The organism is Sphingomonas ginsenosidimutans (assembly GCF_002374835.1).
Taxonomy (GTDB): domain Bacteria; phylum Pseudomonadota; class Alphaproteobacteria; order Sphingomonadales; family Sphingomonadaceae; genus Sphingomonas; species Sphingomonas ginsenosidimutans.
Genome location: NZ_NWVD01000001.1, coordinates 959,694 through 1,074,257, shown reverse-complemented (window position 1 = coordinate 1,074,257; position 114,564 = coordinate 959,694). Strand labels below are relative to the sequence as shown.

Here is a 114,564-nt window from a genome sequence, read left to right as displayed (position 1 = left end):
GGGTGATGTTGCCCTTGATCTGCCCGCCCTTCTCCGCGGTATAGCCCGCATCCTTCACGCCGGTGCCGATGCGATAGAAGCCACCGACATGGAACGACCAGTCGTCGCCCAGCGGCGCGCCGTAATCGGCGTCGATGCGCGTGCGGTCGAAATCCACGCCCTTGGTCAGCGCGATGTTGCCGCCCTCGGTCGCGCCGGTCTTGCTGATGAAGTTGATGATCGCGCCCGGCGCGTTGCTGGTGAAGGTCGATGCCGAACCGCCGCGCACCGTTTCGACGCGCGCGACATTGTTGTCGGGGCGCACGAACAGGTCGGCGGTGGCGAAGGCGATATCGCCGAAATCGAGGACCGGCAGCCCGTCTTCCTGGAACTGCACGAACTTCGCGCCGCCGCTGGCCACGGGAAGGCCGCGCACCGCGATATTGGCATTGCCCTCACCGCCCGAGGATTCGGCGCGGATGCCCGGCACGTTGCGGATCAGGTCGGCGCTGCCCAGCGGCGCCAGCTGGTTGAGCTGCGCGGCGTCCAGCGTGCTGACCGAGATGGAGGTGCGCACGCTGCGCTCCGGGCGCGCGGTGCCGGTGACGACAATGTCCTGCTGCGCTTCGGCGCTTCCATCGGCCTGCGCGGCGGCGTCGGCCACGGTGGGGGCCGCGACGGCGGCGGTTCCGGGGGTGGCGGGGGCGGTCTGCGCCCAGGCGCTGCCCGACGACAGCGCCGCGACGGCGGCACCGACCAACAGCTTCGACAATGACGACATTTCGATCCTCTCCCCAACCTGATTCGCCCGCATCGGCGGGTCTGATGACGCTCGATACGCCGACCGCAACCGTTTGCAAACATCTTTTTGCACACGATTGCATTTGCATCCGCCAGCCAGGCTTGCCATAGCTCGCAAACGATTGCGGCCCGAGCCGTGCGGAGAGGACGATCACGTGACCATCGCGACCATTCCCGACAGCGACGCGCCACCGGTGGAGGCACGACTCGCCGCGATCGCCCCGCGCCTGCGCCGCCAGTTGCAGCGGCTGTACGGCGCCGCCGCGCTGGAGCCGCTGTGGGACCGCAGCGCCGCGATCCTCCGCCGTGCCGCCTCGGCGCGGGCCGCCGATCTCGTCGCGCTCGACAGCGCGCGCGTCGCCGATCCCGACTGGTTCGTGCACCCGGAGATGCTGGGCTATTCCACCTATGTCGATCGCTTCGGCGGCACGGTGGCGGGGGTGGAGGCGCATGTCGATCACCTCGAATCGCTCGGGGTGCGCTATCTCCACCTGCTCGCGCTGCTGAAGGCGCGCGCGGGCGACAGCGACGGCGGCTTCGCGGTCGCGGATTATCTGGCGGTCGAACCGCGGCTGGGCACGATGGCGGATGTCGAGCGGCTGGCGGCGCGGCTGCGCGCGGGGCGGATCAGCCTGTGCGTCGATCTGGCGCTCAACCACACCGCCGACGATCACCGCTGGGCGCAGGCGGCGCGCGCGGGCGACCCCTTCTACCGCGACTTCTACATGGTTGTCTCCGCCGGGGAGGCCGCCGCGCGCGACGCCGAACTGCCGCAGGTGTTTCCCACCACCGCGCCGGGCAATTTCACGCATGTGCCGGAGATGGGCGGGCATGTGCGCACCACCTTCTACCCGTTCCAATGGGATCTGAACTGGCGCAATCCCAACGTCTTCCTGGCGATGCTGGAAACGATGCTGGCGCTCGCCAACCACGGGTTCGAGGCGTTCCGGCTGGATAGCACCGCCTTCCTGTGGAAGCAGGACGGCACCGATTGCCGCAACCTGCCCCCGTCGCACTATATCGTCCGTGCGCTGCGCGCCGCGCTCGACATCGCCGCCCCCGCCACACTCTTGAAGGCGGAGGCGATCGTGCCGACCGCGTTCGTGCCGCCCTATTTCGGCGCGGACGAAGGCGACGGGTTCGAACCCGAATGCCATCTGGTCTACAACAATTCACTGATGGTCGCCGGCTGGGTCGCGCTGGCGGAGCAATCGGCGCAGCTGCCGCATGCGATCGTCGCGGCCAGCGGCGGGCTGCCGCGCGGCGCCAACTGGCTGTCCTATGCGCGCTGCCACGACGATATCGGCTGGGGCGCGGTGCTGGGCGACCTTGCCGCGATCGACGCGGCGCCCACGGAGCGGCTGGTCGCCGCCGCGCGCTTCCTGCATGGCGCGGGCGACAGCTGGGCGCGCGGCGTGCCGTTCCAGTCGGACGGCGCGGCGCTCCACGGCACCAACGGCACGCTCGCCTCGCTGGCGGGGCTGGAGGCGGCGCACGACGACGCCGCGCGCGAGGCCGCGCTGCGCCGCATCGCGCTGGTGAACGCGCTGTCGATCGCCAGCGGCGGCCTCGCGACGCTGTACATGGGCGACGAGGCGGGGCTGCTCAACGACCGCAGCTACCTCGCCGACCCCGACCGCGCGCACGAAGGGCGCTGGCTCCACCGCCCCGCGATGGACTGGGACGCGCCCGCCACCCCCGATGCACGCCGCATCGCTGGCGATATCGCCGCCTTGCGCGCCGCGCGTATCGCCAGCGGCGGCGCCGGCGCGCCGCGCGCGGTTGCCACGGCACACCCCGCGCTGCTGGCGATCGGCTGCGGCACCGACACGGTGTTCCTCAATTTCTCGGCCGCCGCCGTTTCGCTCGATGCCGCTGGACACGACCGGCTGACCGGCGCCACCATCGCCGCGCTGCCCGCATGGGGGATGGCGTGGATCGAGGGAGAGGCGGCATGAACCGGCCCCGGCTGTCGCTGGCGCGGATCGTCGAGATGAACCTCGGCTTCCTCGGCCTGCAATTCTCGTTCGGGCTGCAACAGGCGAACATGGCGCCGATCTACGGCTATCTCGGCGCGGACGAGGCGAGCCTGCCGCTCCTGTGGCTCGCCGGGCCGATGACCGGGCTGCTGGTCCAGCCGCTGATCGGTGCGATGAGCGACCGGACGAACACCCGGCTGGGGCGGCGCACCCCCTATTTCCTCATCGGCGCGGTGCTGTGCAGCCTGTGCCTGTTCGCGATGCCGTACAGCCGCACTTTGTGGATGGCCGCCAGCCTGTTGTGGGTGCTGGATGCCGCCAACAACGTCACGATGGAGCCGTATCGCGCCTATGTCGGCGACCGGCTCGCCCCCGATCAGCTGCCGGTCGGCTTTCTGACGCAATCGGCGTTCACCGGGCTGGCGCAGACCTTGTCCTATCTCGCGCCGTCGCTGATGGTGTGGATCGGGTTCGACAAGGATGCGGTCGACGCCAACGGCATCCCCGATATCACGCGCATCGCCTTCATCATCGGCGCGGTGCTGTCGCTGTCGACGATCCTGTGGTCGGTGCTGCGCGTGCGTGAACTGCCGCTGCCACCGGAGGAGCAGGCGCGGCTCGCCGCCGATCCGCTCACCCTGCGCGGCGCGCTGGCGGACCTGAAGGCCGCGATCGTCGAAATGCCGCGCCCGATGCGCCAGCTGGCACTGGCGATGCTGTGCCAATGGTATGCGATGTTCGCCTATTGGCAGTTCATCGCCTTCGCGCTGGCGCGCTCGCTGCACGGCACCGCCGATACCGCCAGCACCGCGTTTCGCGATACCGTGCTGACCGTCGGGCAGCTCGGCGCCTTCTACAATGCGGTCGCGTTCGTCGCCGCGCTGCTGCTGGTGCCGCTGGCGCGCCGTTTCGGCGCCAAGCATGTCCATGCCGCGTGCCTGGCGGCATCAGGCGGGGCGATGCTGGCGATCCCCGGCATCCCGACCCAGGCGGGGCTGTTCGTAGCGATGATCGGCATCGGCATCGGCTGGGCCAGCATGATGGGCAATCCGTATATCATGCTGACGGGGATGATCCCGCCCGAACGCAACGGCGTCTATATGGGCATCTTCAACATGTTCATCGTCATTCCGATGATGATCGAAAGCCTGACGGTGCCGCTGTTCTACCGCCCGCTGCTGGGCGGCGATGCGCGCGCGATGGTGCTGGTCGCCGGCGTGCTGATGCTGGCGGGCGCGGCCGCCACCGTGCTGGTCGGGCGGGGCACGGCGCAGGCCTCGCCCGCCTGATCGCCGCTCCCCGCCCCGGACCGTGTCCGATCAGAAGCGGAAGCTCAGCCACCCCGCCAGGAAGTCGGAGCTGCGGAACCCCGCCCGCGTCAGCGACGGCCCCGCGATCAGATGTTCGTACCGCCCGGTGAACGACACCCGCGGCGTGAAGCTCCACACCAGCTGCGCGCGCAGCGTGTCCGCGATCTTGCGGTCGCCGCGGATATTCTGCGTGCCGGCAAAGGGGGTGCCGTTGGCGCGGTACACCGCATCGGTCTCGGTCGCGCGCCACGATGCCTGATATTCCAGCGCCACGCGCATCTTCGGGATCGGGTTGAACGTCACGTTCGGCGCCAGCGCGATCAGGTTCGTCGGCGTCGCGTACAGCTGGTAGCTGTAATAGATGTTGTTGCCGAACGGCGCCAGCGACGTGCGCAGCGTGCCGCCGTCATAGGAACCGCCGCCGCTGGCATAATCGGCGTGGAACCCGATCCGCGGCGCGGTACGCCCCTTGCCCAGGCGATAGCTTTGCGCCGCGAAGATCAGCCAGGCCGAGATGTCCTGGTTGCCAAAACTGCCGCCCTGATGCTGGACGGTGTAATCGACGTTGACCGGCCCGACGTCGCCATACAGGTGCAGGCCGTAGAACATCCGCTCCTCGCGCTGCGTCCGTCCGCCCCACGAGGCGGCATCGTTGCGCAGCCGCCATACGAACGGGTCGAAGAACAGCTTCGATCCGCCGAACCAGTCGCGCGGCACCACGATGCCGGTGGAAATCCCGCTGAACCGCCGCCCGCGATCGATCAGGTCGTCGCCCGTGCCGTTCACGCCCAGTCGCGTGGTGTAGAAATCGAAGGCGTCGGCCCGCACCTTGGTGCCCCGCGCCCACACGCGCGCGCCGTTGAATACGGTGAAGATCGTGTTGTTGTCGCGCGGCACCACCATCAGATTGGGGCCGTCGGCGAACGTCTGGCGCCCGTACCGCACGCCCAGATGAGCGCCGCCGACATCCCCGGTCAGGTCGACGAACGATTGCTGGACGACCAGCGCGTTCTTTAGCTGCGGCAATCGCGTGCCCAGCTCGACACCGGACAGCCCGCCATGCGCCAATTCGCCGAAGAAGCGCAGGTGATCGCCGATGTGCAGGTCGGCAGCGCCGACGATCCGGTTGATGTCCTGCCGCTGCGCGCGCCGGTCGCGCAGGTCGGGATTGGTGATATGGTTCGCGCGCAGGCGGAACTCGCCCGACAGCGTCAGATACGTGTCGCCGTCACCCGCGATCGGGATGAACTTCAGCCGGTCGATCGGATCGTCGCGCTTCTTGGGGTCGCGCAGTTTCGTCCAGTCCTCGGCCCAGCGCGACTGGTTGTACCCCCCGCTGGTCACGCCGTCGCCCATGCCGTCGACCGGATAATCGTTCGCAGTGGGGTTGGCGGCGGCCGTGCTCGGCTGGCCGTCCTTGGGGGGGATCGTCTGCGCGGCGGCGTCGGGTGCCGTGATCGTCGCGCCCGCAACCAGGCACAGCGCCAGGGGGGCGGCGCCGGCCAGGCGGCGCGCCATACGGTTCATCATGGTGAATGCCCTTGATCGTCTTTTTGGTGGAGGCGGCGGGACCGGCGGGCCGTTCGCCCCCCACGTCCCGCCTTTAGCCGAAAGACCTTAATCGCGTCCTTAGAGCGCGTCGGTCATTCCGCCGGGATGGCCTCGGCCGGCAGCTGGTCGACGCGCGGCGCATGGCCGGCCAGCGCGGCATCGAACCGCGACTGGTCCAGCCGGCCTTCCCACCGGGTGACGACCACGGTGGCCACGGCATTGCCGATGAAGTTGGTCAGGCTGCGGCATTCCGACATGAACCGGTCGACGCCCAGGATCAGCGCCATGCCCGCCACCGGCACGCTCGGCACGATCGACAGCGTCGCGGCCAGCGTGATGAAGCCCGCGCCGGTCACGCCCGCCGCGCCCTTCGACGACAGCATCGCCACCGCCAGCAGCAGCAGCTGCTGCCCGATCGACAGCTCCACGCCGGTCGCCTGCGCGATGAACAGCGCCGCCAGCGTCATGTAGATGTTGGTGCCGTCCAGGTTGAACGAATAGCCGGTCGGCACGACCAGCCCGACGATCGACTTCGGGCAGCCGGCGCGTTCCATCTTCTCGATCAGGCTCGGCAGCGCGCTTTCCGACGACGACGTGCCCAGCACCAGCAGCAGTTCGGTCTTCAGATAGGCGATCAGCTTGAAGATCGAGAAACCGCAGGCGCGCGCCACCAGCCCCAGCACCACGATGACGAACAGCAGCGACGTCAGGTAGAAGGTGCCGACCAGCGCCGCCAGGTTCAGCAGCGTGCCGACGCCGTACTTGCCGATCGTGAACGCCATCGCGCCGAATGCGCCGATCGGGGCGGCCTTCATCAGGATCGCGACGACCTTGAACACCGCCAGCGACAGGTCTTCCAGCGCATGGGTGACGCGCGCACCGCGTTCGCCGATCATCGCCAGGCCGATGCCGAACAGGATCGCGACGAACAGCGTCTGCAGAATGTTGCCCTCGCTCAGCCCCGATACGAACGTGTCGGGAATGATGTTGAGCAGGAACCCGGTCAGCGTCGTGTCATGCGCCTTTTCGGCATACTCGGCGATCTTGCTGCCATCCAGCGTCGCCGGGTTGATGTTCATCCCCGCGCCCGGACGGATCACGTTGCCCACCACCATGCCGACCACCAGCGCCAGCGTGGAGAAGGTGAGGAAATAGGCGAAAGCCTTCGCGGCGACGCGGCCGACCGCAGCCAGATCGCGCATCCCGGCGATGCCGGTGACGATCGTCAGGAAGATCACCGGCGCGATGATCATCTTCACCAGCTTGATGAACCCGTCGCCGATCGGCTTCAGCGATTCGCCGACGTGCGGCGCGAAATGACCGATCGCCACACCGGCGATGATCGCGATCAGGACCTGCACGTACAGGTGAGTATACCACGGGCGCACGCCGGCGGGCGCGCTCTCGAAGGCGGGGCTTGGGTGAAGTGCCATGGGCAGGATCCTCTCGTCGTCGGGCCCGGCGCTTCTTCTGTCCGAGTGCGCGGGATCGCATCAGTCTGCCGACGCAGTCCCCCGCCACCAACCCTGTCGCGCGATTTACATCATTCCTGATATATCAATGATATAGCCATGATCGCGCGCGCGGGGCGTGCAGCGATCGACACAGACGATCGGCCACGATGTGCAGAAACCTGCACATCACCCCGCTGCCAGGATTCGCGTGATCTCCTCCTCGGGCAGGCCGAACACGCTCGCCAGTCCCGGCACCGTCGCACCGCGGCGCGCCAGTTCGATGATCCGTCCGTGATCGACGTTGGTCGCGTAATGGCGGGTGTCGCGCACCACGCGCTCCTCGCCGGTGCGCGCCAGTGCGCCCGATGCGCGGCGGCGCGGGCGCGCGTCGCGTTCCTCGCTACGCTCCTCCAGCCGCGCGGCGCGGCGCTGGTCCTCCTCGGCGCGGCGGGCGGCGCGCGCCGCCTCGCGCTCGCGCTGCCCGGCCTCGCGCTGCGCCTGGCGCTCGGCGGTGCGCGCCTCGGCCGCCGCGATTCGTTCCTGCGCGCGCGATGCCGCGCGCTCGCTCGCCGCCCCGGCGGGCCGCCCCCATCCCCGATCGTCCGTCATCCGCGCAGCCTGTATCGCGCGAACCGCTAGACGCCCAGCCGCTTCAGCACCGGTTCCAGCACGCCCGCCATCGCATCGTATCCCGCCGCAGTCGGGTGCACCCCGTCATAGGCAAGGCCCGGCTTCATGCCCCCCTCGGGCGTGGCCAGCACCGGCGTGTAATCGACGAACGTCGCGCCCAGTGCGGGCGCGGTGCGCGCCAGCCAGTTGTTGATGGCGCGGATCGGCGCGACCGTCTCCAGCCCCGGCCGCCACGGAAAGTTCGCCGCCGGCGGCACCGATGCCAGCAGGACGCAGATATGGTTCGCGCGCGCCAGCTGCGCCATCGCGAGCAGATTGTCCTGCGTCTGCGCGATCGTCATCGGCCCGGTATTGCCCGCGATATCGTTCGTCCCGGCCATCAGGTGGAGCACCTTCGGCTTCAGCGCGACGACGTCGGCCATCATCCGGCACAGCATCTGCGGCGTGGTCTGCCCGCCGATCCCGCGATCGACGCGGCCCGCGGTGAAGAACCCCGGCCGCTTGTCGATCCACCCCTGGGTGATCGAGTCGCCCATGAAGACGATGCCGGTGCGCGCGCCCGACGCGATCAGCCGCCGGTTGTCCTCGGCATAGCGCCCCAGCCACGGCCAGTCGGTCTTAAGCCGCGCATCCGCCGCATCGTCCGCCCGCGCCGGAATGGCGGCGGCGACGCCCGCCAGCGCCGCTGCCCCGAACAATCCCCGCCGGTCGATCATAACGTGTCACTCCACTGACAGATGCCGCCCGTCGCCTCGCGGGCCGCGCGTACACCCTGATTGTCGATCTCGATCCGGCTGCCCGCCGCGTCGAACGCCGGCCAGCGCGGCAGCGCGCCGCCATTGGGGTCGCCGGTGCGGATGAAGTTCGCCCAGTAATCCATCACCGCCACCCCGCCGATCGGCTTCCCGCCGTAGATGTAGGGCAGTTCCGCCGAATGGCGGGTCATTCCGCCGTCGTCCGATCCGTCGAAGCGGTACGACCACACCCGCGCACCCCGGCCGGCCAGCAGCCGCGCCAGCCGCTGCGCCGGGCAACCGAAGGTCGCGTCGGTCGCGATCTGCTGGTCGCGGGTGCCGCGCCGCGGATCGGCGGGCGGCGCGGGCCGGTCGAGCCGGTAATAGGCGCGCGCGAGCGGCGCCTTCGCGCCATAGCTCTGCACGATGAACCGGTCGCGCTGCCCCGCGCCGCCGGGCAGGTCCAGTTCGAACGCATTGGTGCCGATCATCACGTCGCGCGCCGGCGCCTCGGCGAGCAGCCGGTCCGGCGCGCGTGGCAGCACCACGCCGTCGATCGTCGTGCGCAGCCAGCGATAATCCTGCCCCGCCAGCAGCGGATCGGCCAGCCGCTCCCCGGCGGCGAACACATCGTCCGCTCCCGCCCGCCGCATCGTCGCGAGCGGCGCGCCCATCCGCTCCGCCGCACCGCGCGACCGCCACGGGATGCCGAACCCCGGCGTCCCGCTGCCCAGGATCGCGCGCGCGAACAGCCCGCGCGCCGCGGGTGCCGCCAGCAACAGCCCGACGTCCTGCGCCCCCGCGCTTTCGCCCGCGATCGTCACCCGCCCGGGATCGCCGCCGAACCGCGCGATATTCGCGCGGACCCAGCGCAGCGCCGCAATCTGGTCCTGCAACGCCCAGTTGCCGCCCGCCACCCCGCGCCGCACCAGGAACCCCAGCGCGCCCAGCCGGTAGCGGACGCCGACCACCACGATCCCGCGGTCGACCAGCGGCCCCGCCGCCATGTCGCCCGGCGAACCGGCATAATTGCCCCCGCCGTGGATCCACACCAGCACCGGCCGCCGCCCGGACAGCGCGGCGGTCCCGACGTCCAGCGTCAGGCAGTCTTCGGCGCGGAACGCATGGTCAGCGCGGTTCCAGCCATGATCCTGCTGGATGCACGCGCGCGCGGGCCGCCGCGCATCGCGCACGCCCCGCCACCGCGCCACCGGCGCGGGCGGCGTCCAGCGGAGTGCGCCCAGCGGCGGCGCGGCGAAGGGGATGCCGCGGAACACGATCCGCTTCCCCTCGGTCAGCCCCCCCTCGGTCACTCCGCGCACCGGTCCGGCGGTGGTGTCGGCCACCTGCGCCGCCGCCGGCGCGGCCCAGAGCAGCGCCGCCGCCGCTACGATCCTCACCGGGCGATCCTCACCGCCCGACCTTCGCCGTCGCCACATTCCACCCGCGCATCGTCACCTCCGGCGCGGCGCTCACCGTGGCGGGGTAGCGGATCGTCACCACCTTGGTCTCGCCGGGCAGCAGCGCGACATAATTGTCGCTGTAGAACGCCGGCAGGATCCGCTCGCCCTTCGCGTCCACCAGCGTCAGCTTGGTGTTCAGCGCCGGCACCTGCCCGCTGTTGGCCAGCGTCACCGTCACCACCCGGTCGGTACCGTCGACTGCGCCGCCCGCCATCCGCGCCGTCAGCGTCGCGGGCGCCAGCGTGTCCAGCGCGCGATACGACGCCGCATCGCGCCCGCGCCAATAGAAGTTTTCGGACAACAGCGTGCCCGCCGCATCGGTCAGCTTCAGGCTGACCAGCACCATCGGATGCGCGGCATACAGGCTTTCCAGCGGCACCGCCGCCAGCGGCGTCGCGCGGTTGGACAGCGCGTCCAGCCGGTCGGTGCGCGTGAACAGCTCGGCATTGTCCAGCCCGACGACGCGCGTGGTCGCGGTCAATCCCTTCAGGTCGCCCTGCGTGGTGTTCAGCACGACCAGCTCGTTCCCCGGCAGGTTCAGCTGAAGATGGACCGGCTCGGCCGCCTTCTTCGCCCCGTAATAGGCCGCGTGCGTGTCATAATCCCACGAATAGATCTGCCAGGCGTTCGACGGCCACGCCGGATGCGTCATCCACAACAGCCGCCCGCTGTTCTTGGTCCACAAATGCCCCAGGAACCCTTCGTACATCGCCTTGTGGGTTTCCAGGTTCATCATCTGCGCCTTGCGCTCGAAATCGGCGAAGTCGCGCCCGGCGCCGAACATCGTGTCCAGCGTCTGCATGAACGTCTTCGTGTCGCCGTTCCCGCCGAAATGCCAGTCGTGATACGCCAGCACATCACCCAGCGGCCAGCGATCGCCCTTGGGCACGTAACTGGCGATCGATTCGGCGGTCGACAGCGACGGCGTGCCCGTCTCGACCGAAAAGCCGGTCGCCAGATCGGTGAAATAACCCACCGGCGGGCGGTAGTTGTATGGGCCGGACCCCTGAAGGTTGATGACGTTGCTGCTGCCGGTGAACCACCGCGTGCCGTCCAGTTCGAACACCGCGTCGTCCAGCCCCTCGTTCAGCGTCGGGTACGGCACGCCCTCGTTGCGGCCGAACCACAGGATGATCGACGGATGGTTGCGATAGCGCGCGATCGTGTCGCGCGCATTGGCCAGGAACAGCGCGGCATCGTCCGGCTCGATCTGGAAATTCTGCGTCGATTGCCAGAAGTCGTTCAGCACCATCATGCCGTTCTCGTCGGCAAGATCGTAGAATTCCTCCTCGGTATTGGTGCCCATCCAGTTGCGGATGACGTTCATGTGCGCCTCCTTCTGGAGGCGGAAATACGGCGCCAGCCGGTCGTAGCTGATGCGCTTCATCGCATCGTCCATGCCCCAGTTGCCGCCGCGCGCGGCGATCCGCACGCCGTTGACGCGGATCGTCAGATGCGGCTCGGGCAGCGTCTCGGTGATCGGCGTCACCGCCGCCGACGTCTCGCCCGCCGGGGTCAGCGACTCGGCCCAGCCGGTCGGCGACTGCTTGATCGCGGCATGGCGCACGTCGATCAGCTTCTGCCCCGCCAGCGCACCGTTGGTGGTCTGCACGTTGACGCGGCGCAGCGCGCCCTTGGCGTCGAACAGCGACAGGTCGTAGCTCACCTCGCGGATGCCGAACCGCCCGCTCTTCACGTCGGACACGCCGCCCGCATCGCGCACCTGATAGGTGGCATGATACAGATGCGCATCGCCATAGCCGTTGGGCCACCACAAGACCGGGTTGGCGACCTTCAGCTGCGCGAATTCCGCAGGGGTGAAGCGCACTTCGCTGCGGCCCGCCGGGGCGGTGACCTGCTTGGTCGCCTCGACGCCCTCGAACGCCACTTTCACCGTCACCGGCGCCGCGGCACCGTCATTCTCGATCGGCACGGTGACATAGACGTCGGCCACGTCGGTGCGCGGCAGCGGCAGGTCGGTGACGACATGCGGGTCGAGGATGCGGACGTTGCCGTGCGCCACCAGCTCCACCGGGCGCCACAGCCCGGTGTTGCGGTCGCGAATGCCGGGGATCCAGTCCCACCCCTCGGTCGCGACGAAGGTCGGGCCGTCGATCGCCAGCTGCCCGCCGTTCTCGCCGACGCCCGCCTTGACGGATTGTTCGTGCGGGATGCCGGGGTGCGGCGGCGGCGACACCTTCACCGCGATGACGTTCTCGCCCGCGACCGGCATGTAATCGAACTGCCCGCGGATGAACGCGCCGCGCGTCGTGCCCAGCTTCTGCCCGTTCGCCCATACCTCGGCGGCATAATTGATGCCGCCGAACACCAGGGTCAGCTTCCGCCCGGCGGCCTCGGTCGGCACGGTGAAGCTGGTGCGATACCAGTAATCCTGCCGCGCCAGGCTTTCGGGGATCTTCAGGTTGTTCAGCCCGTAATAGGGATCGGGATAGACGCCGCGATCGACCAGCGTCTGCAACACCGTGCCCGGCACCGTCGCCGCGCGCCACGTGCCGCTCGCCCGGCCCGGCCGCGACAGCGTGGCGCCGTCGCCCGACACCTCGGGCGCGGCGGCCAGTTGCCAGCCATTGATCTGCCACCGCCCCGCCGCGGTCGGCTGCACCGCCGGCGCGGTCGGCAGCGGCTTGGCCACCGGCGCGCTATAAGCGGCATCGCCGTTCGACTGCGGCAGCGTCCAGGCGTCCTGCTGCTGCGTCATGCCGATATTGGCGCTCTTCTGGAACAGCCACCCCTGCCCGACCTGCCACAGCTGGACGTTGGCGAAATCGGGCCGCGCGCGCACCGATGCCGTCACCTGCTGCGCGGTCAGCGCGTCGTCGTGCAGCGTCGCGCCCACCAGCGTCCCGCCGAAATGCACCGCCCCCGGCAGCGCGCGCGCGACATGCAGCGTCGCCATCGTCCGCGTCGATGCCAGTGCCGTTTGCGCCACGCGCCGGCCGTCGACGTACAGCGTCCCGCGCGTGCCGTCCGACGATGCGGTCACCTGCGTCCAGCGACCGGGGGTCAGCACCGGGCCGGCGATCGTCGCCGCGCCGTCGCGCCACGTCAGCCGCCCGTCCTTTAGCGTCAGCGCGCGCGCCTCGCCCAGCGCGATCAGCGGCACGTCGCCCGCCTGCCGCGCATCGGCCTTGATCCAGACGGAGAAGCTGTACGGCGCGCCCGCCGCGGCCACCCGCTCGTCGCCGCCGATCGCGCGCTCGATCCCGATCCCGCCGGGAAGGAATTCGGCGTTGTACGGACCGCCATTGGCGGGCACCTCGGCGCCTGCCGGCCCCGCCATCACCACTGCCGCTGCCAGCAACAGCGCCGCTTTCCTGCTCCAACCCGTCACGCGATCCTCCCGTTCGCCGCGCCCGTCGTGCCGGGGCGGCGTTTGCCGATTAATGCCATCATCTTTTATTATTGGGCAAGCCGGAAGTGCGCTCGCACCTTCCCGGACGCATCCGATAGCGTGCGAAACGCGGTTCGAACCGTTCCGAACCGCGTTTCGATACCGCTTTTGCCCGTCGCGACTCGCGTCGCGACACGCCTAATCCAACGATTCCAGCGCCAGTGCGATCGGTCCCAGCGGCCCTGCAGCGGTGCCCAACCCCGGTTCGACGATGTAATCGCGCGCCGGCAGCACCAGATAATCGCCCACCAGCGCCCTCACCCGCGCGTCGATCCGCGCGATCAACTCGGGCCGTTGCGCGATCACCCCGCCCCCCATCAGCACGCGGCGCGGCGCGTTCGTACACGCCAGCGCCTGGATCATCTGCGCCAGCGCGTCCGCGACCAGCGCCCAGGCCGGATCGTCGGCGGCGATTTCCTCGCCCGGCCGCCCGCATCGCGCCGCGATCGCCGGCCCCGCGGCCAGCCCTTCGACGCAATCACCGTGATACGGACACGCCCCCGCGAACGTATCGCCGGGCACGCGCGCCACCCGCATATGCCCCGCCTCGCAATGCCCCAGCCCGCGCGTCGGCGCACCGTTGACGATCGATCCCACGCCCACCCCGGTCCCGACCGTGACATAGGCGAAGTCCGCCAGCCCACGCGCCGCGCCCCAGCGCCGCTCCGCCATCGCCGCGCCGTTGACGTCGGTATCGAACGCCACCGGCACTGGATAGCGCGCCGCCAGCGGCGGCATTACCGGCGTGTTTCGCCACCCCGGCTTGGCGGTGGCGGTGATATGGCCGTAATCGGGGGCGGCCGGGTCAAGCTGCACCGGCCCGAACGACGCGATGCCCAGCGCGTCGAAACCGCCGTCCTGCCACCATCCGTCCAGCACCGCGGCGATCGCCCCGATCGCGGCATCGGGCTCGTTGCCGGTGCGCACCGTCTCCTGCGCGACGATATCGCCCGCCGGAGTCGCCAGCACGACGACGCATTTCGTGCCCCCCAGTTCGACGCCAGCGATCCGCCCGGCCTGCGCCATGTCCCTTGTCCCCCGAATGATGGTGATGATGATCTGGCGGCGTCAGCGCAGCGCCGACACGCGCCGTTCCGCCTTGCTGTCGGCGGGCAGCAACAGGTCCCCGAACGACAGCAGCGCCGCGCCCACCGCGGGCGAATCCTCCGCCAGCGCGGCGGCCTGCACCGGCGCCAGCGCGGGCGCGTGGCGCCCTGCCAGCCGCACCAGCGTGTTGGTACGCTGCGCCAGTTCGTCGACCAGCGCCATCGGCAGCCGCCCGCCGATCAGCACCGCGCCCGGGTTCAGCAGGCAACTGACCGCGATGATCGGCTCGACCAGCGCCTGCGCCGCGCGCGCGACCCATTCGTGCGCCACCGCGGCGACGCGCGCGTTGCGCATGTCGGGCTGCCGCACGCTGACGTCGCTCAGGCCCGCCTCCACGAACGCGCGAGACAGCCCGGCCAGCGACACGATGTTCTGCAACTGCGTGCGCCCGCCATAGCCGTCGTCCACGGTCAGGAAGCCGATCTCCCCGCTGCGCCCGTTCGCACCGCGATCGTACAGCGAATTGACCACCACGCCCCCGCCCAGCCCGAACGCGACCAGCAGGTAGAAGAAGCTGGCATGGTGCTGCCCCATGCCGAACTGCATCTCGCCGATCGCGGCGGCGGCGGCGTCATTCTCCACGGTGACCGGCACCGCCAGCGGCTCGGCCAGCAGCGCGGCCAGGTCGGTGCGGCTCCATATGTCGTAATCGGCGGGGCGCCCCGGCAGGTTCACCGCCCCCAGATCGTCGGGCAGCGCGACGCCGATCCCGCTGACCGCCGCGCCCTCGATCCCCGCCTCCTCCAGCAGCCCGCCGACATGGCCGCGGTAGAATGCCTGGACGTCGTCCGGCATTGGGAACGTCATTTCGCGGCTGATCCGCGCGCGCACCGCGCCGCCGAAATCGACCGCCACCATGGTCAGGTGATCGCGGTCGATGTTGATGCCGATCGAAAAGGCGCCGCCCGGACTGACAACCAGCCGCATCGCCGGCTGCCCACGCCCGCCGCGCCGCTGCCCGGCGGGCTGGAGCAGCCCGTCCTCCAGCAATCGGTTGGTGATGTTCGATACCGTCGCCGGGGTCAGCCCGGTGACCTGCGCGATATCGGCGCGCGTCGCCGCCCCCGCCACGCGGATGGCATGCAGCACCACGCGCTGGTTATGCTGACCGGCATGCTCGATGTTGGCACCCGCCAACCGCGGCCGGTAGCTAGGTGTGTCGCCCCCGCTCTCCATTCCAACGCAATGTACGGCATGGACAGAATATATCAATCGTTTTACGATTTTCCCGAAACGACTGAATTTGCGACGGGAGAATGGGATGCGATCGACGGGCTGGCTGCTGGCGGGGGCGATCGCGCTCACCGCGACGACGATGCCGGTCGCGGCGCAGGACCGCGCCGCGGATACGCGGACGCCCGATACGTTGGGCAGCGACACCGTCCACCCCGCCGACTGGCCCTCGCCGCGCTGGCCCTATCCGCGCGATCCCGCGATCGAACAGCGCGTCGCCGACATCCTGAAGCGGATGACGGTGGAGGAAAAGGTCGCGCAGGTGATCCAGCCCGACATCGCGCACGTCACCCCCGCCGATATGCGCCGCTATCATTTCGGCTCGATCCTCAACGGCGGCAATTCGGCGCCCAACAACGACGAGTTCGCCCCAGCGCCGGAATGGCTGAAGCTGGCGGATGCCTTCTACGACGCCTCGGTCGATCGGTCGAACGGCGGCGTGGGGGTGCCGATGATCTGGGGGACCGATGCGGTCCATGGCCATTCGAACATCGTCGGCGCCACGCTGTTTCCGCACAATATCGGTCTGGGCGCGATGCGCGATCCCGCGCTGATCCAGCGCATCGGCGCAGCGACCGCGCAGGAAATCCGCGCGACCGGCATGGAATGGACCTTCGCGCCCACCGTCACGGTGCCGCAGGACTATCGCTGGGGCCGCGCCTATGAAGGCTATTCGTCCGATCCCGCGCTGGTCGCCTCCTATGTCGGTGCGATGATCCGCGGGTTGCAGGGCGAACCGGGCAAGGAAGCGGTGCTGAAGGGGCCGCACGTCATCGCGAGCACCAAGCATTTCCTGGCCGATGGCGGGACGAAGAACGGCGTCGACCAGGGCGATGCGCAGATCGACGAGGCAACGCTGCGCCGCATTCATGGCGCCCCCTACGTTCCCGCGATCGAGAATGGCGTCGAAACGGTGATGGCCAGCTTTTCCAGCTGGAACGGGCGCAAGCTGACCGGGCACAAGGGGCTGCTGACCGATGTGCTCAAGAACCGGATGAACTTCGGCGGGCTGGTCGTGTCGGACTGGAACGCGCACGGCCAGGTCGCGGGCTGCACCAATGCCAGCTGCCCGACCGCGCTGCTCGCCGGGATCGACCTGTATATGGCGCCGGACAGCTGGAAGCCGCTCTACGCCTCGCTCCTGTCGCAGGTGACATCGGGGCAGGTGCCGATGGCGCGGCTCGACGATGCGGTGTCGCGCATCTTGCGGGTGAAGGCGCGGATGGGCCTGTTCGAGGCGGGGCGCCCATCGTCGCGCCCGCTGTCGGGGCAGTTCGACCTGCTCGGCAGCCCCGCGCACCGCGCGATCGCGCGCGAGGCGGTGGCCAAGTCGCTGGTGCTGCTCAAGCAACAGGGGAGCGTCCTGCCGATCCGTCCCGGTGCCAAGGTGTTGGTGGCCGGCGACGGCGCCGACGATATAGCGCGCCAGTCCGGCGGCTGGACGCTGACGTGGCAGGGCACCGGCCTCGACAATGCGCGCTTCCCCGGCGCAACCTCGATCTGGAAGGGGCTGAACGACGCGGTCACCGCGGCGGGCGGCACCGCCACCCTGTCGCCGGAAGGCAGCTTCACCGCGAAGCCCGACGTCGCGATCGTCGTGTTCGGCGAGACGCCCTATGCCGAATTCCAGGGCGACGTGAAGGCGCTGCAACTCGCCCCCGAGCTGCGCCGCCCGTGGGACACGATGCGCGCGCTGAAGGCGAAGGGCGTGCCGGTCGTCGCGCTGATGATCACCGGGCGGCCGCTGTACGTGAACCCGGCGCTCAACCTCGCCGATGCCTTCGTCGTCGCATGGCTGCCGGGGTCGGAAGGCGGCGGGATCGCCGACGTGCTGGTCGCCGGGCGCGACGGCAAGGCGCCGCGCGGCTTCACCGGCACGCTGCCCACCGCCTGGCCGGTCAGCGCCGCGCCGGGCGCGCCCACGCTGTTCCCGTTCGGCTACGGCCTGACGGGCGCGGCGGCGTGGAAGACGCTGCCCGAAAATGCCGGGGTCGCGGACACCGCGACGGAGGGCGTGTACCTCGACCGCGGCGCACCCGGGACCGGCGGATCGCTGACCGTCGCCGACGCCGACGGCACGTCGCCCGCGCGCATCACCACCCTGCCCGCGCGCGCGGCGGGGGGCGCGGTCACCGTGTCGGCCACCGACCATGTCGTGCAGGAAGGCGCGCGCCGCTTCACGGTCACCGGCCGCGGCGCGACGATTGCGGTCGAGCCGCAGGCGCCGCTCGACATTACCCGCCAGTCGAACGGCGATGTCCTGCTGGTGACGACGGTGCGCCGCGATACCGCGCTGGCGGGCACCGCGACGATCGGGATGCGCACCGGCGATCGCCTCGCCACGCTGCCGCTGCCGCAGCTGGCCGCGCTGCCGCTGGGTCAGTGGAAGACGCTGGCAGTGCCGCTCAAATGCTTCGCGGGCGCCGGCGCCGATCTGGCGAAGGTCAATGCGCCGTTCGTCCTGACGCTCGGCGGTACGGGCACGATCAGCCTGTCGCGCGTCGCGCTCGGCATGGTCGCCGACCAGACGGTCGCCTGCGCGAAGTGAACGGCCGACGGGCCGCCCCGGCAATAGCCTGGACGGCCCGGCACGGCGTCACCGCGCCAGATCGGCGCTGATCGCCTCCAGATCGCGCCCGCGGGTTTCGGGGAACAGCCGCCACACCAGCGCCGCCTGCGCCAGCATCGCCGCGGCGAAGAACCAGAACGGCAGCGCCCGGTCCCAGTCCGCCACCAGCGGGAAGGCGAACGACAGCACCGCGTTGGCGACCCAGTGCGTCGCGCTGCCGATCGATTGCCCACGCGCCCGAACATCGGTGGGGAAGATCTCGCTGAGGTACACCCAGATCACCGCCCCCTGCGACATCGCGAAGGCGACGATGAACAGGATCAGCAACGGCAGCAGCCACGCCGCCGGTGCGGCCCCGGCATAGACCAATGCGACCCCGGCGAGCGCCAGCGCGGTCACCATGCCGCCGCCGATCAGCAGGGGCTTGCGCCCCACGCGGTCGATGATCGCCATGCCCGTGACCGTTGCGACCAGATTGGCCGCACCGATCGCGATCGCCTGCATGTCGCCCGACACGCCGTGGAAGCCGGCGGCGGCGAAGATATCGTTCAAATAATAGAGGATCGCATTGATCCCCGACAGCTGGTTGAACAGCCCGATCGCGATCGCCAGCAGGATCGGCATCCGGTGGATGCGCCAGTCGAGCCGCCCGGTCCCGCCGCTTTCCACCACCGGCACCGCCGCCAGCCCCAGTCGCGCCGCCGCCGCCTGCGCCTCGACGTCGCGTCCGCGCGCGGTCAGCCAGCGCGGGCTTTGCGGCAACCCGGTCAGCAGCAGCAGGAACAGCCCCGCCGGCACCGCGGCCACGCCCAGTTTCCACCGCCACGCGATATCCGCGGGCACCGCCTGCGCCACCAGGTAATTGCTGAGGTACGCCACCAGGATGCCGGCGACGATGTTAAACTGGAACAGACCGACCAGCAGCCCGCGGCGCTGCGGCGGGCTGATCTCCGCGATATAGACCGGCACCAGCACCGACGACGCGCCGATCGCCAGCCCGCCCAGCACGCGGAACGCGACGAACGCCGGCAGCGACGTCGCCACCGCGCACCCCACCGCCGATATGACATACAACAGCCCGACGACGCGCAGCACCGCCAGACTGCCCCAGCGGTCGCCCGGTGGCCCGCTGAACAGCGCCCCCGCCAGCGTCCCCCACAAGGCGGCGGACACCGCCGCGCCCAGCCCTGCCGACGACAGCGCATATTCGTGGCGCAGCGCGTCGGTCACACCGGAGATCACCGCGGTGTCGAACCCGAACAGCAATCCGCCGAGGCTCATCGCCACGACGGCGCGCGTGTGCGTCGCGCGGCTCATGCGCCGACCGTCCGCGCCAGGAACGCATCATGCGGCTCGGCATGACCCAGCGTCCCCGCGATCGCCGCGCGCATCCGCGACAGGCTGTCGGCCAGATCGCGCTCGCTCACCTGATCGGCCAGCGGCGAATGCCGCGCGGGCAGATCGTCGAACCCGGCGTACATGCTCAGCCAGCTCGGGTCCTGGAACGTATCCCATTCGTTGCGCACAAACTCTCCCCCTGCCCGCCATGCGTCGAGCTTGATCTGCAATCCCTCGGTTGGCGCAAGCGCGCGCATCCGGTCCCAGAACGGCTCGCCGACGCGGCGGTTCGACCAGTAATGCAGCAGCAGGAAATCGCGCAGCCGCTCGAACTCCAGCACCGATTGCCGATTGTACGTTGCCGCCAGCCGCGGATCGACATCCTTGTCGGGGAACAGCGCGACGAATCGCTCCAGCCCCGACTGGATCAGCGAGATGCTGGTCGATTCCAGCGGTTCGAGGAAACCCGACGCCAGCCCCAGCGCAACGACATTCTTCTCCCAGAAACGCGCGCGATGCCCGGTGGTGAAGCGCAACCGGTTGGGCGCCGCCAGCGGCTCGCCCTCCAGCGAGGCAAGCAATGCGCGCTCGGCCGCGTCGTCGTCGACATGATCGGAGCAATAGACATAGCCGTTGCCCACGCGGTGGCGCAGCGGGATGCGCCATTGCCACCCGGCCGCTCGCGCGGTCGCGACCGTGAACGGCGTCGTCGGCCCGTCCGCCGCGGCGCACGGAATCGCGATCGCGCGGTCGCACGGCAGCCAGTGTCGCCAGTCGACATAGGGAACGCCCAGCGCCTCGCCCAGCAACAGGCTGCGGAACCCCGAACAGTCGATCCACAGGTCGCCCGCCACACGCCGCCCATCGTCCAGCGTCACCGCCGCGACGCGCCCGTCGTCGCCGTCGCGCTCGACCGCGTCGATCCGCGCGTCGATGTGGCGCACGTTGTTGGCCACCGCCAGCCGCCGCAGCAGCGCAGCGAACTTCGACGCATCGAAATGCACCGCAAAGTTGAACACGCCCAAATCGTTTGCCGGGCGGTCGGACGGCGGCAGGAACAGCCCCCGCTCCGCCAGTTGCGTCGCCAGGCAATAATCGGACAGCGGCGTCGCATCCCCCGCCGCGCGCATCTTCAGCCAGTAATGGTGGAACGCGACCCCGCGCGCGGCGACGCCGTACAGGCCGAACGGGTGGAAGAAGCGATGCCCTTCCCGCTTCCATCCGTCGAAGCGGATGCCGTATTTGATCGTGCCGCCGGTCTCGCGCAGCACCTCCGGCTCGCCCAGTTCGATCGCCGCCAGGAAGTCGCGGATCGCGGGCACGGTCGCCTCGCCCACGCCGACCGTCCCGATTGCGGCGCTTTCGATGACGGTGATGTCCGGGCGCAGATGCCCCAGCCGCCGCGCCAGATAGGTCGCCGCCATCCACCCCGCGGTGCCCCCGCCCACGATCACGATCGACCGCACCGGCCCGTCCATCGCCGCCTCCCCCGTCATGTCCCGCCTATCCGTTGCGCCTGTCTACGCCGATCCGCCTGCCCGCCACACGAAAAAGCCGCCGCACATGCACGTGGCATATGCGGCGGCCAGTCGGGGTCGGGGGACCGACTCGATCAGAACTTGGCGCGCACGCCCGCGATGAAGCGGCGCTCGTAGATGTTCTCGTTGAACACCTGGTCCGGCCACGTCAGATAGTAACGCTCCGTCTCCGCGGTCAGGTTGGACGCCTGGCCGTAGATCGTGAAGTTGGGCGTCACGTCATAGGAAAGCGACGCATCCAGATAGTTGGTCGGCTGCTGATACTGCGCCAGCCCGGAAATGCCGCCATAGTTGGACGACACCAGCCGCTTCGAACGATAGTTGTACGCGACGCGCGCCTGGAACCCATATTGTTCGTACCACAGCGCGGCGTTCACCTGGTGCTTCGAATTGTCCTGGAACGGCATCTTGTTGCCGGCCAGATCGACGCCGCCGGCATCGCCCAGCGACAGCGTGTAGTTGGCGTCGACACCGAACCCGCCGAGGAAGCCGTTGACGCCATAGTCGCGCAGCGACTGGCGCGCCGACGCCTCGATTCCCTTCAGCGTGCCGCCTTCGCCCTGCGCCAGCGTGTTGGTCACCACCGGGCGGCGAATCACGCCGTCATTGTCGGGGATGTCGTTGCGCAACTCGGTGCTGTTGGTGATGAAGCTGTCCACCGCCAGATAGAAGGCGCCGATCGCCACCAGGCTCGACCGCCCGGTGTAATATTCCAGGCTGGCTTCCGCGTTGGTCGACCGCCACGGGTTCAGGTTCGGATTGCCGCGCGAATCCGCGGTCCGCGCCTCGAACCGCGCCGGGTTCACCTGCGTGTTGATGGCGTAGTTGACGTTCAGGCCACCGCCCCACTGCAGGAAGTCGAGCACCGTCATCGTCTTCGAGAAGGCGGCGCGGGCGCGCAACTTGTCGGTGACGTCGAAGGCGATGTTGATCGACGGCAGGAAGTCGGTGAACTGACGCTTGGTCACCACGTCGCCGGCGTCGACACCCGACACGCCGTACGGCTGCGGCGCGCCGACGATGTTCTGGCGCACGTTCAGGCGGGTGTTGACCACCTGCAGGCCGCCGTTGGCGCGGAATGCCATGCCCAGCAGCTCGCCCTCACCTGAAACCTGGCCGTAGCCGGAGATCTGGCGGACGTTGACGGTGAACGAATCGGCCGGGTTCACCAGGTTCTGGCTGCCCGGGTAGAATTTGTTCTGCCACGCCTCGCTGTCGTCCATCGCCTTGGGATCGAGCGCCCACAGCGCCGGCGAGCCGGCGGCCGGCAGGCCGTATTGCTTCATCAGCCCGGCGAAGATCTGGTCGTTGCCCTGCCGCGTCAGGCCGGCGGTATAGGCATTGCCCTGCGCATCCAGCACCGCGCACTTGCCGTCGTTCAGGTTGACGTCGAACGCCTTCCACTTGACCAGGCAGCCCGCCGCCGGGTTGGCGGCATTGTCGCGATTGCCGGCGTAGAAGGGCGAAACGCGGTCGAACGTGAACTGGTCGACGCTACGCTCGCTGTAACGCCCGCCGAAGTTCAGGCGGACCTGATCGTTGGCCTGCCATTCGGCATCGCCGCGCAGCGCCCAGATATCGCCGTTCTGATACTGGTTGCCCTCCGACGAGATCGTCTTCAGGCCATAGCGCGACACGTCGGCCGCCTGCGCCAGGAACGCGGGCGAGAAGCCGAACGCCGGCGCGCCGCTCGAATAGTCGATCGTCGCGGTCTGGCTGTAGATTTGGTAGCCGGTCGGGTTGAACGTGCGGTCGCCGCCGATCGATGCCGGATAATTGCCGACGCCGTTATACGCCCACTGCCGCCCGTTGGTCAGGCTGAACTGGGTATAGGCCTGGTCCCGGTTGCGCTTGGCCTTGCCATAGATGCCGCGAACGGTCGCCTTGAACGTGTCGCTGGGCTTCCAGTCGAGCTGCAGGTTGTAGTTCTGCGACTCGCTCTTGGTGCGGAACGTCTCCGAATAGCTGTCGAAGCTCGGCAGGCTGTAGGTGTACTGCTGGACGGTGTTGATGTGATAGCCGTTGCTGTCGATCGCGCCGGTATCGCGCGACTTGGTCGGCAGGAACGGCGAGGACAGCCAGTCGACGTTCTGGAACTGGAAGCCGGCGGTGCGGTCGTACTGCGTCTGGCGGGTGTAGAAGCCGTCCGCGGTCAGCCGCAGCGCGTCGTTCAGCTCGATCTGCAGCGAGGCGTTGGCGCCGAACCGCTGGCGGCTGGTGATGCGGTTCCAGGCGGTGTGCGACTGCGGGGTGATGAACGAATCGTTCGCATCTCCGTCGCCGTTGACGTCGTAGCCGATGATCGTGCCCGCGCTGTTGCGGACCGGCGCACCGCGGCTGACGCCGTTGTTGCCGACCGCAAACGCACCCGGATTGGTGGCGCTGCCGCCTTCGTTGTTCAGCGCGACGCCATAATCCTGCAGCCCGCGGAAGCTGTTGGCCAGCGTCAGGTCGCTGTACGCGGCCGACGCCAGGAAGCCGATCCGCTCGCCGTGATAGGCGATCAGGCCGTTGGCAGACGGGTTCCAGTCCTTGGTCTTGTCGCCATACTGGCCCTCGACCGCGGCCGACATCGTCAGCCCGCGCTTCAGGTCGAACGGACGGCGCGTCAGCAGGTCGACGGTGCCCGACAGGCCCGCCTGCTGGAGCGAGGCGGTCGGCGACTTGAACACCGTCGCGCCGGAGAACAGCTGCGACGGAATGTCGGTGAAGTTCGGCTGCACCGAGGTGACCGAGTTGGCGCCCAGGAACTGTTCGCCGTTCAGCAGCGTCGTCACCTGCGGCAGGCCGCGGATGTTGACCGCGGCGCCCTCGCCCGCGTCACGGCGGATCTGCACGCCCGGGATACGCTGGAGCGAATCGGAGATGGTGACGTCGGGCAGCTTGCCGATGTCCTGCGCGCTGATCGCCTCGACCACGCTGTCGGCGTTGCGCTTCACCTCGATCGCGCGCGCCTGCGACGCGCGGATGCCGGTGATGACGATTTCCCCCTCCGCATCGGCGGACTGGCTGGGCGCGGCGGTCGCGTCCTGCGGCGTGGCGTTCACGTCGGGCGTGTTGCCGACCGGCGTCTGCGCCAGCGCGGCACCCGGCAGCGCGACCAGACCCATCGCCATCGTCGAGGCAGCGCCCATCAGCATCGCGCGAACCAACGGCTTCGAACCGTAACGCATGTCATCCTCCCCTGTTTTCAACCTGCGGGACGCCCTATCGCCCTCGCTGTTCTGCAATCAATTTGATTTAATCATTCGAACGACGGATTCTGTCAAGCGTGACGAATTCGTCACACATTCCGGAGCAGCGCAAGTGGGAACGTTCCCACGTTCGCTATACAGGGCTGATAGGAAACGGAAAGTGGCGAAACACCGCCGCTACAGTGGCAGCGCGGTGGTCGATTTGATCTCCTGCATCGCGAACGAGGAACTGACGTCGTGCAGCGGCGCGACCTTCGTCAGCTTGCGATAAATGCGATCGTAATCGGGAATGTCGCGCGCGACGATCTTCAGCAGATAGTCGACGTCGCCGCTCATGCGGTAGAATTCGACCACCTCCGGGATGCGCGAGACGCCCTCGGCGAAGCTTTGCAACCACTGGTCGTCATGCTGCGCTGTCCGCACCGCCACCATCACCGTCACGCCCAGCCCCAGCCGGTCGCGATCCAGCAGCGCGACGCGCCGCACGATCAGTCCGTCGCGTTCCAGTCGCTTGATGCGCTTCCAGCACGGCGTCTGCGACAGGCCGACCCGCTCGGCGATCTCGGCGATCGGCACCGTAGCGTCCTCCTGGAGAATGGCCAATATACGCCGATCGGTCGAATCGATGACATCGTTCTCCATTGCCCCACCTTTCAGGAATCATCTTCTCCCTTCATCGCCGGTGGCGGTAAAAATAGGAAGATGGTTCGCGCGCCCCGCCCCTATCATCGCGGCATCGCCACCGACGACCGGAGCCTGCCATGTTCGCCCGCCTGTTCACCGACCATCCGCACAGCGTCGAGGAAAGCTATGGCGAACATCTGGTGGTCGCGGGCGGATTCGGGGTGACGATGATCCTGGCCGGTCTCGCCTGCCTGGTCCACGCGCTGATCCCCGGACTGTTCGTGTCCACCGGCAGCCGCGCGATCACCTCGCTTCACGATCGCATGGTCGCGCACCGCCGGCGGAGCCGCTGACACGCAAAAGGCCCGATCGGCAGGACGCCGACCGGACCCCGGAGAAAGCCATCTTTCCGCCTGTTTCCAAGCGTGAAGCGACTGGCCGCGTCCTTAGGCTGATGAACGGCGGCGCGTCAGCCGCCATTCCTTACAACCCGATGACACGGCGCATATTACCGCTGGCAGAAGCGCGGATTGTCCGCCCGTTCCACCGCATTACCGGCCAGCGCACCCGCGCCCGCGCCCAGCACGGTGCCCAGCGTCCGGTCGCCGCGCGTGTCGATCGCGCGGCCCAGCAGGCCGCCGGCGATCGCGCCGACGATCGTCCCCGTCGTCCCGCTCTGGCAGGCGCGGTTGTAGCGATAGCGGTTCCGATAGTCGCCGCGCGTCTCGTAATAGCGCGGCGCGCGGTTCCAGCCGTCGCGATAGGCGCGGTCATAGGCGCGGTCGTGCTGGCCATAGCCGTCGTCGTAATAATCGCGGCCGTACCCATAGCCGTCGCCGTAACGCTGCGCCTGCGCCGCGGCCGGCACCATCGCCGCCGTGCCCATCGCCAGCGCCGTCATCCCGAGGGTCAGCTTCTTCCACATCACGAACGCTCCCTACTCGATTCGTCCACCGGCACGTCGCCAGTGTGGAGGACGATATGATCGAGTCGCCGTGATCCGATGCTGAATGGCGCGGTTATCCGCCGTTCAGCCGGCGGGCAGCGTGTCCGCCGCCGCGCGGATCGCGGCGTACAGCCCGTCCAGGTCGTCCTCCCCGATGCAATAGGGCGGCATGACATAGACGGTATTGCCCAGCGGGCGCAGCAACAGGTCGCGCTCGCGGAAGAACCGCAGCAACGCCGGCCCCAGAGCCGACAGATATCCCTCGCCCGCGCCGATCTCCACCGCCGCGATCGTCCCGCACTGCCGAGCGCCGGTGATCCGCGGGTGATCGGCCAGCGCCGCGATCCGCGCCGCCTGGCGCGACGCCAGCGTCGCGATCCGCTCGCGCACCGGCTCCTCGCGCCAGATCGCCAGGTTCGCGGCGGCGGCGGCGCAGGCGATCGGGTTGGCGGTATAGCTGCTGGAATGAAAAAACATCCGCGCCCGGTCAGTCGACCAGTGCGCGTCGAAGATCGCCTCGGTCGCCATCGTCACCGCCAGCGGCACCGCGCCCCCGGTCAGCCCCTTCGACAGGCACAGGATATCGGGGACCACCCCGGCCTGCTCGCATGCCAGCAACGTGCCCGTGCGTCCCCATCCGGTCATCACCTCGTCAGCGATGAACAGCACGCCCTGCGCGGCGCAGACGTCACGCATCTGCCGCAGCACCGCCGGCGGGTAGAACAGCATTCCCCCCGCCCCCAGCACCAGCGGCTCGACGATGAACGCCGCCGCCCCGGCGCGGCACGCCGCCTCCAGCGCGTCGATCGTCGCCTGCTCGCGCCCCGGATGCGGGAAGGGGATGGTGCCGACGTCGAACAGCAACGGGGCATAGGGGCGGTTGAACACGCCCCGCTCCCCCACCGACATCGCGCCGATCGTGTCGCCGTGATAGCTGTGCTCCAGCACCAGGATGCGGTCGCGCGGCGCCTCGCGCGCCGCCCAGAATCCCAGCGCCATCTTCAGCGCGACCTCGACGCTGGTCGATCCCGAATCGGAAAAGAATACCCGCGTCAGCGCATCGGGCATGATCGCGCGCAGCCCGCGGGCGACCGTCTCGGCCGGTTCGTGCGTCCACCCGGCGAAGATGATCTGGTCCAGCCGCTCGGCCTGTTCGCGGATCGCCGCGACGATCCGCGGATGGCCATGGCCGTGGGTCGTCACCCACCAGGATGAAATCGCGTCGATCACCCGCCGCCCGTCGGCGGTGAACAGCGCCGCGCCCTCCGCGCGAGTCACGATCGGGATCGGCTCGCGCAGGCCATGCTGCGTGAACGGGTGCCAGACAGGCGAGGCGCTCACCGGAAATCCGCCACGTCGAAATGCTCCGCGAACGCCGCCGCCAGTGCGTCGGGCGTCAGCGACGCCAGCATCGGCAGCCGTCCCAACCGCTTCACGCCGCCGATCGCCGCGATCGTCGCCTCGCTGTCCTCCACCGCATCGCCGACGAAGGCGACGCCCAGCAGCGGCACGCCGCGCGCGCGCAGCGCCTCGATCGACAACAGGCTGTGGTTGATCGTGCCCAGCGTGGTGCGCGCCACCAGCACCACCGGCGCGCCCCAGCCCGCGAACACGTCGGCGTACAGCAGCTCGCGCGTCACCGGCACCAGCGCACCGCCCGCCCCCTCCACCACCAGCGGCCCGTCGACCGCGGGGGGTGCCAGCCGGTCGGGGTCGATCGTCACGCCGTCGATCTCCGCCGCGCGATGCGGGGACCAGGGGGTGACCAGCCGATACGCCTCCGGCAGCACCTTCGCCACCGGCACGCCCAGCGCGGCGACGGTGGCGGCATCGCTGCCGTCCTCCAGCCCGGCCTGCACCGGCTTCCAGTAATGCGCCCCCAGCGCAACGGTCAGCGCGGCGGCGAACACCGTCTTGCCGATCCCCGTGTCGGTGCCCGTCACCACGATCATCGCAACACCCCTTCGAGAACCCGTGCCAGCGCATCGACCGCATCGGCATCGACATGCAGCGTCAGCGCGATGCGCAGCCGGGACGTGCCGCTGGGGACAGTCGGCGGGCGGATGCCGCGCACGTCGAACCCGGCCGCCTGCACCGCGGCGGCGACGCGCATCGTCTCCGCATCGTCGCCGATCACCAGCGGCACGATCTGCGATCCGCTGGCGGTCGCGCCCAGCGTTGCCAGCCGCGTCTGGGCATGGTCGATCAGCGCGTGGAGCCGCGTGCGCCGCTCCGGCTCGTCGGTGATCGCCGCCAGCGCCTCGCGCGCGGCCACCGCCATCAGCGGCGACGGCGCCGTGGAAAAGATGAACGGCCGCGCGCGTGCCACCAGCATGTCGCGCACCACCGTCGCGCCGCACACCACCGCCCCCTCGCAGCCCAGCGCCTTGCCGAAGGTCTTGAGCGTGACGACATCCTCACGCCCGTCCAGCGCCGCCGCCAGCCCGCGCCCGTCGGCGCCCCACACGCCCGTGGCATGCGCCTCGTCGATTAGCAGCATCGCGTCATGCCGCGCCGCCACCTCGGCCAGCGCGGCCAGCGGCGCGCGGTCTCCGTCCATGCTGTACAGGCTCTCGACCGCGATCCACGCCGTCCCCGCGCCGCCACCGGCGCGCCACGCAGCGATGGCATCGTCGAAGGCGTCCGCATCGTTATGCGCCGCCGCGACTGACGCGGCACGGCTCAGCCGCATCCCGTCATGCGCGCTGGCATGGACCAATGCGTCATGGACGATCAGGTCGCCGCGCTGCGGCAATGTCGCCAGCAGCGCATGGTTGGCGGCATAGCCGCTGGAGAAGAACAGCGCCGCTTCCACCGCGAAGAAGCGCGCCGCCGCGTCCTCCAGCGCCTCATGCTCGGGGTCGTTGCCGCGCAGCAGCCGCGATCCCCCCGAACCGATGCTCACGCCGCGATCCAGCGCGGCATGCAGCGCCGCGGCGATCCGCGGCGCGCCCGCCAGCGCCAGATAGTCGTTCGACGAAAAGTCGGTGCCCCGCCGCGGTGCCAGCCGCCGCAACCGTCCGCGCGCGGCCAGCTCCGCCAGATCGCGCTGTTGTGCCCCCAGGATCATGGCCCCGCCCATAAGCGCTATTCCGCACGCGGGAAAAGGGCCACCGCACCGCACATTGCGTCCGCGCCGCGCTTCGGTAAGGTCACGATCCCTTACCCTCCGTCGCCGAGAACGATGTGCCGCGCCATCTCCCCGCCCTTCTTGCCGCCCTGCTGCTGACGACCACCCCCGCGCTCGCCGAGGGCGACGCCAAGCCGCCCGCTTCGGCCGAGAAGAAGGGCGACGACGCCACCACCCTGCCCCCGCTGCCGGCCGACCGGTCGGTCGCGCAGAGCCTGCGCATCGGCGGGCGCACGATCGGCTATCGCGCCACCGTCGGCACGCTGGCGGTGCGCGACGACAAGGGGAAGGAGATCGGGCAGGTCGTCTACACCGCTTATGCCGTCCCCGGCGGCGACGTCCGCCGCCCGGTCACCTTCGCGTTCAACGGCGGGCCGGGCGCGGCGTCGGTCTATCTCAACATGGGGGCGGTCGGACCGAAGCGCGTGCAGTTCGGCGCGCAGGGCGATGCCCCGTCCGACGCGCCGGTCGCCACCGACAATCCCAACAGCTGGCTCGACTTCACCGACCTGGTCTTCATCGACCCGATCGGCACCGGGTTCAGCCGCAGCCTGGTCGATGCCGACGCCACGAAGAAGGCGTTCTACGGCAACGACCAGGACGTGAAGTACCTGTCCAAGGTCGTCTACGACTGGCTTGTGAAGGAAGGGCGGCTGCGCTCGCCCAAATATCTGATGGGCGAAAGCTATGGTGGCTATCGCGTGCCGCGCATCGCCTATGAACTGCAATCGCAGATCGGCGTCGGGGTGAACGGCATGGTGCTGGTCTCCCCCTATCTCGATCCCGCGTCGGGGGATGATGCGACCGCGCTGTCGCCGCTGCCGTGGATGGTCGCGCTGCCGTCGATGGCGGCCGCCAACCTTGAACGCCGCCACGCGCTGACCCCGGAGGCGATGGCGCAGGTGGAGGCCTACACCCGCGGCGATTTCGCGCGCGACCTGCTGCGCGGGCGTTCCGATCCGCAGGCGACCGCCCGGCTGGTGACGCAGGTGACCGGGCTCGACCCGGCGCTGGTGCAGCGGATGGGCGGGCGCGTCGACACCGGCACGTTCCTGCGCGAGGTGCATCGCGCCGACGGGACGATCGGCAGCGTCTACGATTCGAACGTCACCGCCTTCGATCCCTTTCCCTGGTCATCGCAGCAGCGATCGAACGATCCGATCCTCGACGCGCTGATCGCGCCGACCACCAGCGCGATGGTCGATTTCGTCACGCGGGAGGTCGGGTGGAAGACCGACGCGCGCTACAATGCGCTGTCCTATGCCGTGAACAGCGCGTGGGACCGCGGGAAGCCCGACGACGCGCCCGTCACCGACCTGCGCAAGGCGATCGCGGTCGATCCGAAGATGCGCGTGATGATCGTCCACGGCTGGGACGATCTGTCCTGCCCCTATTTCGCCTCGCGGCTGATCGTCGATCAGATGCCGGGCTTCGGCGTCGCCGAACGCGTGCAGCTGCGCGTCTATCCGGGCGGGCACATGTTCTACAGCCGCACCGACAGCGGCGCCGCCTTCCGCAACGACGCCCGCGCGATCTACGGGGGCTAGGCGGTCCAGGCCGCGACGTCGTCCTCGCGGCCGATCATCGCCAGCCCGTGCGCGATCGACGTCAGTTCCCCGCCGGTCGCGATCCGCTCCGCGCCGAACCGGTCGTCGAACAATCGCCGTACGCGCGGCGTCAGCGACGTACCGCCGGTCAGGAACACCCGGTCGATCGCGCCCGCCTCCAGCCCCGCCGCCGCCAGCGCGCGGTCGACCGCGGCGGCGATCTGCACCATGTCGGGGGCGATCCATTCCTCGAACGCCGCGCGCGTCACCGGCGCGGCGATCGACAGGTCGCCGCCCTCGAAGCGGAACACCGCTTCCTCGCCCGCCGACAGCGCGCGCTTCAGCTCGCCGACCGCATGGTACAGGCGATAGCCCATCTCGCCCTCGATCACCGCGATCATCCGCCCGATCGCCTCCGGGTCGATCGCGGCGCGGCGCAGCTTCTCCAGTTCCGCCAGCGTCCGCCGGTTGCGCATCAGCGCCAGCCGCGACCAGTCGGCGAAATCAGCGAACCAGCCGCCGGGAATGTCCAGCACCTTGTCGAACGACCGATATTGCCCGCCCTTGCCCAGCAGCGGCAGCACCAGATGCTCGACGATCCGCTGGTCGAACCGGTCGCCCGCGATTCCCACGCCGGCGTGCGCCAGCGGCGCGCACCGGCGCGCCGCGCCGGGCTCCGCGATCCGCACCACCGAAAAGTCGCTGGTCCCGCCGCCGAAATCGGCGACCAGCACCGTCGCCGGCGCCTCCAGCCGCGCGGCATAGCTGAACGCCGCGCCCATCGGTTCGTAGACATAATGGGTCTCGCGCCCCAGCCCGGCGAACATCGCGTCATAGCGTTGCCGCGCCAGCGCCTCGTCGGGCCGCGCCCCGGCATAGGCGACCGGCCGACCGACGATCACCCGGTCGGCGCCCGCCGCCAGCGCGCCGTTCGCGCGCGCCGCCATCAGCATCAGGAACCGCTGCCCCAGCTCCTCGAACCGCAGCCGTCGCTCGAACACCGTCGCCTGGTCGAAACTGGCGCTGGCGGCGACCGTCTTGAACGACTGGATGAACCGGCATCCCTCGGGATAGTCGAGATATTCGGCGATCGCCCACGGCCCCGCCGCCGCCTCCACCCCGCCGCGCTCGCCTTCCCAGAAACATAGCGCGGACCGGAACACCGCATCCGCCCGCTCCGGCCCGTCGAGCACCAGCAGTTCCGCACCGCCATCGGGCGTGGCGGTCGCGACCACCGAATTGGTGGTGCCGAAATCGAAACCCAGGATGCGGCTCATGCCGGTGCCTTTAGCGTTTCGGCACGGCTTTGACATGCCTCAGCGCGAATATCCGCGCGCCGCCGGGCCTTTACCCGGACTGGCGCGTTGGGCGGACATTCCTTCCCTACCAGAGGCTTCCCGATGACCGACTTCACGACCACGCGCGGCGATGGCGGCGAAACGCATCAGCAGGCGTCGGGAGACGCCGATGTGTTGACCACGAATCACGGCGTCCCCGTCAGCGACAATCAGAACAGCCTGCGCGCCGGCGCGCGCGGCCCGACGCTGCTCGAGGATTTCGTGCTGCGCGAGAAGATCTTCCACTTCGATCACGAGCGGATTCCCGAACGCATCGTCCACGCCCGCGGATCGGGCGCGCATGGCGTGTTCGAGGCGACGGCCGACATCTCCGACCTCACCCGCGCCGCGGTGTTCACGCCGGGCGAGAAGACCGAGGTGTTCGTGCGCTTCTCCACCGTCGCGGGGGGCGCCGGATCGGTCGATACGCCGCGCGACGTGCGCGGTTTCGCGGTCAAATTCTACACGCGCGAGGGCAATTGGGACCTCGTCGGCAACAACATCCCGGTGTTCTTCATCCAGGATGCGATCAAATTCCCCGATCTGGTCCATGCGGTGAAGATGGAGGCGGATCGCGCCTATCCGCAGGCGGGCAGCGCGCACGATACCTTCTGGGACTGGGCCAGCCTGATGCCCGAAAGCACGCACATGCTGATGTGGGCGATGTCCGACCGCACGCTGCCGCGCTCGTTCCGCACGATGGAGGGGTTCGGCGTCCACACCTTCAAGCTGGTGAACGAGGCGGGCGAGGCGCAGTTCGTCAAGTTCCACTGGAAGCCGAAGGCGGGGCTGCAATCGACGATCTGGGACGAGGCGCTGAAGCTCCAGGCCGCCGACAACGACTATCAGCGCCGCGACCTGTGGGAAGCGATCGACACCGGCGCCTTCCCGCAATGGGATCTGGGCATCCAGGTATTCGACGAGGAGTTCGCCCGCGCCCAGCCCTATGACGTGCAGGATGCGACGAAGCTGATCCCGGAGGACGACGTCCCCGTCCGCATCGTCGGCACGCTGACGCTCAACCGCAATCCCGACAATTTCTTCGCCGAAACCGAACAGGTCGCGTTCCTGCCCACCAATATCGTGCCTGGGATCGACTTTTCGAACGACCCGCTGCTTCAGGGGCGGCTGTTCAGCTATCTCGACACGCAGAAATCGCGGCTGGGGACGACCAACTTCCACCAGATCCCGATCAACGCGCCGCGTTGCCCGTTCGCCAATTTCCAGCGCGACGGGATGATGCAGACGATGGTGCCCAAGGGGCGCGCCAACTACGAACCCAACAGCCTGACCGCGCATGGCGAGGACGGCGGCCCGCGCGAAAGCCCGACGCGCGGCTTCGTCACCGTCAACGCCACCACCGGCGACGACGAACAGGGCGACAAGCTGCGCGTGCGTGCCGAACTGTTCGCGGATCACTACAGTCAGGCACGGCTGTTCTTCCGTTCGCAGACCGAATCGGAACAGGCGCATATCGCCTCGTCGTTCGTGTTCGAACTGTCGAAGGTCGGGCTGGAACAGGTGCCGGCGCGGATGGTCGCGAATCTGCGCAACGTCGATGAGGATCTGGCCCGCCGCGTCGCTGACGGGCTGAACATCGACCTGCCCGACGCGTCGCCCGCCGCGCGGGCGCCGGTCGACATGGCGCCGTCCGACGCGCTGTCGATCCACAAGAACATGAAAGCCACGCTCGAGGGTCGGTCGGTCGGCATCCTTTACGCCGACGGGTCGGACGCCGCGACGCTCGACCGCGTGATCGCCGACGTCACCGGCGCTGGGGCGAAAGCGGTCTTGGTGGCGCCGAAAATCGGCGGCGCGACCCTGTCGGACGGCAGCAAGCGAAAGGCGGACGGGCAATTGGCGGGCACGCCCAGCCAGATCTTCGACGCGGTCGCGCTGGTCCTGTCCGATGACGGCGCGGCGATGCTGACGAAGGAGGCTGCGGCGGTCCAGTTCGTCATGGACGCCTTCGGCCATCTCAAGGCGATCGGCGCGACCGACGCCGCCGCGCCGCTGCTCGACAAGGCCGGGGTCGAACCCGATGATGGCGTCACCGCGCTCGACGATGCGTTCGTCGATGCTGCCGCGCGCCGCTTCTACGACCGAGAACCCGGTGTGCGGATGCTCGCCTGACGCGCCGCCGCCCGTCGCGCCCCTCGCGACGGGCGGCCCGCCACTAATAGATGTCGCGGCAGTAGCGCCGCTCGCCCAGCATCGCCTCCACCTGCGCATCGCCCAGGATCGCGCGCAGCGCCACATCGACCCCCGGCGCCATCCCCGCCAGGCTGCCGCAGACATAGATCGCCGCGCCCTGATCGGCCCAAGCGCGGATCGCCTCGCCTTCCCGCGTCACCACATCCTGCACGTAACACCCGCCGTCGGGGTCGCGCGAAAAGGCAGGGTCGTGCCGCGCCAGCGTCCCGTGTGCGCGTAGCGCGGCCAGTTCGTCGTCGAACGGCCGGTCGTGCGCCGGGCTGCGCTCGCCATGGATCAGCCACACTGGTCCGCCGCCGCACCGCGCCCGCTCGCGCAGCAACCCCATCAGCCCAGCCAGCCCGGTGCCGTTGCCGATCAGGATCATCGGTGTCGCCGCATCATCGGGCATCGCGAAGCCGGGATTGTCGCGCAGCCGTAGTTCCACCGTTTCGCCGACCGCGGCATGGTGCGTCAGCCAGCCGGATGCGATCCCCGGCCCGCCATCCGCCGCGGTCGCTTCGCGCACCAGCAGCTCGACCGCGCCCGACGGTGCGATCGAGGCGACCGAATAATCGCGATGCGCCAGCGGCCGCAGTGCGTCCGCGTCGGGCAGCGGCGCGTCCGCCGCGGGCAGCACCGCGCCCGCCAGCGCCTGTGCCAGCGCGGCATCCCCGCTGCGGCCATGCCGCGCCAGCACCGCGGCGACGCGCGCCGGGTCGTGGCGCGGCATCACCTCGGCGATCGCGCCGGGCTGCCATGCCGCATCCTGCGCGACCGGCTCCAGCACGATACGGTGCATCGGCGCGCCGGGACTGCCCGGGTTGACATGCGCCCGCGCCGCCAGCCGCCACGGTGCGAAGGGCGCGCGCTGCCAGTCCGACTGCGCCGGCCCTGCCCCGCCCGCCAGCGCGAACACCTGCTGCTGCCAGCGATGCTCGGCATCCACGTCGGCGCCATCGATTTCGATCATGTCGAACAGCCGCCGCGCGCCGCTGTCATGCGCCCAGGCGTCGATGCGGTGCCCGAACGCGCAGAAATCGGCATATTCACGGTCGCCCAGCGCCAGCACCGCATAACACTTGCCCGCCAGGTCGCCCGGCCGCGCCATGGCACGCGCCGCGAAGCCGCGTGCCGCGTCGGGCGGCTCGCCCTCGCCATACGTCGCGGCGACGAACAGGATACGCTGGGCCGCGCGCCATTCCTCCGCGCTCGCCCCGCCCAGCGGCCGCAGCGTCGCGCCCAGCGCTCCCGCGGTCAATCGCGCCAGCCGCTCCGCCCCGCCGGTCTGCGAGGCGTACAGGACCAGCGTCTCGCCGCTCGCCTCCGCCGCCGCCACGTCGGGCACCGCCGCCAGCGCGCGCTTGCGCCGCCGCCGCGCCAGGTACAGCAACAGCCCCGTCACCGTGAATAGCGGCATCGTCGCGCTGGTCAGCAGCATCACGATCCGCCCCGGCAGGCCGAAGAACGCGCCGGTATGCAGCGGCAGGACGTTGCCGACGATCGTCTCTCCCCACGGCCGCGCGGCGTAGCGATCCGCCTTCACCAGCCGCCCGTCGCGCGCATCGAAGCGCAAAGTGTCGGTCTGCCGGTCGAACCGCGCATCCGGTGGCAGGACCCGCATCTCCACCGGCTTGCCCCCGCGCGACGGCGTGATCGCGACGCGCGCATAGCCGTCCGCCCCCACCTGTCCGACGAACCCCGCCCAGGCCGGCGCCAGCGGCACGGCATCGCCCTTCGGCGGCCCGTCGCGCCCCTCGCGACGTATCTCGCCCGCCTTGCCGGTCAGGACGTAGCGCACGCCCTGCCGATACCAGTCATACGACCACCACAGCCCGGTGATCCCGCTCAGCAGGTAGGCGGCGAAGATCCACCCGCCGACCACCGCGTGCAGTGCGCGGTAGAGGTTGCGCCCCGTCAGCCGCAGGTCCAGCACGAACCACGCCCGCCAGTCGAGCGCGCGCCGCGGCCAGCGCAGGTACAGGCCGGACAGCGCGAAGAACACCAGCGACAGCGCCGCGATGCCGGTGATCGTCCGCCCCCACCCGTTCGCGCCGCCCGGCAACGCCATCCAGCGGTGGACCCGCTCCACCGTCTCGAACAGTTCGGCGCCATGGGGCTTGCCCAGCAGCGCGCCGGTGCGCGGGTCGATCAGGCTGCGCTCGCCGCGCCGCTGGCCCTTGTCGGGGGCGAAGGTGACGCTGGCGGCACGCGCCGGATCGCGCTCGATCACCAATTGCGTCACCGCGCGCCCGCCGTGCTGGCGCGATGCCGCCGCGATCAGCGCATCGGGCGACAGCGCGGGCGCCGGACTTGGGGCCAGCCGCACAATGCCGGGGCTGATCGCGCTCTGGATCTCCTCCTCGAACGCCATCGTCGCGCCGGTGACGCCCATGATCGCCAGCACGAACCCGGCGGTGATCCCCAGGAACCAGTGGATCTGGAACAGGATGCCGCGCAGCGTCATCGCCGGCATCCCCGCAGGCGACCGATCGGCGCGGCGTATACGAACTTTCCCCAACGGCTCATCGCGCCCGGCTAGTGCTAATGACAACTGTTCGCAACGCTTTTCATCGGCCCGCAATTCGTTTCGGGATTGATGCCTATCAACGCGGACGCCCCGGCGCGGCGATAAGGTCAGCGCCCCTCCCCTAGGGAAGCGCGACCTTGCACCAATATCCCCTCGACCGTTTCACCGCGATGGCATCGCTCGGCGCCCGCGATATCGCCACGATCCGCGGGTTGGGCGAAACCGCGGTCGCGGTTCGGCGGCACGAAACGATCCGCCGCGAAGGCCAGCTGGTCGACGGCGTCTGGCTGATGCTGCACGGCTGGGTCGCCTCGTCGATGCTGCTGCCCGCCGGCCAGCGACAGATCGTGAAGGTGCATATCGCCGGGGACATGCTGGGCACGCCCAGCATGGCGCTGGAACGCGCCGCCGATACGCTCACCGCGCTGACCGACGGCTGGATCGCGCGCGTGCCGCTGGCGCGCCTCCGCGCGCTGTTCGACGACGCGCCGCGCGTCGCCGCGCTGCTGCTGATGGCGGTGCAGCTGGAGCGGGTCGCGCTGATGGATGCGGTGGCGGCGATCGGGAAGACCTCGGCGCGCGAACGGCTCGCAAACTTCCTGGTCGATCTGCACCAGCGGCTGAGTCAGGTCGGGCTGACGCAGGGCGCCAGTTTCGACATGCCGCTGACGCAGGAACAGATCGGCGATGCGCTGGGGCTGACCGCGGTCCACGTCAACCGCACGATCCGCGCGCTGGAACGCGAGGGGCTGATCGCGCGGCGTGGCCAGACGATCACGCTGGGCGACCTGCCGATGCTCGAGCGACTGTCGCCGCTGCCGCGACGCACGCCGTGGTTCGATCCCGACTGGCTCCCCGCCGGAATCGGCGGACCGGCGAGCGATGACGGTGCGGCGGTCGAACCGGCCCCGACCCGCGCCGCGCGCGCGTAATCAGATCCGCTGCAGGTCGCTCACGAACTCATAGCGGTCGCCGCGATACACCGATCGCGTGAACTCGACGATCCGCCCGTCGGGGATCCACGTCTTGCGTTCGATGCGCAGCACCTCCGAATTCTGCTTCACGCTCAGGATGCCGGCCTCGGTCGGGGTGGCCAGCGACGCGCGCACCCGCTGCGTGCCCGCGACCGGGCGGAAGCCGTGTCGCTCCAGCGCCTGGTACAGCGAATCGCCCAGCGTATCGAGGTCGGGCAGGAACGGCGCCGGGATCACCGCATGTTCGATCGCCAGCGGCTCGCCGCCCGCCAGCCGGACGCGCCCCAGCCGCGCGACGCGCGTGGTGACGGGCACCTGCAAGGCCGTGGCTTCCTCCTCGATCGGCTGGGCATAGGTCTTGTTGATCCACACCACGCCGGGGTCTTCGCCCCGCGCGCGGGTTTCGTCGCTGAAACTGTTCAGCCGCCCGCCGGGGCTGGCGATGCGCCGCGCGACGAACGTGCCCGATCCCTGCTTGCGGACCAGCACGCCTTCCTCGATCAGCTGCTCGATCCCCTTGCGCACCGTGACGCGCGACAGCCCCGCCATCTCGCTCAGGTCGCGTTCGGACGGCAGCGCACCGCCCGGGTCGATCGCGCCGCTGTCGATATGCTCGCGCAGCCGCCGCGCCAGTTGCAGGTACAGCGGCGTGTCGGCGTCGCTCAGCGTCAGCGCCATGTCGCGCATCGCGCTCATCCGCGCGCGTCCAGTTCCTGGATGACGTCCAGTTCGTGCATGACCGGGCGCAGGTTGCCGCGATGCGTCGCCAGCAGCGCCCGCGCGGCGTCGCGGGGCAGCCCGCGTGCCATCACGATGCCGACGCGGATATCGTTGTCCGCTGCCGCCAGCGCGTCCGCCGCCGTGGCATCGTCCACGCCCGCGATATCGCGCACCATCGCGCGCCCGCGGTGCAGCAGCTTGGCGTTGGAGATGCGCATCGCCACCATCCGTCCGTCATAGACCAGCCCCAGCCGCACCATGATCGCGGTGGACAGCAGGTTCAGCACCGCCTTCTGCGCGGTGCCCGCCTTCATCCGGGTCGATCCGGCGATCACCTCGCTACCGGTTTCGACGCAGATCGGATGTTCGGCGGCGGTCAGCAGCGGGGTGTCGGCATTGTTGGCGATCCCCACCGTCAGCGCGCCCGCGCCGCGCGCGTGCTCGATCGCCGCCAGCGTATAGGGGGTGCGCCCGCTCGCCGCCACGCCGACCACGACGTCGGCGGCGGTCACCTGCGCCGCGTCGATCGCCACGCGCCCGGCATCGCCTTCGTCTTCCGCGCCTTCCTGCGCCTGGGTCAGCGCGTCCAGCCCGCCCGCCATCAGGAACGCCAGCCGCTCCGGCGGCCACCCGAACGTCGGGGTCAGCTCGGTCCCGTCCTGCACCGCCAGCCGCCCGGACGTGCCCGCGCCGGCGAAGATCAGCCGGCCGTCTTCGCCCAGCCGCGCCGCGGCGGCATCGGCGGCGGCGGCGATCGCGGCGGTCTGCGGCTGGATCGCGGCGATCGCGGCCATCTGCCCCTCCAGCATCGCCTCGACCGCCAGTTCGGTCGGCCACAGGTCCAGGTCGCGATAACGCGGTGCGAGTGACTCGGTGTTCATCATGCCCTCTGCAGCGGACGGGAAGCGGACGCCATGCCACGCGGCGCCGCGCAGATCGCGAAGGCGATCGCGGTGCCGATGCACAGCTGGAACGGAAACGACAGCGCGGACAGCGCGCCCGGCAGCCCGATCGCGCGCGCGATCGCCGGTTGCAGCAGCAGCACGACCGCAAAGCCCGCGATCAGCGCGGCGACCACCGACGCGGTCGTCCCACGCGCGGTGAACAGCGCGGTGAAATACACGCCCAGCAGCCCGGCATAGGTGAACACCATCACCTGCAACGCGAACTCCAGCAGCCCCATCTCGCTATACCGCTGCCAGTAGAAGGATGCGACCGCCATCGCGAACATCGCGACGCCGATCACCCCCATGCCCGCGCGCCCCGCCTGCACGTAATGACGCTCCGCCGCCAGGGCCCCGCGCCGTTCGCGCCACGGGCGATAGAAATCCTGCACCAGCACCGAGGACATGGCGTTCAGCGCCGAATTGGTCGTCGCCACCGCCGCCGCGCAGATGCCGATCGTCACCAGCCCGCGCAGCCCGCCGGGCAGCTGGGTCAGGATATAGTGCATGAAGATGCTGATCTTCTCGCCGCCGAAACTGCGCCCCGCCGCCGCGGTGGTCCCGCCCATCAAGTCGGGGCGGTCGTAGAAAACATACAGCAGCAGCCCGATCAGGATGAACATCCCCACCACCGGCACCGTCGCCAGAACCGACAGGTACAGGCCGCGCGCGCCGGTCCTGGCGTCCTTGCACGCCAGCAGCCGCTGGGTCGTGTCCTGGTCCATCCCGGCGTTCGCGATGTACAGCAGCGTGACGCCGGTCACGACCGCCAGCAGCGAGAACGGCCGCGACAGGTCGGTCGACAGGTCGAACAGCCGCAGCTTGTTGACCCCCTCGGGCGTGTGGATCAGCCCGTCGATGATCTGCCCGGTCGTCGCCGGGATCGACGAGCGCAGGAACACCACCACCGCGATCGCGGAACCCAGATACACGACGAACTGGATCAGGTCGTTCCACAACACCGACTTCAGCCCGCCGACGAAGGTGAACAGCACGCTGGCGACGATCAGCAGCGCGGCGGCGATCATGATCCCCTGCGCCTCGACGGTGCCGGTGATGACCATCGCCAGCGCGATCGCCGCCAGATAGACCCGCGCGCCCCCGGCGAACACGCGCCCGATCAGGAACATGCCCCCGGCCCAGCGCGTCGCGGTGGCGCTGAACCGCAGCGTCAGCAGTTCGTAGGCGGTGGTCGCGCGGATCGCGTAGAACCGCGGGATCATCACATGCGCGACGAACATCGCGCCCAGCAACCCGCCCAGGTTGCTGCCCAGATAGGTCAGGTCGCCGTGATAGCCGTAATCCGGCCCGCCCAGGAACGTCGCGGCCGATTGCGTCGCCGACAGGACGGAAATCGCCGCCAGCCACGCCGGCACGTTGCCGCCCGCCAGGAAATAATCGTGCGCCGTCCCGGTGTTGCGGGGGGTGAAGATCCACCCCCCCGCCAGCAGCAGCAGGACATAGGCGGCGATCACCACCCAGTCCGCGATCGAAAAGGGCAGGCTCATCGCGCGCCCCCCCGCTGCCGCCGCCAATGCCGCATCACATCCGCGCGGTCAGCGACAGGCCGATCGTCCGTCCCAGGATGTCGTAGGTGTCCGGGAAGGTGTTGAACACGCCCCCCGTCGACACGCGCGGCGGCTGCTTGTCGGCGATGTTGTAGACGCCCGCGGTCATCGTGATGCCCGGCACGAAGTCATAGGAGGCGGACAGGTCGAACAGGTTCTGCGCCGGCAGCGTCTCGCTCGATCCCGCCGCGCTCGACCGCACCTTGCCGATGCGGATCCAGTCGAACTGGATCACGCCCTTGTCCAGCAGCAGCCCGGCGCCCGCGGTGTGGCGATAGGCGGGCTGGACCAGCGTCGTGCCGTCGCTGGAACAGGTCGCGCCGAACGTGCCCTTGCACTGCACCGCGCTGACCGTCGGGTTCGCCTGGATCGTGTAGGACGTGACGACATTGCCGGCATAGCCCAGCCGGACGCCCTTGCCCGGTACCCAGTCGCCGCGCACGGTGTAGCTGGCGGTGATGTCCAGCCCGCGCTGGAGCAGCCGGCCCAGGTTCTGGTTGTTGACGAACGCATCCTTGAACGTGCCGTCGGCGTTGCGCGTCACCAGCCCGCACAGCGGATTGTCCGCGCTGGGATTGGTGATGTAGCAGCTGGTGATCGCCGCCACCGGCTGGATCACGCCCACCGCGCCCTTCAGGTCCAGCTGATACCAGTCGACCGTCACGTTCAGCCCCGGCAGGAACGTCGGCGTGAACACCGCGCCCGCCGTGGTGGTGAAGCCGGTTTCGGGCTTCAGGTCCGGGTTGCCGCCGTAGAAGTAATTGCCGGTCAGATACGCCGGCGCGGTCGAATTGGCCGATCCTGCCGCCGGCGCGCCGAACCGCTGGCACTGCGCCTGGTTGCCGGTGCCCAGCACGCACGGGTCGCCGCCGTAGCGCGGCTTCAGCCGGTCGACGGTCACCAGGCTGCTGAACGGCAGCGACGACACGCCGCCCGCGAACTCGCCGAAATTGGGGGTGCGCAGCACGCGCTGATAGGTGCCGCGCAGGCGCAGGCTGCGGTCGACCTCCCAATTGCCCTCGACCTTCCACGTCCCGTGGGTGCCGAACAGGTTGTAGTCGGACAGACGGTACGCGCCGCCCGCGCTCAGCTTGCGGATCAGCGGCAGGTCGTGGAGCAGCGGCACCAGCAGCTCGCCGTACAGCTCCTTGACGTCGAATTCGCCCGTGTACGCCGCCTGCACGCCCTGGCGATAGGTGTTGCCGGTCAGCAGCGCGGTGTCCTGCGCCACGTTCGCGGTTTCGCGCCGGTATTCGACGCCCGCGGCGAAACCGATCGGCCCGGCGGGCAGCGAGAACAGCTCCTCCAGCGATCCGTTGACCGTCGCGGCCGCGACGAACTGGTCGCGCTTGCGGTTGAAGCCGTTGATCGGGCTGCCCAGCGCGGCGGCAATGCCGGGGCGGTTCGGGCCGAAGATGTCGACGGTGTTGACCACCGACGCGAAATTGTTGGCGCCCGCCGCATTGTTCACCAGCCCGTCGCCGGTCACCACCGTCGCTTCGGTCGAGCGGCCGTATTGGGCATAGACGTTCCAGCGGATCGCGTCGGTCAACGGCCCGCGCAAGCCGCCCTGGAACTGGTAGATGTCGCGCTCGGTGTTGAACGTCACCAGCCCCAGCTCGGCCAGCGAACGCGACACGTTGACCTGCGCCGCGCCGTTGACGAAGGTCAGCTGGCTGCGGATCGCGTCGGTCAGGTACGGGTTGGTCGCGCTGATCGACACGGTGCGGCTGACCGACGCGGGCGTCGCGCCGGGCGTACCGGTCTCACTGGTGCGCGTATTGGTATACATCGCGCGGCCGTACAGCTCGACCGTCGGCGCCAGCTCGTATTTGTACAGCGCGGCGACGTTGATCCGCTTGAGCGGCGATACCAGCGGGTAACGCGCCGACAGGTTCGACGTCGCGCTCGGGCTGGTGGTGAAATCGCCCGCGTCGGTGAAACCGAACCGCCGCCCGCTCGCCACGTCGGTGAACACGCCGCCGATGCTCGGGATCGTCTGGTTCGGGGTCGCCGCCCAGTCGCGCTGCCCCGCGACGATCAGGTCGCGCTGCGTATAGTCGGCCGCGATGACGACATGGCCGCGTGATCCCAGCCCCGCGCCGACCATGATCGACGCGCCATATTGCGCGCCGCCGTTGGTCGACAGCCGCCCGACCGCGCTGCCGCGCACGCCCTCGAACTCGTCGTTCAGGATGAAGTTGACGACGCCCGCGACCGCATCCGCGCCATAGACCGCGGCGGCGCCGCCGGTCAGCACGTCGGTGCGCTTGATGAGCGAGGCGGGGATGGAATTGACGTCCACTGAATTGCGGAAGCTGAACGGCGCGGCGCGCGTGCCGTCGATCAGCACCAGCGAGCGGCTCTGCCCGAAGTTGCGCAGTTCCAGCACCTGCGCGCCGAAGGCGTCGCTACCCTGCGATCCCTGCCGCACGCCGCCCGACAGCTGCGGCAGCTTGGTCGAGAAATCCTCGATCGTCAGCGCCGACTGAAGGCGGATCTGCTGTTCGCTGGTGGAGGCGACCGGGCTGCTGGCGGTCAGGCCGGGGACCGCGATGCGCGTGCCGGTGACGACGATGTCGCTGGCCGGGGTGCCCGCATCGGTCGCTGTGTCGGTGGTGGCGGCGTCCTGCGGCGCGGGGGCTGCCTGCGCCACCGCCTGCGTCGGCATCTGCACCAGCGCCACCGCCAGCGCCGCCAGTGCAACCGCGTTCCTGTGCGACCTCAGCATCGAATGTCCCCTTGCCCCGAATGATCGTTCCGGCCGGTCGCACGAATGTCGATTCGCCGCCGTCCGTCCCACGATCCTAGGCGCCTCGCCACGGATTTGTAAAGAACCGGTATTACACTGGTACGCCATACCATCGCCGAACTTGCCCCCGGGCGAACCAATGGTATGCATCCCGCATGACCGCTACCCCCCCGTCCACCCGCCCCGACCTTGGCATGATCGAGGGGCGCTTCGGCCGCCTGTGGACCGCCGATGAGCGCAGCCATGTGGTCGCCACGCTCGCCGGCGTGGGCTATTCCTTCTACCATTACGGGCCGAAGGGCGATCGCGCACTGCGCCGCGACTGGCGCGTCCCCCACGACCCGGCGCAGACCCGGGCGCTGGCGCGTCTGTCGGCGCAGGTGCGCGGCGCGGGCATGCGCTTCGGCATCGCGCTGACTCCCGATGGCTCGACGCATCCGTTCGACGATGCCGCGCGCGCCGATCTGGCGCGGCGCATCGCCGATCTCGACGCGATCGGCATCGACGATCTGGCGATCCTGTTCGACGATCTGCGCGGCGACATGCCCGATCTCGCCGCGCGACAGGCCGACGTGGTCAATTTCTGCGCCGCCGCCACCCGCGCGACGCGCGTCTACACCTGCCCGACCTATTATTCGGACGATCCGGTGCTGGACATGGTCTTCACCCCCCGCCCGGCCGATTATCTCGGCGATCTGGGCCTCCGTCTCGATCCGGCGATCCGCGTCTACTGGACCGGCGAGGAAGTCTGCCCGAAGGAGATCGGCCCCGCGCATCTCGCGCGCGTCGCGGACGAACTGGGGCGACCGGTGTGCCTGTGGGACAATTGGCCCGTCAACGACGGCGCGCGCATGTCGCGGTTCCTGCACCTGCGTGCCTTCACCGGGCGCGCCGCCGCCAATGCCGCGCATCTGTCGGGCCATGCGATCAACCCCGCAATCCAGGCGCATCTGGGCTGCATCCCCGCGCTGACGCTGCCGATGATCTACGATCAGGGCGCCGACTATGCCTATGGCGCCGCCTTCGCCGCCGCGGCGGAGCGCCTGCTGGGGCAGCCGTTCGCGCACATGCTGCAACAGGATCTGATCGCGCTGCAGGATACCGGCCACGAACGCCTCGGCACCCGCGCGGCGAAGCTGCGCGATCGCTACGCCGCGATCGACCACCCCGCCGCACGCGAGATCATCCGCTGGCTCGACGGCGACGATCTGATGACCGACGCGGAGGTGCAGACGCAATAGCGTCGGCGCGTCAGGCCGCTGCGCCCGCCCCCGCCCCCGCAAGCGTCCGGCGCAGCGCGCGCACCTCGTCGGTCAGCGCGATCACCGCCTCCAGCGTCAATCCGGTGCTGGCGAACACGCGCCGCGCCATCGGTTCGCTCTCCTCGCGCAGCGCACGGCCGCGCCCGGTCAGGTGCACCCGCACCTGCCGCTCGTCCTGCGCGTCGCGCGTGCGCGTCACCACGCCCCCCGCCTCCAGCCGCTTGACCAGCGGCGTGATCGTGCTCGGCTCCAGCGCCAGCCGCGCCGCCACCGCGCCGATCGTGCGCCCGTCCTCCTCCCACAGCACCTGCAACACCAGATATTGCGGATAGGTCAGCCCCAGCGCATCCAGCATGGGCTTGTACACCCGCCCCATCTCCATCGACGCGCTGTACAGCGCGAAGCACAACTGCCGCTCCAGCGGCGCCGGGTGGGAAATCGTGTCGGCCATCGTCGCGTCTTAACCTCGGGGGTGTGGCGGGCCAATGCAAGCGCGCGCTACGCCGAAAGTCGTAGGTCGCGATTGACCGTTCGGTAACGATGACGCCCCTAGACCATTACCATGAAAGCCGAATATTCTTTCGATCCCGACACCGCGCACGGCCTGATGCGCGTCAGGATGGCGGGATTCTTCGAGCCGGTCGACGTCACGCGCTTCGCCGCCGACCTCATGGAACAGCTTGCGAACCTGGGTCGCCCACCGGGCGAGCATCTGACGATGGTCGATATCCGCGCGATGGACATCCAGTCGCAGCAGGCGGTCGAACGCTTCGAACAGGTGCTGGCGAATTCGCCGATGCGATCGCGGCGACTGGCGTTCGTGGTCGGTCGGTCGCTGTCGCGAATGCAGATCAAGCGCGCCGCCAGCAGCCGCGACGCCGGCTATTTCCAGTGCCCGGAGAGTGCGGAGGCGTGGCTGCTGGGGAAGGACGACGCCGCCGCTGCCTGACGGCCCGCCCCTCGACGGCATCGGCACGCCGCATTATATACCGGGCGTTATGGAAAGCGCAGCCCCTGTCCTTGCCCCGGAATCCACCGCCGCGCCTTCCGCTTCTGCGCCCGCCTCTCCGCGAGGCCGTCCGCGCGGCTTCTGCCCCGACGCCGCGCTCGCCGCCGCGCTCGGCGTATTCTGGACCCGCGGCTATGAAGGCGCGTCGATGGCGGACCTTACCGCCGCGATGGGCATCACCAAGCCCAGCTTGTACGCCGCCTTCGGCAACAAGGAACAATTGTTCCACAAGGCGCTCGACCTCTACGAAACCGAAAAGCTCGCCTATATCCGCGACGCGCTGGAGCAGCCGACCGCCCGCGCGGTCGCCGAATATCTCCTGCGCGGCGCGGTCGCGGCGCAGACCAGCGCCGGGGATCCCAAGGGGTGCCTGGGCGTGATCGGCGCCGCGGCGTGCAGCAACGCCGCCGATTCGATCCGCACCCATGTGCTGGCGCGCCGCGAATCCTCGCACGCCGCGCTGGTGGAGCGGTTCCGCCGCGCGCAGCGCGATGGCGACCTGCCCGATCATGCCGACCCGCTGGCTCTGGCGCAGTTCCTTTACACCGTGTTGCAGGGGATGGCGGTACAGGCGGGCGCCGGCACCTCGCGCGCCGATCTGGACAAGGTCGTCGACACCAGTCTGATGCTGTGGCCGGGGCGCTGACGCGGAATTTTTTTACCGACCGGTACAAAAGCGATTGACGACCTGCCGGACGGTTTTTATACCGAGCGGTATGGAACGGGGCCGGACCAACCCCGGCACCCGCCCGATCGAAAGGGGATCGCGATGAACCCGCCGGACACCGGCCCTTCCTGACGCCGCGCATCGCGCTGCCGAACGGCCGCGCCCCTCACTATCCGTCGACCCCGGCCGAACCCGCCCGGCGCGTGCCCATCGCGCAGGGACGCCCGCACGGCCATCGCCAGGAACCACCCGCATGGCCTATCTCTGCTTCGATCCGATCAATGCCTCCGCCGCAGCGCGCACCGCGCCGGCCCCGCTCCCGGCCGCCGATCTGCTTTCCCCGGCCGAACCCGCGCCCCGGCTGGGCGCGCTCGAATGGTCGGTCGTCGCGCTCGCCCGCAACGACCGGCTGTCCTCGCTGCGCGCGCCCGGGCGGATGACCACCGCGATGCGCGTGCTGTTCCGCCAGTACAACCGGATGCTCGCCGACGATCGGCTGGAGGCACTGCGCCGCATCGCGGTGCTCGGCTGGCATCACGGCTATTCCGTGCCCTCGCATGAGGTCGCGCGCTTCCTGCGGGCCGGCTATTCGCACGGTCAGTACGAACTCATGATGGACAGCATCAGCGCCGCGCACGCCACGCGGCAACCGCGCCGCTGATCGCGCGATCATAGCAAAAACGGCAACGATCCGTTTGCCAACTGCCCTCTGACGAAACGATCGCGTACCACCTACATGGCTCTGCGTGATCCGGCGCCATCGCCGGACAGCGGAGACACTCCATGATCGACCTTCGTCCTTTCGACACGCTTGGCGGTGCCAACCATGGCTGGCTGGACGCGAAGCATCATTTCTCCTTCGCCGGCTATCACGATCCCGCGCGCGTCCATTGGGGCAATCTGCGCGTGTGGAACGACGATACGATCGCGCCCAGGACCGGCTTTCCCCCGCATCCGCACAACGACATGGAAATCATCACCTATGTCCGCGAAGGCGCGATCACGCATCAGGACAGCCTGGGCAATTCCGGCCGGACCGAGGCGGGCGATGTGCAGGTGATGAGCGCGGGCACCGGGATCCGCCATTCGGAATATAATATGGAGGATGTGACGACCCGCATCTTCCAGATCTGGATCGTCCCCACCCGCACCGGCGACGCGCCGCAATGGGGCGCCAAGCCGTTTCCGAAGGGCGATCGCTCGGGCCAGTTTGTGACGCTTGCCAGCGGTTATGACGACGATCGCGATGCGTTGCCGATCCGCACCGACGCGCGCGTGCTGGGCGCGACGATCCGCGCCGGCGAAACCGCCAGCTATCCGCTCGGCCGCGATCGCAAGGCGTATCTGGTCCCCGCCACGGGTTCGGTCGATATCGACGGGGTGCGTGTCGGCACCCGTGACGGCGCCGCGATCAGCGACGTCGACACGCTGACCGTCACCGCGATCGAGGATGCCGAGATCGTGATGGTCGACGCCGCCTGAAGCCGGCGACGGCGGGGCTTCCGATCGAAAGACCGGCCCCGCCGTTTCGGGTAAGCACCCCGCCCACCTCGCCGCCGCCGTGGGGGCTGGCCTCCCGCCCCCGATCGCGCCACAACGTCTCGCCTGTCGGTGATGAGGGAGTGGCGCGATGACGCTGAAATACGGTTCGTTGCTGCTGCTCGCCGCGCTTGCCGCGCCCGCGCATGCGCGCGACGCCGCGGTCGTCGCCACCGATCGCGGGCAGGTACGCGGCGCGATCGCCGACGGCATCGCCAGCTGGAAGGGCATTCCCTTCGCCGCCCCCGCTACCGGCGCGCTGCGCTGGCGCGCCCCGCAACCCGCCGCCGCGTGGCGCGGGGTGCGCAACGCACGCGCCTATGGCCCCGATTGCGCGCAGGTGCCCTTCCCCAGCGATGCCGCGCCGCTCGGCACCACCCCGGCGGAGGACTGTTTCTACGCCAATGTCTGGAAACCCGCCGGTGCGGGCGCACGGCGGCTGCCGGTGATCGTGTGGATATACGGCGGCGGGTTCGTCAACGGCGGTACCTCCCCGCCGACCTATGCCGGCGCGAACCTCGCGCGGCAGGGGGTGATGGTGGTCAGCTTCAACTATCGGCTGGGGCGCCTCGGCACCTTCGCGCTGCCGCAGTTGACGCGCGCCGATGCCGATCACGGCCTCATCGCCAATTATCTGACCATGGACCAGATTGCGGCGCTGCGCTGGGTGCGGCGCAACGCCGCGGCGTTCGGCGGCGATCCGGGCAATGTCACGATCGTCGGCGAAAGCGCGGGCGGCATGTCGGTCCACACGCTCGTCACCGCCCCGCTGGCGCGCGGACTGTTTCACAAGGCGGTGGTGATGTCGGGCGGCGACGCGCAGGCGATGCCCGTGCGCCTGTCCGATGTGGAGGCGATGGGCGCGGACTTCGCGCGCGGCAAGGGGATCGACCCCGCCGCCCCCGATGCGCTCGCGCGGCTGCGCGCGCTGCCCGCCGACCGGATCGTCGACGGGCTGAACCTCGCCACGCTCGCCGCCGCGCTCACCCCCCGCCCGACCATCACGCGCCCGTTCCCGGACGGAAAGGTGGTGGTCGACAGCGGCGCCGCTTATGCCGCCGGCCGCTTCGTCCGCGTGCCGATGCTGATCGGCGCGACCAGCGCCGATATCGGCGGCGTAACCGGCCCGATGATCGCGGGCGCCCGCAGCGCCGCCGCCACGATATCGCGCGCGGGGGCGCCGGTATGGGCGTACCGCTTCTCCTATGTGCCGGAATCGGTGAGGGCGCCCGGCGCCTATCACGCCACCGACATCCCGTTCTTCTTCGATAATCAGGCGATCAAATATGGCGCCGCCACCACCGCGCGCGACCAGGCGATGGGCCGCACGATCAGCGCCTATCTGGTCAATTTCGCCAAGCGCGGCGACCCTAACGGCCCCGGCCTTCCCGCCTGGCCCCGCTACGCCGCCGCCACCGACCAGCTGATGGACTTCACCCCCGCCGCCACCGCCCGCGCGGGCCGTGACCCATGGGGACCACAGATCGACGCCGCCGCAACCACGGTGCGCTAGCGCGGTTCAGGCGGAGGCGTGCGACCCTGACCCGCCACCACCTCCGCCGGCGCGGGGTGCCCCAGGAACCCCGCCGGGCTGGCCGACAGCCCGTACGCCCCCGCCAGGAACACCGCGATCGGCTCGCCCTCCTGAGCGCGCGGCAGCATCACCTTGTCGCCCAGCCGGTCCAGCGGCGTGCACAGGCATCCCACGACCGACACTTCCTCGGCCGCATCGGCGCCCATCCGCCCGGCGACCGCCAGCGGATAGTTGCGGCGCACCACCGTCCCGAAATTCCCGCTCGCCGCTAGCTGGTGGTGCAGTCCGCCGTCGACCACCAGGAAGGTCTCCCCGCGGCTCTCCTTCCGGTCGACGACGCGCGTCAGGTACACGCCCGCCTCCGCGACCAGCCATCGCCCCAGCTCGATCGCGAAGGCGCTGCCCGCCAACACGTCAGCGCGCACTGCCAGCCGCTCGGCCAGCGCGGCGCCGATCCGCTCGACGTCCACCGCCGTGTCACCGGAAAAATACGGCACGCCGAACCCGCCGCCCAGATTGACCAGCGGCGGCGCGTGTCCGCTGTCCTCCGCCAGCCGCGCCGCCAGCGCCAACGTCGCCGCCTGCGTCTCCGCCAGCGCCCCGGCGTCCAGCGCCTGCGATCCGGCGAAGATGTGGAAACCGCGCCAGTCCGCGCCGCCCGCGACGATCGCCTTCACCAGCGCGGGCACCCGCTCGGCATCGACGCCGAAGGGCGATGCGCGCCCGCCCATCTTCATCCCCGATCCGCGCAGTTCCAGGTCGGGGTTGACCCGCACCGCCAGCCGCGGCGCGATGCCCGCCTGCTCGCCGATCGCGATCGCGCGGCGCGCCTCGCCCTCCGATTCGACGTTCAGCGTCGCGCCCGCCGTGATCGCCGCGGCCAGTTCGGCATCGCGCTTGCCCGGCCCGGCGAAGCTGATCGCCGCCGCCGGCTTCACCGCCAGCGCCTTGGCCAGTTCCCCGGCGGAGGCAACGTCCAGCCCGTCGACCAGCGGCGCGACCGCCGCGATCATCGGCGGAAACGGATTGGCCTTCACCGCATAATGCAGATCCACCGCGGCGGGCATCGCCGCGCGGAACCGCGCCACCCGCGCCGCGACGATCGCCGGGTCGTACACGAACAGCGGCGATCCATGCGCCGCCAGCCAGTCGTCGGCGCGCGTTCCCGCGATCGTCAGCATCCCCGCCTGCGCCGCGAATTCGGGCGGGATCGGCCCCATCGGTTTCATGCGCCGCCATCCTCGCGTGCGATCGCCGCGATCGCCGCGCGGTCCAGCTTGCCGTTGGCATTGTGTGGCAGAATATCGCGCCACGCGATGCGCGCGGGCTGCATGTACGTCGGCAATTCGCGCTTCAACCGCGCGCGCAACGCCGGTTCCTCCGCGCCGCTACCGCGCGCCACTACCACGATCGCCTGTCCCAGCCGCGCATCCGCCACGCCGATCGCTACCGCCTCGCGCGTTTCGGCGCCCGCGGTGACGGCTTCCTCCACCTCCTGCGGGCTGACGCGATGGCCGGCGGTCTTGATCATCTCGTCGTCTCGGCCGACGAACCTCAGCAGCCCCTCCGCGTCCGCGACGACCGTATCGCCCGACCACACCGCCGTCCCGCCGTAGCGCGAGAACGCCGGCGCCGCGCGGAAACGCTGCGCGGTCCGCTCCGCATCGCGCCAGTAACCCTGCGCCACCAGCGGCCCGGCGTGCACCAGCTCGCCCGGCTCGCCCGCCGCCGCCGCGCTGCCGTCGGGGCGCACCACCATTACCTCCGCGAACGGGATCGCCCGGCCGATCGAATCCGGGCGCGCGTCGATCATCTCCGGCGGCAGATAGGTCGACCGGAACGCCTCGGTCAGGCCGTACATCGCGAACAACCGCGCCGCCGGGAAGCGCGCGCGCAACGCTCGCACCATCGCCGGGGTCAGCGCGCCGCCCGAATTGGTCAGCCGCCGCAGCCGCGCGGCGGTCTCCGCCGGCCATTCCGCCTCCAACAGCTGCGTCCACAGCGGCGGCACCCCCGCCAGCGTCGTCGCCGCCACCCGCTCGACCGCCTTCACCGCGTCGCGCGCGGTCAGATAATCGAGCGGCGCCACGGATGCGCCCGCCATCCAGCTGGAAAACAACTGGTTCTGCCCGTAATCGAACCCCAGCGGCAGCACCGCCAACACCCGGTCGTCGGGCGCGATCGCCAGATAATGCGCCACGCTGACCGCCCCCAGCCACAGGTTCGCATGGCTCAGCATCACTCCCTTGGGCCGCCCGGTCGAGCCGGATGTATAGAGGATCGCCGCCAGCCCCGCCGGATCGGCCGCCGAACGCGGCAGCGCGTCGCCGCTCCCCGTCGCGGTAGCGACCGTCACGTCGCCCGCGACGTCGCCGTCCTCCAGCGTTGCCGCGCGCGCTTCCTGCGTCAGCAGCAGGCGTGCACCGCTGTCGGCCAGGATATGCGCCACCTGCGCGCGCTTCAGCACCGGATTGACCGGCACATGCACCAGCCCCGCACGCGCCGCCGCCAGCGGCATCAGGCACGCCGCCTGCGTCTTGGGCAGCCACGTCGCCACCCGCGCGCCCGCCGGCAGGTCCATCGCCGCCAGCCACCCCGCCAGCCGCGCGACCGCCGCCTCCACCGCCGCGAAGGTCAGCACCGCGTCGCGTCCGATCAGCGCGGGCGCATCGGGATCGCCGCGCAGGACATGATCGATCGGTTTCGGGACGGGGTCGGGCGGCACCATCCCCGCTCCATAGCCCCAAGCCGTTGCGCATTTCATCCCCCCGTCCTAACGCGGGCGCGAACGGGCCGCTTCGCACATGCGGCATGACGAAAAAGGGAGGGTGCGTGGTTCCCGAAGGAATGAACGCGGTCGAGGCCACGGTACGCGACGTCCTGCGCGACGTCCTGTCGCTGCCGCAGGCGCAGGTCGATGGCTTTTCCGCCGACACCGAACTGTTCGGCACGCTGCCAGAGCTGGATTCGATGGCGGTCGCCGGCGTGCTGACCGAGCTGGAGGACCGGCTGGGCATCGTGATCGAGGATGACGAGGTCGATGGCGAGATGCTGGAAACGTTCGGCGCGCTGACCCGCTTCGCCGCCGAACGCGCGCTCGTCTGACGACGGCGCGCTACACCTGCTACGATCCGCCGTCGGGGCGGGAGGCGATGCTGCGCCTCGGCCCCGATCACGGCCCGACGATCCTCGCGCTGCCCGCGCTGTTCGAGGAAGCGAACCGCAGCCGCACGCTGCTGGTCGCGATGCTGCGGCGGCTCGCCGATCGCGGCATCGCCGGCGCGATCCCCGACCTGCCCGGCCAGGGCGACAGCCTGCTGCCCACCCGCCAGGCGCGGCTGTCGATGTGGCGCGACGCGGTGGCCGCCGCCGCGACGACGCTTGCCGGCCCCGTGCATCTGGTGGCGCTGCGCGGCGCGGCGCTGGCCGCGACGGCGATCGACCCGGCATCCTGCTGGTATCTCTCCCCGCTGACGGGTGAGGAACAGGTGCGCGAGCTGCGCCGCCTGCGGATCGCCGGCGCGGGCGATGATTACGCCGGGAACATCATCGCCGACGCGATGATCGACGATCTGGCCCACGCCCCCCTCCCCGATGGCGCGCGGACCCGCGTGGTGCGGCTGGCGGGCGATCCGCGCCTTGCCGACAACCACCTTCCCGGCGCCCCGCCCTGGCGCGCGGCCGAGCCGGTCGCCGCCCCCGCGCTGGCCGATGCGCTGGCACAGGATATCGCGGCATGGATCGCCGGCTGACCGTCTTCCCCTGCGCGGGCGAATGGCTCGGCGGCACGCTCGATGCGGCACCCGGCGGCACCGGGCTGCTGATCGTGTCGGGCGGTAGCGCGGTTCGCATCGGCGCGCATCGCGGCATGGCGCTGCTCGCCGCGCGGCTGGCGCGCGCCGGGGTGCCGGTGTTCCGCTACGACCGGCGCGGCATCGGCGACTCGAGCGGCACCGACCCCGGCTTCGCCGCCGCCGGACCCGATCTGCGCGCCGCGGTCACCGCCTTTCGCGCCGGCCAGCCGCAGCTGCGCCGCCTCGTCGCGCTCGGCAATTGCGATGCCGCCGCGCTGCTCGCGCTCGAGGGGCGCGCGGCGGGGCTGGATGCGGTGATCCTCACCAATCCCTGGACCGGCGCCGAAGCCGACGCGCTGCCCCCCGCCGCTGCGATCCGCGCCCGCTACCGCGCGCGGCTGCGCGATCCGGCGCAATGGCGGCGGCTCGTCACTGGCGGGGTGGACGTGCGGCGGCTGGCCGCGGGGATGCGCAAACTCGCCCGTGGGTCACCCCGGCCCGAACCCGCCGCGCGCATCCTTGCCGCGATCGGCGCGTGGGGCGACGACGCTACCGTCATCCTTGCCGCCGGGGATGCGACCGCGATCGCCTATGCGCACGCGGCGCATGGCCTTGCGACCCGCACCGTCACGATCGACAGCGCCTCGCACAGTTTCGCGCGGGCCACCGATGCGGAGGCGCTGGCGCAGGCGGTCGCGCGCGCGCTGGCTATTCCGCCGCTTCCCTGACCGCCTCGAACTCCGCCGCCGCCAGGAACCGTTCGGCGTCCAGCGCCGCCATGCACCCGGTCCCCGCCGCGGTCACCGCCTGGCGATAGGTCTTGTCCATCACGTCGCCGCACGCGAACACGCCCGCCACGCTGGTGCGCGTCGATCCCGGCTGCACCGCGACATAGCCGTCGGCGTCCAGCTCCAGATGCCCGCGCAGCAACTCGGTCGCCGGGTGGTGCCCGATCGCGACGAACCCGCCCTCGACGTCCAGCCGCGACCGCTCGCCGGTGACCGTGTCCTCCAGCTCCAGCGCCACCAGCCCGGCATTGCCGCCGCCGTCCACGAACTCGCGCACTTCCTTGTTCCACAATACGGTGATGCTCGGATGCGCGAACAGCCGCTCCTGCAGGATGCGCTCGGCGCGCAGGCTGTCGCGGCGGTGGATCAGCGTGACGTCGTCGGAATGGTTGGTGAGGTACAATGCCTCCTCCACCGCGGTGTTGCCGCCGCCGATCACCGCCACCTTCTTGCCGCGATAGAAGAAGCCGTCGCACGTCGCGCACGCGCTGACGCCCTTGCCCTTCATCGCATCCTCGCTGTCCAGGCCCAGCCACTTGGCCTGCGCGCCGGTGGCGATCACCAGCACCTCGCCCTCGTAGACGTCGCCGCCGTCGCCGGTCAGCCGGAACGGGCGGCTGGTCAGGTCGACGTCGACGATCGTGTCCCACATCAGCCGCGTGCCGACATGCTCGGCCTGCTTCTGCATCTGCTCCATCAGCCACGGGCCCTGGATCACGTCGGCGAAGCCGGGATAGTTCTCCACATCGGTGGTGGTGGTCAGCTGGCCGCCGGGCTGGATGCCCTGGACGACGATCGGGTTCATCCCGGCACGCGCGCCGTAAATGGCAGCGGACAGCCCGGCCGGGCCGGAACCGAGGATCAACATGCGAGTCGAATGCGTGGTCATGCGCCGCGATGTAGGATGGCCGGGCGCGCAAGGGAACCATCCGTTGCGCGGCGCCTAAAGTCCTGCTTTGGTCCCGCGATGACCGACTTTGCCGCCTTGCTCCAGCCCGATCGCGGCCAGCCCGCCCGCACCATCCACGTCGTCCGGCCGGAGGAATATGACGGCTGGCTCGCCACGCAGCCCGCGCGCGTGCGCACCGCCGTCGTCGCGGCGCGCGTGACGGGAAAGGCGGGCAACCGCGCGATCCTGCCGGGGGAGTCACCCGATGACTGGTCGATGCTGCTGCTCTGCGACGAAGCACTCGATTCGCCGTGGCGGATCGCCTCGCTGGGCGACGGCCTGCCGGAGGGGACGTACCGGCTGGCGGGCGACGGCGCGGACAATGGCGCGGTCGGGGCCGCGGGCCTCGGCTGGCTGCTCGCGCAGCACCGCTTCGCACGGTATCGCAAGCCCGACCCTGTCGGCGCGCGCATCCTGCTCACCCCGGAGGTCGCCGCGATCGACGAGACGGTGCGCATCGCCGCCGCCACCGCGCGCGTCCGCGACCTGGTCGATACCGGCGCCAGCGACATGGGACCGGCGGAGCTGGAGGCGGAGGCCGATACGCTCGCCGCCGCGCATGGCGCCACCGTCACGGTCACGCGCGGCGACGCGCTCGCCACCGGCTATCCGATGATCCACGCGGTCGGACAGGCCGCGGCGAAGGACCGCGCGCCGCGCCTGATCGAGGTCGAGTGGGGCGATCCCGCGCATCCGCGCATCGCGATCGTCGGCAAGGGCGTGTGCTTCGATTCGGGCGGGCTGGATATCAAACCGTCGGCGGGCATGCGGCTGATGAAGAAGGACATGGGCGGCGCCGCTCACGCGCTCGCGCTCGCCGCGCTGGTGATGCAGGCGCGGCTGCGCGTGCGGCTCCACCTGCTGATCCCGGCGGTAGAAAACGCCATTTCCGGCAACGCCTTCCGCCCCGGCGACGTGCTGGCGACGCGTGCCGGCGTGACGGTGGAGAACACCAATACCGATGCCGAGGGGCGGCTGATCCTGGGCGATGCGCTGACGAAGGCGGGCGAAGCCGCGCCCGACTTGATCCTCGATTTCGCGACGCTGACCGGCGCGGCGCGCGTCGCGCTGGGGCCGGACCTGCCCGCCACCTTCGTCAATGACGAGGCGCTCGCCACCGATCTGTTCGCGGCGGCAACGGCGGTGCGCGACCCGCTATGGCGCCTGCCGCTGTGGGACGGATATGACGACATGCTCCGTTCCGATATGGCGGACATGGTCAACGCCCCCGACGGCGGCTTCGCCGGCGCGATCACCGCGGCGCTGTTCCTGCGCCGCTTCGTCCCCGCCGGCACTCCCTGGGCGCACCTCGATACCTTCGCCTGGCGCCCGACGGGCAAGCCGGCACGGCCCAAGGGCGGCGAGGCCTATGGCCTGCGTGCCGCCTATGCGTTGCTCAAGGGGCGCTTCGGCTGCAAATAACCCGTTCGTGCTGAGGCGAACGGAGGCGAGCGTCGAACGCCCCCAGCCGTCACGCCGCCGCGATGATCGGCACGAACGCCGCGGCGGTCAGGCTGGCGCCGCCCACCAGCGCGCCGTCGACGTCGGCGGTGTGGAGCAGTTCCGCCGCATTCGCGCCCGATACCGATCCGCCGTACAGCAGCCGCATCGCGTCCGCGCCCTCGCCGATCAGGTCGCGCAGCGTCGCGCGGATCGCGCCGTGCATCGCCGCCACGTCCGCCACCGTCGGGGTGCGCCCGGTCCCGATCGCCCATACCGGTTCATAGGCGATCGCGCACCAGTCGGGCGCCGCGCCGTCGGGCAGCGATCCGGCGACCTGCGCGGTCACCACCGCCTCGGCATCGCCCGCGTCGCGCTGCTCCAGCGTTTCGCCGACGCACACGATCGCCATCATCCCGGCCTTGTGCAGCGCCTCCGCCTTGGCCTTCACCAGCACGTCGCTTTCGTTCTGGTCGGCGCGCCGCTCCGAATGGCCGACGATCGAGAAGCTCGCCCCCGCTTCCTTGGCCAGCGTGGTGGAGATGCAGCCGGTATAGGCGCCCTTTTCCGCCGGGTGGACGTCCTGCGCGCCGATCGCCAGCGCGGGCACTCTAGCGTGCGCCGCGGCGATCAGCGTCGCGGGCACCGCGATCGCCACGTCGACGTCGGTGTGCGCCGCCGCGGCCGCGGCGATCCCCTCCAGTTCGGCCAGCGCGGCCAGGCTGCCGTTCATCTTCCAGTTCCCCGCCACCAGCTTGCGCCGCGTCATGTGATCCTCCCGTTTCGTGCCGTGCCACCCGTTAGCCACCCTCGCGGCTTGATGCCACCGCCACTGCCCCCTAAAGCGTGCGGCTTCTCTTACAGGGCCGGTTCCCCGCTTCCATGCTCAGCTCCATTCGCCGGATCATCTATTCGAAGGTCGGTGTCATCATCACCTTCGGCATCCTGATCGTCATCGCGATCGCCTTCGCCGCGGGCGACGTGACCGGTCTGGCGTCGGCGGGCCGCGGGATCCTGGGCAATCCGATCGCCTCGGTCGACGGGCAGAGCGTCGCCACCGACGACATCCGCCGCGCCGCGCAGGACGAACTGCGCTTCGCCCGGCAGCAGCAGCCCGACGTGACGATGCCGCAGTTGGTGGCGCAGGGCGGCGTGGAGGCGCTGCTCAACCGCGCGATCACCGGGCTGGCGCTCGAAACCTTCGGCCAGGATCAGGGGATGCGTATCAGCCGCGCGCTGATCGGCAGCCAGCTAAAGGCGATTCCCGCCTTCGCCGGCCCCACCGGCCAGTTCGACCAGCGCGCCTATGAGGCGCTGATCGCGCAGCGCGGGCTGACCGACGCGCAGGTGCAGCGCGATATCGCGCGCGAGACGATGGCGCAGTTCCTGCTGGTTCCGACGCAGGGCGCCAGCCAGGTGCCACAGGACATGGCGCTGCCCTATGCCTCGCTACTGCTGGAACGCCGCGCAGGGGAGGTGACGCTGATCCCCTATGCCGCGATGCCGCGCGGCGCCGCCCCCGGCGATGCCGAGGTGAAGCAATGGTATCAGAAGAATATCGCGCGCTACACCACGCCCGAACGCCGTGTGATCCGCTACGCCATCGTCGGGCCGCAGCAGGTCGCCGGGCAGACCAATCCGACCGATGCCGAGATCGCGCAGGCCTATGCCGCCGACAAGGCGACCTACGCCGCCAAGCGGCAACGCGACGTCGCGCTCGTCACCGTGCTCGACCAGAAGGCGGCGCAGGCGCTGGCCGACAAGGTGAAGGCCGGCACCCCGATCGCGCAGGCCGCGCGCGCCGCCGGGCTGGAGGCGCGCACCATCGCCAAGGTGGAAAGGGACGCGCTCGCCAAGCAGACCTCCGCCGCGATCGCCGACGCGGTGTTCGCCGCGCCCGCCGATGGCGTGGTCGGCCCGGTGCGCGGCCCGATCGGCTTCGTCGTCGCGCGTGTCGAGGGCGAGACGCAGGTCGCCGGCAAGACGCTGGCGCAGGCGCGTGAGGAACTGGTCACCAAGCTGCGCCAGCAGAAGGCCGCCGACGCGATCGGCAAGATCCGCGACAAGATCGAGGATTCGCTGAGCGACAACGCCAACATCAACGAAGTTGCCGCCGACCAGAAGCTGACCGTGCAGGCGACGCCGGCGCTGCTTGCCAACGGCACCAACCCCGATCAGCCTCAGGCGCCCGCCGATCCGGCGCTGGCGCAGGTTGTCGCGGCCGGCTTCGCTGCGGAGGAAGGCGACACGCCCACCACCGTGCCGCTCGGACAGGACGGCAGCTTCGCGGTCGTCGCGCTCGACCGCATCGTCCGCGCCACCCCGGTTCCGCTCGACAAGGCGCGCGAGCGCGTCGTCGCCGACATCACCACCGATCGCGTCCGTGCCGCCGCGCGCGCCGCCGCGCGCGCGATCGTCGCGAAGGTGAACGCCGGCACGCCGCTCGCGACCGCGCTGGCGCAATCGGGGGTGAAGGCGCCCGCGCCGCGCACGATCGAGGCGACCCGCGCGCAGCTGGCGGCGCAGGGGCGCGGCAACCCCGTGCTCGCGCTGCTGTTCGCGCTGAAGCCGGGCACCGCGCGCACCGTCGAATCGCCGGAGGCCAACGGGATGCTGATCGAGCGCCTCGACCGCGTGGTACCCGGCGACGCCGCGAAGCAGCCGGGGGTGATCGCCGCCACCCGCACCGATCTGGGGCAGGTGATCGGCCGCGAATATGCCGATCAGTTCGCCCGCGCGGTCGCGCAGCATCAGGGCGTGAAGCGCAACCAGACCGCGGTCGACCAACTGAAGAAGGAGCTTGTCGGTGGCAGCGCCGACCAGTGATACGGTTGATGATGCGGCGCTGACCGCGCTCGCCGCCGGGCGACCGGCGCTGGTGTGGCGGCGGCGCATCGCCGACACCGAAACCCCGGTGGCCGCGGCGCTCAAGCTGATCGAACCGGGGCGCGGCGACTTCCTGCTCGAATCGGTGGAGGGCGGCGCGGTGCGCGGCCGCCACAGCCTGATCGGGCTCGCCCCCGATTTGGTCCTGCGCGCCGCGGGTGACGCGGCGGAGGTCAATGCGCGCTGGCTCGACGATCGCGGCGCCTTCGTCCCCACCGGCAAGCCGACGTTGGAGAGCCTGCGCGAACTGGTCGCGGCGTGCCGGATGGAGGTGGCGCCCGAACTGCCGCGCGCGCTCGCCTGCCTCGTCGGCTATTTCGGGTATGAGACGATCGGGCTGGTCGAAAAGCTGCCCGCACCCGGCGCCGATGCGCTGGGGCTGCCGGACATGATGTTCGTCCGGCCCACCGTCATCCTGGTGTTCGACCGACTGGCCGACGCGCTGTTCCTGGTCGCGCCGGTATGGCCCGATGCGGCGCGCGATCCCGCCACGATCCTCGACGCCGCGCATGACCGGCTCGACGCGGTCGAGGCGCGGCTGGCGCACGCCGCGCTGCCCGCGCCGGTGCGCGCCGATCCGGTCGAGATCGCGCTCACGCCCGTGCTGCCCGAGGGCCGCTATGGCGAAATGGTCGCCGCGGCGAAGGAATATATCGCCGCGGGCGATATCTTTCAGGTGGTGCTGGCGCAGCGCTTCACCGCGCCCTTCCCGCTGCCGGCCTTCGAGCTGTATCGCGCGCTGCGCCGGATCAATCCCTCGCCGTTTCTCTATCACCTCGACCTGCCCGGCTTCGCGCTGACCGGGTCCAGCCCGGAAATCCTGGTGCGCGCCCGCGATGGCGAGGTGACGATCCGCCCGATCGCCGGCACCCGCCCGCGCGGGCGCACCGCGGCGGAAGACGGCGCCAACCGCGACAGCCTGCTTGCCGATCCGAAGGAACGCGCCGAACACCTCATGCTGCTCGACCTCGGCCGCAACGACGTCGGCCGGGTGGCGGCGGCGGGAACGGTGCAGGTCACCGACAGCTACACCGTCGAATTCTATAGCCACGTCATGCACATCGTCTCGAACGTGGTCGGGCGGCTGGACGATCGCCACGACGCGATCGACGCGCTGTTCGCCGGCTTCCCCGCCGGCACGGTCAGCGGCGCGCCCAAGGTGCGCGCGTGCCAGATCATCGCCGAGCTGGAGGCGGAGAAGCGCGGAGCCTATGCCGGCGGCGTCGGCTATTTCTCCCCCGACGGGTCGATGGATTCGTGCATCGTGCTGCGTACCGCGGTGGTCAAGGACGGCACCATCCACGTTCAGGCCGGCGCCGGCATCGTCGCCGACAGCGATCCCGCCTACGAACAGCGCGAGTGCGAGGCCAAGTCCGGCGCGCTCCTCGCCGCTGCCCGCGAAGCCATCGCCCGCGCCGGCGATCCGCGCTTCGGGCAATAGCGGGCACGGCGTTTCGAGGAGACACCTTCCGTCACGCCGGACCGGCAAACCTCGGCGATAAAAACCTCCCGCCCGGCCTTACGGCTCGCGCCCACCCGGGATCATCGAATCATTCTTCTCCGCCGCGCGCTTTTCGGCCGCGAACGCCTGGTTCCACATCATCGAACAGCCCGTCTGCCCGCCGGTCCCGACCGGGGAGCAGCTGTCCGGCAGGCCCGCGGCGGTACGCCCGGTGCGGTCCGCCACCGCGACGCGGTTGTTCCACGCCTGGTTCTTCGCCGCCGGCTCGGCGGTGTTCCGCAACTCCTTGGGAATGCGATATTGTTCCTGCGGATTGATGCGGCTGCACACGACGATCTCGTCGCCCTCGGGCTTGGGACAGGCCTCGTTCGGCTGTAGCGTGATGCTGCGCACGCGCTGCGGCGTTCGCCCGGTCTCGCCGGCGCTGGCGGCCTGCGCCGACGCCGCGGCTGGCAGACCAAGAAGCAAGGCGACGACGACGGCCTGACGCAGCATCATATTTCTCCTGTGTTCCGACAACGTACATCGCCGCGCTTTTCTCCGCCATGAACATGACCGGCCCACGGGTGTTGCGAAGGGGCGCGCATCCGCTATGGCAGGCGCCATGATCCTGGTGATCGACAATTACGACAGCTTCACCTGGAACCTGGTCCATTACGTCATGGAACTGGGTGCCGAGGTGCGCGTGGAGCGCAACGATGCGCTGACCGTCGCGGACGCAATGGCCAGCGGCGCGCGCGGTATCCTGCTGTCGCCCGGCCCGTGCACTCCGAACGAGGCGGGGATCACGCTCGACCTGGTCGGTGCCTGCGCCGCCGCGCGGCTGCCGCTGTTCGGCGTGTGCCTGGGGCATCAGGCGATCGGCCAGCATTTCGGCGGCTCGGTGGTGCGCGGCGGGTTGATGCACGGGAAGACCAGCCCGATCGACCATGACGGCAGCGGCGTGTTCGCGGGCCTGCCCTCACCCTTCACCGCCACGCGCTACCACTCGCTGATCGTCACCGACGTGCCCGACGTGCTGGCGGTCAACGCCACCGCGGGCGACGGATCGGTGATGGGGCTGCGCCACCGCGCCCTGCCGATCCACGGGGTGCAGTTCCACCCCGAAAGCATCGCCACCGAACATGGTCATGACCTGATCGCCAATTTCCTGCGCCTGTGCGGGATGAACGTGGCGCCGCGCGGGGCGGACACGCGGGCCGCGGCGTGACCGCCGCCGCGCTGCTGCCCGATCCGTCGTCGCCGCTGTCGCGCGAAACCGCGGCGCTGGCGTTCGCCGACATCCTCGACGCGCGCACCAGCGAGGACGCGGTCGCCGATTTCCTGCTGCGGCTGGCCGAACGCGGCGAAACCAGCATCGAGATTGCGGAGGCGGCGCGCGCGATGCGCGCACGGCTGATCCCGATCGCGGCGCCCGCCGGCGCGATCGACGTGTGCGGCACCGGCGGCGACGGGCAGCATACGCTCAACGTGTCGACCGCGGTCAGCCTGGTCGTCGCCGCGTGCGGCGTGCCGGTCGCCAAGCACGGCAACCGCGCCGCCTCGTCGAAGGCGGGGGCGGCGGACACGCTGGAGATGCTTGGCCTCGACATGGACCGCGCCGGCGCGCTGGCGGAGGCGACGCTCGCCGATATCGGCATCTGCTTCCTGTTCGCGGGCAACCATCATCCCGCGATGAAGCGGATCACCCCGATCCGCCGCCGTATCGGCCGCCGCACGATCTTCAACCTGATGGGCCCGCTGTCCAATCCCGCGCACGTCACCCGCCAGCTGATCGGCATCGCGCGCCCCGATTACGCGCCGCTCTATGCCGAGGCGCTGGCGCAGCTGGGCAGCACCGCCGCGCTGGTCGTGTCGGGTGAGGAAGGGCTGGACGAAATCTCCGGCGCCGGCCCCACCCGCGTCGTCGCGGTCGGCGCGGTGACGATGGCGGCGCGGATCGTGCCCGAGGATGCCGGGGTCGCGCGCCACCCGACGCTGGCGATCCGCGGCGGAGATCCGGCCTATAACGCGGCCGCGCTGCGCCGCCTGCTGCTGGGCGAGCGCGGCGCCTATCGTGACGCGGTGCTGCTCAACGCTGCCGCCGCGCTGGTGCTGGCGGGGTGCGATGTCGCGCTGCCCGATGCCGCCGCCCGCGCGGGCGAGGCGCTCGATTCGGGCGCCGCCAACCGCCTTCTCGACCGCTGGATCGCTTATTCATGACCATCCTCGACACGATCTGCGCCACCAAGCGCGAGGAGGTGCGGGTGCGCCGCGCCGCGTCGTCGCGCGCCGGGCTGGAGGCGCTGGCCGCGGCGCAGACCCCGCCGCGCGGCTTTCGCGCCGCGCTGGATCGCACCGCCGCCACCGGGCGCCACGCACTGATCGCCGAGATCAAGAAGGCCAGCCCGTCCAAGGGGCTGATCCGCGCCGATTTCGATCCCCCCGCGCATGCCCGCGCCTATGCCGATGGCGGTGCGACCTGCCTGTCGGTGTTGACCGACGCGCCTTATTTCCAAGGGCATGAGGAATATCTGAAGGCCGCGCGCGCCGCCTGCGACCTGCCGGTGCTGCGCAAGGATTTCACCGTCGATCCGTGGCAGGCGCTGGAGGCGCGCAGCATCGGCGCCGACGCGATCCTGCTGATCGTCAGCGCTCTCGACGACGTGACGCTGGCGGAATGCGAGGCGGCGGCGATCGAACAGGGGTTGGACGTGCTGGTCGAGGTCCATGACGAAGCCGAACTGGAGCGCGCGGCGAAGCTGTCCTCGCGACTGATCGGCGTCAACAACCGCAACCTGAAGACGTTCGAGGTCGATTTCCGCCGCACCTATGCGCTGATGGCGCACGCGCCCGCCGGCTGCACCTTCGTCGCCGAAAGCGGGCTGTCGACCCGCGCCGATCTGGACGAACTGGCCGCGCACGGCGTCCACTGCTTCCTGATCGGCGAGGCGCTGATGCGGCAGGACGACGTCGCCGCCGCGACCCGCGCGATGGTCGGCTGACATGGCCGGCGCGCTCACCCATCTCGACGCCGATGGCGCCGCGCACATGGTCGATGTCGGCGACAAGGCCGTCACCCGGCGCGAGGGCGTCGCGACGGGGCGCATCGTGATGAGCGCGGCGGCGGTCGCCGCGATCCGCGCCGGCGCGGTGAAGAAGGGCGATGTGATCGCGGTCGCGCGCGTCGCCGGGATCATGGCGGCGAAGCGGACCAGCGACCTGATCCCGCTGTGCCACCCGCTGCCACTGACGAAGGTGTCGCTCGACCTGGCAATCGAGGACGACGGCGTCACCGCCACCGCGCTGGCCGCGACCGATGGCAAGACCGGCGTGGAGATGGAAGCGCTGACCGCGGTGTCGGTGGCGCTGCTGACCGTCTATGACATGGCCAAGGCGATCGACAAGGCGATGCGGATCGAGGGCATCCGCCTCCTGGAAAAGCGCGGCGGCCGCTCGGGCGACTGGCGCGCCTGACCGTCCGGCGGGTCCACCGTTCCGCACTATCGCCGATGCCGGCGCCAGCGTCGGCGGGCCGGCATCGGCGACCGCTCCGATCACCGGCGCGGCGGCGTTGGCGACCTGTTGCACCCATGCGGGGTTGATCGCCCGCGCCGCACGCCGCAAGAGCATGGCCCCAGCCATCGGCTCATCACGGCGAACCCTCCATGTCCCTCCTTCCCGTTGCAGAGGCACAGGCGCGCGTCCTGGCGCTGGGCACGCCCGTACCGGTCGAAACCGTGCCGCTCGCCGGCGCGCTCAACCGTCATGCCGCCGCCCCCGTCATCGCCACGCGGACGCAGCCGGCGGCGGACCTCTCGGCGATGGACGGCTATGCGCTGCGCTTCGCCGATCTGCCCGGCCCCTTCGCGGTCATCGGCGAAAGCGCGGCGGGCGCGCCCTTCGCCGGATCGGTCGATGCCGGACAGGCGGTGCGCATCTTCACCGGCGCGGCGCTGCCCCCCGGCACCGACACCGTGCTCGTGCAGGAGGAGGCGCGACGCGACGGCACCACGCTGTTCCTCGCTGGCGAGGGGCCGCCGCATCGCGGGCGCAACGTGCGCCGCCGCGGGCTGGATTTCGGCGAAGGCGACGTGCTGGTCGACGTCGGTGAGCGGCTGACCCCGGCGCGGCTGGCGGTGGCGGCGACCGGCGGGGTCGCACGCATCCCCGTCGCCCGCCGCGTGCGCGTCGCGCTGGCCGCGACGGGGGACGAACTGGTCGATCCCGGCACGCCCGCCCCGGACGGCGCGCTGCCCGAATCCAATCGCCTGCTGCTGCGCACCCTGCTGGCGGACATGGCGGTGGAAATCGTCGACCTCGGCATCCTGCCCGACCGGCTCGACGTGCTGACCGACGCCTTCGCGCGCGTGCAGGCCGATGTGCTGGTCACCACCGGCGGCGCGTCGGTCGGCGACCACGATCTGGTGCGCCCCGCGCTGGCGGCGGCGGGGGTGACGCTCGATTTCTGGCGGATCGCGCTGCGTCCGGGAAAGCCGATGCTGGCGGGCCGCCGCGGCGCGATGGCGGTGGTCGGACTGCCCGGCAATCCCGTCTCCGCCTTCGTCACCGCGATCCTGTTCGTCCGTCCGCTGGTCGCGCATCTGGCGCATGCGGGCGATCCCTTCCCGCGCGTCGACACCGCGATCCTCGGGGAGCCGCTCCCCGCCAATGGCGAGCGCACCGACTATCTGCGCGCCGAAACCCGCGACGGGCGCGTCTTCGCCTCCACCATCCAGGACAGTTCGATGCTGCGCACCCTCGCGCGCTCGACCTGCCTGATCGTCCGCGCGCCGCACGCCCCCGCGGCATCGGCGGGCGACTCGGCGGAAATCCTGCGGATCGCTTGACGTAGGACCGGGCACGTTCCATAAAGGTTCCCAATACGTTCGCGAGACGAAGGGAAACCGGCCGATGCTGACGCGCAAACAGCACGAACTGATCTGCTTCATTCAGGATCGCCTGAGCGAAAGCGGCGTCTCGCCGTCGTTCGAGGAGATGAAGGAGGCGCTGGAGCTGAAGAGCAAGTCCGGCGTCCACCGACTCATCAGCGCGCTGGAGGAACGCGGCTATCTGCGCCGGCTTCCCAACCGCGCCCGCGCGCTGGAAGTGCTCAAGACGCCCGAGCGTCCCGATACGAAGCGCACCCCCGCGCCCGCGCCATCGCGCCGCGCCGCGCCCGAACCCGCCAATGACGTGATCGAGATCCCGCTTCACGGCCGCATCGCCGCCGGCGTCCCGATCGAGGCGTTCGAGGGGTCGACCAGCCTGCCGGTCCCCGCCGCGCTGCTGGGCGCGGGCGAGCATTTCGCGCTGGAGGTCGCCGGCGATTCGATGGTTGAGGCGGGCATCCTCGACGGCGACTATGCGCTGATCCGCCGGCAGGAGGTCGCCCGTGACGGCGAGATCGTCGTCGCGCTGATCGAGGATAGCGAGGCGACGCTGAAATATTTCCGCCGGGAAGGCGCGATGATCCGCCTCGATCCCGCCAACCGCTCCTACGACCCGCAACGCTACGCCCCGGCGCAGGTGCGCGTACAGGGCAAGCTCGCCGGCATCCTGCGCCGCTACGACTGACCGGGCCGGCGCGGGCGGCGCACACCGCCCGCGCCCATGGCCGTCATGCCGGACCCGTTCCGGCATCCATCGCGCCACATACGTGGCCGATCGCGCCTCGATCGACTCCTGCCATCCTGCCGTGGTCCCGACTATGTCCGGCCCCGCAAAGATCCAAGACCATCCGTACCCCCGCGTCCGGCGTGACATACACGCGCCGCATCGACGCCCGCCTTACCGCAAACCGCCCCGCGACACCGCATCTACCGGTCGCGACTCGTCCCCGTCCGCCCGTCATCGCGGTCGCGACCGCGCTTTTCCGCGCCAAAAAGACCCCTTTTACCGCGCGCGACTCGCTTCTCGCCGCCGCGATCGCTGCTCCGCACCCATGGATGCGCATCGCCGCTCCTGCGCACGCTCACCGCTTTTCGCTGCGCCAGCGTCACCGCGACGCCCCCCGTCCGTGCCAATGTCGCGCGATCCAGCGTCACCCACCGCGCCCGGCACCCCCTCGGCAACCGCCGATCGCTGACGACGATGTCCGCCTGCCGGCATAGCGGCACCAGCGCCGCCACCGGCACGAAATACGCGCTGCGCGTCGCCAGCACGCGCCATGTCCCCCGCTCCAGCCAGCACAGGTCGCGGTTGCACCGCGCGCCAGCCGAGTGCGACAGCAGCGCCGGTTCGTCGTCCAGCCCCGCCCCCTCCGCCAGCGTATCGCGCACATAGTCTCCGGCACGATCGCGCAGGATCGCCACCGTTCCGTCCTCGCCACGCCATGCCAGATGCCGCCCGTCCCCCGTGACGATCAGGTCCGGCGGCGGCGTCGCCAGCGCCCATCCCGCCCCGATGGCGACCGGGATCAGTCCCGCCAGCCGCCAGCGCGTCCGCCACAGCGCCACCCACAGCCCGCCCGCGGCCATCAGCCCGAACGCCCCCGCGGGCATCCCCGGGATCGCCGCCACCGCCCCCGGCGCCGCGGCGACGGTCCGCGCGATCCACAACAACAGCGCCAGCCCCAGATGCGCGACCCACCATGCCGGCGCCCCCAGCCCCACCGCGTCGAGCGCCAACGCGATCGCCTCGGCCGGCATCACCACAAACGTCGTCAAGGGGATAGCGACGATATTGGCCGCGGCGCCGTAAGCGCCGGCCTTGTGGAAATGGAATGCCGCGATCGGCATCAGCGCCGCTTCCACAACCAGCCCGGTCAGCAGCAACGACGCCAGCCCCCGCCCCCATTGCGCCACCCACGCCTCGTCTCGCGGCGCGAACCAGCCGCGGACGTGCGGGATTTCGTGCAGCGCGACGATCGCGGTCACCGCCGCGAACGACAGCTGGAAACTCGGGCTCACTACCGCTTCCGGCCACGCGAGCAGCACCACCAGCGCCCCCACCGCGACCAGCCGCAGCGTCACCGCCTCGCGCCCCAGCGCCAGCGCCGCCAGCACCATCAGCGCCGCGACGCAGCTGCGGATCGTCGGCACCTGCGCGCCCGTCAGCCAGGTATAGCCGATCGCCGCCGCCGCCCCCGCCGCCCCCGCGAACAACGGCACCCGCCCCGTCAGCGCCAGCCGCGGCCACAGCGCCAGCAGCCGCATCACCAGCGCCATGACGATCCCGACAGCCGCGGTGATGTGCAGCCCGCTGACCGACAGGAGATGCGCCAGCCCCGCCCGTCGCATCGCCTCCGCATCGTCGTCGCTGATCGCGCCGGTGTCGCCGGTGGCCAGCGCGGCCGCGATGCCTCCTTCGCTTCCCGGCAGGCGCCGCAGGATATGCGCGGTCAGTGTCGCGCGGATGCCGTCGCCGTCGCGCGCCGGCGCCGCCACCGTCACCGCGACAAAGCCGCGCCCGGTCGCCCCCAGCCGGTCGAACCACGCCACCCGCGCAAAGTCATAGGCGCCCGGCACCGCGGGCGGCGCGGGCGGCATCATCCGCGCGCGCACCGCGATCCGCGCGCCGACGCCCAGCCCATGCGGTACCGCCGCCTCGTCTAGGTTGACGCGCACCCGCACCGGTGCGGGATCGGGCACCGGATCCCATCGCACATCGTCCAGCGTCACGCGCACCAGCCCGCGCGCCGGCAATGCCTCGACCCGCGCCACCGTACCGCCGACCGTCGCGATCGTCGCGCGCGTCAGCACCGGCGCCGCCACCCGCTCCGCCCGCCACCACGTCAGCGCCAGCCCGGCGGCGACCAGCACCGCCGCGATCGCCAGCGCCGCCCCGGCGCGCCCGCCCCGCCCGATCGCCGTCGCGATCGCCGCGACGCCCGTCGCCGTCAGCAGCGCCGCACTCCACGCGCGCGGGTCGGGCAGCACGAACCACGCCGCCGCCCCCGCGCCCAGCATCACCGGAATCCACAGCGCCAGCTGGTCGCGCTCGCGTTCCAGCCACCGTTCGATCGCGGCCGGCGCGCGCGCCGCAATTTGTCGCGCGCCGAATGTCTTGCTAGGGGCGTGCGCGGCTGAACTGGCCATCTGAATTTCCAGCCTGGGAGCAAGCGCGCTTGAGCGCAACCGATAATCCTGACGCGACGCCCGCGACCCCTGTCGTCACCCGCTTCGCCCCGTCACCCACCGGCTTCCTCCATATCGGGGGCGCGCGCACGGCGCTGTTCAACCTGCTGTTCGCGCGGCACCACGGCGGCACCTTCCGCCTGCGGATCGAGGATACCGACCGCGCGCGGTCGAGCCAGCCGGCGATCGACGCGATCCTCGACGGGATGCGCTGGCTCGGCCTCGATTGGGATGGCGAGGAGGTGTACCAGTTCGCCCGCGCCGATCGCCATGCCGCGGTCGCGCAAGAGATGGTCGCCGCCGGCCACGCCTATCGCTGCTACCTGACGCCCGAGGAACTGGACGCGATGCGCGCCGAGGCGCAGGCGGCGAAGAAGCCGCTGCGCATCCGTTCGCCCTGGCGCGAGCGGACCGACTGGCCCGCCGACAAGCCCTATGTCATCCGCCTGCGCGCGCCCACCGAGGGCGCGACGACGATCGACGATCGCGTCCAGGGTGAGGTGACGGTACAGAATGCCGAGCTGGACGACCTGGTCCTGCTGCGGGCCGACGGCACGCCGACGTACATGCTGGCGGTGGTGGTCGACGATCACGACATGGGGGTGACGCACGTCATCCGCGGCGACGATCACCTCAACAACGCCTTCCGCCAGCTGCCGATCTATCGCGCGATGGGCTGGGCGGAGCCGGTCTATGCGCACATCCCGCTGATCCATGGCGCGGACGGGGCGAAGCTGTCGAAGCGGCACGGTGCGGTCGGGATCGAGGCCTACCGCGACGAGATGGGCATCCTTCCCGAGGCACTCGACAATTACCTGCTACGGCTCGGCTGGGGGCATGGCGATGACGAGATCATCAGCCGCCCCGATGCGATTCGCTGGTTTGATCTGGCCGGCGTCGGCAAGTCGCCCAGCCGCTTCGACCTGAAGAAGCTGGAGAACCTCAACGGCCATTATATCCGCGCCACCGACGATGCGCGGCTGGCGGATTTGGTCGCCGCGAAACTGTCGCTCGATCATGACGATACCCGACGTTCGACGCTGCTGGCGGCGATGCCCGCGCTGAAGCCGCGCGCCGCGAACGTCAACGAACTGGCCGACGGTACCGCCTTTCTGTTCGCCACACGCCCGCTGGGGATCGACGAGGCCGCCCGGCCGTTGCTGGACGGGGACGCGCCGGCGCTGCTGACGCACCTGCACAGCGCGCTTGACGCGGTGCACAACTGGGATACGGAGAGCACCGAAGCCGCGGTGCGGCAGGTGGCCGAAACGGCGGGCGTCAAGCTCGGTCAGGTCGCCCAGCCGCTTCGCGTCGCCCTCACCGGACGCAAGACGTCGCCGGGCATCTTCGACGTACTCGTCCTTCTGGGGCGGGAGGAAAGCCTGGCGCGGATCGCCGACCAAATGACCCCACACGGGGCGTGACAGGAGAAGACCATGACCGAAGCCGCCAAGCTGACTCTGTCCGGCCAGGATCACGACTATCCGGTGCTGTCCGGCTCGGTCGGCCCCGACGTGGTCGATATCCGCAAGCTGTATGGCCAGACCGGGGCGTTCACCTATGACCCCGGCTTCACCTCCACCGCATCGTGCCAGTCGAAGCTGACCTATATCGACGGCGACGAAGGCGTGCTGCTGCACCGCGGCTATCCGATCGGCGAGTTGGCCGAACAGTCCAGCTTCATGGAAGTGTGCTACCTGCTGCTGAACGGTGAGCTGCCGACCGCGGACGAGCTGGAGAAGTTCAGCTGGACGATCAGCCGCCACACGATGGTGCACGAACAGCTGGCGCAGTTCTTCCGCGGTTTCCGCCGCGATGCGCATCCGATGGCGATCATGTGCGGCGTCGTCGGCGCGCTCTCCGCTTTCTACCATGATTCGACCGACATCCACGATCCACAGCAGCGCATGATCGCCTCGCACCGGCTGATCGCGAAGATGCCGACGATTGCGGCGATGGCGTACAAGTACAGCGTCGGGCAGCCGTTCCTGTATCCGGACAATTCGCTCAGCTACACCGGCAACTTCCTGCGCATGACCTTCGGCGTGCCGGCGGAGCAATATGAGGTGAACCCGGCGGTCGAAAAGGCGATGGACCGCATCTTCATCCTCCACGCCGACCACGAACAGAATGCGTCGACCTCGACCGTGCGTCTGGCCGGGTCGTCGGGCGCCAATCCGTTCGCGTGCATCGCGGCGGGCATCGCCTGCCTGTGGGGCCCGGCGCATGGCGGCGCCAACGAGGCGGCGCTCAACATGCTGCACGAAATCGGCACGCCGGAGCGCATCCCCGAATTCATCGCCCGTGCGAAGGACAAGAACGATCCGTTCCGCCTGATGGGCTTCGGCCACCGCGTCTACAAGAATTACGATCCGCGCGCGACCGTGATGCAGAAGACGGTGCGCGAGGTGTTCGCCGCGCTGAACGTGCAGGATCCGCTGTTCGAAACCGCGCTGCGGCTGGAGGAAATCGCGCTCAGCGACGATTATTTCGTCGAGAAGAAGCTGTTCCCGAACGTCGATTTCTATTCGGGCGTCATCCTGTCGGCGATCGGTTTCCCGACCAGCATGTTCACCGTGCTGTTCGCCCTTGCCCGCACCGTCGGCTGGGTCGCGCAGTGGAACGAGATGATCACCGATCCCGACCAGAAGATCGGCCGTCCGCGCCAGCTGTACACCGGCCCGACGCAGCGCGCCTACGTTCCCGTCGGCCAGCGTTGATCTGACGTGCGCCGCCTCCGGCCGATCCTGCTCGCGGTGGGGGTCATGCTGACGCTCACCGGGCTGCTGTGGATCGGCCAGGGGCTGGGATACGTCCACTGGCCGGAATCGAGCTTCATGCTCGATCAGCGCCGCTGGGCGAACTATGGCAGCATCGTCGCCGCGTTTGGCCTGCTGCTGGTGCTGGCGGGGCGGCGCCTGCGCTGATCGCGGTCGGCGCTACCGCGCCGGCAGCGTCAGGATGAACCTCGCCCCCGTGCCCGGCGCGCTGTCGACGGTTAGGTCGCCGCCCATCGCCCGCGCCAGCCGCCGCGCGATGTACAGGCCCAGCCCGCTGCCGCCCGGTTCCGACGTGTCGACCCGTTCGAACTTGGCGAAGATGCGTTCCTGATCCGCGGGCGCGATGCCCTTGCCCTGGTCGGCGACGATCACCACCGCGCGGTCGCCCTCGCGCTGCAACCGCAGCCATATGGTCGATCCGGGCGGCGAGTAGCGCACGGCATTGCCAATTAAATTGACCATGATCTGCAACGCGCGGCGGAACTCCCCCAGCGCGGGCAGCGGCCGGTCGCAGTCGGAGCGGTCGATCGTCACCTGCCCGTCGCTGGCGCGCACCGCCAACAGCCCGGCGGCGCGGCGCGCGATATCCGCCAGATCGACGATTTCGCGCTCCACCGCGAAATCGTCGCGCTCGATCGCCTCCAGATCGACCAGATCGTCGACCAGCCCCAGCAGGTGCCGCCCCGCGCTGGCGATATCGGCGGCGTAATCGGCATAATGCGGGTCCAGCGCGCCGTCGGCGGCCAGATGGATGCTGTCGGCATTGGCGATGATCCGCCCCAGCGGCCCGCGCAATATCTGCTCCAGCCGCGCGTTGAAGGCGACCGTCAGCCCGGCCGGCTCGGCCGCCGGCGCATCGGCAGTGACCGGCGGATCGGCGACGAAGGTGCCCCCGACGAACCCGGCGAAGCCGCCCGCCGCATCCAGCCGCACGCTGCCCGCCAGCATCACCGGCGCGCCGGTCGCGCGGATCGTCGCGGACTGGTGATCGAAATCGGCGCGTGCGCTCATCGCCTCCAGCAGCGGCATCGCGCCTTCGTCGTCGGGTTCCAGCGCGAACAGGCGGGTCAGCGCCGCGCCCTGCATCGCGACCGCATCGAAGCCGGCGCGCGCACCCGCTTCGGGGGCCAGCCGCGTCAGGCGGAGTTCGGCATCGACCTCCCATGTCCAGTCGGCGCCCGGCGGCGGCGGCACCTCGGCCAGCGTCACCGCCGCGGCCGGCGCCTGCCATGCGGGGCGCTGGCGGACCAGCGAGATCGCCAGCGCCACGCCGTCCTCGCGCGGGGTCGCCTTCACCCAGCAGTCGATATCCGCCTCGGCATCGGCGATCGTCACCGCACGCGCCACGATGATTCGCAGCCGCCGCGCCAGCCGCACGATCGTCGCGAACTGCGGCACCGCCAGCGGCGCACCGATGCGCCCCCCGGCCCGCGTGTTGATCGCGGCGAAGCCGGCGTCCGCCTCAACCAGCCGGTCGGTGCGATCGACGCTGGCGGACAGGATCGACGGCACGCTCACGACACGCGCGTCCGCGCCAGCGTGCGCAGCGCCGCGCGATAGTCGCGCGGCATCGCCAGCGGCGCGACCACCAGCGCCGCGGTATCGGGCGCGAGCGCCGCCACCGGGTCGAGCGCATCGGCCAGCCGCTCGGCATCACGCGCCGCATCGGCTTCGCACAGCAGCCAGCCGATCCGCGCCATATCGTCGCGCGCGAATGCCAGCGCGCGCATCGCCAGCCACAGCCGGTCGCTGTCGCCGTCCAGCATCAGCGCGCGCGCATCTGCTGGCTCCACCGCCAGCGCGCGCGCCAGCAGCGCGGAAAACAGGATCGCGCGCCCCTCGACCAGCGCCTCCAGCAGCAGCCGCGGCATGTCCGCGGGCGTGGCGTCGATCGCACCGGCCAGCTGCGCCGCCACCGCCTCGACACGCTCGCCCTCGTCATAGGCGGCGATGCTGCGCTGCGTCGCCTCCACCAGCGCGCGATCGATCGCGCCGTCAGCCTGCACCGCGCCCAGCCGTTCGCGCAACGCCGCCGCGATCCACCATGCCAGCCGATAGTATAGCTCGCCCGGGAGTTCGGCACGCCGCTCCGCCGCGGGCAGCCGGCGGCGCCCGTCCGCAACCAGATAGGCGACCGCGCGCGTCCGCACGACGCCGTCGCCGCTTTCCGCCAGGCGCCCCAGCAGCGCGGCAGTGGTGCCGGGCATCCGGTTGGCGATCAGCGCCGCGTCGATCAGGTCGATGCGCGCCTGTGCGATGATTTCGCCCATCACGTCCGAATCGCGCAGCACGCCCGCCTCGATCAGCCGGTCGAGCGTCATCGTGCGATTGGCGGTCAGGATCCCGGCCACCTCGTCCAGCCCGCGTGCGATGAGCAGCCGGGCGGCATGGCCCGCGATCTCGCGTTCCAGCGCGGTCACGGTCGCCTCGGTCATGCGCAGGATCGCGATACGCGTCCGCTCGTCCAGGCGGTGGCGTTCGGGCAGGAAGATGTCGGCCATCGCCGTTGCCAGCCGCTCGTCCGCGCGCCGATCGGCCGCCGCGACATAGGCCGCGACGGTATCGGGGTCGTCGTGACCGCCCGCGGAAAAAGGCTTTGCCGACATACGCCTGCTGTAGCCGGGCTTCGTTAACTAGCCGCTAAGCCTGTCGCCGCAGCGCCTCGACCGCCGCGACCAGCGTCGCCCCGCCGTACAGCGCGACCAGCGCCAGCCCCAGCGTCGGCCAGCCCGCGACCGCGAACAGCGCCAGGATCGCCAGATAGGCCGGCGCCGTGCCCCACCAGCCGCGCCGCTGCACCGCGCCCGCCGCGCGCTCCGCCACGCCGCCCGCGACCGTGGCGCCCAGCGCCAGCAGCCGCGCGGTGGTGGTCGCCGCCTGCGCATCGACGACATGCCCCAGCAGCAGCACCGCCACCGCGGGCATCGCCAGGATCGCGATGCGCATCGCGCGCAGGTGATGTTCTTCGTCACGGAACAGTGCCACCGCGCCGGCGATCTCCGCCACCAGCACCGCGATCAGCACCGCCGCCAGCCCGATCGCGGGCCAGCCGAACGCCAGCGTCGCGATGCCCAGCGTCGCCGCGCCCGCCGCGGTGCCGACAATCGCGCCCGTGCCGATCCCGCGCCGCGCGATCGGCGGGATCGCCAGCCGGGCGAGCGGCCGCAGCACGATCCGGTCGAACCAGCCGGGCCGCACCGCCATCGACGCGGAGAGTACCGCGCGCCCGCGCTCCTCCAGCGCGGCGGCGCGGCGTTCGATGCCGTGCCCCAGCTCCATATCGTCCAGCCGCAGCGACACGTGCCGCGCGCCGGCCTGTTCGGCGGCATGGAGCAAGGTGGATTGCAGGTCGTAATCCTCCGGCAGCCGCGCGGCATCGGCCAGCCGGCGCGCGTCGATCCGCGCCACGCCCGCCCAGGCCTCGCCCCCGCCGACCCGCTCGAACGCCGGCGACGCCTGTGTTCCCGGCACCGTCAGCAGCGCGTCGCCGCCCTCCCCGGCCAGCGCGTGGATCACGCCCTCGGTCGTCACCAGCCCGTCGGCGACCATCACGATCCGCGCCAGCGGGTGCAGCCGCGCCAGCGCCTCCGCGGCGGTGCGCACCGTGTCCACCGCGACGCCGCGACGCCCGATCCGCGCCAGCGCACCGACCAGTTCCGGGGTCAGCCGCTGGACCACCACCACGATCTGCGCGGCGTCGGACGCGATCAGCAGCCGCGCCTGATATTCGATCAGCGTCGCCGCCGCGAACGGCAGCGTCGCCGCAAGGATTCCGGGACGATCCTCTGCCTCATGGGTCGCGAACAATAGGCCTGCCAGCATGGCCCGGCTGTTAGGGCGTGGACCGGAAACCGGCAATGGTGATCGCCCGATGCGACCGATGGAGCATGTCATGATGCCGAAACGGCTTCCCGGATCGGGTAAAGCTGTTAAACCCGGACCATGAACGGGGGGCCGTCGATCATCGAATTCCGCGCAACGGACAGCGACACGCCATCGCCGGGCCGCGACCTGCAACCCTTTGACGAGGCGCCCTTGCCCGTGAGCGACCACGCCGATCCGGCCGAAACCGCCGAACCGTCCCGGCGCGGTGCCATCCTGGGATGGGCCGCGGTCGTCGTCGCGCTGGCGTGGGTGGGTGCGATCGTCTGGCTGGCGCGCGATTCGCTCGCGTCGATGCCGCCGCTGGCGCTGGCGCAGTTCGGCGCGACGCTCGCCACCGTGCCCGCGCTGGCCGGGATCGTCTGGCTCGCCGCGCTGCGCACCAGCCGGACCGAGGCGCAGCGGTTCGGCGCGACCGCGCGGCAGATGCGTGCCGAGGCGGCTGCGCTGGGCGACACCGTGACGGCACTGGGCCATGCGATCGAGGAACGGCGCGTCGCGCTGGCCGAACAGGTGCGGCTGCTGACCGCGCTGGGCGATGCCGCGACCGCGCGGCTCGCCTCGATCGGTCGCGGCCTGTCGGAAGAGATCGACCAGGCCGACGTCCATGCCCGCGCGCTCGCCCATGCCGCCGACGCGGCGCAGGCGCAGCTGACCACCCTGCTGTCGGCGCTGCCGCGCGCCGCGCAGGAAACGCGCACGCTGACCGACAGCATCGACCAGGCCGGTGTCGTCGCCAGCGAACATACCGCCGGACTGGACGCGCAGGTCGCCGCGCTGATCGCGCGCAGCCGCGATGCCGAGACGATCGCGGGCGGCGCCGCGGAAAAGCTCGCCGCCTATATGCAGCGGATGGAGACGACCAGCGAGACCGCTGGCGCGCGGCTGGAAACCGTCACGTCCGACGCCGCCGCCGCGGTCGACGCGCTGCTGGATCGCACCGCCAGCGCGATCGACCAGTCGCGCAAAGGGCTGTCGGCGCAGGGCGACGCGCTGCTCGCGATGGTCGCCGCCAACCAGACCGCGCTCGATCAGTCGGCGCGCGAAAGCGCCGAGGCGCTGGCCGAGCGGATCGGTCTGATCGAGATCGTGATCGAGCGGATCGCCGGCCGGCTCGACGCGCAGCAGATCACCGGCCGCCAGATCTTCGATTCGCTGGAACAGGGCGTCGCGCGCGCCGAAACGCGGTTCGAGGCGCTCCATGCCACCGGGACCGAACGGAGCCAGCAACTCGCCGCGACCGTCAGCGCGCTGCAGGCGACCGCCGAGGCGCTGTCGGTGGCGATGGACGCGGGCAACCAGTCCGCCGAGCGCACGATCGCCACCACCGAGCATCTGCTCGTCGCGCTCGACGCCGCCGCGCGCGAGATGGACGAGACGATGCCGGAGGCGATCGCCCGCCTCGAAGCGCGCGTCGCCTCGACCAAGCAGGTGATCGTTGCCGCCAAGCCCGAATTGCTCGCGCTGGTGACCGCCGCCGAAAGCACGCATGACGCGATCGAGGCGGTGGCGCAGGTCGTCGCCGAGCAGCGCAAGACGGTGGAGACGCTGACCGTCAAGCTCAACGACGTGCTCGACAAGGGCCGCGGTCAGGCCGGGCTGATCGCCGACGCGGTCGAACAGGCCGCGCGCCGCGCCGACGATCTGACCGAGGAGGCCGCGCCGCGGCTGCTCGAGGCGTTGCTGCGCGTGCGCGAAACCGCCGCGACCGCTGCCGATCATGCGCGCGACGCCCTGGCGCGCGTCATCCCGGAAGCTGCCGTGGCGCTCGAAAGCGCCGGCGTCGCCGCGCTCAGCCGCGCGGTCGACAGCGGCGTCGCGCAGCAGGTGGAACAGGTCGCGCAGGTCGCCGAGGCCGCCGTCGCCGCCACCGCGCGTGCCGGCGAGCGGCTGCAACATCAGCTCACCGGGATCGAGGCGACGATCGCGCTGGTCGACCAGCGGCTGGAGGAGGCGCGCGCCGCCAGCGAGGAGGCCGACCGCGACAGCTTCGCGCGCCGTGCCTCGCTGCTGATCGAATCGCTCAACTCCGCGTCGATCGACCTTACCCGCACCTTCGCTCCGGAAATCTCCGACAGCGCCTGGGCCGCCTATCTGAAGGGCGACCGCGGCGTCTTCACCCGCCGCGCGGTGCGGCTGCTGGACGGCAGCGAACAGCGCGATGTCGCGCGGCTGTACGATGACGACCCGTCGTTCCGCGAGCAGGTCAACCGCTACATCCACGATTTCGAGGCGATGCTGCGCACCATCCTGGCGCAACGCGACGGCTCGCCGCTGGGCGTGACGCTGCTGTCGTCGGACATGGGCAAGCTCTACGTCGCGCTGGCACAGGCGATCGAACGGCTGCGCTGACGGCGGTCACCGGGGCCGGACTGCCCCGGCGCCCGCACAACGAGAGCGGTCGAACCAGAACCGCCGGGCTTCGTGATCGTAGACCAGTCGCTGGCCCATCATCGCGTTGATGCCCAGGATCATCGCCGGTTCCTCCCCGATCCCGAAGCTCCGGAACACCGACAGATCGGCAACCCGCACCGTCAGGTCGCGCACCGTGCGGCCGGCGAAGGCCACCGCCGCGACCTTGCCCTCGCGTGTGTCGGTCGCTTCGCCGGCTGCGCCGTACAGCGTCTCTCCGCGTCCCAAGCCGCCGCGATCGATACGTGCGGCACGGGCAAAGGCCGTATTGATCTGCGTGCCCCGCGATCCCGTATCCAGCACGGCGATCCCCGCCGCGCCGTTGATCGTGACGGGCAGCGTCAGCTGCGTTCCCTCCGCGACCGTTCCAGCCCGGATCATCACCGCCTGGGGCGTCAGGATGCGGCGCATCGCCACCGGCTTCGGCAACAACGATACGGTGCGGCAGGGGAAGTCGAAGATCGCGATCGCGCCATCCATCAGGTCGTTGCCCGTCACCCCAGCGGCAATCTCCGCGTCCTTGCGATCCGGCAGGCCGGTGACGTCGACATCGCGGATCGTGCGGCCGTCGACCGCGATACTGTCCAACCGATAGGTCGGCATCATCGCCGCGCCGGTCATCCCCTCGACACGGATCGGCGTGCCGGATTTCAGCCCCTGCTGCCGGGCGAACCACTCATAGACGTGCGAACCGTCCGCTCCGGTGTCGAGGATGAACGGAACGGTGCCCTTGCCGTTGACGAACGCGGGGACGACCAGATGGCCATTCCCGGCCGGGGTCAGCGGCACGGACGAGCCCGCCGGAGCGGCGAACAACAGGCATGAGGCGGCAATCGCCGAAAACGGACGCATCGTCTTTCTCCATCCTTGTGTGAAGGGGTAGTCGCCCGGTCAGCTGTCGGGCAGATATTCCAGAAGGTCGCCGGGCTGGCAGTCGAGATGCCGGCAGATCGCCTCCAGCGTCTCGAAGCGCAGCCCCTTCACCTTGCCCGATTTGAACAGCGACAGATTGGCCTCGGTCGCGCCGATCGCCTGCGCCAGTTCCTTCGATCGCATCTTGCGCTTGGCGAGCATGACGTCGAGCCGGACGACGATCGCCATCAGAAGAACCCGGCCCGGTCACGCTCGATCTCCGCCCCGAATGCGATGACGTCGACGAACGCGAACAGCAGGATGCCGAGGATCGCCGCATCGAGCTGCCGCCATTCCAGCTTGACGGCGACCGGACTCATCCCCGCAGCATACAAGGCGGCATGGGTGACGAGCGGAACGAGCGCATAGGCGATCAGCGCCCAGGCGATCCGACGCATCCATATTTGATGGTCGGCGCTGAAGATCAGCCGCCGGGCATACAGGCGGAACAGCCTGACCAGACTGGCCAGGATCACCAGCCCGGGGATCAGGCGAAGGGTCAGCAGCCCCGCCGCCAGGGTCGATTGCCAGACCGCATAGCGTGAAATGGTCACGAAGCCGGCCGGTGCGGCACCGCCGTCGTCACGCGTAACGATGAACGCGAAGCCGCCGTTGAGCATCCCGGCATGGTCGCCGACCCGGAACAGCAACAGCGCGACCTGAAGCACCGCGGTTGCCGCCATGGTGACGATCACCGCGCAGGCGACGGCGAAGAAAAGCCGCCCCCGGCGCATGAGGATGTCGGCGGGCACAGCGGTGTCACCATCGCCCGCCGCCCGATTATGCCGTCGAATCATGCTGCCTCCGTCCGGCAGCATTACCATGAATTATCGTAAATCGATAATTATTTTCGGTTGCCAGTAAGTGGCGCCGCCGCCCTACTCCACCGCGTTCGCCGGATCAGCAAAGTCGAGCATCCCCGCCGTCACCCAGCCGAATTCGTAATTCGCGACGAACAGCGCGAACAGCAACGTCGCGACGATCGTGGTGCGCACCACGACCTTCTTCAGCGAGAATTCGTGCGGCGCGCTCTCGGCGGTGCCGGGGACATGCTCGCCCCCCGCCTCCGCCGTGGTGCGCACGCCGAACGGCAGCACCAGGAAGACGGAGAACGCCCAGAACAGGATGTAGATCGCCAGCAGCGACGTCCAGCGCATGATCGCCGCCCCGCCCGCGTCAGACCTGGACGATCACGACGTCGACCACCGGCTTCTTCCCGGTCCAGCGCGTCGCGACGCGGCGCACCGCCAGCCGCACGTCCTCGCGCAGGCGATCGCGGTCACGCACGCGGCCCTCCATCGCCTCGGTCGCGGCCTCGACCGCCTCGGCCATGAACGGCTCGCGCTCCTCCTCGACCGGGATGCCCTGGAAGCGGACCTCCGGGATGCCGCCGGCGCGGCCGTTCCGGTCCACCGCGATCCCGACCGAGATCGTGCCGTTCACCGCGATACGGCGGCGATCGTTGATCGTCCCGCCATCGGCCGGCAGGATCACGTCGCCGTCCAGTACCAGCCGCCCGACCGGCACGTCGCCGATCTTCTTCGGCCCATCGGGCGCCAGCCGCACCATGTCGCCGTTGGTCTGGACATGGACCGCGCCGATCCCCTGCGACAGGCCGAAGCGGGCATGTTCCATCAGGTGGCGCATCTCGCCATGCACGGGCACCAGCGTCTTCGGGCGCAGCCATTCGTACATCTTGGCCAGTTCCGGACGGCCGGGGTGGCCGGAAACATGGACGTGCGCCTGCCGCTCGGTCACCATCTCCACGCCCTTGGCGGCCAGCTGGTTCTGAATGCGCCCGACCGCCACTTCGTTGCCCGGGATCTGGCGCGCGGAGAAGATCACCATGTCGCCCTGATCGACCGAGATCTGGTGCGATCCGTCCGCGATCCGCGCCAGCGCCGCGCGCGGCTCGCCCTGGCCGCCCGTCGCCACGATCAGCACGCGGTTGCGCGGCAGCCGCATCGCGGCATTGACGTCGATCGTGTCGGGAAAGTCCTTGAGGTAACCGGTCGCCTTGGCGACGCGGATGATCCGATCAAGCGACCGCCCGGTGACGCACAGCTTGCGCCCCGTCTCCTGCGCCACCTTGCCCAGCGTCGACAGCCGCGCGGCGTTGGACGCGAAGGTGGTCACCACGACCCGCCCGCGCGCCCGCGCAACGCTTTCCGCCAGCCCCTTGCGCACGCTCGCCTCGCTGCCCGACGGCTCGGTGTTGAAGGCGTTGGTCGAATCGCACACCAGCACGTCGATGCCGCGCTTGCCGATCGCGGTCAGTTCCTCTGGCGTGGAAGGCTTGCCGATCACCGGCGTCGCATCCAGCTTCCAGTCGCCGGTGTGGAACACGCGGCCCGCCTTGGTCTCGATCAGCAGCGCGTTCGCTTCCGGGATCGAGTGCGACAGCGGCACCATCTCGACGCGGAACGGCCCGACGCTGAACGGCTCGCGCGCATGGACCATGCGGATCTTGACGCGATCCTCGATCCGTTCCTCCTCCAGCTTGCCGCGGACCAGCCCGGCGGTGAAGGGCGTGGCGTAGATCGGCACGCCCAGATCCTCGGCCAGATACGGCAGCGCGCCGATATGATCCTCATGCCCGTGGGTCAGGACGATGCCGACCAGATCGGACAGGCGCTCCTCGATGAAGCGCAGGTCGGGCAGGATCACGTCGATCCCGGGATAATGCGCATCGGCGAAGGTCACGCCGCAATCGACCATCAGCCATTTGCCGGCATGGCCGTAGAGAATGACGTTCATGCCGATTTCGCCGGATCCACCGAGCGCGCAGAAAAGAAGTTCGTTGGTCTTGGGGGTGGTCATTCGAATCCTTCGGTCATCGTCCGGGCGAGGCGGCGGCGCGGGGCCGCGGCGTCAATGTCGTCGCTACGGGACGGGAAAAAATACAGTTCACGCGGCAATATGGACCCGTTCCCACATGATCGCCAGACCTTGGATGGTCAGGTCGGGTTCAATCGCATCGAAGACGTCGGTGTGGCGTTCGAACAACGTGGCCAGCCCGCCGGTCGCGACCACCTTCACCGGGCGCCCCACCTCCTGCTTCATCCGCGCCACCAGCCCCTCGATCATCGCGATATAGCCCCAGTAGATGCCGATGTTCATCTGGTCGACGGTGTTCCGCCCGATCACGCTGACCGGTCCCACCGGCGCCTCGATCGCGATGCGCGGCAGCTTGGCGGCCGCATTGACCAGCGCGTCGAGCGACAGGTTGATGCCCGGCGCGATGATCCCGCCCTTGTACGCGCCGGTATAGTCCGAATGGTCCACGGTGGTGGCGGTGCCGAAATCGATGACGATCAGGTCGCCGGGGTGCAGCGCATGCGCCGCGATCGTGTTGACCGCGCGGTCCGCGCCCAGGTTCTGCGGCTCGTCCACATCCAGCGCCAGCCCCCATTCCAGCGGCGCGCGACCCGCGACCAGCGCGTCGGTGCGGAAATATTTGGACGCCAGCACCTGCAGGTTGTGGAGCGCCCGCGGAACGACGGTGGAGATCACCACCGCCTCCACATCGTCGCGGCTGAACCCTTCCAGCGCCAGCAGCTGGCTCAGCCACACCGCATATTCGTCGGCGGTGCGGCGCGGATCGGTGGCGATCCGCCAGCGCGCCTTGATCTCGCGCCCGCCGGCGCCGGTGGCGACCAGCGCGAACACGATATTGGTGTTGCCGGCATCGACCGCGAGCAGCATCGCCTCTCCCCTTCGCTTTATACCAGGAACACGTCGCCAGCGTGAATGACACGCCGTTCGCCGTCGGCCAAGCGCAGTGTCAGCGCGCCCTGTGCGTCCAGCCCGTCGAACGCGCCCTCCACCGCCTCGCCATCGGGCAGGCGAGCGACCAGCGGCGCGCCCGGCGGGTGCGCGCGCTCGCTCCAGCGCGCGACGACCGGCGCCAGCCCGTCGCGCCGCCACCACGCCAGCCACGCCGCGAACAGCTCCGCGAGCCGGTCGAGCAGCACGGTCGCATCGGTCGCCGAGCCCTGCGCCGCCAGACTGGTCGCCTCACGATCGGGCAGGTCGGGGTGATGCGCCACGTTCACGCCCACGCCGATCACCACCCAGTCGCCGGAGCGCTCCAGCAGGATTCCCGACAACTTCGCCTGCCCCAGCAGCAGATCGTTGGGCCATTTCAGCGCCAGCCGCCGCGCCCGCTCCGCCGGCACGGCGCCGCGGACCGCCTCCTCCACCGCCACCGCCGCGACCAGCGCGAGCGTGGGGGGCGGCGGATCGCCCGGCGCGACGCGCACCAGCGTGCTGGCGTAGAGATTGCCGACGGGCGACTGCCACGCCCGCCCCTGCCGCCCACGCCCCTGCGTCTGGCGTTCGGCGCGCAGCCACAGCCCCTCTTCGCCGCCGCCGTCGCGCGCGATCGCCAGCAGGTCGGCGTTGGTCGACCCCGTCTGCGCGACGGTGACGATACGGGGCACGAAGCGGCTTAGAACAGGCTGTTCGCGGCGGCGAGCGTCCAGGCGGTCAGCGCCGGGATCAGCAGATAGCCGAGCGGCGAGATGATGACCGCCGCCACCGCGATCAAGCCGCCCTCCACCGCGTCACCGCGGCCATAGGGCGCCGCGGGTTCGTCGAAGTACATCGTCTTGACGATGCGCAGGTAGTAATAAGCGCCGATCACGCTCATCGCGATGCCGACCACCGCCAGCGGGAACAGCCCCGCCTCGACCGCGGCATAGAAGACTGCGAACTTGGCGTAGAAGCCGAACAGCGGCGGAATGCCGGCCAGCGAGAACATGAACATCGCCAGCGCCGCCGCCAGACCGGGGCGCGACCGCGACAGCCCCGCCAGGCTCGCGATCGTCTCGACCGGCTGACCGTCCTCGTCGCGCATCTGCAACACCACCAGGAAGCTGCCCAGCGTCATGACGATATAGATCGCCATATACGTCATCACCGACGCGACGCCCTCCGGCGTACCCGCGGCAAGGCCGATCAGCGCGAAGCCGACGTTGTTGATCGACGAATAGGCGAGCAGCCGCTTGATGTTCTGCTGCCCGATCGCGGCGACCGCGCCGAGCAGGATCGAGGCGAGCGCGGCGAAGATCACGATCTGCCGCCACTGGTCGTGCGCCGGGCCCATCGCCTCCACCGCGACGCGCACGCCCAGCGCCATCGCCGCGACCTTGGGCGCGGACGCGAAGAAGCCGGTCACTGGGGTCGGCGCGCCTTCGTACACGTCGGGCGTCCACATGTGGAACGGCACCGCCGACATCTTGAACGCCAGCCCCGCGAACACGAACACCAGCCCGAACAGCAGCCCGATCGCCTTGCCGTTGCCGGTCAGCGGCGCGGCGGCATAGGCGCCCGCGACCTCGTCGAACAGCGTCGATCCGGTGAAGCCATAGACCAGGCTGATCCCGTACAGCAGGATGCCGGAGGCGAGCGCGCCGAGCACGAAATACTTCAGGCCCGCCTCCGCCGAGCGCGTGTCCTGCCGCATGAAGCTGGCCAACACGTAGGCGGCGAGGCTCTGCAGCTCCAGCCCGACGTACAGCATCAGCAGGTCGGACGCGGACACCATGATCCCCATGCCGCATGCCGACAGCAGGATCAGCACCGGATATTCGGGGCGCAGGTTGTCGCCCGCAGTCCGCTTGAAGAAATCGGGCGCCATGATGATCGACACCGCCGCGGCGGCATAGATCAGCACCTTGGCGAAGGCGGCGAACGCATCGGCGCGATACATGCCGTAGAACGCCGATCCGCCCGACGACGCGGGGCCGGTCAGCGCGATGCACGCGCCCGCCAGTACCACCACCGCCGTCCACGACACCGCGCGGGTCGCGGCCGGGCCACCCCAGGCGGCGACCAGCATCAGCGCGATCGCCCCCAGCGCCAGCACCAGTTCCGGCAGGGTCATCGCAAGATTGGCGGCGTAATCCATCAGTGCGCACTCCCCGGCGCTTCATGGCCCGTGGCGGGCGTTTCGGCGTGGGCGACGGGAACGATCCCGGTGCCCTTGGTCGGGCGCGAATCCCCCGCGGGCGTCGCACGCTCGATCCGCGCCAGCAGGATCTGCGTATCCTTGCGCATCGGCGCCAGGAAGCTTTCGGGATAGACGCCCATCCACAGCACCGCCGCCGCGATCGGCACCAGCAGCCACAGCTCGCGCCCCGACAGGTCGGGCATCGCGCGCACTTCCTCGGAGGTGATCTCGCCCCACACCACGCGGCGGTACAGATACAGCATGTACGCCGCGCCCAGGATGATGCCGGTCGTGCACAGCAGCGCGATCGTGGTCGACACCTTGTACGTGCCCATCAGGCTCAGCAATTCGCCGACGAAGTTGCTGGTGCCCGGCAGCCCGATCGACGCCATCGTGAACAGCAGGAACAGGATCGCATAGCGCGGCATGTTGATCGCCAGCCCACCGTAGCGGCTGATCTCGCGCGTGTGCAGCCGGTCGTAGATGACGCCGACGCACAGGAACAGCGCGCCCGATACCAGGCCGTGGCCCAGCATCACCATCATAGCGCCCTCGATCCCCTGCGCGTTGAACGCGAACAGCCCGATCGTCACGATCGCCATGTGCGCGACCGAGGAATAGGCGATCAGCTTCTTCATGTCCGACTGCACCAGCGCGACGAGGCTGGTGTAGATCACCGCCACCGCGCTCAGCCCGAACACCAGCCAGACCAGGCTCGCCGACGCTTCCGGGAACATCGGCAGGCTGAACCGCAGGAAGCCGTAGCCGCCCAGCTTCAGCAGCACGCCCGCCAGGATCACCGACCCCGCGGTCGGCGCCTGCACGTGCGCGTCGGGCAGCCAGGTGTGGACCGGCCACATCGGCATCTTCACCGCGAACGAGGCGAAGAAGGCCAGCCACAGCCACGTCTGCACTTGCGGCGGGAAGTCGTAGTTGAGCAGCACCGGGATGCTCGTCGTCCCCGCGGTGATGCTCATGTACAGCATCGCGATGAACATCAGCAGCGAACCCAGCAGCGTGTACAGGAAGAACTTGTACGACGCATAGATGCGGTTCACCCCGCCCCAGATGCCGATGATCAGGAACATCGGGATCAGGCCGGCTTCGAAGAAGATGTAGAACAGGAACAGGTCTTGCGCCGCGAAGGTGCCGATCATCAGCACCTCGGTCAGCAGGAACGCCGCCATATATTCCGGCACGCGCTTCTCGATCGCCTGCCAGCTCGCGCCGATGCAGATCGGCATCAGGAACACCGACAGCGCGATCAGCAGCAGGGCGTAGCCGTCGATGCCCAGCGCCCAGGCGAAGCGCCCGAACACCGGCGCATATTCGACGAACTGCCACTGCGCGCCGCCGACGTCGAACGACGTCCACAGCACCACGCCCAGCGCAAGGTCGACCAGCGTCGCCGCCAGCGCGGTCCAGCGCGCGGCGGAAGCCGAAAGGAAGAGGCAGGCGATCGCGGCGACGGCCGGGATCGCGAGCATCAGCGACAGGATCGGGAACGACACGTTACTGACCCCCTCAGCCCGCGATCGCCCAGGTGATCGCGGCGGTAAGCCCGATCAGCATGACGAAGGCATAGGTATAGACATATCCGGTTTGCAGGCGGCCGGCGACCCGGCTGCCCAGTTGCACCACCCAGGCCGATCCGTTCGGCCCGAAGCGGTCGATCGTCCCTTCGTCCCCGCGGTGCCACAGCACGCGGCCGATCGCGAAGGCGGGGCGGACGAACAGGAAATTGTACAGCTCGTCGAAATACCATTTGCGCAGCAGGAACTGGTAGATCGGCTGGAACGTGTCCGCGAACTTCGCCGGGAACGACGGCGAGCGGATGTACGCGGCCCAGGCGATCAGCAGCCCGGTCAGCATCACCACCGTCGCCGACAGTTTCACGAACAGCGGCACCTCGTGCATCTCGTGCATCAGATGCTCGTTGAAGAACAAGGCGCCCTTCCAGAAGCCGCCCGCGGTTTCCGGGTCGATGAAGAAGCCGTGGAACACGAACCCGGCCGCGACCGCGCCGACCGACAGCAGGATCAGCGGGATCAGCATCACCAGCGGGCTTTCGTGCGGGTGATAGCCGCCGGTACCCTTCGGCATCTCGTTGAAACCGCGCGCGTCGACGTGCGGCGCATGGCCGGCATCTTCCTGCGCCGCGACGCCGTGATGCGCCTCGGCGGCATGGTCGTCATGGCCGTTCGCGTGCCCGTCAGGCGCATGGGCATGGTCGTCATGCGCGTGCGCGTGGTCGTCGTGGCCATGGCCATGCGCGTCGTGGATCGCATGCTGGATATGCTCCGACGCCGCCCAGCGCGGTTCACCCCAGAAGGTCAGGAACATCAGCCGCCACGAGTAGAAGCTGGTCAGCAGCGCCGCGAACACGCCGACCATCGACGCCACCGGCGCGCCGCCCGCCCAGGCCACCTCGATGATCGCGTCCTTCGAATGATAGCCCGCGAACCCGCCGATGCCGTAGATGCCGACTCCGGTGATCGCCAGCGTGCCGAGCAGCATCGCCCAGAAGGTGACCGGGATCGCCTTCCGCAGCCCGCCGTAATAGCGCATGTCCTGTTCGTGGTGCATCGCATGGATGACGGAGCCGGCACCCAGGAACAGCAGCGCCTTGAAGAAGGCATGCGTGAACAGGTGGAACATCGCCGCGCCATAGGCGCCGACGCCCGCAGCGAAGAACATATAGCCCAGCTGCGAACAAGTCGAATAGGCGATCACGCGCTTGATGTCGGTCTGCGTCGTGCCGACGGTCGCGGCGAACAGGCAGGTCGCGGCGCCGATGAAGGTGATGAACCCCATCGCGGTCGGCGACATCTCGAACATCGGCGACAGGCGACACACCATGAACACGCCCGCGGTGACCATCGTCGCGGCATGGATCAGCGCCGACACCGGGGTCGGCCCCTCCATCGCGTCGGGCAACCAGGTGTGCAGCCCCAGCTGCGCCGACTTGCCCATCGCCCCGACGAACAGCAGCAGGCAGATGACGGTCATCGTATCCGCGCGGAACCACAGGAAACCGATCGTCGATCCGGCCATCGTCGGCGCGGCGGCCAGGACGGCAGGGATCGAGACGGTGTCGAACACCAGATAAGTGCCGAAGATGCCGAGCATGAAGCCCAGGTCGCCGACGCGGTTGACGACGAACGCCTTGATCGCCGCGGCATTGGCGCTCGGCTTCCTGAACCAGAAACCGATCAGCAGGTAGCTGGCCAGGCCCACGCCTTCCCAGCCGAAGAACATCTGGATCAGATTGTCCGCGGTCACCAGCATCAGCATCGCGAAGGTGAACAGCGACAGATAGGCGAAGAAGCGCGGCTGGTCCGGCTCCTCGCTCATATAGCCCCAGCTGTAGAGGTGAACGAGCGCCGAGACGCTGGTGATGACCACCAGCATGACCGCGGTCAGCGCGTCGACGCGCAGCGCCCAGGACACGTCGAACGTGCCGGAGGTCATGAAGTGCAGCACCGGCGTCACGGTCGCTTCGCTGCTGCCCGACAGGAAGCCGATGAACACCGGCCACGACAGCGCGCACGATACGAACAGCGCGCCGGTCGTCACCACCTTGGGCAGCGTCGCGCCGAACGACTTGTTGGCGAAGCCGGCGACGATCGCCGCGACCAGCGGCAGGAAGACGATGAAGAGGATCGAGGTCACGGAAATCTTACCCCTTCATCCGGCTGGGATCGTCGACCGAGATCGAGCCGCGGCCGCGGAAGAAGATGACGATGATGGCCAGGCCGATCGCGGATTCGCCCGCGGCCACGGTCAGCACGAACATCGCGAACACCTGCCCCACGAGGTCCTGCAACGCGGCGGAAAAGGCGACGAGGTTGATGTTCACCGCCAGCAGGATCAGCTCGATCGCCATCAGGATGACGATGATGTTCTTGCGGTTGAGGAAGATGCCCAGCACGCCCATCGTGAACAGCAATGCCGCCACGACGAGGTAATGGATCAGGCCGACGCCACCCGTCACAGCTGTACCCCCTGGCCCACGTCGGGCTTCATGTTGCGTGTCGCATCCTGCGGACGCCGCGCGATCTGCCGCGCGATATTCTGGTAGCGCGCGCCCGACCGTTCGCGATGCGTCAGCACGATCGCGCCGATCATCGCGACCAGCAGCACCAGACCGGCACCCTCGAACACGAACAGGTAGCGCGAGTACAAGAGGTTGCCGATCTGGACGATATTCGGCACCGTCGCCTCGCTGGGCGCGGCGCGGCGCGCCAGGTCGATCCCGCCGGCGCTCCACGCGAACACGCCGATCAGGATCTCGCACACCAGCGCCACCGCCAGCACCAGCCCGATCCCGAAATAGCGGACGAATCCGGCGCGCAGCTCGGCGAAGTCGATGTCCAGCATCATCACGACGAACAGGAACAGCACCGCGACCGCGCCGACATAGACGATCACCAGCAGCATCGCGATGAACTCGGCGCCGACCAGCACCATCAGGCCGGCGGCGTTGAAGAACGCCAGGATCAGCCACAGCACCGAATGCACCGGGTTGCGCGACGAAATCGTCATCGCACCGGAAATCAGCACCACGGCGGCGAACAGATAGAAGGCGATGGCCTGGATCACCGAACCAGCTCCGTCACCCCAGCGCAGGCTGGGGTCTTTGGCGAAAAGGATGCGCCCCTGCGGCACGAGGCCGCAGCTTTCGCTGCGGCGACAGTTGAGAGAATCATGTCGGCCCCCGAACCCACGCGAGCGCCTACCGGTACGGCGCGTCGGCGGCAAGGTTCGCCGCGATCGCGCTTTCCCAGCGGTCGCCGTTGTCGAGCAGCTTGGCCTTGTCGTAGATCAGCTCCTCACGCGTCTCGGTCGCGAAATCCAGGTTCGGCCCCTCGACGATCGCATCGACCGGACACGCTTCCTGGCACAGGCCGCAATAGATGCACTTGGTCATGTCGATGTCGTAGCGCGTCGTGCGGCGGCTGCCGTCGTCGCGCGGCTCGGCCTCGATCGTGATCGCCTGCGCCGGGCACACCGCCTCGCACAGCTTGCACGCGATGCAGCGTTCCTCGCCGTTCGGATAGCGGCGCAGCGCATGTTCGCCGCGGAAACGCGGGGACAGCGGGTTCTTCTCGAACGGATAGTTAATCGTCGCCTTCGGCTTGAAGAAATACTTCAGCGTCAGCGCATGCGCCTTCACGAACTCCCAGAGCGTGAACGCCTTGATCGTCTGCGCGATACCCATCTTACACTCCCACGCGCATCAACATGAGGACGCCGGACACCAGGAACACCCAGAACAGCGACAGCGGCAGGAACACCTTCCACCCCAGCCGCATCAGCTGGTCGTAGCGGTAGCGCGGCACCGTCGCCTTGATCCACGAGAACACGAAGAAGAAGAACAGAATCTTCGCGAACAGCCAGATGATCCCCGGCACGACGTACAGCGGCGCCCAGTCGAACGGCGGCAGGTATCCGCCCCAGAACAACGTCGCGTTCAGGGCGCACATCAGCAGCACGTTGGCATATTCGCCCAGCCAGTAGAGCGCGAACGCCATCGACGAATATTCGGTCTGGTACCCCGCGACCAGTTCGCTCTCCGCCTCGGTCAGGTCGAACGGCGCGCGCTGCGTCTCCGCCAGCGCGGAGATCAGGAACACCACCGCCATCGGGAACAGCAGCGGGTTGAAGCCGAAGCCGTTGACGAAGCCGTACAGCCCCTTCTGCGCCTCGACGATCGCGGTCAGGTTGAACGATCCCGCCCACATCACCACCGAGATGATGACGAAGCCGATCGCGACCTCATAGCTGACCATCTGCGCCGCCGCGCGGATCGCCGAGAAGAACGGATATTTGGAGTTCGACGCCCAGCCCGCCAGGATGATGCCGTACACCCCCAGCGACGAGGCCGCGAGGACGTACAGCAGCCCGACGTTGATGTCGGCCAGCACGACGCCGACCTGGAACGGCACCACCGCCCACACGATCAGCGCGACCGTGAAGGTGATGATCGGCGCCAGCAGAAACAGCGCCTTGTTCGACGCGGCCGGGACGATCGTTTCCTGAAGGAACACCTTCAGCCCGTCCGCGAACGACTGGAGCAGCCCGAACGGGCCGACCACGTTCGGCCCGCGGCGCAGCGCCATCGCCGCCCAGATCTTGCGATCGGCATAGATGATCATCGCGACCGCCAGCATCAGCGGCAGCGCGATCAGCAGGATGCCGATGATCGTCGCCAGGAACCAGGCGAAGCCATAGGGCAGCCCGACGGTGGTATTGAAGAACGCGGTCACTCCGCTGCCTCCGCGAACGTCTCACCATGGATCAGTTCCGCCGAACACCGCTGCATCGTCGGCGACGCGCGGCAGATCGCGTTTGTGAGGTAGAAGTCCTTGATCGGATAGCCCTGCATCACGCCCTCGGCGGTGGTCGACAGCGACGGCACGCTCCACGGGAAGGTGACGAGGCCCGGTTCGGCCAGGTCGGCGCAGTCCAGCGCCATCGCCGCGCGCAATTCGCCCAGCGTGTCGAACGCCAGCGTCTTGCCCATCCGCTCCGACAGCGCGCGGAAGATCGTCCAGTCCTCGCGCGCGTCGCCCGGCGGGAACACCGCGCGCTCGCCGCGCTGGACGCGCCCTTCCAGATTGACCCAGGTACCCGACTTCTCGGCATAGCTGGCGCCGGGCAGGATCACGTCGGCATGGTGCGCGCCCTTGTCGCCGTGATGGCCGACATAGACCTTGAACCCGCCGAACGCGCCGAAATCGCACTCGTCCGCGCCCAGGAAGAACGTCAGCTTCGCGTCATACAGCGCGGAAATCCCCGACTTCTGCGCATAGCCGAGCATCAGCCCGCCCATCCGGCTGGCAGCCATGTGGACGATGTTGAAGCCGTTCCAGTCCTCCTTGACGAGGCCCAGCGTATCGACCAGCGCCAGCGCCGCGCCATGCGCGCCCTTCAGCGCGCCGCCGCCGACGATCACCATCGGCCGCTCGGCCTTGCCGAACGCCTCGGTCACCGCGTCCGGCAGCGCGCCCAGCACCGACAGGTCGGCGCCCAGCCACTCGACCTTGTAGGTCAGGTCCGTCTCCGGCCCGACGGCGAACACCTTCGCGCCCTTCTTGATCGCCTTGCGGATGCGCGTGTTCACCAGCGGCGCTTCCCAGCGCAGGTTGGTGCCCACCAGCAGGATCGCGTCGGCGCGCTCGGTGCCCGCGATCGTGGTGTTGAAGTTCACCGCCGCCAGGCTGGACGTGTCATAGTCCATGCCGGTCTGCCGCCCTTCGAGCAGCGTCGAGCCGAATTCCTTCAGCAGCGCCTTCGCCGCGAACATCGTCTCGCAATCGACGAGGTCGCCCGCGACCGCCGCGATGCTGCCGGCGTGATCGACCGCCGCGATCGCCGCGAACGCCTCGTCCCAGGTCGTCGGCACCAGCTTGCCGTTGCGGCGCACATAGGGCCGGTCGAGCCGCCGACGCACGAGTCCGTCGACCGCGTGGCGGGTCTTGTCGCTGGCCCATTCCTCGTTCACGTCGTCGTTGACGCGCGGCACGCAGCGCAACACCTGCCGCCCGCGGCTGTCGAGGCGGATGTTGGTGCCCACCGCGTCCATGACGTCGATCGACAGCGTCTTCTTCAGCTCCCACGGCCGCGCTTCGAACGCATAGGGCTTACTGGTCAGCGCACCGACCGGGCACAGGTCGACGACATTGCCCGACAGTTCGGACGTGACCGCTTCCTCCAGATAGGAGGTGATCTGCATGTTCTCGCCGCGATAGATCGCGCCGATCTCCTCCACGCCCGCCACTTCCTCCGCGAAGCGGATGCAGCGCGTGCACTGGATGCAGCGGGTCATGACCGTCTTGACGATCGGCCCCATGTACTTCTCGGTCACCGCGCGCTTGTTCTCGGCGAAGCGCGAATGGCCACGGCCATAGGCGACCGACTGGTCCTGCAGGTCGCATTCGCCGCCCTGGTCGCAGATCGGGCAGTCGAGCGGATGGTTGATGAGCAGGAATTCCATGATGCCCTCGCGGGCATGCTTCACCATCGGCGTGTTGGTGAAGATCTCCTGGTTCTCCGCCGCCGGCAGCGCGCACGACGCCTGCGGCTTGGGCGGCCCGGGCTTCACCTCCACCAGGCACATGCGGCAATTGCCGGCGATCGACAGCCGCTCGTGATAGCAGAAGCGCGGGATTTCCTTCCCAGCGGCCTCGCACGCCTGAAGCACGGTGGCGCCCGCGGGCACCTCGACCTCGATACCGTCGACTTTGACCTTGGGCATTATTCGGCAGCTTCCTGCATGGGGGAAAGGTCTCCCCCCCGTTCCTTGATGCGGCGTTCCAGTTCCGGGCGGAAATGGCGGATCAGCCCCTGGATCGGCCATGCCGCCGCGTCGCCCAGCGCGCAGATCGAATGACCCTCGACCTGCTTGGTGACCTGCTGGAGCATATCGATCTCGGAAATGTCCGCATCGCCGGTGCGCAGCCGCTCCATAACGCGCCACATCCAGCCGGTGCCCTCGCGGCACGGCGTGCACTGGCCGCAGCTCTCGTGCTTGTAGAAGTAGCTCAGCCGGGCGATCGCGCGGACCACGTCGCTCGACTTGTCCATGACGATCACCGCCGCGGTGCCCAGCCCCGATCCGACCGCCTTCAGCCCGTCGAAATCCATCGGCGCGTCGATGATGTCCTTCGCGGGCACCAGCGGCACCGACGATCCGCCCGGGATCACCGCCAGCAGATTGGCCCACCCGCCGCGGATGCCGCCGCAATGCTTCTCGATCAGTTCGCGGAACGGGATGCTCATCGCTTCCTCGACCACGCACGGCGTGTTCACATGTCCGCTGATCTGGAACAGCTTGGTGCCGCGGTTGTTCTCCGCGCCGAAGCTGGCGAACCATTCCGCGCCGCGCCGCAGGATCGTCGGCGCGACCGCGATCGATTCGACGTTGTTGACCGTCGTCGGGCAGCCGTACAGGCCGGCGCCGGCCGGGAACGGCGGCTTCAGCCGCGGCTGGCCCTTCTTGCCCTCCAGGCTTTCGAGCATCGCGGTCTCTTCGCCGCAGATGTACGCGCCCGCGCCCCGGTGGACGAACACGTCGAAGTCATAGCCGGAGCCGCAGGCGTTCTTGCCCACCAGCCCCTTGTCATACGCCTCGGCCACCGCCGCGAACAACGTCTCGGCCTCGCGGATATATTCACCGCGAATGTAGATATAGGCCGCCCGCGCGCGCATCGCGAAGCCCGCGACCAGCGCGCCCTCGATCAGCTTGTGCGGATCGTGGCGGATGATCTCGCGATCCTTGCACGAACCCGGCTCGGATTCGTCGGCGTTGATGACCAGGAAGTTCGGCCGGTCCGGCTTGGGCTCCTTGGGCATGAACGACCATTTCGTGCCGGTCGGGAAGCCCGCGCCCCCGCGCCCGCGCAGCCCCGACGCCTTGATGACGTCGATGATCTCGTCCTGGCCCAGTTCCAGCAGCGCCTTGGTATTGTCCCAGTCGCCGCGCGCCATCGCCGCGTCCAGCCGCCACGACTGATAGCCGTACAGGTTGGTGAAGATGCGGTCCCTATCGAGCAGGCTCATGCCCCCACTCCCCCGGCGGCATTGCCCCATTCGCCGCGATAATCGTGGTTCTCGGTCACCATCGCGGTCAACGACGTGGCGCCGCCCTTCGGCTCGACGGTGTGGCGGCCCGGCTCCTGCGTGCCCGGCTTCGGCGTCTCGCCGCGCTCCAGCGCCTCCAGGATCGCAACCGTGCGATCGTAGTCGAGATCCTCGTAATTGTCGTCGTTGACCTGCACCATCGGGGCGCTGGCGCAATTGCCCATGCACTCCACCTCGGTCAGCGTGAACAGGCCGTCGGGGGTGGTCTTCCCCTTGATCAGGCCCTTGTTCTTGCACGCCGCGAACACGTCGTCCGACCCGCGCAGCATGCACGGCGTCGTCCCGCACACCTGCACGTGATAGCGGCCGACCGGCGCCAGGTTGAACATCGTGTAGAAGGTCGCGACCTCGTACACGCGCATGTACGGCACGCCGATGTAGCGCGCGACATATTCGATCACCGGGACCGGCAGCCAGCCTTGCGTCTGCGTTTCGGCACCGACCTGCCGCTGGGCGAGGTCGAGCAGCGGGATCGACCCGGATTGCTCGCGGCCCGCGGGATAGCGCGACAGCACTTCCTTGGCCTTGCGCTCGTTTTCCTCGGTCCAGGCGAACGCGCCCCAGCGCGCGCGCACCTCGGCCTCGTCGGGGATGATGGCGGCATCGGCCATTATCGGATGAACTCCACGCGCGACACCTTGTCGCCCTCGAACGAATAGATGGACATGACCTCGAACGCCTCGCCGCCCGGCGCGCGCTCGACCTTCTCGTGCAGCAGCACGGTCTCGCCCAGCGCATAATCGGCGACGATCTCGGCGCGGTTCTGCGGATATTGCGCGAACATCGCCGCCAGCCCCGACCTTACGCCTTCACGCCCATCGCGCAGCACCGCCCCGCGATAGCCTGCCTCGCACGCATCCTCGGTCATCAGCGCGACATAGGCGTCGGTGTCCTGCGCGTTGTAATGCGCGATCATCTCGCGCGCGATCGCCACGCGATCGGCCTTGCCCGCCGCGCTCACCGGTCGCACTCCCCGAACACGATATCCATCGCACCCAGGATGGCGGTGGTATCGGCCAGCATATGCCCGCGGCTCATGAAGTCCATCGCCTGCAGATGGCTGAACGCGGTCGGGCGGATCTTGCAACGGTACGGCTTGTTGCTGCCGTCGCTGACCAGATAGACGCCGAACTCGCCCTTGGGGCTTTCGGTCGCGACATACACTTCGCCCGCCGGGACGTGATAGCCCTCGGTATACAGCTTGAAGTGATGGATCAGCGCCTCCATCGAGCTTTTCATCTCCGCGCGCTTGGGCGGCACCACCTTGCGGTCGAGCGAGGCGATCGGCCCTTCCGGCATCTCGTTCAGGCACTGGCGCATGATGCGCGCCGACTGGCGCACTTCCTCGACGCGGACCATGAACCGGTCGTAGCAGTCGCCGCGCGTGCCCACCGGCACCTCGAAGTCCATCTTCGCATAGACGTCATAGGGCTGCGACTTGCGCAGGTCCCACGGCACGCCCGCCGCGCGGATCATCGGGCCGGAGAAGCCCCAAGCGATCGCATCCTCGCGGCTGACGGTGGCGATATCGACGTTGCGCTGTTTGAAGATGCGGTTGTCCGCGACCAGGCTGATCGCATCCTCGAACAGCCGCGGCAGTCGCGTGTCGAGCCAGTCGCCGATATCGGTCAACAGCTTCAGCGGCACGTCCTGGTGGACGCCGCCGGGGCGCAGGTAATTGTGGTGCATCCGGGCGCCCGACGCGCGCTCCAGAAAGCCCATGCAATCCTCGCGGATCTCGAACAGCCACAGGTTCGGCGTCATCGCGCCGACGTCCATCACATGCGACCCCAGGTTCAGCATGTGATTGCAGATGCGCGTCAGCTCGGCGAAGAACACGCGCAGATATTGCGCGCGGACGGGCACCTCCAGGTCGAGCAGCTTCTCGATCGCCAGGACGAAGCTGTGCTCCATGCACAGCGGCGAGCAGTAATCGAGGCGGTCGAAGTAGGGGATCGCCTGCGCATAGGTCTTGTATTCGATCAGCTTCTCGGTGCCGCGGTGCAGCAACCCGACGTGCGGGTCGATCCGCTCGACAATCTCGCCGTCCAGCTCCATCACCAGCCGCAGCACGCCGTGCGCGGCCGGGTGCTGCGGACCGAAGTTGATCGTATAGTTCTGGATCGCGACGTCGCCCGCTTCCGGGTGGTCGGCGTCGGTCACATGCGCGATCTTCGCCAGCGCCGGGTCGATCGCGTGCTCGTTCTGGGTCAGCGTCTCGCTCATTGGTTCTGCCCCTGCCCCTTGGTCGGCACGACGTCGGGGTCGGCCGGCTTGGGCGCTCCTTCGGACTCGCTGCGGCCCGCGCCGGTCTGCGCGGTGCTCTGCGCATCCTTCTTGGCATAGGGCTGGCTGGGCGCTTCCGGGGCCGCCTTGGCGGCCTGCGCCGCATCGGCCTTCTGCACCTCGGTCGCGGTCACCGGCGAGGGCGCACCCTTCGCCTCAGGCAGCTTGGCCTTCTCGTCGCCCGGCAGCACATATTCGGCGCCTTCCCACGGGCTCATGAAGTCGAAGGTGCGGAAATCCTGTGCCAGCTTCACCGGTTCGTACACGACGCGCTTCTGTTCCTCGGAATAGCGCAGCTCGGTATAGCCGGTCAGCGGGAAGTCCTTGCGGAACGGATGCCCGCGAAAGCCGTAATCGGTCAGGATGCGGCGCAGGTCGCGGTTCCCCGCGAACAGCACGCCGAACATGTCGTACACCTCGCGCTCCAGCCAGCCGGCGACCGGCCACAGCCCGGTCACCGACGGCACGGCTGCGTCCTCGGTCGCCGGGACATGGACGTGCAGGCGGTGATTGCGCGTCAGCGACAACAGGCAATAGACGACCTCGAACCGCTCCGCGCGATCCGGATAGTCGACGCCCGCGATCTCCATCAGCTGCTGATATTCCAGTCCCGGCGTGTCGCGCAGCGCGGTCATCGCGGCGACCAGCCCGTCGCGGGTCACGTGCAGCTGCACCTCGCCCGCCACCTCGACCGCATCGGTCAGCGCCGCGCCGATCGCGCCGCGCGCGGCCTCGATCGTCGCCTCGTTCAGGCTCGCGGCCCAGGCGGGTGCCGGCGCCCTCACCGTTCGATGCTCCCGGCGCGGCGGATCTTCCGCTGCAGCTGCATCACGCCGTACAACAGCGCCTCGGCGGTCGGCGGGCAGCCGGGGACGTAGATGTCGACCGGCACGATCCGGTCGCACCCGCGCACGACGCTGTAGCTATAGTGATAATAGCCGCCGCCATTGGCGCACGACCCCATCGAGATCACGTATTTCGGCTCGGACATCTGGTCGTACACGCGGCGCAGCGCGGGCGCCATCTTGTTGCACAGCGTGCCCGCGACGATCATCACGTCCGACTGGCGCGGCGACGCGCGCGGCGCGGCGCCGAACCGCTCCATGTCATAGCGCGGCATGTTGACGTGGATCATCTCGACGGCGCAGCACGCCAGCCCGAACGTCATCCACCACAGCGATCCGGTGCGCGCCCACTGGAACAGCTCCTCGGTGGAGGTGACCAGGAACCCCTTGTCGGTCAGCTCGCCGTTCAGGCCGTCGAAGAACGCCTGGTCGGGGGCGATCACGCCCTGCCCCGACGGCTGGTGGGCCAGTTCTACTCCCATTCCAGCGCTCCCTTCTTCCACGCATACACCAGGCCGAGCGCCAGCTCGGCAATGAAGATCATCATGCTGATCCACGCGGTCCAGCCCAGCGTGAAGACGCTGACCGCCCACGGATACAGGAACGCCGCTTCCAGATCGAAGATGATGAACAGGATCGCGACGAGATAGAATCGCACGTCGAACTGCGACCGGCTGTCCTCGAATGCGGGGAAGCCGCATTCATACTCGGCCAGCTTCTCCGGCGTCGGCTTCGACGCACCGGTCAGCTTCGCGACCGCCATCGGCAGGAACACGAACGCCGACGACAGCGCCAGCGCCACCCCCAGGAACAGGAGGATCGGAAGATATTGCGACAGATCGACCACTATAGGCTCTCTCGTGGCTTCTCTCGCAGATGCGAGAAAGGACGGGGACGCTTTAGGACGCCGCCCGTGGAGGGGCAAGGCCGCGAACCGTGAGAATGAATCGCAGGAAGCCGGCCCCGGCGCGCGCCGGGGCCACGCGGATCACCGCAACGCCTGCGCCACCATCTTGTGCAGCTTCGAATGCATCGCGTCGTTGGCGGCGAGGAATTCGTTGCGCTCGATCGCGCGGTCGCCGCCGCGGAAATCGGTGACGAAGCCGCCGGCTTCCTTCACCAGCAGCATTCCCGCCGCGACGTCCCAGATCTTGAGGTCGCTTTCCCAGAATCCGTCGAACCGCCCGGCCGCGACCCACGCCAGGTCCAGCGCCGCCGCGCCCAGCCGGCGGATGCCCGCCACCTGCGGCGCCACCGCGCCGAAGATGCGCGTCCATTGCGCGAAGTCGCCATGCCCCATGAACGGGATGCCGGTGGCGATCAGCGCCTCCGACGGCTCGCGCCGCGACGATACGCGCAGCCGCTGGTCCTGCAACCATGCGCCGCGGCCCTTCTCGGCCCAGAAGCTTTCGTCGGTCAGCGGCTGGTAGACCAGCGCGGTCGTGATCTCGCGCTTGCCGTTGGGCATCGGCTCCTCGACCGCGATCGAGATGCAGAAATGCGGGATGCCGTGAAGGAAGTTCGACGTGCCGTCGAGCGGATCGACGATAAAGCGCGGCTTGCTGGGGTCGCCCTCTACATTGCCGCGCTCCTCCATCACAAAGCCCCAGTCGGGCCGCGCCTTGGACAGTTCCTCGTACAGCGTCTGCTCGGCGCGCTGGTCGGCCTGGCTGACGAAGTCCGCCGGCCCCTTGCGGCTGACTTGGAGGTTCTGGACCTCGTTGAAGTCGCGGCGCAGGCGCGGCGCGGCCTTGCGCGCCGCGCGTTCGATGACGGTGAACAGGCCGGAATGGGATGGCATATCAATTCCTTCTCCCTCTCCCCAGCGGGGAGAGGGTCGGGGAGAGGGGCAGTCGTCGACGGCATACCCGCCCCGCAGACGACATCTACTTCATTCGCTCTTCCGTGGAGGAGCAAGCTTATATCCACGCCCGCCGCGGGCAAAGCCCGCGCCGTCAGTCGCGCCACGCGCGCTGGCCGGGCCGGCGGATCGGACAGATAGCGCCGCTATCTGACTCGTCCGCCCGGCCTCAGTCCGCGCGGCGGACGTAGGTCTGTTCGTACACGTCGACGACGATCCGCGTCCCGCTGGCGATATGCGGCGGCACCATCACGCGCACGCCATTGTCGAGCACCGCGGGCTTGTAGCTGGACGAGGCGGTCTGCCCCTTCACCACCGCATCGGCCTCGACGATCGTCGCCTCGATCGTGTCGGGCAGCTGCACGCTGATGGCTTCCTCGTCATAGAGTTCCATCACCACGTCCATCCCGTCCTGCAGGAAGGCGGCGGCATCGCCCAGCAGGTCGCGCGGCAGCGTCACCTGGTCATAGGTTTCCTTGTCCATGAAGACCAGGCTGTCGCCCTCGGCGAACAGGAACTGGAAATCCTTGGTGTCCAGCCGGACGCGCTCGACCGTCTCGGCGGAGCGGAAGCGGACATTGTTCTTGCGGCCGTCGCGCAGGTTCTTCAGCTCGACCTGCATGTACGCGCCGCCCTTGCCGGGCTGGGTGTGCTGGATCTTGACCGCGCGCCAGATGCCGCCTTCGTATTCGATGATGTTGCCGGGACGGATGTCCACGCCGCTGATCTTCATGGGGCTTCGCCTATGGAAAAGAGCTGGACCGCGCGGGGGGACGCCCGGCGGCCGGGTGGCGGCGATCTAGCGAAGGCCGCGCGATCCGGCAAGCAGCGGATAGGGGTTCACCTCCTGCCCCTGCCACCACCGCTCGCCCGGCTGCATCCGCTTGATCGAGAAATGCAGGTGCGGCGCGCCCGGATCGGCATTGCCGGTGGCGCCGACCGCCGCGATCGGCTCGCCCGCGCGCACCGCCTGACCCTCCGCCAGCCCGCGGCGGTATCCCGACAGGTGCGCGTAGTAATAGACGGTGCCGCCATCCGCGCTGCGCTGGTAGATCGTCAGCCCGCCGTCGCGGCTGTCGAATAGTTTCTCGATCCGCCCCGCCGCCGCGGCGCGTACCGGCGTGCCGACCGGCGCCATGATGTCGATGGCATGGTGCGCGCGCGCGCCGCCGCCGCGGTCCTGCCCCCAGCTGTCGGTCAGATGGTCGCGCGCGATGCCCGCGACGGGGACGAGCAGCCGCCCGCCATCCGTCGCCGCCGCCGCAGGCTCGCTCGCGACCGGCGCCGGCGCCACCACCGGCGCGCGCCCGAACGACAACAGGCTGGCAAAGCCCGCCGCCGCCAGCACGATCAGCGCCAGGATCGACCAGCCCAGCCGCGTCATGTCACGCCTGGAACAGCACCGGCGTCCCGCCCTTCACCATCAACGCCACCCGCGCGGCGTCCCAGTTGGTCAGCCGGACGCAGCCGTTCGACTGCGCGCGGCCGATCTGCTGCGGCTCGCTGGTGCCGTGGATGCCGTAATGCTCCTTGCTCAGGTCGATCCACACCACGCCGACCGGGTTGTTCGGCCCCGGCGGGATGATCTGCGCCTGCTTGTCGTCGCTGACGCCCTTCAGGATCTTCGGATTCATCTTCCAGTCGGGATTGGGCGAAACGTGCAGCACCTTCCAGTTGCCCAGCGGCAGCGGGTCGCGCGACGATCCGATCGTCGCGGTATATTGCCCGATCAGCCGCCCCTGCCCGTCCAGCACGCGCAAAACGCCGTCGGACTTGTCGACGACGATCTTCGCTGCCTGCGGCACCTTCGCCTCGACGTTGAGCGACGCGAGCGTCGCGCGCCACGCCGGCGTCGCGTCCGCCGGATAGGCGCGCGAGGTCGGGAAGGTATTGGGCACGGTGATCTTCGTCCCCGGCGCGATGGTCGTCACGCCGGGATTGAGCTCCGCCAGCACCTGCGGCGTGGTGTGGAACCGTTCGGCCAGCTTTTCCAGCGGGCGGCGGTACGCCATCGACGGCAGCTTGGCCTGCTCGGCATAGTCCTTGGGGATGACGGGCACGTAAGGGCCGCGCATCCCGTCACGGTCCAGCGTCACCTCGATCGTCGGGCGCACCCCGGCATAAGGGCGCAGCGCCGCCAGCGTCGCGGCATCCGGCGTGCCGGTGACACGCAGCCCGCGGCTTTCCTGAAACCCCTTGATCGCGTTGGTCAGCGACGTGCCCCCGCGCCCGTCGAGGATGCCGGGGCCGAACCCCAGTTTGTCGAGCACCACCTGCATTCGCAGCACCGCGGGGTCGAGCGACGCGCCGGCGGGGGAGCGTCCGGTCTGCGCCGCGACGGGCGCGGTGGCAAGGATCAGGGCGGCGGCGACGATACGCTTCACGGGCACCTCTCGTATTTCGGTGCCGAAACAACGCAGTTGGACGCATCCGGGTCCGTCGCGATTACGTCGCCCGGCCCTCCAGCACCGCCGCGAACGCCTTGACCGCCGCGGCTTCGTCGCCGCCCCAGATCGCATGGCTGGCCGCGATGAAGTCCGCCCCCGCCGCGACCAGCGGCGCGGCATTGCCCGGCGTGATCCCGCCGATCGCGACGCTCGGCAGTTCGAACAGCGCGCTCCACCACGACAGGATCACCGGTTCCGGGCGATGCTGCACCGCCTTGGTGGTGGTGGAATAGAAGGCGCCGAACGCGACATAATCCGCGCCCGCCTCGCCCGCTTCCATCGCCAGGTGGCGGCTGTCGTGACAGGTGACGCCGATCTGCACCTCCGGCCCCAGCACCCCGCGCGCCTCGCGCGCATCGCCGTCGTCCTGCCCCAGGTGGACGCCGTCCGCGCCCAGCCTTTTGGCCAGGCTGACGCTGTCGTTGACGATGAACGCCACCTCACGGTCGGCGCAGATGCGCTGGAGCGGCTCGGCCAGCCGCGCCGCGCTATGCTGGTCCAGGTCCTTGACGCGGAACTGGAACGCCGCGACCGGCCCGGCATCCAGCGCGCGGGCGAGCCGGTCGGGGAAGCCGCCGCTCACATCGAGCGGCGAGACCACATACAGCTGGCACGGCGGGCGACGATCGTCGCGTTTGAAAGAAACGGCGAAATCGGGGTCGAGGGGGCCGAGGGGATCGTCGATCATGCCCCCGCGCCTAGCCGCTTCAGCGCCGCGACGAAAGCCGCCGCGTCGTCCAGCCGATGCGCGACCCGATCGTACTGCCGCCGCCCGCGGCGCAGCGGTGGCGTGCAATCGATGACGACATTCGCCTGCGCCACCAGCGCCAGGTTCAGCGTCCCCGGCTGACGGCGCGGCACCTCGTCACAGCGCACGCCGCCGATCTGCCGCCACGGGATCGTGACGGCGACCAGCCGGCCGGTCCGCAGCGTCACGCCATGATCGTCAACGGTGCTCGGCCGGGTCGTCATGCCGGCCACCCCGCGCACCGCCCAGATCAGCATGCCCGCCGACGCCAGCGACAGCACCGCCGCCACGCGCGGCCACCACCACGCCAGCAACAGATGCGTCACCGCCGCCTCGATCGCGCACAGCACCAGCAGCGCCCACAGCATCGGCGCGATGCCCCGTCGGCTGGAAAAGCTGCCATGGTCCGCCCGCCCGCTCATCCGAGAAGCGTAGCGCGGATCGCGCGGCGCGACAAAGCACCCCGCGCGATGACCTGCCGCGCCGCTGGCGGGCGGCTTATTCCTCGCCCTTGTAGATCGACACCAGCTTGTCGAGCATCGCGAGCGCCTCGCCACGCTCGCGCTGGAAGGTGTTGCGGCCGATGATCGAGCCGTTGCCCCCGCCGTCGCGGATGTCGCGCGCGTCCTGGTACACCGCGTCGGCACCCTTGGCCGCCCCGCCCGAGAACACCACGATCCGCCGCCCCGCGAAGCTCGACTGGACGACATGGCGCACGCGGTCGGACTGCTTCGACCAGTCGGTGCCCTCGTAGCTCTTCTGCGCGTCCTTCTGCTCGATATGCGCGCTCGGCAGCTTCACCTTGATGATGTGTGCGCCCAGCAGCGCGGCCATGTGCGCGGCATAGGCGCCGACGTCGAGCGCCAGTTCGCCATCCTTGCTCAGCTTGCCGCCGCGCGGATAGCTCCAGATCACGGTGGCCAGCCCGGCCGCGGCGGCTTCCTCGCGCAGCGCGCGGATCTGCTCCATCGCGGCGAAGATATCGTCCGACCCGGGATAGATGGTGAAGCCGATCGCGGCGCAGCCCAGCCGCAGCGCGTCCTCGACGCTGCCGGTCTGCGCCTGCGCGATCTGCGTCGCCCAGCTGTTCGAGCTGTTGACCTTCAGGATCGTCGGGATCTGCCCCGCGAACGTGTCGGCGCCCGCCTCCAGCATCCCCAGCGGCGCCGCATAGGCCGACAGGCCGGCGTCGATCGCCAGCTGATAGTGATAGTGCGGGTCATAGGCCGGCGGATTGACCGCGAAGCTGCGCGCCGGGCCGTGCTCGAACCCCTGGTCGACCGGCAGGATGATGAGCTTGCCCGTGCCGCCCAGCTTCCCCTGCATCAGGATGCGCGCCAGATTGGCTTTCACCGCCGGGCTGGTGGCTTCGTATTTGTCCAGAATCGACTTGACGATCGGCGTCATGTTTATTCCCTATCTGTTTGATTACAAAGCTAACCAGCGGCGCAATGCCTGATCCACCTGCTCCATGCGGGTGGCGGAGGCATGGCCGATGACCTTGACGATGCGATGACGGCGGATGCTGGTGATGCGATCCACCTGCACCTCGCACTCCACCGGCAGCCCGGTATGTTCCTGCGGAGAGATGGCAACGCGGAACAGCGCCTCGCCCCCCACCACCGTCGTCAGCGGGCATACGGTGACCGTCGCATGGGTTTCGTTGAACAGATCGGCCTGCACCACCACGCAGGCGCGCGGCGTGCCGTCGATCCCCTCCGGCGCATCGACCATCACGATCGCGCCATGCTGGATCACCGGGCCGCTGCCGGTGGCCGTCACGGCAGCGTCCGCCACCTCCGTCACCGCCACGCCGCATCCTCCGATTCGGCACGTTCCCAGAACGCATAGTCGCCCGCGGTGTCGCGCCGCGACGCGCGCGTCGACTGGCGCCGTGCCTCGCGCCGGAACGCCTCGTCGTGCAGCTCGACGTAGCGGCGCACGGCTTCGCGTGCGATGTCGCTCTTGCTGCGCCCCTGCGTGCGTGCGACCGCGGCCAGCCGTTCCTCCAGTTCGGTATCGAGCCTGACGCCCAGCAACATGCTTCTCCGTTTAACGCGTTTAACGTAGAGGCTTGGCCGGAACGACGCAACCGGCTTTTGACATGGGCCGTCCCGTCATCGCACGCTTCGCGGCGGGGGGACTGACGTCATGACGATTCGCACGCGCCTGCTTCCGGCGGCCGCATTGTTCGCGGCGGGCATCGCCCTCGGCCCGGCGGTCGCGCGCCCGCCGGCGGTCGGGCAGGCCGCACCGCCCTTCACGCTGACGACGATCGACGGCACGAAGATCACGTCCGACCACCTGCGCGGACAGGTGGTGATCCTCAATTACTGGGCGACCTGGTGCGCGCCGTGCCGTCAGGAACTGCCGCTGCTCGACGCCTATTACGCGCTGCAACAGCGCCACGGCCTGCGCGTGTTCGCCGCGATGACCGATGATTCGCTGCCGCTGTCGAAGATGAAGCCGCTGTTCGCCGCGCTCCACATCACGCCGGTGCGCCGGATGACCGGGCCGTATCGCGACATCACCGGCCTGCCGACGAACTACGTCATCGATCGTGCAGGACGCGTCCGTTACGCGCGGGCGGGCGCCTTCACGCTCGACGATCTCAACCGCGTCATCGTCCCGCTGCTGAACGAACCGGCGCCCGCGCCCGCCGCGCCGGCGGCATAGCGCGGGCACGCAGGCGGCTCAGTCGCGCAACAATGCCGCGACGCCGGGCAGCTCGCGCCCTTCCATCCATTCCAGGAACGCGCCGCCCGCGGTCGATACGAAGGTGAACGATTCGCCCGCACCCGCGTGGTTCAGCGCCGCAACCGTGTCGCCGCCGCCCGCCACCGACACCAGGCTGCCTTCCTTGGTCAGCGCCGCGGCGGTCCGCGCCAGCGCCACCGTGGCGGTGTCGAACGGCGCGGTCTCGAACGCGCCCAGCGGGCCGTTCCACACCAGCGTCCGGCACGTCTTGAGCACGTCGCCCAGCGCCTCGACCGCGGCGGGGCCGACGTCCAGGATCATCTCGTCCGCCGCCACTTCGTGCACGTTGACGGTGCGCGTCGGCGGGTTCGCCCTGAATTCCTTCGCGACCACCACGTCATAGGGCAAATGCACGGTGCAGCCGGCCTTGTCCGCGGCGTCCAGGATCTCCTCGGCGGTGCCGGTCAGGTCGTGCTCGCACAGGCTCTTGCCCACGTCGACTCCGCGCGCCGCCAGGAAGGTGTTGGCCATGCCGCCGCCGATGATCAGGTGATCAACCTTCGCCACCAGATGCTTGAGCACGTCCAGCTTGGTCGACACCTTTGCCCCGCCGACCACCGCGGCGACCGGATGCTCGGGCTTGCCCAGCGCCTTTTCCAGCGCGTCCAGCTCCGCCTCCATCGCGCGCCCGGCGAACGCGGGCAGCGCGTGCGCCAGTCCCTCGGTCGAGGCATGTGCGCGGTGCGCGGCGGAAAAGGCGTCGTTGACGTACAGCTCGCCCAGCGCCGCGAAGCGCGCGACCACCGCCGGATCGTTCTTCTCCTCGCCGCCGAAGAAGCGCGTGTTCTCCAGCACGCCGATATCGCCCGGCTGCATCGTCGCCACCGCGTCCGCCGCGCCTTCCCAGTCGACGTAGCGGACCGGGCGGCCCAGTACCGCTTCATACGGCTTGACGATCTGCGCCAGCGACAGCTCGGCACTCGGCACGCCCTTGGGCCGGCCGAAATGCGCCAGCACCAGCACGATCGCGCCCTGGTCGGCCAGTTCGGCGACGGTCGCGACGGTGGCGCGCAGCCGCGTGTCGTCGGTGACGCGGCCATCGGCCAGCGGCACGTTCAAATCCTCGCGCACCAGCACGCGGCGGCCCTGGACGTCGCCGATATCATCCAGCGTTCGGAACGACTTGGTCATGATTCCTCGATCCTGATTGCATCGTCGAGCGCGATCCATCCGCCCTCGACCACCATCGCGCACGCGCCGCCGCGCCAATCGGGGGTCAACGCCGCGCGCAAGCCATCGGCCAACGCCTCCATCCGCTCGCACGGATCGCATTCGCGGGTGATCTCCAGCACCACGTCGGCGCCGATCCGCAGCCGCACGCCCGGCACCCTGGGCAGGTCGATGCCGTCGACCAGCAGGTTGGCGCGCCGTTCCTGCCAGCCGATGCGATGGCCCACCTCGGCCATCGCCCCCTCCCAGTCGCCGCGCTCGATCAGCGTCACCTGCCGCCGGTAGGGCTTGCCGCGCATCGCGCCGCGGAAATCGCCGTGGATCCCGCCGTCGCGCGTCACCTCGACGCGCTCCACCAGCTCCATCGGTGCGCGCGACCGGGCGTGGCGCGCGATGCCCAGCAAGCGGCCGGTCATCGGCTATCCCGCCACAACGTCATGCCAGCGAAAGCCGGCATCTCCCCGTTACAGGGAGACCCCGGCTTCCGCCGGGGTGACGTGTCGGGCGCGCTCATCACCCCAGCTTCGCCATCGCCGTCGCGGTATCGACCATCCGGTTGGAGAAGCCCCATTCGTTGTCGTACCAGCTGACGACGCGCACCAGCTTGCCGTCCAGCACCGCGGTCTCCAGGCTGTCGACCGTCGAGGATACCGGCGTGTGGACGATGTCGATCGACACCAGCGGTTCGTCCGAATAGTCCAGCACGCCCTTCATCGGCCCTTCCGCGGCCGCCTTCAGCAGCGCGTTGACCTCGTCGCGAGTAGTGTCGCGCTTGGGGGTGAAGGTCAGGTCGATCAGGCTGCCGTCCGGGGTCGGCACGCGTACCGCCGAACCGTCCAGCTTGCCCTTCAGCTCGGGCAGCACTTCGCCCACCGCGCGCGCGGCGCCGGTGGTGGTCGGGATCATGCTCATCGCCGCGGCGCGCGCCCGGCGCAGGTCGGGATGGATCTGGTCCAGGATCTTCTGGTCGTTGGTATAGGCGTGGATGGTGGTCATCAGCCCGCGCTCGATGCCGATCGCATCGTTCAGCACCTTGGCCACCGGCGCCAGGCAGTTGGTGGTGCACGATGCGTTCGACACGATCGTGTGCCCGGCCTCCAGCTTGTCGTGGTTGACGCCATAGACGACGGTCAGGTCGACGCCCTTGGCCGGGGCGGAGATCAGCACCTTCTTCGCGCCCGCGTCGATATGCTTCTGCGCGCTGGCGCGGTCGGTGAAGAAGCCGGTGCATTCCAGCACCAGATCGACGCCCAGTTCCTTGTGCGGCAGGTTGGCCGGATCGCGCTCGGCGGTGACGCGGATGCGCTTGCCGTCGATCACCATGTCCTGCCCGTCCGCCTCGACGGTGCCGGCATATTTGCCGTGGACGCTGTCGCGGCTGAACAGCCAGGCGTTCGACTTGGTATCGGCAAGGTCGTTGATCGCCACCAGTTCCAGCTCGCTGCCGCGCTCCAGCAGTGCGCGCGCCACCAGCCGGCCGATACGTCCGAAGCCGTTGATCGCTACCTTCGTCATGATGCCTCCCTCGCCCGATATTCGGTGAACGGCGGGTCTTTGCGCAGGCGCGGGCGCGTCCGTCAACCGCCGCGGCGCGTCATCCCGTCCGGTAACGGGGCGCGATCGGGCTTGTCGGGGCTGGCACGCGATCCTATCGCAAGCGCCATGGACAATCCCGCGATCACCCGGCTCGAAGCCGCCATCGACCGTATCGAACGGGTGGTGGAGGACCGCCGCACCGCCGCCGCCGTGATGGAACGCCGCCACGCGGCGCTGCGGCAACGGATGGGCGAGGCGGTGGCCGCGCTGGACGAGATCATCGCCGGCGAAGGAAACGACTGATGGCGATCGTCACGCTCAGGATCGGCGACACGACTCACGACGTCGGCTGCCGCGACGGCGGCGAGGACCGGCTGCACCAGGCCGCGGCGATCATCGAGGAACATTGGGCCGACGCGCGCCGCGCCGCGGGTGCGGGGGGCGCGAACCGCGCCTTCCTGCTCGCCGCGCTGATGGTCGCGGACCAGCTGATCGACGAACGGCAGAAGCCGCCGCCCGAAACGCCCGAGGCGGCCGCGCTCGACCGGCTGACCCGCCGGCTCGAATCGCTTGCCGACGCCCTTGAGAATGCCGCGCCGAGCGCCTAGATCGTCAGGCGGCGGGTTCTGCCCGGTACGAGCCTGAAATTATCCCTGAGGCTATTCATCATCCATGGGGGTTGTCCCTGCCTGGGCCCTGGCCCGACGCACATGATCCCCACCTGACGTACTGGGCGTCAGTGGATACTTTGGCCAACGGCCATGGCGGTCCCGCCACCCCGCCCCCCCCTTCCTCCGCGCACCGTTTTCCGCACAGGAGCCGCGATGACCGACAAGCGACCCTTGCGCACCGCGATCCGCGCCGCGCGCGATGCCTTCGCCGCCGCGCCGCACCTGCCGATCGGCGTCGATCCGGCGTTCGAGGCGCTGCTGGCCCCCGGCCTGGTGGTCGCCAGCTACGTCCCGATCGGCAGCGAGGCGGATCCCGCCCCGCTGGAGCGTGCCGCCACCGCGCTGGGCTGCCGGCTGGCATTGCCGCACGTCGTCGACCGCGCGACGCCGCTGCGCTTCCTGCGCTGGGATCCGGACGCGGCGCTGGGCAGCGGCCCATTCGGCCTGAGCCAGCCGGCCGCCGATGCCGAGCCGCTCTCCCCCGATATCGTGCTGACCCCGCTGGTGGCGTTCGACCGCGCGCTCAACCGCCTGGGCCAGGGCGCGGGCCATTACGACCGCGCCTTCGCCGCCTGGCCCGGTGCGCGCCGGATCGGCGTCGCGTGGAGCGTGCAGGAGGTCGCGGCGATTCCAGCCGATTCGTGGGACGTGCCGCTCCACGCCATCGCCACCGAACGCGAATGGATCGCGGCATGACGCCCCGTCCGGCACCATCGTGGCGCAAGCCGGTGGGGATGCTCGCGATCCTGGCGCTGATCTTGGTGTGGTGCGTCGCGGTCGCGTCGCTGTCGGGCGTGGTCGGCGGTTGGTGGTGGCCGGTACAGGCGGTCTTCTACCTCGTCACCGGCATCGTCTGGATCGCCCCGCTCAAGCCGCTGCTGCGCTGGATGGAAACCGGGCGCTGGCGGTAACCGGCGCGCGCGTCGTCATCCGGATATAAGCCCGCGATCCGGGACGACTTGCTGCAGGCAGCAGGCATAACACTCGGTAATGAAGGGATTTTCCACGCTATCCGCTGCGGTCAACCGCAGGGATGGCGCGAGTGACGGGGCTCGAACCCGCGACCTCCGGCGTGACAGGCCGGCGCTCTAACCAACTGAGCTACACCCGCTTGGAGAAGCGTGAGGCGCGCCAACTAGGCGGCGCGCCGGGGGCTGTCAACGCTTATTCGTCGTCTTTTTCACGAAGCCGCCAGCCGCTTCGCCCCTCGCCCGATTTCTGGCGCGTCAGCGTGCCGTGTTCGAACAGGAAACCGGCGATGTCGGGGCGCCCCGCGGCGGACAGGATCGTCTGCACGATGATGAGGATCGGCACCGCCAGCAACGCCCCCACCGTGCCCCACACCCATCCCCAGAAGCTGATCGAGATGAGGATCATCACCGGATTGATGGTCAGCCGGTGCCCGACGATCAGCGGCGTCACCACATTCGCCTCGATCAGGTGCGCGCCGTACATGATCGCCGGCGCCGCGAGCGCGGTCCATACGTCGGAAAAGGTCATCAGCCCGCCCACCGCCAGCAACAGCGCGGCGACGACCGGCCCGAAATAGGGGATGTAGTTCAGCAGCGCGACGATCCCGCCCCACATCAGCGGGAACGGCATGCCCAGCAGGTGCAGCGCCCCGGCGATGATCGCGCCCAGCGCGACGTTGATCGCGGTGATGGTGCCCAGATAGCTCGATACATCGTCGACCATTTCCTGGAGCACCCGCGCGGTCGCCATCGCGCCGCCGAAACTGGCGCGCTCGGTGATCATCCGCTCGCGCAGGCGGGTCCAGCCCGACAGGAAGAAGAAGCTGACCAGGATCGCGTAGAACACCTGCACGATCACCGCCGGTGCGGATGTCGCGGCCAGCTCGACGATCGAACTGGGCGGCGCCACCGCGGCGGTCGGCGAAGGGCGCACGGGCGTGCTGGCGATCTGCCGCAGCGTGCGGTTGGCGTAGCGTTCCAGGCTGGAATACAGGTCCAGCAGCGGCGCCAGGTTGTTCTGGATGCGGTTGATCCGCGTCGGCAGCAACCGGAAGAACTCGGTCGCCGGCACGACGATCGCGGCCAGCGCGATATTGGCGACGATCAGGAACAGCACCACGCACAGCAGCGCCGCCACCGCCGACGGCAGCCGCCGCCGCTCCAGCCATTCCAGCAGCGGGATCAGCGCCAGCGACACGACCAGCGCGACCGCGGTCGGCATGAAGAACTCGGCCCCCTCCTTCAACGCGAAGGGCAGCCCGACCATCAGCCCCAGCCCGGCGGTCAGCGTCAGCGCGGCGAGCAACCGGTCGCGGCGCAGCGCGATTACCGGGTCGCTGTCGGGCGCGACGGGATAGCCCAGCGTATCGGTCGGCGGGACGGGTGCGACGGACGGGGCGGGAGGCGAGGGATCGGACATGACGCGACCTAACGACATTGGAGGAGCCGCAACAAGCGTCGCGACGGGATCAGGCAGGCGAAGACGGTCGCTCGGCGGATCGTCAGCCGCCCGGCGGCGCGGCGCCCTGCCCTTCGCCCGCGTCGTCGAGGTAGAGATAGTCCGGCTCGAACTCGCTCACCCGCGCCATCCGCGGCAGGTTCAGGATGCGCACCTGTCCGCGCGCCATATCCATCAACCCGTCCTCGCGCAGCCGCCGCAGCGTGCGGTTGACGTGCACGCCGGTCAGCCCGCACGCCTCGCCCAGATCCTGCTGCGTCAGCGGGAAGGCGAAGGTGCCGTCGGTCGCCCTGCCGACCACGCGCAGCCGGTGATAGCTTTCCATCACGACGTGCGCGACCCGCCCGACCGCATCCAGGCGTCCCAGGCGAAAGATCCATTCGCGGTGCAACGCCGCGTCCAGCAGCGTCGATCGCCATAACAGCCGCGTCAGATGCGGATGCTCCGCCAGGATCGCGTCGATCCGCGCATGCGGCACCATCGCCACCCGTGCCTCGGTCAGCGTGCCGACATCATGGTCCAGCCGCTTCAGCGGATAGCCGTGCAGGTCGATGAAGTCGCCGGGCAGCTGCAACGCCACCAGCTGGCGGAACCCGTCGCGCGCATCCATGTACCGGCACATCACGCCGTCCAGCAACAGCGTGCTGTACCGCACCGGCTCGCCGCGATGCGTCATGATCGTGCGCGCAGGCAGCGTCTCGACGCGCTCCACGGCGGCTTCCAATATGTCCTTTTCCTGCGCCGACATGGCGTGGCGGCCACGCCCGCGCAGGAAATCCTTCGTCACCCGCATCCCGCTCTCCCCGGCTACGGCCAGATGCCGTAACCGCAGCGAAACGATTCAGGCGGCGATGCGATCCTCGAACAGGGATTTCAGATCGCGTTTCAGGATCTTGCCGTTGGCGTTGCGCGGCAGCATGTCGGCGGTGAAGCGGATCGCCACCGGCACCTTGAACGCCGCCAGTCGCGCGCGCACCCAGTCCTGCAATTCCGCCTCGCTGGCCTGCGCGCCCGGCGCCAGATGCACCACCGCCGCCGGCTCCTCGCCCAGGATACGGTGCGGCAGGCCGATCAGCGCACAGTCGGTGACCGCCGGGTGATCGTACAGCACGTTCTCCACCTCGGTCGAGTAGATGTTCTCGCCGCCGCGGATCACCATGTCCTTGGCGCGGTCCAGGATGAAGCAGAAGCCCTCCTCGTCCAGCCGCGCCAGATCGCCGGTGCGCACCCATCCGTCGACGAACGTCGCCGCGCTCGCCTCCGGCTTGTTCCAATACTCCTTCACGATCATCGGCCCGCGCGCCCACAATTCGCCGATCTGCCCGGTCGGTAGCACGGTCACGCCGTCCTCGGCACGGATCTGCAGGTCCGCGACCGCCACCGGCGGCCCGCAGCTGTCGGGCCGGTTCAGATAATCCTCGCCGCTGTGTGTCGTGACGGTCGCGGTCGTCTCGGTCATGCCCCAGCCGTTGCCCGGCGCGGCCTTCAGCTCGGCGGCGATCTTGCGCACCAGTTCGGGCGCGGACGGCGCCCCGCCATAGCCGACGCTCTCCAGGCTCGACAGGTCGTAGCGGTGGCGTTCGGGATGCTCCAGGATCTGCCACGCGATCGTCGGCACCCCGCCGGTCACGTTCACCTTCTCGCGCTCGATGATCTCCATCGCGCGCACCGCCTCGAACTTGCGCATGAAAATGTTCGTGTGCCCGGCCGCCATCGCGCCCATCAGGCCCGCCGACAGCGCGGTCGCGTGGAACAGCGGGATGACCGTCAGCGATACCTTGCGCACCGGATCGGGCAGCGGCTGGCCGCTGCGCAGGATGCTGCGCGCCGCGGCATAGCCGCTCGACAGGATATTGGTCATGAAGTTGCGATGCGTGGCCAGCGCCCCCTTGGGCTTGCCGGTGGTGCCGCTGGTGTACAGGATCGTCGCCTCATCCTCGGGCGACAGGTCGGCCTCGGGCAGGTCGCGGTCGGGCAGCGCGGCCCAGTCGTGCGGGGTGCCGATCACGTCCTCGATCCGCGCCGCGCCCTCCAGCGGCGTGGCGGCACGCGCGACGATGACGTGGCGTAGCGCCGGCAGGTCGCCGCGGTGCGGCGCCACGCGCTGCCACCGCTCGTCATCCGCGACCAGCAGCACCGCACCCGAATCGGCCAGTCCGTAGCAAAGCTCCTCGGCGGTCCACCAGGCGTTCAGCGGCACCGCGATCGCGCCGATCGTCGTCGCCGCGAAGAACGCGACCACCCATTCGGGCAGGTTGCGCGCCGCCACCGCGACGCGGTCGCCCTTTTCCACCCCCAACGCGCGGTAATGCGCCGCCAGCGTGGCGATCGCGCGGAACTGCGCCTCGAACGTCACGCGCTCGTCGTCGTGGATCGTCGCCAGCGCCGCGCCATGCGTGCGCGACAGCCGCACCAGCGCGGCCATGTGCGGCGGCGCGTTCTTCCAGATGCGCGTCGGGATGCCGCGGATGTCGACCGTTTCCATCTCGAACCGCGCGCCCGGCGCCGTCAGCGCGGCGCGGACCTCGTCCATGCCCATCGCGGGCCAGGCCTGGTTGCTCGTCACGCGTATCCCTCCGTTCGTCGCCCGATCCGACTTGAAGATCGGGTTCGTTTCCGGTCGAGACTAGAGTTGATTTCCGTCCCGCTCAAGCGGTAGGAGTCGATCAGCATTTCGAACCGCTGGTATGGAGAGGCCATGAAGATCGCGAACCCCGGCAAGCATGGCTTCGACCCGCGCCGGCTCACCGCGATCGATGCCTTCGTCAAGGATCGCTATCTCGATCCCGGCCACCTGCCGCACGCCCAGCTGCTGATCGCGCGCGACGACCAGATCGTCCATTTCAGCGCGCAGGGCGCGGCGCGCGACGGCGCCGCCGCGGCCATCGACGAATCGTCGCTGTTCCGCATCGCCTCGATGACCAAGCCGATCACCTCGGTGGCATTCATGATGCTGGTGGAGGAAGCGAAGGTCGCGCTCGACACCCCGGTCCACCACGTCCTGCCCGAGCTGAAGGGCGTCGGCGTCTATGACGGCGGCGGCGCGGGCGTGCCGTTCGTGACGAAACCGTGCGCGCAGCCGATGCGGATGGTCGACCTGCTGCGCCACACCGCCGGCTTCACCTATGGTTTCCAGAACCGCAGCAACGTCGACGCCGCGCATCGCGAGCTGAAGCTGGAGAACTGGCACGGCAATTACGACCTCGACGGCTTCGTCGCCGCGCTCGGCAAGCTGCCGCTCGAATTCTCCCCCGGCACCGGGTGGAATTATTCGGTCGCCACCGA

The 114,564-nt window shown here is 69.7% G+C and carries 105 protein-coding genes and 1 tRNA gene (2 of these 106 running past the window's edge); 35 read left to right on the top strand and 71 right to left on the bottom strand.

Annotated elements, in window-relative coordinates; all coding sequences use genetic code 11:
* Positions 1–760 carry the beginning of a TonB-dependent siderophore receptor gene (locus COA17_RS05005; protein ID WP_096610480.1) on the bottom strand. Its footprint begins 1,751 nt before the window's first position, so the window shows 760 of its 2,511 coding nt (coding positions 1–760); the start codon lies at positions 758–760; its stop codon lies beyond the left edge, outside the window.
* A gap of 175 nt (positions 761–935) precedes the next feature.
* Here COA17_RS05005 and COA17_RS05000 point away from each other — a divergent pair, with 175 nt between their 5' ends.
* On the top strand, positions 936–2,738 hold the full coding sequence (locus COA17_RS05000) for an alpha-amylase family glycosyl hydrolase (RefSeq protein WP_096610478.1): 1,803 nt from the start codon (positions 936–938) through the stop codon (positions 2,736–2,738).
* Entirely contained in the window at positions 2,735–4,048 is a 1,314-nt protein-coding gene (locus COA17_RS04995) for an MFS transporter (protein WP_096610476.1), read from the top strand. Before COA17_RS05000 ends, COA17_RS04995 begins: the two co-directional genes overlap by 4 nt.
* A 30-nt stretch (positions 4,049–4,078) precedes the next feature.
* On the opposite strand, the gene COA17_RS04990 is transcribed toward COA17_RS04995, so the two are convergent.
* From COA17_RS04990 to COA17_RS04955, 8 genes are all read right to left on the bottom strand, one after another.
* Positions 4,079–5,596, bottom strand: coding sequence for an alginate export family protein (locus tag COA17_RS04990; protein WP_096610857.1), 1,518 nt, complete (start codon positions 5,594–5,596; stop codon positions 4,079–4,081).
* Between the two features lie 116 nt (positions 5,597–5,712).
* Complete coding sequence (locus tag COA17_RS04985; protein ID WP_066489068.1) at positions 5,713–7,053, bottom strand: dicarboxylate/amino acid:cation symporter; 1,341 nt, start codon at positions 7,051–7,053, stop codon at positions 5,713–5,715.
* A gap of 207 nt (positions 7,054–7,260) precedes the next feature.
* Complete coding sequence (locus COA17_RS04980; protein ID WP_096610474.1) at positions 7,261–7,683, bottom strand: hypothetical protein; 423 nt, start codon at positions 7,681–7,683, stop codon at positions 7,261–7,263.
* A 26-nt stretch (positions 7,684–7,709) separates the two neighbouring features.
* Positions 7,710–8,420 carry a GDSL-type esterase/lipase family protein gene (locus COA17_RS04975; RefSeq protein ID WP_096610472.1) on the bottom strand — a complete coding sequence of 237 codons (711 nt, stop codon included), beginning with the start codon at positions 8,418–8,420 and terminating at the stop codon, positions 7,710–7,712.
* The gene (locus COA17_RS04970) at positions 8,417–9,838 is read right to left on the bottom strand and encodes a carboxylesterase/lipase family protein (RefSeq protein ID WP_176484798.1); all 1,422 of its coding nucleotides are present in this window, start codon (positions 9,836–9,838) and stop codon (positions 8,417–8,419) included. Before COA17_RS04970 ends, COA17_RS04975 begins: the two co-directional genes overlap by 4 nt.
* Positions 9,839–9,848: 10 nt before the next feature.
* Positions 9,849–13,253, bottom strand: a complete 3,405-nt coding sequence (locus COA17_RS04965) for a glycosyl hydrolase 2 galactose-binding domain-containing protein (RefSeq protein WP_245857423.1) — start codon at positions 13,251–13,253, stop codon at positions 9,849–9,851.
* 198 nt (positions 13,254–13,451) lie between these two features.
* Entirely contained in the window at positions 13,452–14,339 is an 888-nt protein-coding gene (locus tag COA17_RS04960; RefSeq protein ID WP_096610468.1) for an ROK family protein, read from the bottom strand.
* 42 nt (positions 14,340–14,381) lie between these two features.
* Complete coding sequence (locus tag COA17_RS04955; protein ID WP_096610466.1) at positions 14,382–15,596, bottom strand: ROK family transcriptional regulator; 1,215 nt, start codon at positions 15,594–15,596, stop codon at positions 14,382–14,384.
* A gap of 85 nt (positions 15,597–15,681) precedes the next feature.
* On the opposite strand from COA17_RS04955, the gene COA17_RS04950 reads away from it, so the two are divergent.
* Positions 15,682–18,201: a glycoside hydrolase family 3 protein gene (locus COA17_RS04950; protein ID WP_245857421.1), complete on the top strand. Its 2,520-nt coding sequence runs from the start codon at positions 15,682–15,684 to the stop codon at positions 18,199–18,201.
* A gap of 48 nt (positions 18,202–18,249) precedes the next feature.
* Here COA17_RS04950 and COA17_RS04945 read toward each other — a convergent pair whose 3' ends face one another.
* The 4 genes from COA17_RS04945 to COA17_RS04930 all read right to left on the bottom strand — a co-directional run bounded on the left by COA17_RS04945 (position 18,250) and on the right by COA17_RS04930 (position 24,934).
* The gene (locus COA17_RS04945; protein ID WP_096610464.1) at positions 18,250–19,539 is read right to left on the bottom strand and encodes a sugar porter family MFS transporter; all 1,290 of its coding nucleotides are present in this window, start codon (positions 19,537–19,539) and stop codon (positions 18,250–18,252) included.
* Positions 19,536–21,056 (bottom strand): tryptophan halogenase family protein, encoded by a 1,521-nt coding sequence (locus COA17_RS04940; protein WP_096610462.1) that lies wholly within the window; start codon positions 21,054–21,056, stop codon positions 19,536–19,538. Before COA17_RS04940 ends, COA17_RS04945 begins: the two co-directional genes overlap by 4 nt.
* A gap of 116 nt (positions 21,057–21,172) precedes the next feature.
* A complete protein-coding gene (locus tag COA17_RS04935; protein WP_245857419.1) occupies positions 21,173–24,271 on the bottom strand; it encodes a TonB-dependent receptor in 3,099 nt (1,032 codons plus the stop codon).
* 198 nt (positions 24,272–24,469) lie between these two features.
* Positions 24,470–24,934 carry an Lrp/AsnC family transcriptional regulator gene (locus tag COA17_RS04930; RefSeq protein ID WP_096610460.1) on the bottom strand — a complete coding sequence of 155 codons (465 nt, stop codon included), beginning with the start codon at positions 24,932–24,934 and terminating at the stop codon, positions 24,470–24,472.
* Between the two features lie 119 nt (positions 24,935–25,053).
* Here COA17_RS04930 and COA17_RS04925 point away from each other — a divergent pair, with 119 nt between their 5' ends.
* The gene (locus tag COA17_RS04925; protein WP_096610458.1) at positions 25,054–25,269 is read left to right on the top strand and encodes a DUF6356 family protein; all 216 of its coding nucleotides are present in this window, start codon (positions 25,054–25,056) and stop codon (positions 25,267–25,269) included.
* Between the two features lie 155 nt (positions 25,270–25,424).
* Here the strand turns inward: COA17_RS04925 and COA17_RS04920 are convergent, their stop codons facing one another.
* From COA17_RS04920 to COA17_RS04905, 4 genes are all read right to left on the bottom strand, one after another.
* Positions 25,425–25,841, bottom strand: a complete 417-nt coding sequence (locus COA17_RS04920) for a glycine zipper 2TM domain-containing protein (protein ID WP_096610456.1) — start codon at positions 25,839–25,841, stop codon at positions 25,425–25,427.
* Between the two features lie 105 nt (positions 25,842–25,946).
* Positions 25,947–27,203: an adenosylmethionine--8-amino-7-oxononanoate transaminase gene (locus COA17_RS04915; protein WP_096610454.1), complete on the bottom strand. Its 1,257-nt coding sequence runs from the start codon at positions 27,201–27,203 to the stop codon at positions 25,947–25,949.
* The gene (gene bioD, locus COA17_RS19855; protein WP_096610452.1) at positions 27,200–27,814 is read right to left on the bottom strand and encodes a dethiobiotin synthase; all 615 of its coding nucleotides are present in this window, start codon (positions 27,812–27,814) and stop codon (positions 27,200–27,202) included. Before bioD ends, COA17_RS04915 begins: the two co-directional genes overlap by 4 nt.
* The gene (locus COA17_RS04905) at positions 27,811–28,932 is read right to left on the bottom strand and encodes an 8-amino-7-oxononanoate synthase (protein ID WP_176484797.1); all 1,122 of its coding nucleotides are present in this window, start codon (positions 28,930–28,932) and stop codon (positions 27,811–27,813) included. The genes bioD and COA17_RS04905 overlap by 4 nt, the downstream gene beginning before the upstream one ends.
* A gap of 116 nt (positions 28,933–29,048) precedes the next feature.
* Between COA17_RS04905 and COA17_RS04900 the strand changes: the two genes are divergently transcribed.
* Complete coding sequence (locus COA17_RS04900; RefSeq protein ID WP_096610448.1) at positions 29,049–30,539, top strand: S10 family peptidase; 1,491 nt, start codon at positions 29,049–29,051, stop codon at positions 30,537–30,539.
* On the opposite strand, the gene COA17_RS04895 is transcribed toward COA17_RS04900, so the two are convergent.
* The gene (locus COA17_RS04895; protein ID WP_096610446.1) at positions 30,536–31,816 is read right to left on the bottom strand and encodes an Hsp70 family protein; all 1,281 of its coding nucleotides are present in this window, start codon (positions 31,814–31,816) and stop codon (positions 30,536–30,538) included. The two genes, COA17_RS04900 and COA17_RS04895, sit on opposite strands and share 4 nt — an antisense overlap.
* 123 nt (positions 31,817–31,939) lie before the next feature.
* Here COA17_RS04895 and COA17_RS04890 point away from each other — a divergent pair, with 123 nt between their 5' ends.
* Complete coding sequence (locus tag COA17_RS04890; RefSeq protein ID WP_096610444.1) at positions 31,940–34,009, top strand: catalase; 2,070 nt, start codon at positions 31,940–31,942, stop codon at positions 34,007–34,009.
* A gap of 43 nt (positions 34,010–34,052) precedes the next feature.
* On the opposite strand, the gene COA17_RS04885 is transcribed toward COA17_RS04890, so the two are convergent.
* A complete protein-coding gene (locus COA17_RS04885) occupies positions 34,053–36,536 on the bottom strand; it encodes a PepSY domain-containing protein (protein WP_096610849.1) in 2,484 nt (827 codons plus the stop codon).
* 200 nt (positions 36,537–36,736) lie between these two features.
* On the opposite strand from COA17_RS04885, the gene COA17_RS04880 reads away from it, so the two are divergent.
* A complete protein-coding gene (locus COA17_RS04880) occupies positions 36,737–37,531 on the top strand; it encodes a Crp/Fnr family transcriptional regulator (protein ID WP_245857417.1) in 795 nt (264 codons plus the stop codon).
* On the opposite strand, the gene COA17_RS04875 is transcribed toward COA17_RS04880, so the two are convergent.
* Genes COA17_RS04875 through COA17_RS04860 form a run of 4 tightly spaced genes read right to left on the bottom strand, consistent with a single transcriptional unit; the run spans position 37,532 to position 43,536 of the window.
* Positions 37,532–38,260 (bottom strand): GntR family transcriptional regulator, encoded by a 729-nt coding sequence (locus COA17_RS04875; RefSeq protein WP_066486095.1) that lies wholly within the window; start codon positions 38,258–38,260, stop codon positions 37,532–37,534.
* A 5-nt stretch (positions 38,261–38,265) separates the two neighbouring features.
* A complete protein-coding gene (locus tag COA17_RS04870) occupies positions 38,266–39,174 on the bottom strand; it encodes an N-acetylmuramic acid 6-phosphate etherase (RefSeq protein WP_176484796.1) in 909 nt (302 codons plus the stop codon).
* A complete protein-coding gene (locus COA17_RS04865; protein ID WP_096610440.1) occupies positions 39,174–40,745 on the bottom strand; it encodes a sodium:solute symporter family transporter in 1,572 nt (523 codons plus the stop codon). Before COA17_RS04865 ends, COA17_RS04870 begins: the two co-directional genes overlap by 1 nt.
* A 34-nt stretch (positions 40,746–40,779) precedes the next feature.
* On the bottom strand, positions 40,780–43,536 hold the full coding sequence (locus tag COA17_RS04860; RefSeq protein WP_070321388.1) for a TonB-dependent receptor plug domain-containing protein: 2,757 nt from the start codon (positions 43,534–43,536) through the stop codon (positions 40,780–40,782).
* A 176-nt stretch (positions 43,537–43,712) separates the two neighbouring features.
* Between COA17_RS04860 and COA17_RS04855 the strand changes: the two genes are divergently transcribed.
* Positions 43,713–44,798, top strand: coding sequence for a beta-N-acetylglucosaminidase domain-containing protein (locus COA17_RS04855; RefSeq protein ID WP_096610438.1), 1,086 nt, complete (start codon positions 43,713–43,715; stop codon positions 44,796–44,798).
* A gap of 10 nt (positions 44,799–44,808) precedes the next feature.
* Here COA17_RS04855 and COA17_RS04850 read toward each other — a convergent pair whose 3' ends face one another.
* A complete protein-coding gene (locus COA17_RS04850; protein ID WP_066489084.1) occupies positions 44,809–45,270 on the bottom strand; it encodes a MarR family winged helix-turn-helix transcriptional regulator in 462 nt (153 codons plus the stop codon).
* Positions 45,271–45,381: 111 nt separating this feature from the next.
* Between COA17_RS04850 and COA17_RS04845 the strand changes: the two genes are divergently transcribed.
* The 5 genes from COA17_RS04845 (at position 45,382) to COA17_RS04825 (ending at position 49,547) form a co-directional block, all read left to right on the top strand.
* A complete protein-coding gene (locus COA17_RS04845) occupies positions 45,382–45,768 on the top strand; it encodes a hypothetical protein (protein ID WP_066489081.1) in 387 nt (128 codons plus the stop codon).
* A 49-nt stretch (positions 45,769–45,817) separates the two neighbouring features.
* Positions 45,818–46,474: a TetR/AcrR family transcriptional regulator gene (locus COA17_RS04840; RefSeq protein WP_096610436.1), complete on the top strand. Its 657-nt coding sequence runs from the start codon at positions 45,818–45,820 to the stop codon at positions 46,472–46,474.
* Between the two features lie 274 nt (positions 46,475–46,748).
* Entirely contained in the window at positions 46,749–47,156 is a 408-nt protein-coding gene (locus COA17_RS04835) for a hypothetical protein (RefSeq protein ID WP_066489077.1), read from the top strand.
* A gap of 122 nt (positions 47,157–47,278) precedes the next feature.
* The gene (locus tag COA17_RS04830) at positions 47,279–47,977 is read left to right on the top strand and encodes a pirin family protein (protein WP_096610434.1); all 699 of its coding nucleotides are present in this window, start codon (positions 47,279–47,281) and stop codon (positions 47,975–47,977) included.
* Between the two features lie 148 nt (positions 47,978–48,125).
* Complete coding sequence (locus tag COA17_RS04825) at positions 48,126–49,547, top strand: carboxylesterase/lipase family protein (protein WP_096610432.1); 1,422 nt, start codon at positions 48,126–48,128, stop codon at positions 49,545–49,547.
* Here the strand turns inward: COA17_RS04825 and COA17_RS04820 are convergent.
* Positions 49,544–50,797 (bottom strand): pyridoxal-dependent decarboxylase, exosortase A system-associated, encoded by a 1,254-nt coding sequence (locus tag COA17_RS04820; protein ID WP_096610430.1) that lies wholly within the window; start codon positions 50,795–50,797, stop codon positions 49,544–49,546. The two genes, COA17_RS04825 and COA17_RS04820, sit on opposite strands and share 4 nt — an antisense overlap.
* Positions 50,794–52,296 (bottom strand): acyl-CoA ligase (AMP-forming), exosortase A system-associated, encoded by a 1,503-nt coding sequence (locus COA17_RS04815; RefSeq protein WP_176484795.1) that lies wholly within the window; start codon positions 52,294–52,296, stop codon positions 50,794–50,796. Before COA17_RS04815 ends, COA17_RS04820 begins: the two co-directional genes overlap by 4 nt.
* Positions 52,297–52,415: 119 nt before the next feature.
* Here COA17_RS04815 and COA17_RS04810 point away from each other — a divergent pair, with 119 nt between their 5' ends.
* The 3 genes from COA17_RS04810 to COA17_RS04800 are packed head-to-tail and all read left to right on the top strand — an operon-like array spanning position 52,416 to position 54,090.
* Entirely contained in the window at positions 52,416–52,673 is a 258-nt protein-coding gene (locus COA17_RS04810) for an acyl carrier protein (protein ID WP_176484814.1), read from the top strand.
* Positions 52,674–52,720: 47 nt separating this feature from the next.
* Positions 52,721–53,320, top strand: coding sequence for an alpha/beta hydrolase family protein (locus COA17_RS04805; RefSeq protein ID WP_096610428.1), 600 nt, complete (start codon positions 52,721–52,723; stop codon positions 53,318–53,320).
* The gene (locus COA17_RS04800; protein WP_096610426.1) at positions 53,305–54,090 is read left to right on the top strand and encodes a hydrolase 1, exosortase A system-associated; all 786 of its coding nucleotides are present in this window, start codon (positions 53,305–53,307) and stop codon (positions 54,088–54,090) included. The genes COA17_RS04805 and COA17_RS04800 overlap by 16 nt, the downstream gene beginning before the upstream one ends.
* Here the strand turns inward: COA17_RS04800 and trxB are convergent.
* Positions 54,071–55,039 carry a thioredoxin-disulfide reductase gene (gene trxB, locus COA17_RS04795; RefSeq protein ID WP_066491162.1) on the bottom strand — a complete coding sequence of 323 codons (969 nt, stop codon included), beginning with the start codon at positions 55,037–55,039 and terminating at the stop codon, positions 54,071–54,073. The genes COA17_RS04800 and trxB overlap by 20 nt on opposite strands.
* A 78-nt stretch (positions 55,040–55,117) precedes the next feature.
* Between trxB and COA17_RS04790 the strand changes: the two genes are divergently transcribed.
* The gene (locus COA17_RS04790) at positions 55,118–56,521 is read left to right on the top strand and encodes a leucyl aminopeptidase family protein (RefSeq protein WP_096610424.1); all 1,404 of its coding nucleotides are present in this window, start codon (positions 55,118–55,120) and stop codon (positions 56,519–56,521) included.
* A 49-nt stretch (positions 56,522–56,570) separates the two neighbouring features.
* Here COA17_RS04790 and tpiA read toward each other — a convergent pair whose 3' ends face one another.
* Positions 56,571–57,308: a triose-phosphate isomerase gene (gene tpiA / locus COA17_RS04785; RefSeq protein WP_096610422.1), complete on the bottom strand. Its 738-nt coding sequence runs from the start codon at positions 57,306–57,308 to the stop codon at positions 56,571–56,573.
* Positions 57,309–57,421: 113 nt separating this feature from the next.
* Between tpiA and COA17_RS04780 the strand changes: the two genes are divergently transcribed.
* Together COA17_RS04780 and trpE are read left to right on the top strand one after the other, a co-directional pair.
* Positions 57,422–59,365 (top strand): peptidylprolyl isomerase, encoded by a 1,944-nt coding sequence (locus COA17_RS04780; protein ID WP_096610420.1) that lies wholly within the window; start codon positions 57,422–57,424, stop codon positions 59,363–59,365.
* Positions 59,346–60,866, top strand: coding sequence for an anthranilate synthase component I (gene trpE, locus COA17_RS04775; protein WP_066491157.1), 1,521 nt, complete (start codon positions 59,346–59,348; stop codon positions 60,864–60,866). The genes COA17_RS04780 and trpE overlap by 20 nt, the downstream gene beginning before the upstream one ends.
* Positions 60,867–60,944: 78 nt before the next feature.
* Here trpE and COA17_RS04770 read toward each other — a convergent pair whose 3' ends face one another.
* Positions 60,945–61,382, bottom strand: a complete 438-nt coding sequence (locus COA17_RS04770; protein WP_096610845.1) for a hypothetical protein — start codon at positions 61,380–61,382, stop codon at positions 60,945–60,947.
* 109 nt (positions 61,383–61,491) lie between these two features.
* Here COA17_RS04770 and COA17_RS04765 point away from each other — a divergent pair, with 109 nt between their 5' ends.
* From COA17_RS04765 to lexA, 6 genes are all read left to right on the top strand, one after another.
* Positions 61,492–62,097, top strand: coding sequence for an anthranilate synthase component II (locus COA17_RS04765; RefSeq protein WP_096610841.1), 606 nt, complete (start codon positions 61,492–61,494; stop codon positions 62,095–62,097).
* Positions 62,094–63,089, top strand: coding sequence for an anthranilate phosphoribosyltransferase (gene trpD / locus COA17_RS04760; RefSeq protein ID WP_096610843.1), 996 nt, complete (start codon positions 62,094–62,096; stop codon positions 63,087–63,089). Before COA17_RS04765 ends, trpD begins: the two co-directional genes overlap by 4 nt.
* Positions 63,086–63,871, top strand: a complete 786-nt coding sequence (gene trpC / locus COA17_RS04755; RefSeq protein WP_096610418.1) for an indole-3-glycerol phosphate synthase TrpC — start codon at positions 63,086–63,088, stop codon at positions 63,869–63,871. Before trpD ends, trpC begins: the two co-directional genes overlap by 4 nt.
* A gap of 1 nt (position 63,872) precedes the next feature.
* Complete coding sequence (gene moaC, locus COA17_RS04750; RefSeq protein ID WP_096610416.1) at positions 63,873–64,343, top strand: cyclic pyranopterin monophosphate synthase MoaC; 471 nt, start codon at positions 63,873–63,875, stop codon at positions 64,341–64,343.
* Between the two features lie 191 nt (positions 64,344–64,534).
* Positions 64,535–65,716, top strand: a complete 1,182-nt coding sequence (locus tag COA17_RS04745) for a molybdopterin molybdotransferase MoeA (RefSeq protein WP_096610414.1) — start codon at positions 64,535–64,537, stop codon at positions 65,714–65,716.
* A gap of 64 nt (positions 65,717–65,780) precedes the next feature.
* Positions 65,781–66,443 (top strand): transcriptional repressor LexA, encoded by a 663-nt coding sequence (lexA, locus tag COA17_RS04740; RefSeq protein ID WP_066491149.1) that lies wholly within the window; start codon positions 65,781–65,783, stop codon positions 66,441–66,443.
* A 242-nt stretch (positions 66,444–66,685) separates the two neighbouring features.
* Here the strand turns inward: lexA and COA17_RS04735 are convergent, their stop codons facing one another.
* Positions 66,686–68,905, bottom strand: a complete 2,220-nt coding sequence (locus COA17_RS04735) for a ComEC/Rec2 family competence protein (RefSeq protein ID WP_176484794.1) — start codon at positions 68,903–68,905, stop codon at positions 66,686–66,688.
* A 29-nt stretch (positions 68,906–68,934) separates the two neighbouring features.
* Between COA17_RS04735 and gltX the strand changes: the two genes are divergently transcribed.
* The 3 genes from gltX to COA17_RS04720 are packed head-to-tail and all read left to right on the top strand — an operon-like array spanning position 68,935 to position 71,871.
* Positions 68,935–70,368 (top strand): glutamate--tRNA ligase, encoded by a 1,434-nt coding sequence (gene gltX / locus COA17_RS04730; RefSeq protein WP_096610412.1) that lies wholly within the window; start codon positions 68,935–68,937, stop codon positions 70,366–70,368.
* Positions 70,369–70,380: 12 nt separating this feature from the next.
* Entirely contained in the window at positions 70,381–71,664 is a 1,284-nt protein-coding gene (locus COA17_RS04725) for a citrate synthase (RefSeq protein WP_066487804.1), read from the top strand.
* Between the two features lie 6 nt (positions 71,665–71,670).
* Positions 71,671–71,871, top strand: coding sequence for a hypothetical protein (locus COA17_RS04720; protein ID WP_066487806.1), 201 nt, complete (start codon positions 71,671–71,673; stop codon positions 71,869–71,871).
* A 12-nt stretch (positions 71,872–71,883) separates the two neighbouring features.
* On the opposite strand, the gene COA17_RS04715 is transcribed toward COA17_RS04720, so the two are convergent.
* The 3 genes from COA17_RS04715 to COA17_RS04705 are packed head-to-tail and all read right to left on the bottom strand — an operon-like array spanning position 71,884 to position 75,546.
* Positions 71,884–73,242, bottom strand: a complete 1,359-nt coding sequence (locus COA17_RS04715) for a sensor histidine kinase (protein WP_096610410.1) — start codon at positions 73,240–73,242, stop codon at positions 71,884–71,886.
* Complete coding sequence (locus COA17_RS04710) at positions 73,239–74,330, bottom strand: DUF2336 domain-containing protein (RefSeq protein ID WP_066487811.1); 1,092 nt, start codon at positions 74,328–74,330, stop codon at positions 73,239–73,241. Before COA17_RS04710 ends, COA17_RS04715 begins: the two co-directional genes overlap by 4 nt.
* A gap of 34 nt (positions 74,331–74,364) precedes the next feature.
* On the bottom strand, positions 74,365–75,546 hold the full coding sequence (locus COA17_RS04705) for a hypothetical protein (RefSeq protein WP_066487814.1): 1,182 nt from the start codon (positions 75,544–75,546) through the stop codon (positions 74,365–74,367).
* Positions 75,547–75,765: 219 nt separating this feature from the next.
* Between COA17_RS04705 and COA17_RS04700 the strand changes: the two genes are divergently transcribed.
* Positions 75,766–77,958 (top strand): coiled-coil domain-containing protein, encoded by a 2,193-nt coding sequence (locus COA17_RS04700; RefSeq protein ID WP_245857415.1) that lies wholly within the window; start codon positions 75,766–75,768, stop codon positions 77,956–77,958.
* 6 nt (positions 77,959–77,964) lie between these two features.
* Here COA17_RS04700 and COA17_RS04695 read toward each other — a convergent pair whose 3' ends face one another.
* The 31 genes from COA17_RS04695 to COA17_RS04545 form a co-directional block, all read right to left on the bottom strand.
* Positions 77,965–78,870 carry an aspartyl protease family protein gene (locus COA17_RS04695; protein ID WP_096610406.1) on the bottom strand — a complete coding sequence of 302 codons (906 nt, stop codon included), beginning with the start codon at positions 78,868–78,870 and terminating at the stop codon, positions 77,965–77,967.
* A gap of 39 nt (positions 78,871–78,909) precedes the next feature.
* Entirely contained in the window at positions 78,910–79,119 is a 210-nt protein-coding gene (locus COA17_RS04690; RefSeq protein ID WP_066487821.1) for a helix-turn-helix domain-containing protein, read from the bottom strand.
* Complete coding sequence (locus COA17_RS04685) at positions 79,119–79,727, bottom strand: DUF2975 domain-containing protein (RefSeq protein ID WP_141397021.1); 609 nt, start codon at positions 79,725–79,727, stop codon at positions 79,119–79,121. Before COA17_RS04685 ends, COA17_RS04690 begins: the two co-directional genes overlap by 1 nt.
* Positions 79,728–79,808: 81 nt before the next feature.
* Positions 79,809–80,087, bottom strand: coding sequence for a DUF1467 family protein (locus tag COA17_RS04680; RefSeq protein ID WP_096610402.1), 279 nt, complete (start codon positions 80,085–80,087; stop codon positions 79,809–79,811).
* Between the two features lie 19 nt (positions 80,088–80,106).
* Positions 80,107–81,750, bottom strand: a complete 1,644-nt coding sequence (locus COA17_RS04675) for a ribonuclease J (protein ID WP_096610400.1) — start codon at positions 81,748–81,750, stop codon at positions 80,107–80,109.
* Between the two features lie 87 nt (positions 81,751–81,837).
* The gene (locus COA17_RS04670) at positions 81,838–82,635 is read right to left on the bottom strand and encodes a type III pantothenate kinase (protein WP_066487845.1); all 798 of its coding nucleotides are present in this window, start codon (positions 82,633–82,635) and stop codon (positions 81,838–81,840) included.
* A 17-nt stretch (positions 82,636–82,652) separates the two neighbouring features.
* Positions 82,653–83,363 carry a biotin--[acetyl-CoA-carboxylase] ligase gene (locus tag COA17_RS04665; RefSeq protein ID WP_096610837.1) on the bottom strand — a complete coding sequence of 237 codons (711 nt, stop codon included), beginning with the start codon at positions 83,361–83,363 and terminating at the stop codon, positions 82,653–82,655.
* A 17-nt stretch (positions 83,364–83,380) separates the two neighbouring features.
* Entirely contained in the window at positions 83,381–84,841 is a 1,461-nt protein-coding gene (gene nuoN / locus COA17_RS04660) for an NADH-quinone oxidoreductase subunit NuoN (protein ID WP_096610398.1), read from the bottom strand.
* Positions 84,841–86,394 (bottom strand): NADH-quinone oxidoreductase subunit M, encoded by a 1,554-nt coding sequence (locus COA17_RS04655; protein ID WP_281253279.1) that lies wholly within the window; start codon positions 86,392–86,394, stop codon positions 84,841–84,843. The genes nuoN and COA17_RS04655 overlap by 1 nt, the downstream gene beginning before the upstream one ends.
* A gap of 13 nt (positions 86,395–86,407) precedes the next feature.
* Complete coding sequence (gene nuoL / locus COA17_RS04650) at positions 86,408–88,555, bottom strand: NADH-quinone oxidoreductase subunit L (protein ID WP_096610396.1); 2,148 nt, start codon at positions 88,553–88,555, stop codon at positions 86,408–86,410.
* Between the two features lie 7 nt (positions 88,556–88,562).
* Positions 88,563–88,877: an NADH-quinone oxidoreductase subunit NuoK gene (gene nuoK, locus COA17_RS04645; RefSeq protein WP_082740649.1), complete on the bottom strand. Its 315-nt coding sequence runs from the start codon at positions 88,875–88,877 to the stop codon at positions 88,563–88,565.
* Positions 88,874–89,485 carry an NADH-quinone oxidoreductase subunit J gene (locus COA17_RS04640; RefSeq protein WP_066486763.1) on the bottom strand — a complete coding sequence of 204 codons (612 nt, stop codon included), beginning with the start codon at positions 89,483–89,485 and terminating at the stop codon, positions 88,874–88,876. Before COA17_RS04640 ends, nuoK begins: the two co-directional genes overlap by 4 nt.
* Before the next feature lie 133 nt (positions 89,486–89,618).
* On the bottom strand, positions 89,619–90,104 hold the full coding sequence (gene nuoI / locus COA17_RS04635) for an NADH-quinone oxidoreductase subunit NuoI (protein ID WP_096610394.1): 486 nt from the start codon (positions 90,102–90,104) through the stop codon (positions 89,619–89,621).
* Between the two features lies 1 nt (position 90,105).
* On the bottom strand, positions 90,106–91,152 hold the full coding sequence (gene nuoH / locus COA17_RS04630) for an NADH-quinone oxidoreductase subunit NuoH (RefSeq protein ID WP_066486739.1): 1,047 nt from the start codon (positions 91,150–91,152) through the stop codon (positions 90,106–90,108).
* Positions 91,149–93,143, bottom strand: coding sequence for an NADH-quinone oxidoreductase subunit NuoG (gene nuoG, locus COA17_RS04625; RefSeq protein WP_096610392.1), 1,995 nt, complete (start codon positions 93,141–93,143; stop codon positions 91,149–91,151). Before nuoG ends, nuoH begins: the two co-directional genes overlap by 4 nt.
* Positions 93,143–94,447, bottom strand: a complete 1,305-nt coding sequence (nuoF, locus tag COA17_RS04620; protein ID WP_096610390.1) for an NADH-quinone oxidoreductase subunit NuoF — start codon at positions 94,445–94,447, stop codon at positions 93,143–93,145. Before nuoF ends, nuoG begins: the two co-directional genes overlap by 1 nt.
* Positions 94,444–95,139 carry a complex I 24 kDa subunit family protein gene (locus COA17_RS04615; protein WP_096610388.1) on the bottom strand — a complete coding sequence of 232 codons (696 nt, stop codon included), beginning with the start codon at positions 95,137–95,139 and terminating at the stop codon, positions 94,444–94,446. The genes nuoF and COA17_RS04615 overlap by 4 nt, the downstream gene beginning before the upstream one ends.
* Positions 95,139–95,444, bottom strand: coding sequence for a nuclear transport factor 2 family protein (locus COA17_RS04610; RefSeq protein WP_096610833.1), 306 nt, complete (start codon positions 95,442–95,444; stop codon positions 95,139–95,141). The genes COA17_RS04615 and COA17_RS04610 overlap by 1 nt, the downstream gene beginning before the upstream one ends.
* Positions 95,445–95,485: 41 nt before the next feature.
* Positions 95,486–96,754 (bottom strand): NADH-quinone oxidoreductase subunit D, encoded by a 1,269-nt coding sequence (locus COA17_RS04605; RefSeq protein WP_066486728.1) that lies wholly within the window; start codon positions 96,752–96,754, stop codon positions 95,486–95,488.
* Positions 96,751–97,599 carry an NADH-quinone oxidoreductase subunit C gene (locus tag COA17_RS04600; protein WP_066486727.1) on the bottom strand — a complete coding sequence of 283 codons (849 nt, stop codon included), beginning with the start codon at positions 97,597–97,599 and terminating at the stop codon, positions 96,751–96,753. The genes COA17_RS04605 and COA17_RS04600 overlap by 4 nt, the downstream gene beginning before the upstream one ends.
* On the bottom strand, positions 97,596–98,141 hold the full coding sequence (locus COA17_RS04595) for a NuoB/complex I 20 kDa subunit family protein (protein ID WP_066486725.1): 546 nt from the start codon (positions 98,139–98,141) through the stop codon (positions 97,596–97,598). The genes COA17_RS04600 and COA17_RS04595 overlap by 4 nt, the downstream gene beginning before the upstream one ends.
* On the bottom strand, positions 98,132–98,506 hold the full coding sequence (gene ndhC / locus COA17_RS04590) for an NADH-quinone oxidoreductase subunit A (RefSeq protein ID WP_066486723.1): 375 nt from the start codon (positions 98,504–98,506) through the stop codon (positions 98,132–98,134). The genes COA17_RS04595 and ndhC overlap by 10 nt, the downstream gene beginning before the upstream one ends.
* 141 nt (positions 98,507–98,647) lie before the next feature.
* Positions 98,648–99,460, bottom strand: coding sequence for an inositol monophosphatase family protein (locus COA17_RS04585; RefSeq protein WP_066486721.1), 813 nt, complete (start codon positions 99,458–99,460; stop codon positions 98,648–98,650).
* 229 nt (positions 99,461–99,689) lie between these two features.
* Complete coding sequence (gene efp / locus COA17_RS04580; protein ID WP_066486720.1) at positions 99,690–100,253, bottom strand: elongation factor P; 564 nt, start codon at positions 100,251–100,253, stop codon at positions 99,690–99,692.
* A gap of 66 nt (positions 100,254–100,319) precedes the next feature.
* Positions 100,320–100,904, bottom strand: a complete 585-nt coding sequence (locus tag COA17_RS04575) for a M23 family metallopeptidase (RefSeq protein WP_096610386.1) — start codon at positions 100,902–100,904, stop codon at positions 100,320–100,322.
* A 1-nt stretch (position 100,905) separates the two neighbouring features.
* A complete protein-coding gene (locus COA17_RS04570) occupies positions 100,906–101,904 on the bottom strand; it encodes a L,D-transpeptidase family protein (RefSeq protein ID WP_066486717.1) in 999 nt (332 codons plus the stop codon).
* 61 nt (positions 101,905–101,965) lie between these two features.
* Positions 101,966–102,655 (bottom strand): thiamine phosphate synthase, encoded by a 690-nt coding sequence (gene thiE / locus COA17_RS04565; RefSeq protein ID WP_096610384.1) that lies wholly within the window; start codon positions 102,653–102,655, stop codon positions 101,966–101,968.
* Positions 102,652–103,137, bottom strand: a complete 486-nt coding sequence (locus COA17_RS04560) for a hypothetical protein (protein ID WP_066486713.1) — start codon at positions 103,135–103,137, stop codon at positions 102,652–102,654. Before COA17_RS04560 ends, thiE begins: the two co-directional genes overlap by 4 nt.
* 76 nt (positions 103,138–103,213) lie before the next feature.
* The gene (locus COA17_RS04555) at positions 103,214–104,122 is read right to left on the bottom strand and encodes a class I fructose-bisphosphate aldolase (protein ID WP_066486710.1); all 909 of its coding nucleotides are present in this window, start codon (positions 104,120–104,122) and stop codon (positions 103,214–103,216) included.
* A gap of 21 nt (positions 104,123–104,143) precedes the next feature.
* Positions 104,144–104,527: a type II toxin-antitoxin system PemK/MazF family toxin gene (locus tag COA17_RS04550; RefSeq protein ID WP_245857413.1), complete on the bottom strand. Its 384-nt coding sequence runs from the start codon at positions 104,525–104,527 to the stop codon at positions 104,144–104,146.
* A complete protein-coding gene (locus COA17_RS04545) occupies positions 104,518–104,757 on the bottom strand; it encodes a ribbon-helix-helix protein, CopG family (protein ID WP_066486708.1) in 240 nt (79 codons plus the stop codon). The genes COA17_RS04550 and COA17_RS04545 overlap by 10 nt, the downstream gene beginning before the upstream one ends.
* 109 nt (positions 104,758–104,866) lie before the next feature.
* Between COA17_RS04545 and COA17_RS04540 the strand changes: the two genes are divergently transcribed.
* Entirely contained in the window at positions 104,867–105,391 is a 525-nt protein-coding gene (locus tag COA17_RS04540; protein WP_096610382.1) for a TlpA family protein disulfide reductase, read from the top strand.
* 18 nt (positions 105,392–105,409) lie between these two features.
* Here COA17_RS04540 and COA17_RS04535 read toward each other — a convergent pair whose 3' ends face one another.
* The 3 genes from COA17_RS04535 to gap all read right to left on the bottom strand — a co-directional run bounded on the left by COA17_RS04535 (position 105,410) and on the right by gap (position 108,157).
* A complete protein-coding gene (locus tag COA17_RS04535; protein ID WP_066489143.1) occupies positions 105,410–106,603 on the bottom strand; it encodes a phosphoglycerate kinase in 1,194 nt (397 codons plus the stop codon).
* Positions 106,600–107,058 (bottom strand): MOSC domain-containing protein, encoded by a 459-nt coding sequence (locus tag COA17_RS04530; RefSeq protein WP_066489140.1) that lies wholly within the window; start codon positions 107,056–107,058, stop codon positions 106,600–106,602. Before COA17_RS04530 ends, COA17_RS04535 begins: the two co-directional genes overlap by 4 nt.
* Before the next feature lie 97 nt (positions 107,059–107,155).
* Positions 107,156–108,157 carry a type I glyceraldehyde-3-phosphate dehydrogenase gene (gene gap / locus COA17_RS04525; protein ID WP_066489138.1) on the bottom strand — a complete coding sequence of 334 codons (1,002 nt, stop codon included), beginning with the start codon at positions 108,155–108,157 and terminating at the stop codon, positions 107,156–107,158.
* Between the two features lie 147 nt (positions 108,158–108,304).
* On the opposite strand from gap, the gene COA17_RS19280 reads away from it, so the two are divergent.
* From COA17_RS19280 to COA17_RS04510, 4 genes are all read left to right on the top strand, one after another.
* The gene (locus COA17_RS19280; RefSeq protein ID WP_176484793.1) at positions 108,305–108,481 is read left to right on the top strand and encodes a hypothetical protein; all 177 of its coding nucleotides are present in this window, start codon (positions 108,305–108,307) and stop codon (positions 108,479–108,481) included.
* Positions 108,481–108,786, top strand: a complete 306-nt coding sequence (locus COA17_RS04520; RefSeq protein ID WP_066489136.1) for a cell division protein ZapA — start codon at positions 108,481–108,483, stop codon at positions 108,784–108,786. The genes COA17_RS19280 and COA17_RS04520 overlap by 1 nt, the downstream gene beginning before the upstream one ends.
* Before the next feature lie 216 nt (positions 108,787–109,002).
* Positions 109,003–109,545, top strand: coding sequence for a 5-formyltetrahydrofolate cyclo-ligase (locus COA17_RS04515; RefSeq protein WP_066492004.1), 543 nt, complete (start codon positions 109,003–109,005; stop codon positions 109,543–109,545).
* Complete coding sequence (locus tag COA17_RS04510) at positions 109,542–109,760, top strand: DUF2842 domain-containing protein (RefSeq protein ID WP_082741115.1); 219 nt, start codon at positions 109,542–109,544, stop codon at positions 109,758–109,760. Before COA17_RS04515 ends, COA17_RS04510 begins: the two co-directional genes overlap by 4 nt.
* Before the next feature lie 123 nt (positions 109,761–109,883).
* Here the strand turns inward: COA17_RS04510 and COA17_RS04505 are convergent.
* The 4 genes from COA17_RS04505 to COA17_RS04490 form a co-directional block, all read right to left on the bottom strand.
* Positions 109,884–109,960, bottom strand: a tRNA-Asp gene (locus COA17_RS04505).
* Positions 109,961–110,013: 53 nt separating this feature from the next.
* Complete coding sequence (locus tag COA17_RS04500) at positions 110,014–111,240, bottom strand: AI-2E family transporter (RefSeq protein ID WP_082741113.1); 1,227 nt, start codon at positions 111,238–111,240, stop codon at positions 110,014–110,016.
* A gap of 82 nt (positions 111,241–111,322) precedes the next feature.
* Complete coding sequence (locus COA17_RS04495) at positions 111,323–112,072, bottom strand: Crp/Fnr family transcriptional regulator (RefSeq protein ID WP_096610380.1); 750 nt, start codon at positions 112,070–112,072, stop codon at positions 111,323–111,325.
* A 48-nt stretch (positions 112,073–112,120) separates the two neighbouring features.
* Complete coding sequence (locus tag COA17_RS04490; protein ID WP_096610825.1) at positions 112,121–113,818, bottom strand: class I adenylate-forming enzyme family protein; 1,698 nt, start codon at positions 113,816–113,818, stop codon at positions 112,121–112,123.
* Positions 113,819–113,977: 159 nt separating this feature from the next.
* Here COA17_RS04490 and COA17_RS04485 point away from each other — a divergent pair, with 159 nt between their 5' ends.
* A protein-coding gene (locus COA17_RS04485; RefSeq protein ID WP_096610378.1) for a serine hydrolase domain-containing protein crosses the window boundary here: on the top strand, positions 113,978–114,564 show its start. Its footprint extends 637 nt past the window's final position; only the first 587 of its 1,224 coding nucleotides appear in the window; its start codon is at positions 113,978–113,980; its stop codon lies off the right edge, out of view.

Bases quoted from the DNA above. Each gene is read 5' to 3' on its own strand.
- COA17_RS04995 (WP_096610476.1), top strand. From the start codon at position 2,735: ATGAACCGGCCCCGGCTGTCGCTGGCGCGGATCGTCGAGATGAACCTC.
- COA17_RS04990 (WP_096610857.1), bottom strand. From the start codon at position 5,596: ATGAACCGTATGGCGCGCCGCCTGGCCGGCGCCGCCCCCCTGGCGCTG.
- COA17_RS04985 (WP_066489068.1), bottom strand. From the start codon at position 7,053: ATGGCACTTCACCCAAGCCCCGCCTTCGAGAGCGCGCCCGCCGGCGTG.
- COA17_RS04980 (WP_096610474.1), bottom strand. From the start codon at position 7,683: ATGACGGACGATCGGGGATGGGGGCGGCCCGCCGGGGCGGCGAGCGAG.
- COA17_RS04975 (WP_096610472.1), bottom strand. From the start codon at position 8,420: ATGATCGACCGGCGGGGATTGTTCGGGGCAGCGGCGCTGGCGGGCGTC.
- COA17_RS04960 (WP_096610468.1), bottom strand. From the start codon at position 14,339: ATGGCGCAGGCCGGGCGGATCGCTGGCGTCGAACTGGGGGGCACGAAA.
- COA17_RS04955 (WP_096610466.1), bottom strand. From the start codon at position 15,596: ATGGAGAGCGGGGGCGACACACCTAGCTACCGGCCGCGGTTGGCGGGT.
- COA17_RS04950 (WP_245857421.1), top strand. From the start codon at position 15,682: ATGCGATCGACGGGCTGGCTGCTGGCGGGGGCGATCGCGCTCACCGCG.
- COA17_RS04945 (WP_096610464.1), bottom strand. From the start codon at position 19,539: ATGAGCCGCGCGACGCACACGCGCGCCGTCGTGGCGATGAGCCTCGGC.
- COA17_RS04940 (WP_096610462.1), bottom strand. From the start codon at position 21,056: ATGACGGGGGAGGCGGCGATGGACGGGCCGGTGCGGTCGATCGTGATC.
- COA17_RS04935 (WP_245857419.1), bottom strand. From the start codon at position 24,271: ATGCGTTACGGTTCGAAGCCGTTGGTTCGCGCGATGCTGATGGGCGCT.
- COA17_RS04930 (WP_096610460.1), bottom strand. From the start codon at position 24,934: ATGGAGAACGATGTCATCGATTCGACCGATCGGCGTATATTGGCCATT.
- COA17_RS04925 (WP_096610458.1), top strand. From the start codon at position 25,054: ATGTTCGCCCGCCTGTTCACCGACCATCCGCACAGCGTCGAGGAAAGC.
- COA17_RS04920 (WP_096610456.1), bottom strand. From the start codon at position 25,841: ATGTGGAAGAAGCTGACCCTCGGGATGACGGCGCTGGCGATGGGCACG.
- bioD (WP_096610452.1), bottom strand. From the start codon at position 27,814: ATGATCGTGGTGACGGGCACCGACACGGGGATCGGCAAGACGGTGTTC.
- COA17_RS04905 (WP_176484797.1), bottom strand. From the start codon at position 28,932: ATGATCCTGGGGGCACAACAGCGCGATCTGGCGGAGCTGGCCGCGCGC.
- COA17_RS04895 (WP_096610446.1), bottom strand. From the start codon at position 31,816: ATGAGCCGCATCCTGGGTTTCGATTTCGGCACCACCAATTCGGTGGTC.
- COA17_RS04890 (WP_096610444.1), top strand. From the start codon at position 31,940: ATGACCGACTTCACGACCACGCGCGGCGATGGCGGCGAAACGCATCAG.
- COA17_RS04885 (WP_096610849.1), bottom strand. From the start codon at position 36,536: ATGACGCTGCGCGGCATCCTGTTCCAGATCCACTGGTTCCTGGGGATC.
- COA17_RS04875 (WP_066486095.1), bottom strand. From the start codon at position 38,260: ATGCGCGACATGGCGCTGACGCTGAGCGACGCCGACACGCCGCTGTAC.
- COA17_RS04870 (WP_176484796.1), bottom strand. From the start codon at position 39,174: ATGAACACCGAGTCACTCGCACCGCGTTATCGCGACCTGGACCTGTGG.
- COA17_RS04865 (WP_096610440.1), bottom strand. From the start codon at position 40,745: ATGAGCCTGCCCTTTTCGATCGCGGACTGGGTGGTGATCGCCGCCTAT.
- COA17_RS04860 (WP_070321388.1), bottom strand. From the start codon at position 43,536: ATGCTGAGGTCGCACAGGAACGCGGTTGCACTGGCGGCGCTGGCGGTG.
- COA17_RS04855 (WP_096610438.1), top strand. From the start codon at position 43,713: ATGACCGCTACCCCCCCGTCCACCCGCCCCGACCTTGGCATGATCGAG.
- COA17_RS04850 (WP_066489084.1), bottom strand. From the start codon at position 45,270: ATGGCCGACACGATTTCCCACCCGGCGCCGCTGGAGCGGCAGTTGTGC.
- COA17_RS04845 (WP_066489081.1), top strand. From the start codon at position 45,382: ATGAAAGCCGAATATTCTTTCGATCCCGACACCGCGCACGGCCTGATG.
- COA17_RS04840 (WP_096610436.1), top strand. From the start codon at position 45,818: ATGGAAAGCGCAGCCCCTGTCCTTGCCCCGGAATCCACCGCCGCGCCT.
- COA17_RS04835 (WP_066489077.1), top strand. From the start codon at position 46,749: ATGGCCTATCTCTGCTTCGATCCGATCAATGCCTCCGCCGCAGCGCGC.
- COA17_RS04830 (WP_096610434.1), top strand. From the start codon at position 47,279: ATGATCGACCTTCGTCCTTTCGACACGCTTGGCGGTGCCAACCATGGC.
- COA17_RS04825 (WP_096610432.1), top strand. From the start codon at position 48,126: ATGACGCTGAAATACGGTTCGTTGCTGCTGCTCGCCGCGCTTGCCGCG.
- COA17_RS04820 (WP_096610430.1), bottom strand. From the start codon at position 50,797: ATGAAACCGATGGGGCCGATCCCGCCCGAATTCGCGGCGCAGGCGGGG.
- COA17_RS04815 (WP_176484795.1), bottom strand. From the start codon at position 52,296: ATGGTGCCGCCCGACCCCGTCCCGAAACCGATCGATCATGTCCTGCGC.
- COA17_RS04810 (WP_176484814.1), top strand. From the start codon at position 52,416: ATGAACGCGGTCGAGGCCACGGTACGCGACGTCCTGCGCGACGTCCTG.
- COA17_RS04805 (WP_096610428.1), top strand. From the start codon at position 52,721: ATGCTGCGCCTCGGCCCCGATCACGGCCCGACGATCCTCGCGCTGCCC.
- COA17_RS04800 (WP_096610426.1), top strand. From the start codon at position 53,305: ATGGATCGCCGGCTGACCGTCTTCCCCTGCGCGGGCGAATGGCTCGGC.
- trxB (WP_066491162.1), bottom strand. From the start codon at position 55,039: ATGACCACGCATTCGACTCGCATGTTGATCCTCGGTTCCGGCCCGGCC.
- COA17_RS04790 (WP_096610424.1), top strand. From the start codon at position 55,118: ATGACCGACTTTGCCGCCTTGCTCCAGCCCGATCGCGGCCAGCCCGCC.
- tpiA (WP_096610422.1), bottom strand. From the start codon at position 57,308: ATGACGCGGCGCAAGCTGGTGGCGGGGAACTGGAAGATGAACGGCAGC.
- COA17_RS04780 (WP_096610420.1), top strand. From the start codon at position 57,422: ATGCTCAGCTCCATTCGCCGGATCATCTATTCGAAGGTCGGTGTCATC.
- COA17_RS04770 (WP_096610845.1), bottom strand. From the start codon at position 61,382: ATGCTGCGTCAGGCCGTCGTCGTCGCCTTGCTTCTTGGTCTGCCAGCC.
- COA17_RS04765 (WP_096610841.1), top strand. From the start codon at position 61,492: ATGATCCTGGTGATCGACAATTACGACAGCTTCACCTGGAACCTGGTC.
- trpC (WP_096610418.1), top strand. From the start codon at position 63,086: ATGACCATCCTCGACACGATCTGCGCCACCAAGCGCGAGGAGGTGCGG.
- moaC (WP_096610416.1), top strand. From the start codon at position 63,873: ATGGCCGGCGCGCTCACCCATCTCGACGCCGATGGCGCCGCGCACATG.
- COA17_RS04745 (WP_096610414.1), top strand. From the start codon at position 64,535: ATGTCCCTCCTTCCCGTTGCAGAGGCACAGGCGCGCGTCCTGGCGCTG.
- lexA (WP_066491149.1), top strand. From the start codon at position 65,781: ATGCTGACGCGCAAACAGCACGAACTGATCTGCTTCATTCAGGATCGC.
- COA17_RS04735 (WP_176484794.1), bottom strand. From the start codon at position 68,905: ATGGCCAGTTCAGCCGCGCACGCCCCTAGCAAGACATTCGGCGCGCGA.
- COA17_RS04725 (WP_066487804.1), top strand. From the start codon at position 70,381: ATGACCGAAGCCGCCAAGCTGACTCTGTCCGGCCAGGATCACGACTAT.
- COA17_RS04710 (WP_066487811.1), bottom strand. From the start codon at position 74,330: ATGTCGGCAAAGCCTTTTTCCGCGGGCGGTCACGACGACCCCGATACC.
- COA17_RS04705 (WP_066487814.1), bottom strand. From the start codon at position 75,546: ATGCTGGCAGGCCTATTGTTCGCGACCCATGAGGCAGAGGATCGTCCC.
- COA17_RS04695 (WP_096610406.1), bottom strand. From the start codon at position 78,870: ATGCGTCCGTTTTCGGCGATTGCCGCCTCATGCCTGTTGTTCGCCGCT.
- COA17_RS04690 (WP_066487821.1), bottom strand. From the start codon at position 79,119: ATGGCGATCGTCGTCCGGCTCGACGTCATGCTCGCCAAGCGCAAGATG.
- COA17_RS04685 (WP_141397021.1), bottom strand. From the start codon at position 79,727: ATGATTCGACGGCATAATCGGGCGGCGGGCGATGGTGACACCGCTGTG.
- COA17_RS04680 (WP_096610402.1), bottom strand. From the start codon at position 80,087: ATGCGCTGGACGTCGCTGCTGGCGATCTACATCCTGTTCTGGGCGTTC.
- COA17_RS04675 (WP_096610400.1), bottom strand. From the start codon at position 81,750: ATGACCACCCCCAAGACCAACGAACTTCTTTTCTGCGCGCTCGGTGGA.
- COA17_RS04670 (WP_066487845.1), bottom strand. From the start codon at position 82,635: ATGCTGCTCGCGGTCGATGCCGGCAACACCAATATCGTGTTCGCGCTG.
- nuoN (WP_096610398.1), bottom strand. From the start codon at position 84,841: ATGGATTACGCCGCCAATCTTGCGATGACCCTGCCGGAACTGGTGCTG.
- nuoI (WP_096610394.1), bottom strand. From the start codon at position 90,104: ATGGGTATCGCGCAGACGATCAAGGCGTTCACGCTCTGGGAGTTCGTG.
- nuoG (WP_096610392.1), bottom strand. From the start codon at position 93,143: ATGCCCAAGGTCAAAGTCGACGGTATCGAGGTCGAGGTGCCCGCGGGC.
- nuoF (WP_096610390.1), bottom strand. From the start codon at position 94,447: ATGAGCCTGCTCGATAGGGACCGCATCTTCACCAACCTGTACGGCTAT.
- COA17_RS04615 (WP_096610388.1), bottom strand. From the start codon at position 95,139: ATGGCCGATGCCGCCATCATCCCCGACGAGGCCGAGGTGCGCGCGCGC.
- COA17_RS04610 (WP_096610833.1), bottom strand. From the start codon at position 95,444: ATGATCGCGCATTACAACGCGCAGGACACCGACGCCTATGTCGCGCTG.
- COA17_RS04605 (WP_066486728.1), bottom strand. From the start codon at position 96,754: ATGAGCGAGACGCTGACCCAGAACGAGCACGCGATCGACCCGGCGCTG.
- COA17_RS04595 (WP_066486725.1), bottom strand. From the start codon at position 98,141: ATGGGAGTAGAACTGGCCCACCAGCCGTCGGGGCAGGGCGTGATCGCC.
- COA17_RS04585 (WP_066486721.1), bottom strand. From the start codon at position 99,460: ATGCCATCCCATTCCGGCCTGTTCACCGTCATCGAACGCGCGGCGCGC.
- efp (WP_066486720.1), bottom strand. From the start codon at position 100,253: ATGAAGATCAGCGGCGTGGACATCCGTCCCGGCAACATCATCGAATAC.
- COA17_RS04575 (WP_096610386.1), bottom strand. From the start codon at position 100,904: ATGACGCGGCTGGGCTGGTCGATCCTGGCGCTGATCGTGCTGGCGGCG.
- thiE (WP_096610384.1), bottom strand. From the start codon at position 102,655: ATGATCGACGATCCCCTCGGCCCCCTCGACCCCGATTTCGCCGTTTCT.
- COA17_RS04560 (WP_066486713.1), bottom strand. From the start codon at position 103,137: ATGAGCGGGCGGGCGGACCATGGCAGCTTTTCCAGCCGACGGGGCATC.
- COA17_RS04555 (WP_066486710.1), bottom strand. From the start codon at position 104,122: ATGACGCCGATCGTCAAGTCGATTCTGGACAAATACGAAGCCACCAGC.
- COA17_RS04545 (WP_066486708.1), bottom strand. From the start codon at position 104,757: ATGTTGCTGGGCGTCAGGCTCGATACCGAACTGGAGGAACGGCTGGCC.
- COA17_RS04540 (WP_096610382.1), top strand. From the start codon at position 104,867: ATGACGATTCGCACGCGCCTGCTTCCGGCGGCCGCATTGTTCGCGGCG.
- COA17_RS04535 (WP_066489143.1), bottom strand. From the start codon at position 106,603: ATGACCAAGTCGTTCCGAACGCTGGATGATATCGGCGACGTCCAGGGC.
- COA17_RS04530 (WP_066489140.1), bottom strand. From the start codon at position 107,058: ATGACCGGCCGCTTGCTGGGCATCGCGCGCCACGCCCGGTCGCGCGCA.
- gap (WP_066489138.1), bottom strand. From the start codon at position 108,157: ATGACGAAGGTAGCGATCAACGGCTTCGGACGTATCGGCCGGCTGGTG.
- COA17_RS19280 (WP_176484793.1), top strand. From the start codon at position 108,305: ATGGACAATCCCGCGATCACCCGGCTCGAAGCCGCCATCGACCGTATC.
- COA17_RS04520 (WP_066489136.1), top strand. From the start codon at position 108,481: ATGGCGATCGTCACGCTCAGGATCGGCGACACGACTCACGACGTCGGC.
- COA17_RS04515 (WP_066492004.1), top strand. From the start codon at position 109,003: ATGACCGACAAGCGACCCTTGCGCACCGCGATCCGCGCCGCGCGCGAT.
- COA17_RS04510 (WP_082741115.1), top strand. From the start codon at position 109,542: ATGACGCCCCGTCCGGCACCATCGTGGCGCAAGCCGGTGGGGATGCTC.
- COA17_RS04500 (WP_082741113.1), bottom strand. From the start codon at position 111,240: ATGTCCGATCCCTCGCCTCCCGCCCCGTCCGTCGCACCCGTCCCGCCG.
- COA17_RS04495 (WP_096610380.1), bottom strand. From the start codon at position 112,072: ATGCGGGTGACGAAGGATTTCCTGCGCGGGCGTGGCCGCCACGCCATG.
- COA17_RS04490 (WP_096610825.1), bottom strand. From the start codon at position 113,818: ATGGGCATGGACGAGGTCCGCGCCGCGCTGACGGCGCCGGGCGCGCGG.